The organism is Clostridium sp. JNZ X4-2, from assembly GCF_054889485.1.
The window spans coordinates 1,728,783-1,844,125 of the sequence record NZ_CM142685.1; the positions used below are offsets into that span (position 1 = coordinate 1,728,783).

Genomic DNA, 115,343 nt, shown 5'->3' on the forward strand with positions numbered 1-115,343 from the left:
CATCTATTACATTATTGGGGATTAAAAATAATTCTAAAGCTATGGATGCCAGAGTAGCTCCTACGAACATCAGTGCTATTTTACTGGCTGTTTTAAATATTTTATGGGATTTTTTTGACATTGAACCACATCCTTTATGTGAATTTTATTCCATAGTTATTTATAAATATTATGAGAAATGAAATAACCTTCATAAAATTATATGCTATATAAAAAGATAAGTTATACAACAAAGATATTTGAAAATAAATAATAAAAACATGAAATTTATGGATATTGTGGTATTGAAACCATAATATAAGATTAAATGAATTTTATTAATAATATAAGAATTATATATAACTCTTATATATATTATATATTAAAATTTTACTTTATGTCAAATTGGGTTAAATCTATCGTATATAATTAAATAAAACTATTTCTATGCAGAAATAGTTTTATTCCACTTTTCACACCTACCACCAAAAAAACCTATAATTTTTTTACTGCCGAGTATTTTTATAACTTCACATCTGTTAGGGCATCCCGTACATTCAAAACTTTTGGATATAAAGTTTGTATTTATCAGATCAAATCCCTTGAACCTGGTAAAAGTATTGCCTTTTTCCAAACTTTCCTTTGCCAGAATAGCTGCACCTATAGCTCCCATTACTTTGAAATTTTTAGGTACTACTATTTCTTCACCCAATACTTCCTCAAAAGCATTTTTTATTCCTATATTGGCTGCAACCCCACCTTGAAAAAATATTTCTGACTGTATGTCTTTTCCTTTAGCTACATTATTTAAATAATTTCTGACTAGGGCATTGCACAATCCTTTTATTATATCTGGATTACTGCAGCCCAACTGCTGCTTGTGTATCATGTCCGATTCGGCAAATACAGCACATCTTCCGGCTATTCTGGCAGGGCAGGTGGATTTTAAGGCATAATTTCCAAATTCATTTATGGGAATATCCAGCCTTGATGCCTGTCTGTCAAGAAAGGAACCAGTTCCTGCTGCACATACCGTATTCATTGCAAAATCTATTACAATACCATTTTGCAACAGTATTATTTTGGAATCCTGACCTCCTATTTCTATTATGGTTCTTACATTTGGATCCAGATGTAAGGAAGCAACGGCATGGGAAGTTATTTCATTTTTAACTACATCGGCACCTATAATTGAGGCGGCGATTTGTCTGCCGCTCCCTGTAGTCCCCACTGCTGATATATCTTTATCCTCATATTTGTTTTTTAAAAATTTAAATCCCTCTTGAATTGCATTTATAGGTCTTCCTTTTGTCCTTAAATATAAGGAATCAAGGACATTTATTTTTTCATCTACTACTACAATATCTGTACTGACGGAACCTACATCAACTCCCATATAATACATTGTTTTTTCTCCTTTCAAGTAAATCTAGGAAAGCTTCTATTCTGGTTATATATCCTGCTTCACCGGTCATTTCATCTACTATCAGGGTAAGTATAGGAAAGTTTTTGTCTTTTGCTATAGTGGGAAGTATGGATTTTGATACGATTTCCGGCATGCATCCTACGGGAAAAATCTGAATTGCACCATCAAATCCCTTTTCACTTGCCAGAACAGCCTCTCCTATACATTCTCTGGCATGACCGCCTACATAAAAGGGAAGATATTTTTTGGAAGCTCTCCTTATATTGATAGAATTTAATTTAAATGGTGACAGAGCCATATCTTTAACCCACCAGCTAGGAGTTATATATCTAACTGTGGATACGCCATAATTCATGAGTTTCTCTTCTATAAATAAATTTGAGAAAGGCTCTATTATAGTATATATTTCACCTATTATGGCAATCCTTAGAGGTTTTTTATGCTTGAGAATAGGAACTTCATCTAATTTTTTCATGTGACTTTTTAATGCACATATCATCTCTTCCGGCGAGGTGGTTTCAAGGGCTCTTTTTCTGCACCTATTTAAAATATCTCTGCATTGACCTTTTTGCAGTTCATAACCGGAGAGAATTTTAGCTTTTTTTTCAATATCATCCATCAGGTTTATTACTTTAAGGCCAGAAGCGGCTATTTTTAATTTTTCCACAGTATTTTTCTTACTCCCTGAAGCTATGATATTTATTCTTCTAAAAAGTTCTTTTAAACCTATATCCTTTGGATAATCCAGCACTATAAAATTCAAGTTGTATCCCAATTTTTTTAAAAGATTCATCTGAAGTTCACAATATTCACCAAACCTGCAGGGACCACAGCTCCCAACTATTAAGATTGTATCTGCACCATTTTTTATGCTTTGGATATAGTTTCCTATCATTATTTTAAAGGGGAGACACATTTCTTCAGGAGAATATTGTGAACCTATTTCCAATGCATCCTTATTGCTTGAAGGTGGAATTACATAATCAATTCCAAGTCCATCAAATATGGCTTTTGCAGCAAGAAAAGTATTTCCAAGATGGGGAAAAGTTATTTTCATGAGTTGAGACACTTCCTTTCCAGCATATCGTGAAAAGCTTCAATTCTAGTATTGAAGCCTGCTTCCCCGGTTTGTTCATCTATTTTTAATATGAGAAGAGGAAAATTGTTCAATTTGTTTTTTATAAGTTCTATTACTACAGAGTCTATACCACAGGCAAAGGAGGATATATAAATTATTCCATCCACCTTCTTGTTTTTGGATAGATAAGTCGAAAAGCCGTAAGAATTTTTAGCAAAAGTCCAAAATGGTTTTTTAAACAGTTCTGCAGCTTCTGCATCTATTATATTCTCATCTATATTTTCTTCAGTGAGTATGCCAATTCCAAGTTCATTTAGTTTTTTTACTATATTCATATTTGTAAAACTGTCATTTAAGTTGTACGGATGACCCGCCAAGGCTACTTTTAATGGAAAATTTGAATTATCCGAAGGTGCTTTGTAATTATATTGTGCTCCTAAAGCCTTTTTATAAGCTTTTCTGATTTTAAAAATATTCTTGGTACATATTAAGCCTGCATTTAATACCCAGCTTCTGAATTTCTTTTTAGAAAAGGCATATATTGGATAAGTCAGTGCAGGAGGCATATCTGGAATATCATTTAATACCATTTCCGGAAGGCCGCAAAATTTAGGACAAATAAACTCTCTTTTCTCCAGCTGCATTATCCTGGGAATAAGTATTACGTCGCATTTATCTTTTATAGCAGTTATATGTCCGTGGAATACTTTTATAGGAAGGCAGGCTTCATCTACACAGTTCTTTACTCCTGCATCCAGTATGTATTTATTCGTATCAGGTGAAGTTACTATTTCCGCACCCAGTTCTTCAAAGAAAGTTTCAACAAAAGGGTGGTATTTACAGTACAACAATCCTTTGGGAATACCTATTTTCATATATAAACAGCTGCTCATAATACATAGTAAAAATTATGGTAGGGCAGCAAACCTCCAGTCTTTTTAAATTATTAGAAAACGTAAACTATATACACCTGTATATTTTATCTTAATTTCTAGAATTTATACAATTTTAGAAATTATTTTTTTCTTTATTTATATAATAATTATTATGTAAATAAAGAAATGTAAACATATTTTTTTAATTCTATTAGAAAAAATAGTTTTAAAAAAATATAATCCTAGTTTTTATACATCAATATATTTTTTATTTTCTTATTCTACAAATAAATCCATTCTTTTTAAATTGAAAATGCAGGATTTGTTCTGGAACCTACATTTATAAATGTAGTGTGAATTTTAAAATTTAAAATAAGCTGATTGTAACCTGATTTTATATAATGGGAATTTATAATTTTTTCATAAGAAAAATGGAGAATAAGTGAGAAAAATGAATTCACAGAGTTATCACCATATTGTGGAAATATTTTAATTTTATAAATATCCACCTTATTTCCACAATATGTTAATAACTGTATTTAAATACAATATGAATTATATCAAAATCAAAAATTTATTTTTGATTTTTGATAGTTCTGCAACACAGATGATAATGTTATCAACTGAAATCAAAATGAAATTTGCAGGACATATTTTTACAAATTAGTTCAATATATACATGTAATAAACTTTAGCGTATATTATGTAGAAAATTTGTTCTAAAATTTATTATGAAAAATTAATGATTATATATAAAAAGAAGGATTTTGCGGTATCCATATAGAATACTTAACTTCGCTAAATGATTATTTAGCGAAGTTAAGTATATTTTTTGAAAGGGGAGTTATTATTATGAAGTATAATTTAAAACATATCTATAACCCGGCACTGCCAAAGTGCTTAAACGATTTTTTAAATTACCTTGGAACCATCAGGGGAAAATCAAAAAATACTTTAAGTGGCTACAAGGTGGATTTGACCATGTTTTTTAGATTTTTAAAACTTTATAAGGGATTAATTGAAGAAAACTATGAATTCAAAAAAATAAACATAAGTGATATAGATGAAAATTTTATAAAACAAATAAATTTAAGTGATCTGTTTGCTTTTATATCCTTTGCTGAAAATTATAGAAATAACGGAAGCTATACCAGAGCCAGAAAAGTGGCTTCGTTAAAGTCTTTTTTTAAATACCTCAATAATAAAGCTAAAATAATAAATGAAAATCCGGCCATGGAATTGGAATCACCTAAAATAAGCAAGAGAAATCCTATTTATTTGAGTCTGGCGGAAAGCAAGGTCTTGTTAAAAGCTGTAGATGGAAAATTCAAAGAAAGAGATTACTGCATTATAACCTTTTTTTTAAACTGTGGTATGAGGCTTTCTGAATTGTGCAGTATAAATATATCAAATATTAAAGATGATACATTAACTGTAGTTGGAAAAGGCAATAAAGAGCGAACTATATATTTAAACAGAGCCTGCATTAAGGCTCTGAGAAATTACATGGATGAAAGAAACAGTCATTATAATAAGATAAAGGATAAGGATGCCCTTTTCATAAGCAGAAATTACACTAGAATAAATAAAAGAACTGTGGAATTGATGCTGAAAAAGTATTTGAAAAATGCCGGGCTGGACAGTGAAAAATATACGCCTCATAAGCTCAGGCATACTGCAGCTACTCTTATGTATAAATATGGAAATGTAGATATTAGAAGTCTTCAAAAAATACTTGGCCATGAAAATGTATCTACTACTCAAATCTATACCCATGTGGATGATGAAAAACTTAGAGAAGCAGTAAAGTCAAACCCTTTAAGTGAAGAAGAGGAATAATGGCATTTCAATGAAAAAATCAAAGGCTGGGATTTTTTCTCCAGCCTTTGATTTGATATTATATTTATTTTTGGTCTTTTTTCTGAATCCTTATAAGACCGGGATATTCTTCATATGCCATTTTTTTAAAATTATTTTCATTCTCCAAGATTTCTTTCAAACCATCTATATCATTTATAAATTCAACAGGGTCATCATCATTTCCTTCTTCACTATTCTCATTGTCATCTTCTTTGATAATATGATAATGAGAATCAATTGAATCATATTGGCTTTCTTCTTCATATTTCCTGGCTTCATTTTCATCATCTATAATATCATCAACTTTTACAGCCTTCATATCATAACCTTCCATTTCCAGACATTTACCGCAATTGTCGCATTTTTTACCCGGATTTAAGTCACATAAGTCACACTGGCCGCAGTCATCACACACTTTGTTTTTGTCAAATATACAATAATTATTTTTCATAATATTCTCCTTCTTATTATATAATAAATAGTATAGAACATAAGTTTGATATTTGTCAACTTTTATGATATAATTCAAATAAATAAATTATAGGAGTGTTTTTTATGAGAGATTACGGTAACAATAGACAACTTCAGATATATGAGTTTATAAAGTCTCAAATTAAAAAAAAGGGTTATCCGCCATCCGTTAGAGAAATATGTGCGGCTGTTGGATTGAGGTCTACTTCTACTGTTCACAATCATCTGGAGAAACTGGAAAAACGAGGGCTTATAAAAAGGGACGGCATTAAATCCAGAACTATAGAAATCATAGAAAAATCAACCCCGCAAAAAGAGATGATTGACATTCCCATCATAGGTGATATAGCTGCAGGCATGCCTATTTTGGCAGCTGAAAATGTGGAGGATTTTTTCCCTATACCCGTGGATTTCATTAAAAATGATAGAAAATTATTTATATTGAGAGTAAAGGGAGAAAGCATGATAGATGCAGGCATATTGGACGGAGATTTTTCCATACTGGAGCAGACCAATTTTGCTGAAAATGGAGACATAGTTGCAGCTTTAATCGGAAATGAAGCTACTTTAAAAAGATTTTTCAAACAAGAAAATAATATAAGGCTGCAGCCGGAAAACAAGAATATGCCCCCTATTATAGTGGATGACTGTAAGATTATAGGCAGATTAGTAGGTGTATATAGAAAATATTAAATAAAAGTTCAAAGTCCAAATATCAAAGCACAGATTAGGTGGATTTTCAGCAAAAGCCGAAAATCCTCATTAATTGTTAGTTATTTGAACTTTGTTCTTTATTCTTTAATTTTAGTATGAATTACAATATACTGGATAAAGCTATTAGTATGCCCACTTTGGCATGATCGAAAGTGAGTCCTCCTTGAAGATATCCGATATAAGGTTCTCTTATAGGGGCATCTGCGGATAACTCTATGGAAGATCCTTGTACAAAAGCACCGGCAGCCATTATAACTTGATCTGAATATCCCGGCATATCCCAGGGCTCACACTGGGCAAATGAATCTATAGGTGATCCTCTTTGGATGGAACTGCAGAAATTTATCAATTTTGATTTATCATTGAATTTAATTGCCTGTATTATATCACTTCTTTTATCATTATATTTGGGGAGAACCTCAAATCCTGCCAGTTCCATGATTCTGGCACAAAAAATAGCGCCTTTTACTGCCTCTACAGAAATGTGAGGGGCTAAAAATAGTCCTTGGTATAAAAGTCTCATGACTCCGAAAGTGGAGCCGCATTCCCCTCCTATTCCAGGAACAGTGAGTCTGTAGGAAGCCTGGGTGACGTAATCTTTTTTGCCTACTATATATCCTCCTGTAGGAGCTATGCCGCCGCCTATGTTTTTTATAAGCGAACCTGCTGCCAAATCCGCACCTACATCTGTAGGCTCCAATGTATCTATAAATTCTCCGTAACAATTATCTACAAAACATATTACATTTGGGTTTATCTGTTTTACAAAATCAATTATACTTTTGATTTCAGATATTAAAAGAGATTTTCTCCAGCCGTATCCGGTGGATCTCTGTATATGAACCAATTTTATCTTGCTGTTTTTTTTCAGGTGCTCCTCTATGTTCTTAAAGTCTATTTTATTATCTTCAGTTAAATTTACCTGCTCATAATTTATACCATATTCCTTGAGAGAACCCAGTTTTTTATCCGTGTCTATTCCTATTAGACTGTGCAGGGTATCATAGGGAGTACCACATACGGAAAGCATTGTATCTCCAGGACGTAAGTTGCCAAAAATTGCACAACAAAGGGCGTGGGTACCATTTACAAAATGAGGCCTTACAAGTGCACTTTCCGAATTGAATATTCTGGCATATACCCTATCCAGAGAATCTCTTCCTATATCACCATATCCATATCCGGAAGAATTGGTAAAATGAGATTCGCTTATTTTTTCCTGCTGAAGGGCATCTAAAACTTTTATCTGGTTATATTCCCTTATTTCATCATAATATTCAAATTGATCTTTCACATCATTCAGGGTCTTTTCGTATAAGTCTATTATTTTTTTATCTATTTTATATCTGCTTTTAAGTTTTTCTTTAGTTATTTCCAGCAATATTTTTACCTCCTTAAATATGGTTAAAATAACACATAGAAAGGGAATAGGCAGTACCTATTCCTCTCTATAGTTTATAATAACCATATGCCTTGATGTTTTTTAGTTATTCTTTATCATCTGTTTCAATTGGTGTATTAAATAAGATTGATTTTATGGGTGTAATAGTGGAAATTGCATGTTTATATACCATCATCTGTTTGCCAGCACAATCTAATATAACTGTAAAATTATCAAATCCCTTTACTGTTCCTCTAATTTGAAATCCATTGGTCAGATATATGGTAACTGAAATTTTGTTTTTTCTTGCACCGTTTAAAAAAATATCCTGTAAATTATTAGCTGGTTTACTCATAGTTCTCACCCTCCGTAATTTTATTATATAATTATATAAATATCACAAAAATCCTTTAGTATATAGCAGAAAAAAGAATTTAATGATATTAAATCTGGCTTTAATAAAAACATATTGATATATTAAATTTAAAACTATTGTGCAGTTTTAAATACATTTATTATATGATGAGCTATTTCTTCATAACAATTGAAATTGTCCTCATTTATCCATATGACTCTTTTGTCTTTTCTAAACCAGGTCAATTGCCTTTTGGCATAATTTCTGCTTCCCTTTTTCACTAAATATATGGCTTCATCCAAAGATATCTTATTTTCTAAATAACTCAGTATCTCCTTATATCCTATACCCTTCATGGATTGCATATTACTGGTATAACCCATTGATTTCAATTTGTCAACTTCATTTATAAGCCCTTTTTCCAGCATTATATCTACCCTATTGTTTATTCTCTGGTATAACTTGGCACGATCCATAGTTAATACAAAATAATATATTCTATAAGGTATTTGATACAAGTTATTTTGGTGATTAAATTCACTTATGGTTTTTCCCGTAAGTTTATAAACTTCTAAAGCTCTGATAACTCTCTTTAAATCATTGGGATAAAGTTTTTCATAGGAAGACATATCCACTTCCTTTAAAAGAGAATGTACATATTCTTTCCCCTTTTCACTGGCCAGTTTTTGAAGATGTTCCCTATAGTTTCTATCTACCTGTGCATCTGTAAAATTATAGTTGAAAATAAGTGAATTAATATAAAGTCCTGTACCGCCTACTACCATTGGGAGCCTATTTTTCTTGTATATTTCATCTATGGCTTTTACAGCCAGTTTTTTGTATTTCGATGCATTAAAACTTATATTTGGTTGGATAATATCTATTAAATGATGTGGTACTCCCTGCATTTCCTCTTTTGTAATTTTAGCAGAACCTATATTCATATATTTGTATATTTGCATGGAGTCTGCAGATATTATCTCACCATGTAATTCTTTAGCAATTTTAATGGAGATATCACTTTTCCCCACTGCAGTAGGCCCTGCCAGTATAAATAAATTTTGCATATTTTTCTCCTCACTGTATTCGCTTGAATTTTTTCTCCAGATCATTTAAAGTGAATTTTATTATAACAGGCCTTCCATGAGGGCAGGTAAAAGGATCTTCTATAAACCTTAATTCCTCAAGTAAATGATTCATCTCCATTTGTGACAAATGATCCTTTGCTTTAATAGCAGCTTTACAAGCGAGAGTTGCTATGGAAAGATATTTTACTTCAAAAGTATCTCCAGAGCCCATATTTTTCAAATTGTCAAGCATATCCGTAAATAAACTTTTAATATCCGGTTTTCCAAGTATCATAGGTACTTCCCTTATACTTATGGCCGTATCGCCAAATAATTCTATATTGAATCCTGTTCTTTTAAATATATCATCATTTTCTCTATAGTAATTATAATCAATAGGTGTAAGTTCTATAACTGCTGGAGTGGCTAATACTTGAGATAATATTTCCCCCTTTTGAATGCTTTTTTTATATTTTTCAAAGAGAATTTTTTCATGGGCAGCATGTTGATCCACCATATATAGATTACTTCCATCCTCTGCAATTATATAAGTATTGTAAAATTGGCCGATTATTTTAAGAGGTGGAAATTTAGCAGTTATATTTTCTCCCTTTTGAATCTCTGTATTTATTTTATCCGGTGAATTTTTTTGTATATAATGATCATCTTTTTTATATAAATTTGGTTTATATTGCTGAAGTTCATTGATATTTTCATGGAAAGAATTATATTTACTTTCATCTTTATCATTTTCTTTTAAATAATTTTCACTATTTAAGGATTTTAAATCAACTGGAATTTGAACTTGTTTTACTTCAGTGACATTAGCCTTTAAATCATCCTCTTTTGTGTCAATGGTAAAGGAATCCTTTAAACTGTTTCTAAGAGCTTCATGAACAGTATCAAATACAAATTTAAAAATCATTCGCGGATCACTGAATTTTACCTCCCATTTGGCAGGATGAACATTTACATCTATAAATTCAGGAAATATATCCAGGAACAATATAAAAAAAGGAAATTTATTTATGGTCAGGAAAGACTTAAAAGCTTTTTCTACAGCTGTGGTTATAGGTTTATTTTTGACGTATCTTTTATTTACAAATAAGCTTTGATGATTCCTGCTGCCCCGGCTTATCTCGGAATTCCCTATATATCCGTAAATTGAAATTATATCACTGTGTTTTTCTATGGGTGTTATATTCTCATAGATGTTTTTGCCGTATATGCATCGTATAACATCCATTACATTGCCAGTACCATAAGTAGTAATAGATTTCTTACCGTTTTTAAAAAATTTAAAAGAAATATGAGCGTTAGCCAGAGAGAGTCTGTTTACTATATCTGAGATTCCTGCAGACTCACTACTGGAAGACTTTAAAAACTTTTGTCTTGCAGGTACGTTGAAAAATAAGTTTTCTACTAAAACGGTAGTTCCAAGATTACATCCACTATGTTGAACACTTTTTAAAACTCCTCCATTTATTATTATCTCCCTGCCTGAGTCAAACTCAGGGGTTCTGCTTTTAAGGGTTATATTGGATACGGCAGCTATACTTGCCAGAGCTTCACCTCTAAACCCCATGGTGTTTATTTTCCCAAGATCTTCTACATTGTTTATTTTACTTGTAGCATGGGGCATAAAAGCTTTTTCCATATCCATAGGATGTATTCCAGAGCCATCATCTATTACTTTTATAGATTTTTCTCCACCCTCTTCAATTTCTATAGTTATATTTTTAGCTCCTGAGTCTATACTGTTTTCAAGTAATTCTTTCACTACAGATGAAGGACCTTCTATCACTTCACCAGCAGCAATTTTGTTTGAAGTGTTTATATCCAGCAGATTTATTCTTTTCATTGTATATCAATCCTTTTGTTTTTATATAGACTTTGCTCTTTTTATTATATCATAAAGTTTGTTAAAACCATCCATAGGCGTCATATTTAATATGTCTATATTTTTAATTTCCTTAACCAGAGTTTCTTTTTTTATATCTGAAAATTCCAATTGCTTATTTAATTTAATACTTTCTTCTTTTTTCAAGGCTTTATTATCTTCCTCATCATTAGAATTTTTATAGGATGTCTTTTTATTATGTAAAGAATTATTGGATTTTTTATTTTCCAGGCTGCACAATATTTCCCTGGCTCTTTTCAAAACTTCTTCAGGAAGTCCGGCAAGTTTTGCAACTTCAATGCCGTAGGATTGATCAGCGCCCCCTCTTATGATTTTTCTCAAAAAAACTATATCGTTTCCCGACTCTTTAACAGATACAGAATAGTTTTTTACCCCCTGTATCCTGCCTTCCAACTTGGTAAGTTCGTGGTAATGGGTTGCAAATAATGTTTTGCTTTTTAATTTATTATTCTTGCATATATATTCTATTACAGCCCAGGCTATACTGAGCCCATCGTAAGTGCTGGTTCCTCTTCCAACTTCATCCAGCAAAATCAAGCTTTTATTGGTGGCGTTTTTTAATATATTTGAAACCTCCCACATTTCTACCATAAAGGTACTTTTCCCTGAAGCCAGATCATCTGATGCCCCTATCCTGGTGAATATCTTGTCACAAATAGATATAGAAGCACTTTTAGCCGGTACAAAGCTTCCAATTTGAGCCATAATTACAATTAAAGCCACCTGGCGCATGTAAGTGGATTTACCTGCCATATTGGGCCCTGTTATTAAAAGAAGCTGATTTTCAGAGGTATCCATATTTACATTATTGGATATAAAATCTCCTGATGGAATCATATTTTCCACTACAGGATGCCTTCCCTCTTTTATGGATATTTTATTTGAAAGAGTCATTTCAGGTTTACAATAATTATTTTCTACAGCTACTTTTGCCAGAGAGCTCAAACAGTCAACCTGGGAAATTATTTCAGCAGAAGATTGCATTCTATGAACTTCCTTTTCTATGGTATCCCTTATTTCTATAAAAGTATTATATTCTAAAGATATCAATTCATCTTCTGCTCCTAAAATCTTATCTTCCATTTCTTTTAACTCTGGAGTTATGTATCTTTCTGCGTTGGAAAGAGTCTGCTTTCTTATATATCTGCCTTCCGGAACCAAATTCAAATTGCTTTTAGTTATTTCAATATAATATCCAAATACTTTGTTATAACCTATTTTTAACGATCTTATTTTGGTAATATCTCTTTCTCTGCGTTCAAGAGCTGCTATCCAATCCTTTCCATGGATTTTTATTCCCTTTAATTCATCTATCTTTTTATTGTATCCTTCTTTTATCAAATTGCCCTCTTTTAGGGAAATAGAAGGATTCTCCAATATAGAACCATCTATCAGTAAGTATATATCTTTTAGTTCATCTAAATTTTCATACATGTTTTTTAATAAATTGGTTTTAAAATGTGACAATATGGACTTTACATCAGGTATTTTTTCTATTGAACTTTTGAGAAAATTTAAATCCCTGGCATTTACGCTTTTAGAAGATATTTTCCCCACCAATCTCTCAATGTCATATATGTTTTTTAATGCTTCCTTTAAATCTTCATGATAGGATATGTTACTGGAGAGTTCTTCTACAGAATCCAATCTCTCAATTATTTTATTTCTATCCATAAGTGGTTGTTCCAACCATCTTCTAAGCTGTCTTCCTCCCATGGAAGTATTGGTTTTATCTATGACCCATAAAAGGGAGCCCTTTTTCTTATTTTCTCTCAGGCTTTCCGTTATTTCCAGGTTTTTTCTGGAGTTACCATCTATGGTCAAATAATCCACTACATTATAATATTGAAATCTATTTATGTGGGAAAAGTTGGCCTTTTGTGTTTCATGTATATATTTTAAAAGGGAACCACAGCATTTTATAGTCTCAAACTTGTATTTTTGAGGATTGAAATCTGTAAATTGTTCTCTTAATATTTTTTCTGTATCCTGAGAAAAATAGTCTTCATCCAACTTGGTAAAAGATCCATTGAAAAATTCTTTTATTTCATTTAATGCAGAGTGATCAATATTTTTTTGAAGGAGAATTTCCTTTGGGTTATACTTGGATATTTCGTCTAAAATTATAGATAAATTAAAAGGAGTGTCTGTACAATTAAATTCCCCTGTGGATACATCTGCAAAGCATAGTGCGGAATTATTATTTTCATCTATGTACAAACACATTATATAGTTGTTTTTATTTTCTTCTAAAAAGGTGGAATCAGTATAGGTACCAGGAGTTATAAGTTTAATGATTCCCCTCTTTACTATACCTTTTGCAAGAGCAGGGTCCTCCAATTGTTCACATATGGCTATTTTATAACCTTTATTTATCAGCCGGCCCACATATGGATTGGCAGCATGATATGGAATACCACACATAGGTGCTCTTTCTTCCAGACCGCAGTCTCTTCCAGTAAGAACTAATTCCAGTTCTCTAGCTGCTGTTTTTGCATCATCAAAAAACATTTCATAAAAATCACCTAATCTAAAAAAAAGTATATAGTCTTTATATTTTTCTTTTACTTCCATGTACTGTTTCATCATTGGAGTTAATGACACTTTAGTTCCTCCTTTTATCGTATCTGTTTACCTGAAAGTGAAAAGGAATTTGATTTAGTTATTTCAACTTTAACCAATTTACCTATAAAGTCTTTATCACCTTCAAAATTAACCAGTTTTCCCGTTCTTGTTCTTCCCATAAGTTTTGTGATGTCATTTTTACTGATACCTTCCACTAATATTTCTTCTACTTTTCCCAGGTAGGCTTTATTTTTCTTAGCAGAGCATTTGTTTATAACTTCTACAAGCCTGTTGAATCTTTCATGTTTTACATCCTCGGGAATCTGATCTTTGGACTTATCGGCAGGAGTATCTTTTCTTCTAGAATATATGAAAGTAAAAGCAGAATCATATTCTACTTTTTTTACCAGATCCAGGGTTTCTTCAAAGTCACTTTCCGTTTCACCTGGAAATCCAACCATTATATCTGTAGTAATGGATGCCCCGGGAATTTTTTCTCTTATCCTGTATATTAGATTTAAGTACTGTTCTTTGGAATAATTTCTGTTCATTTTTTTTAATATATCAGTAGAACCGGATTGTACTGGAAGATGTATCTGTTCACATACTTTATCACATTCTGAAATTGTATCTATAACATCTTCAGTTAAATCCTTAGGGTGTGATGTCATAAATCTGATTCTTTCAAGCCCGTTTATCTTATTTATTTTCTTTAAAAGTTCACTGAAACTTATTTTTGGAGTCAGATTTTTACCATATGAGTTTACATTCTGTCCTAAAAGTGTGATTTCTCTATACCCTTTTGAAACCAGATCCCTTATTTCCTTTTCAATATCTTTAGGATTTCTGCTTCTCTCTCTTCCCCTTACATAAGGAACTATACAATAAGTGCAGAAGTTATTGCAGCCGTACATTATGGTTACAAAAGCCTTTATGCTACTTTCCCTGTCTATTGGAATCCCTTCTGTAATTCCTGTTTCCCTGTCCTGAATTTCAACCACTGGGCTGTTTTCCTGATATAATGTATTTAAATATTGAGGAAACTTATAGGCATTATGTGTTCCAAAAATTATATCTACAAAGGGATATTTTTTAATTATATTTTCCGCCATGTGTTTTTGCTGCATCATGCATCCGCATACAGCTATTATAAGCTGAGGATTTTGAATCTTTAAATTTTTTAAAGCACCTAGATTCCCATATACCTTATGCTCTGCATTTTCTCTTACACAACAGGTATTGAATATAATCAAATCTGCATGAGTTTTATTTTCTGCTTTTTTATATCCCATTTTTTTTAATATTCCGGATAATTTTTCTGAGTCCTCTTCATTCATCTGGCAGCCCCATGTTTCAATAAAAAAGGTTTTATATTTCTGATTTTTACTGCAATTTTGTGTATTTGTAGTACATTTCTGTGTTATCATTTTCTGTTCTCCAATTCATATTGATTTTACCCTATAATTATATCGTTAATATCTAATTGTGTAAACACGCTGAAATTACTGCTGCTATTATAATATATCTAAGGAAACTTTTTAGACTCAAAAAGCATCAAATCCTTTCACTTTATTAACAACATAATATATTTGCTTATTAAAATTATACTCTAAATATTTATATGTGTTATATAAAATTCATAAAAATGCTACTATATTAAAATTCTTATTGAAAAGATCCTGTAAAAATTATATTATTATAATATAGGATGATATATTTATAAAGAAAGAAGTCAGCAATAAAATTTTTCTGATTTTTTCGACTTCTAAATATCTACTATTAATTTATTAATGAAATGATAATACCTAGAGAGTTTATTTATAAGGAGGTGATAGAAACATTAAAGTATTTTAGTATCTATTGGGGGGGTGGATTTTTTTCATGAAAATAAACTTTTCACAGCGAGCAGATGGACTAAAAGCTTCAGAGATAAGGGAGCTTTTAAAATTAACTGAAATGCCTGAAATAATTTCTTTTGCTGGAGGATTACCTGCACCAGAATTATTTCCTGTAGAAGAAATGAAAAAAGTAATGCAAAATGTTTTAGAAAAAGATGGAACTTGTGCTATGCAATATAGTACTACAGAAGGATTCAAACCATTAAGGGAAATAATAGCGAAACAAAGAATGGTTGCTTCAGGAGTACATGTAACTGGTGAAGACATAATTATAACTAGCGGATCTCAACAGGGAATTGAATTTTCCGCAAAAATGCTGGTAAATGAGGGAGACACTATAATATGTGAAAGTCCAAGTTATATGGGAGCAATTAATGCATTTAAAGCCTACAGACCTAAATTTACTGAAATAGAAATGGATGAAAATGGTATGATAATGGAAAAACTGGAGGAAGAACTCAAAAAAGATAAAAGAGTCAAGATGATTTATACCATTCCAGATTTTCAAAATCCTACAGGAATAACTATGTCTGATGACAGGAGAAAAAAACTGGCTGAACTGGCTGAAGAATATAAAATTCCTGTTATTGAGGACAATCCTTATGGAGAACTTATTTTTGAGGGCACAACTCATCCTTCTATAAAAAGTTTTGATAAAGGTGGATGGGTAATATATCTTGGCACATATTCGAAGACATTTTGTCCTGGGTTTAGAATTGGATGGATATGTGCTGCTCCTGACATACTTCAAAAATATGTTATAATAAAACAGGGGGCGGATCTTCAGTCTAGCAGCTTGGATCAAAGGGCCACTGCCTTATTTATGGAAACTTACGATTTAAACGAGCATATAAGTGAAATAAAAAAAGTTTATGGTAAACGTCGAACTCTTATGCTTAAAGGTATGGATGATTATTTTCCAAGAGAAGTTAAGCATACCAATCCTTACGGAGGACTGTTTACTTGGGTTCAATTAAAAGAAGGCTTAAGTTCTAAAGAAATATTGGAAGAAGCGTTAAAAGAAAAAGTAGCATATGTTCCAGGAGGCTCTTTTTTCCCAAATGGTGTCCGGGATAATTATTTTAGATTAAATTATTCATGTATGTCGGAAGAAAAGATTATAGAGGGAATCAAAAGACTTGGAAAGGTTCTTTATAAATATTATTAATTTACAGAATAAAATCTCTCCTTTTAGGTTAAACTTTCTCTAAAAGGAGATGATATCATGTATGATATAAAAAATTTTAAAGAACTGGAAGAAAATAAAGGTAAATTGAGAGCTAATTGTATTGGAGACAGAGGTTATTTCAACAATTTACAAAATCAAAGCATGTTTGAATTAAAGTCAATTCATGTTCCTATGAAAAATATGATTAAATGAGAGGATTTTATTCTTACATTTTCATAATTTAAATCAAAAGTGGAGGGATAATTCTTATGAAGTTATCAAATAGAATTTTAAATATGCAATTTTCACCTATACGTAAATTGGCACCTTATGCTGCTGAAGCTAAAAAGAGAGGTGTAAAGGTTTATCACTTAAATATTGGACAACCTGATGTAAAGACTCCGGATTTATTTTTTAAGGCAATTGAAAATTTCAAAACAAGTGTCCTGGCATATACGGAATCACAGGGAATGGATGAGCTTCAGGAAAGCTTTATAGAGTATTATAAAAAATGGGGTACTGAATTCAATAAAAATGAATTAGTAGTGACCAATGGCGGCAGTGAAGCCATAATGTTAACTTTTATGACAATATGTGATCCGGGAGATGAAATAGTTTCACCTGAACCATTTTATACAAACTACAATGGCTTTGCGGAAACGGCTTCAGCTAAAATGGTTCCTTATCTGACAAAAGCAGAAGATGGATTTCACCTGCCAGACAAGGCAGTTATAGAAAGTAAAATAACTGATAAGACAAGGGCACTTATGATTTCAAATCCTGGAAATCCAACAGGAACAGTGTATACACCTGAAGAACTTAGAATGCTTGGAGATATAGCTAAAGAACATGACTTATATTTAATAGCTGATGAAGTTTATAGAGAATTTGTATATGATGGACTTCAATATACATCTACTCTTAGCTTAAAAGATATTCAAGATAGAGTAATAATTGTAGATAGTATATCAAAACGTTATAGTGCTTGTGGTGCAAGAATAGGATTAGTTGCTTCAAAAAATCAAGAGTTTATGCACAACATAATGAAATTATGTCAATCAAGACTTTGTGTACCTACTGTTGAACAAGTTGGAGCTGTTGCATTAAAGGATACCCCTGAAAGTTACTTTGTTGAAACAAGAAAAGAATATCAAAAGAGAAGAGATATATTGATGGAAGGCCTGAGTAAAATTTCTGGCGTAGTATGCAAGAAACCTACAGGTGCCTTTTATGTAGTTGCTAAATTGCCTGTTAAAAATGCAGAGAACTTTGCAAAGTTCTTATTAACTGATTTCAGCAAGGATGGCAAGACAGTAATGGTTGCTCCTGCCAATGGTTTTTATGCTACTCCTGGATTAGGACAAGATGAAATAAGAATATCCTATTGTTTAAATTGTGATGACTTAAAGGATGCTGTAAGCCTATTGAAAATAGCAATAGATGAATATAAAAGAACCAAAGAGTAAAAAGAGTAATTGGATATAAAAAAGGTTCCCACATTATTTGGGAACCTTTTTCTATATATTGTTTTAACGTTTTAATTCTAAATGATATTGTTCCTTTTCCACTTTGAATCCAATACTTTTATACAAGTTTAAAGCTATATAATTGGAGTCCCGTACTTTTATTACTATTTTATTAAATCCATTGAAATATATTAGTTTCAGAAGATATGCTAAAAGGCATTTACTATATCCCTTGCCCCTATATTCTTTGATTATTCCGAAATTTACTATAACAGGAATCCCCTTTTCTATTATAAATTGGCCATAACCTATATATTCATTGCTTTTTTTTAAGAAAACTGATCCTCTTTCAAAGTAATAATCTTGAATCTCATCAAAAAGAATATCTTCCAGAGTAAGGGGAACTCTGTCATCTTCTTCAAATATTTTATTCTGTATTTCGCATCTTTTTTCTTCATCCCTGCCCTTTTGTAGTATTTCAAATTCAAGTTCTTTATTTAAGATTAAATGTATGTTTTCGGATAATTCCTTATACAAAATTAAGGTACCCTCTTTTTTTTCAAATCCCATGCTTTTTAATAAGTTGAAATTATAGTTGTTGTTCTCACATAAATATTTTACAGTATAATGTTCTCTGATAGTATTTATCAAATGTTTATAAGGTAAATTGTCCATATTATTATATCCACATACTACGTTGAGGGCATTTATATTACAAATATTTTTATGATAGATATCTGTCCAAATATAGCCTATGTACTTAACATTGGTTTTAATAAGTTTTACTTTTCTTCTTAAAATCATTTGCTGGGCAAAGTTACAATTGTCATAAATTTGAAAAAAATCTTTATTTAAAGAATTAAATAAAGATCTTTTCCTATTTAGTTCCCTAAAATATTTTAAATTTTTTTTTATTAACTTTATGCATTTATACATTTAATTTTCACCTTATAAAATAAAAGATCACCTTAGACGATGATCTCTTATATATTTGAAGCTCTTACTTCTACTACATGTTCGAAGATACCTCTTTTTATCTCTGTTGCTGTCATATTTTTTGCATTAAACCTTTCAGTCATATAATTGCAGGCATCCCAGGGATTTATTCTATCTCCGCAAGTAAATATGTCCACAGCAGCATAACCAAGTTCTGGCCATGTATGAATGGTTAAATGGGATTCTGATATTATAACTACACCACTCACCCCTTGAGGGCTGAATTTGTGAAAAGCAACTTCTCTCACTTCGGCACCTGCTTTTAATGCAGAATCCACCATTGTTCTTTCTATAAATTCTTTATTGTCCAGTATTTCAGCATCACATCCATAGATTTCTGCTAAAATGTGTCGCCCTAATTCATTCATTTTTCATATTTACCCCCTTAGATAAAATATAACAATTAAATTTTATCAAAAATAACAAAAAAGTCAATATATATGATTGTATTAAAAAGTTACTTTTTGAAATCTTTTAATCTTTAAATATTTCTTTCATTTGCTACATATATTGAATGAAAAGAAGTATTGTAAAAAAGATTATATTTCAATTTCTAAGGTAGTAAGTTAACGGAAAGATTAAATTTAAAATGCTGGAAACAATTGTATTGTAAAAATTTATAATATTAGATCTCATCTACTTCTTTTATACTTAAAGCTATTTTTTCATTATCCTTATTAACTTCTAAAATCTTTGCTTTTACTTCCTCACCTATTTTTAGCACATCCTCAGGCTTATCTATTCTTTTGTGGCTTATTTGAGATATATGAACAAGTGCATCCACTCCAGGCTCCAATTCTACAAAAGCACCAAAACTTGCAAACCTAACTACCTTCCCAAGCACAACACTGCCTACTGGATATTTTATATCAACGTTGTTCCAGGGATCCTCCATAAGCTTTTTCAAAGATAATGATAATTTTCTCTTATCTTTATCCACATCCAATATATAAACTTTAATTTTATCTCCTATTTTTAAAACGTCACTTGGCTTGCCTATTCTTCCCCAGGACAGTTCAGATACGTGAAGCAGTCCATCAACTCCCTGTACATCAACAAAAGCACCAAAATTGGTTAATCTTCTAACTTCTCCCTCTGCTACAGTATCTTTTTGAAGTATGTTCCAGGTTTTTTCCTCCATTTTTTCTCTTTCTGCTCTTAAGATTTCTCTTCTTGAAGCTACTATTCTGGTTCCTCTTTTTTCCTCTTTAAATTCAATTATATTTACATTTAATTCTTTATTTACATATTGGGAAAGATCATTTACATGATATAATTCCACATGAGAAGCTGGTATGAAAACCCTGGCACCTTTATAGTTTGCCACAAGTCCGCCATTTACGGCTTCTTTTACTGTGACCTGCAGGACAGTGTCCTTCCCATTATTTTCTTTTAATTCTCTATAAGCATTTTCTCTATCCAATTCTATTTTAGATAATACTACATATCCATCTTCATTTTGTCTTCGCAGTACCTTGACTTCTAATTCATCACCTAAATGTATTAGTTGTTCCAAATCATCCTCTTCATTTTTGGTTATTTCAGATTTAGGAAGTATACCATCCGATTTATATCCTATATTTAAAAAAGCCTCATTTGGATTTACAGATATTACAGTACCCTTGATTTTTTCTCCTAGTATTATTTGAGTATCATTTTTATCCATGTAAGATAGTTGTTCATTTAATTCTAAATTTTTGTCATCACTCATTTTTAAAATTGCCTCCTTTATTATCCAATCTGGTGTTGAAGCTCCTGCTGTAACACCTATAGTTTTTATTTTATTAGATCTAATTATATTATCAGGTATTTCTCCTGAATTTTCAACATGAATAGTATTTTTACAATTATTTTTACATATTTCATATAACTTAGTGGTATTAGAACTGTTTTTCCCTCCCAATACTATCATCATATCAACTTTTTTTGAAATATTATCTGCAGACTTTTGACGAAATTCTGTGGCACTGCATATTGTATTAAAGGCAATAAACTCTTTACATTGTTCAATTACTACATTTAGTACTTTTCGCCAGTTGGATTGTCTTTCTGTAGTCTGTGATACTATGCAAAGCTTTGATGGAAGTTTCCCTAAGTTTAATCCATCCTTGGATATAATTGCAGTATTTTCACACCAGCCATTTATCCCAAGTACTTCAGGGTGATCTTTATCACCTACTATTAATATAGAATACCCTAATTTATAATATTTTTGTACTTTTCTTTGTATATTTGAAACATATGGACAGGTAGCATCTACTATATTTATTTTTTTGCTCCTCAAAAGAGTAAATATATATTCAGGTACTCCATGGGAGCGTATTATAATCACATCTCCATCTTTAAGACTGCTTATGTCATCAATTTGTATAGAAAATATCCCTTTTTCCTCTAATTTTTTTACTACATTATTATTATGAATTAAAGGTCCTAAAGTGTATATGTTTTTTTTGAATTTTTTCTGGGTGCTTACAGCTTCTTCAACGGCCCTTTTTACTCCAAAACAAAATCCAGATTTATCTGCTAATATAATTTTCATAATTTCACCTTGAGTTTTCTAAATTGTGTTCTTCAATGTATTTTCTTATGTATCCTGAGATAACTTCTACCACATCTAAAATGGAAAGGTTAGAAGAATCTATTTCTATGGCATCTTCTGATTTTACAAAGGGCGAAGTTGTTCTATGTGAATCTATATAATCTCTTTTAATTATCTCATCCAATATTTTATCATACTCTGCAGGTATATTTTTTTCATTAAGTTCCATACATCGTCTCCTGGCCCTTTCACTGGCACTAGCTGTAAGAAAAAATTTTAGCGGAGTGTTTTTTAAAACCACGGTGCCTATATCACGTCCATCCATGATTACATTGTATTTTGATGCCATTTTCTGCTGTAGATCTACCAGTAATTTTCGCAGCTCAGAAACGGCAGCATAATTAGATACATTGCTGCTTATCTTGGGATATTTTATAAGTTCTGTAAAATCCTCGCCATTTACTATGATTTTGTCACCTTTAAAATCTATCTTAAGTGAATTTGCAATTTTACAGACACCTTCTGCATCTGTATAGTTTATATTTTCTCTCATGCACATAAGAGTGACAGCTCTGTACATCAATCCCGTATTTATGTAAACAAGGTTAAATTTATGGGCTATGATATTTGCTATGGTACTTTTACCTGCTGCTGCAGGACCATCAATTGCTACAGATATATTCAAAATAGTATTCCGCCTTTCTAATGAAGCCATATAATTTACAAGTCAAATTTTATACATACTATATTTTATTATATATTCTATAAAAAAGTATAAAATCCTTTATTTTATAGGATTAATTTAATACATCAAAGTGAATTTCAAATACAAAGTCACTTGATTTGGGTTCCAGCTAGAAATCCAGTGGATAGAGCAATTTGCATGTTAAAACCTCCAGTATAACCATCTACATCTATTAGTTCTCCTGCAAAATACAAATTAGATATTATTTTGGATCTCATTGTAGATGGATCTATTTCTTTTACGCTTACTCCTCCAGAAGTAACTATGGCCTCTGATATAGGACGAAGTCCCTTTATGTTCATTGAAAGATTTTGAAGTAAATTTACTAAATTCAATCTTTCTTCTTTAGTTATAGAATTACATTTTTTATCCGGTGCTATATTAGATAAATCTACAATTACATCTGTCAATTTTTTAGGAAGTAAATCATCCAGAGAATTTTTAAAGTCTTTGTTTGAATACTTCAAAAAGTCTTTTTGAACTCTTTTATCCAGTTGTTCAAATTGCAGGGCAGGTTTTAAATTTATAACTGCTTTTAAATTTGTATTGTTTTTTACCACTCTGCTTGCACTTAATACAATAGGACCGGATATTCCAAAATGAGTAAATAACATTTCACCGAATTCCTTATATAAAATATTATTTTCAGAATCCACTATGCTTAAGGTTACATTTTTTAATGAAAGTCCCTGAAGCTTTTTTATCCAATTTTCATTTATTCCCATGGGAACCAGAGCAGGATTCAAATTTGTTATGGTATGGCCTAAATTTTTGGCTATCTTATAACCATCTCCTGTGGAACCGGTTTGAGGATAAGACAATCCTCCTGTACAGAGTATAAAACAATCTCCTTTTATTATGGAATTATCCTCTAGCTGAACTGATTTTATAAACTTATCATTGAGAATAAATCCTTTTACCCTGGAGTTTAATTTTATTGATACCTTTTCTTTAGTAAGCTGTTTTTTCATGGCTTCAATTAAGTCGGAAGATTTATCCGATTCAGGAAAAACTCTATCGCCTCTTTCAACTTTTAGTTTGACCCCCAGGTCATTAAAGAAATTCATAGTGTCTTCATTTGTAAATGAATAGAGGGAACTGTATAAAAAGTGAGGATTCCCGGGAATATAATCAAAGAACTCATCTATGCTTTTCCAGCTGGTTATATTGCATCTTCCCTTCCCTGATATAAACATCTTTTTACCTAGTTTTTCATTTTTTTCAACTATAGTAGTTTCATTATTGTTTTTTGCAGCAGCTATTGCCGCCATCATTCCAGATGGGCCACCGCCAATTATTATTACTTTTGCCATTAGTTCCACACACCCTATTTTGTATAAAAAATACGTATATTACTCTTATTATAGTAATATACTGTACGGATTTATTCAATATAAATATTATATAAATTTGTAATCTTTAATTTTAAATATCTGCAGCATCCATTACAATTGTATTGTAATGGAGATTTTATGTAATATATTTTAACTTAATATAAAAAACAGGCGAATCTATTTTAAATTCGCCCATTTAAAATCTTACATCAATATTAGTAAACTCCCTGTGCATACATTGCATCTGCTACTTTTACAAATCCGGCAATGTTAGCTCCTGCTACTAAATTATATCCAAATCCATAATTTTGGGATGCATTTTTACAATTATTATATATATTAATCATTATACCATGGAGTTTTTCATCAACTTCTTCTGCTGACCATGATAATCTTTCACTATTTTGTGACATTTCAAGTGCAGAAGTAGCAACTCCACCAGCATTAGCAGCTTTTGAAGGACCAACTATTACGTTGTTTTTCAAGAAATATTGTACGGCTTCATTAGTGCAAGGCATATTGGCAACTTCACATACAAATTTAATTCCATTGTTAACTATTTGTTTAGCATGTTCCAGCTGTATATCATTCTGAGTAGCACATGGCATTATTATATCAACTTTAACTCCCCATGGCTTTTCATTTGCAAAGAATTTAGCGCCAAATTTATCTGCATAATCTTTTACCTTATCTCTTCCAGAAGCACGCATTTCCAATAAATAGTTTATTTTTTCATCGGTAACTACTCCATCAGGATCATATACATATCCATCTGGTCCAGAAATAGTAACAACTTTTCCACCCAATTGAGCAACTTTTTTACATACTCCCCATGCAACATTTCCAAATCCTGATATAGCTATGGTTTTACCTTTTAAATCAGTTCCTTCGTGTTTAAGAAGTTCCTGACAGAAATAAGTTGCACCAAAACCAGTTGCTTCTGGTCTTATCAAGCTTCCACCGTAAGATAATCCTTTTCCTGTAATAACGCCGTTTTCAAAGACACCTTTTAATCTTCTATACTGTCCATATAAATATCCCACTTCTCTTGCTCCTACGCCTATATCACCAGCAGGAACATCTATATCAGGACCTATATGTCTGTATAATTCAGTCATAAAGCTTTCGCAAAATCTTCTTACTTCTCCGTTGGATTTTCCTCTTGGATCGAAATCCGAACCACCTTTAGCTCCTCCTATTGGAAGTCCTGTCAGTGAATTTTTAAGTATTTGTTCAAATCCTAAGAATTTGATAATTCCTATATAAACGGATGAATGAAATCTAAGTCCTCCTTTATAGGGACCTATGCATCCATTAAACTGAACTCTGAATCCTCTGTTGACCTGTACTTTGCCATTGTCATCTACCCAGGGAACTCTGAAAACTATTTGTCTTTCCGGCTCACAAAATCTTTCCAAAAGATTTTCTTCCATGTATTCGGGATGCTTTTCAAATACTGGTCCTATGGTTCCCAAAACTTCTTCCACCGTTTGCAGGAATTCAGGCTCATTTGAATTTCTTGCTTTTACTTTTTCAATTACTCCATTGATATAATTTTGCACTTTTTGTTCAGTCATAAGTAATAACACCCTCCCTATGTGATTATTAATCACTTAATTTATAAATTATAGAATTAAGACATTTATAATTTATCTTATAGTAAAGGTATTCTATACAAAGTTAAAATTTCCTTCTTAATTCACATAAATTCTTTTAAAAATTTTAAAAATTGTTGTATATCATTCAATTTTTCAAATCTTAACTAATTTTGGTCTTTAAAAGAATATACTTGATATTCTTTCCAAATGTCTTCTAAATCTGAAAAAGTAGAAGATATCTTTTCTTTTTCTTGTAATCCAACTGCAATAATCAAGGCATTAATTACGCTTAAAGGTGCTACTAGGGAATCTACAAATGAAGCCATATTGCTTTGAGCAATTAAAGTATAATCAGATCTGGCTGCAAGAGGTGACAGAAGACTGTCAGTAATTGACACTACTTTAGCATTTCTGCTTTTGGCAAAAGCTAATGCCTCAATAGTTCTCACGGCATATCTCGGAAATCCTATACCTATTACTAGATCCTCTTCTTTTAAATTTATCATCTGCTCAAAAATATCACTTATTCCATACCCAACCACTTTTACGTTATCTAATATTAGGTTTAAATAAAAGCCGAGAAAATCTGCAATTGCAGTAGAACTTCTAAGACCTAGTATGTATATCTTTTTAGCTTCAAATATACTGTTTACAACATCGTCAAAAGTTTTATGATTTATCTTTTCCAGGGTAGCTCTTATATTTTCCATATCAGATTTTAAAACACTCTTTAAAGGAGTTTCCTGGCTTACAAAGTCATTTGATAATTCTATTCTCTGTACAGTAGTGAGTTTATTTTTTATAAGCTCCTGTAGGGATTTTTGCAATTTTGGATATCCTGAAAACCCCAGCTCATTTGCAAACCTTACTACTGTAGATTCACTTACACCTACATTTAAACCTAATTTTGCAGCTGTCATAAATGCAGCTTTGTCATAATGCTTTAAAATATATTCGGCTATTAACTTTTGTCCTTTACTTAATCTGGGAAATTTAATTTGAATTGTTTTTATCAAATCTGGATTATTGGTATTTTCCATTTTTATTCATTCCTCTCTATCTATCTTGAATTCGTTTTGCAATATTTGTTTCATTTTATCATCTATTGATTAAATTATCAAGATATCTTTCAATTGTTTATCTATTTTCTTTATAAATATTTATTACACTTTTATCGGCCTTTTCAGATATTCCTAAAACTATACCATAGCTGCTTAAATTTTTATTCAAGAAATCTATAATTTTATACATATCATCATAGCGTTTGAATTCTTTTGATGAAATTAATTCTAATTCATTATTTTTCATAATACAGTGTCACCTTCATCTTTATTTAATAATAATTTCATTAGATTATACAGGTCAGCTTCTTATATAATCTACTTCTTTTTCAGTTAAATATCTCCAGCTTCCTTCCTTTAAATCACCCAATTTTATATCTCCTATGGCTATCCTGGTTAAATTTATTACAGGGCAGCCTATTGCAGCACACATTTTTCGTATCTGTCTGTTTTTACCTTCGTGTATTCCTATCCTAACTTTTGAATTATTTCTGCTTTTATCTATACTGAGTATTTCAAAATTTGCAGCAGCAGTTCTATATCCGTCTATATTTAATCCATTTTTGAATTTTCTTATGGAATCATTGGAAGGTATGCCCTTTAGTAGGGCTATATATATCTTATTTCGCTCTCTTTTAGGGTGGGCTATGTTATTATATACTTTTCCGTCATTAGTCAATATAATCAATCCTGAGGTATTATAATCCAGCCTACCTATTGGATAAATTCTTTCATCTACTTTTACAATATCAAGCAGTGTACTTCTTCCCCTGTCGTCTTTAACTGTGGAAATATATCCCACAGGTTTATTCAACAATATATATATCTTCTCAGTTTTCTTTTTTACTATAATATTATCTACAGTAATTTTATCCTTTTCATCATCGATTTTTGAACCTAATTTATTTACGGTAACATCATTTATTTTTACTCTTCCTTGTAATATTATGTTCTCGCATTTTCTTCTTGAAGCTATGCCGCAATAAGCCATATACTTTTGCAATCTTTCTATCACATTATCACCTTACCTATTATTTATACATTATATTGCAATTGATTATTTACCATCATTTATAATTTAACTAATAATAGTATTGACTATATACTATATTAAAGAAACAGTTAAAATCAAATTCCTGTCATTAAAGATGCCTGGTAGTATTTTTACAAAGAAACCAACAGCAGCTGAGAGATAAAAGGATAAAAAATAACCCTCAGCCATATATTACTGAGGATTGTTCTTTATTCCATTTCCTGTATGCTTATCTGTCTGATATGTTTAGTGTGATCCCATTCTTTGTTATTCTTGTCCAATATTCCTTGTATTGTTATTGGTATCCAGGTCAAAGTATATATTCCGTAAAGTAGATACCATATAAATATTTTAAGAGAATGTTTACCGCCATTTAAAGAGATAAACGATACAAATATCAGCAGGTATACTATATTCCCAAGCAGCATTTCCATAAAAGTAGGGGAGGTAAAAATGTATGAAAGTACTATTATGTTAAGAGAATACAGTGCAAATATAGAAAACATCTTTTTAGAAAGTTTACACTCCAATGTCATTATAAAAGGTGTAATCAGAAACTGAAATATACTAAAGATTTTCCATAAAACTGGTATAAACAATGAATTTATAACAAATATATTTAAGCCGTGTTCATTGTTGTTCTGTAAAATGGTTATTAAAGCCGAAAGTCCAATCAGCAGTGTTACAAAAGGCTGTATAGTATATATTGCACAGTCAAAGGCTGTAAGACTTTTATCCCTTATTGCCTTTTTTATAAGCTTAAAGAAAAATCTGGAGGAAACGTCAGTAAAACCTTTCATCCATCTCTTTCTCTGGTTCCAGGATTGTTTTAATGTCAAGGGCTTCTCATCATATACCACTGCATTATGAGCCCAGCCTACCTTGTGTCCATTTAATACTAATTTACAAGTGAACTCCAGATCTTCTGTGAGACAAGTTGCGCCCCACCCTAATTCTCTAAGTATATCTGTATTCATACAGAAGCCGGTACCACAAATTTGTGTTGACAGTCCAAGATTTGATCTGGATAATTGGAAAAGTCTGTTTGTGGTCCAAAATGATATTGAATAAGAACCGGTTATCCATGAATCATTGGGATTTTTACTATCCACATAACCTTGAACAACCTTATATCCTTTACTCAATTTATAGTTCATTTCAATTAAAAAGTTTTTTGAAACTAAATTATCAGCATCAAAGATAGCTATGGCATCATATTTTTTATCCATTTTAAATATCTTATTAAACATCCATTCAAGGGCATATCCTTTTCCTCTTTTATCGGGAACTTTTCTTTCATATACATTTACATTATATTTTTTTGCTATATCTGCAGTACCATCATTACAGTTATCTGCAATTACAAAAATATCATACATATTTTTAGGATAATCCATATCCTTTAAACTCTCTATTATTTGTGCAATAACCATTTCTTCATTATGAGCTGCCACTAACAGTGCAAAAGTGTTTTTAGGAGCACAACTCTGGGCACCGTTATCTCTTCTTTTATAGAGTCCAAATAAAGAAAGTATTAAATAATATATTGTGATTGTAAAAACTGAGATTTGAAAAATAAATGTAAAATTAAAAATAAACTCTTTCATCACAAAAATCCTTCCTTAATATATTTATTCTATTGTCCCCTAACAAATATATATAAATATCGTATATCATAATACCACAAATATTAAATTATACTGGATAAGTTGAAATATTCTGACTAATGTAAAACTGTACATTATAATATTTTTTTATAGTCAAGTGATTTTCTATTTGTAAAAAATATAATTTATGTATTTACCCTATGCTATAATTTATTTGGGTAAATTATAATTTTAAAATAACGATATTCATTTTGAAAGGTGGTATATCAATGGAACATATAATAGATTGCAAAGGTTTAAAATGTCCGCAGCCAGTAATAAACACAAAAAAATATTTTGATTCAATAAAAGAGGGAACTGCTACCGTTATTGTAGATAATGATGTTTCTAAAAGTAATTTATTAAAGTTTGCGAAAAGTAATGCATTTTCCAGTGAAGCAAAACAAAAAGATGGCCTTTACTATATAACTATTGTGAAAAATGAAAATAACTGTAAACCCATTACAGCTGATGATAAAAAACTAACTATAGTTGTATCAAATAACAAACTTGGACTTGGAAACGATGAACTTGGAGCTGTTTTAATCAAAAGCTATTTATATGCATTAACTGAAAGCACCAATCTGCCAAATAATCTAATATTCTTAAATGGGGGAGTTAAATTGGCGGTAGAAGGTTCGGACTCCATAGACAATTTAAAATTATTAGAAGAAAAAGGAGTAAATATTTACAGCTGTGGAACTTGTCTGGATTTTTACGGCTTAAAGGAAAAACTTGTTGTAGGAGAAATAACCAACATGTACAGCATAGTTGAAAAAATGAATTCATCAGACAATACCATAAAACTATAAATGTTATATATTATTATAAAGTGATTCTTAGGTTCAGGCGGAGCATGCTGATAAGGAATGCCTTCCTCCATATGAACCTTTGAAGAACTTATCCAGGAGCGCAGTATTGCTTATTACGGAAGTATAATGGTGTACATGGGGCAGATTATTTTCATAGTTCTTACAATAATGTGATCTTATACACATCTTTCCTTATATTCTTTAAAACAGGCAGAGAATCCCTGATTTTTTCTATATAATCTAAATCTAATTCTGATATTAGTATTCCCTCTTTTTCGTCTAATATATTTATTATTTTACCCCAAGGATCTGCTACCAGAGAGTTTCCATAAGCAACATAGGAACAATTAACATCTCTTGCTGGTGCTATTCCCACCATATAAAGTTGATTATCCATTGCCCTGCTCCTAAACAATGTTTCCCAGTGATCAGAGCCTGTTGTTATATTAAAAACTGCAGGAACAAATATTATCTTTGCACCTTTCAGCGCCATAATTCTCATGAGTTCAGGAAATCTTATATCATAACAAATGGCCACTCCTATTTTACCCCATTTTGTATCTATTACCATGACTTTATTACCTGGAGTTAAAATATCTGATTCCTTAAAAGCTATTTTATCCTTTATGTTTACATCAAATAAATGTATTTTTCTATACTTATCGATTAGTTTCCCGTTTTCACCGAAAATAAAAGAAGTATTATATAAATTGCCTTCTTTATCCACTTCTGGTATAGAGCCCCCTATTAAATATACTCCAAGTTCTTTTGCTGTAGAAGACAACATATTTAAAGTTTCACCATAAGCATATGAACTCTCTGCATACTTTCCAAAATATTTGAGATTGTAATAGCAATTAAACATTTCAGGTAAAGCTATTATTTCAGCTCCTCTGTGTGCAGCTTCATAAATCATATCCTGAGCTTTTTTTAAATTATCTTTTTTACCGGATTTTGAAACCATCATCTGGCACAAGCCTATTTTTATCATAAAAACACCTCTTTTATATATATATGTTCTTATATACTACTAATTATAATTTATTGATTTAAACTATTCAATGATTGGTAAAAAATTAATACTTAATACACAATTTTTAAACATGTCTAATTGATGTATTATAAAATCTTATTGCTTAAAAAGATTTAAAATTATATAATCTTATATGATATTAGTTATGGTAAATATTTTATAGTTAAGAGGAGATTATTTAATGAAACAACATGCGTTTTCAAGAACAGAGCTGTTAATTGGTACAGAAGCTCTACAGAAATTAAGAAAAAGCACTGTAGTAATATTCGGATTGGGCGGTGTAGGGGGTTTTACTCTTGAATCACTGGTCAGAAGCGGTATAGGGCATTTAATACTTGTGGACGATGATACTGTTTGCTTGACCAATATAAACAGGCAAATACAAGCTACTTTTAGCACAATAGGTAAATATAAGGTAGATGTCTTAAAAGACAGAGTTTTAGATATAAACCCAGCCTGCAGGGTAGAGGTTTATCACACATTTGTGAAAGAAGATAATATAGATGAAATTATACCGGACAATACGGACTATGTGGTAGATACAGTAGATACGGTATCTTCTAAAATAGCTTTGGTGCTTTGGTGTAAAACTCATAATATAAATATAATAAGCTGTATGGGTGCTGGAAATAAATTAGATCCCACTCAATTTAAAATATCCGATATATATGATACGAAAATATGCCCTTTGGCCAAAGTAATGCGTCATGAATTGAAAAAAAGAGGTATAAAGGAATTAAAAGTTTTATATTCGGAAGAAGTTCCTCAAAAGCCTAGGATTGAAGAAGTGGTAACCTGTAAGGAAGGATGTGTTTGTGTGGGAGGCTCCAGAAAATGCCTCGCCAAACGACAGATACCTGCAAGCAATTCCTTTGTACCTCCGGTAGCAGGAATGATAATAGGCGGAGAAGTTATTAAAGATATAATATACGGATTTACTGGCTGTTATAAAAAGTAAATCTATTATCAAATAGGCTCCTGGTTATCTGAAGTAAAGGCATTTTTAGAAAAGCACTTTTCTATTTCCTTTATTTCAGAAGGAAGTACTCTCCAGTCATTTGTTTCCGTTTTATTTTTTAGCTTTGATTTAAATATTAATATATTTTTTTTATTCTCTAACCATTTCCATTGAAGAATATTTTCCCAGTAAATAAAATTGTAATATACATTACTGTAAAAACTTTTTTCGCCTATTCCCTTTGAAGTAATTATTTTTATCTTGCTAAAATCATATATACTGATCAGTATATATCCCACAATCAATACTGAAAGAGTTGAAAAGTAACCTGTTACCAATATGTAAATTATATATGTCACAAGTCCTATGAAAATCAAGGATAAAGCTTTTCTCTTTTCTCTGCTCCATCCCAGTTTGAAAATATTTTTACCATAATCTTTTTTAAAGGATCTTCTTTTTATAAATGACAAAAAAAATTGTACTGCAAAGGCTATGGATAATATTATTTTTAGTACATTATCAAAGTCCAAATATTTCACCTAATTTCTCAAAAATTTATATTTGTGCTTTCAAATTATTTTGTATTACACTGGAATACAAAAAATTTGAAAATTTTTCAATATCATTGTTATTCAGGAAGATTCCCTGAGCCTGTTGAGCATTTCCACCGCCTTTCCCGTTAAAATCTTTTATATTGTCTTTAAATAGTTTCCCACAATTAATTTCCTGATTTAAATTATTTATAAACAATATTCTCTTGTCTAAAGTCGAATAGAAAATCAATATATTTTTTTTCAGCTTGTCTTCTGAAAGAATGGAAGCCATAAGTTTGATTTCCTCAAATTTTTTATTGTCATATCCTTTTAAAATTATATTTGAAGTATTATTTTGTAAAATATTTTTTACTTCATTTTTAGCCAAAATTTTTTTCATATTTTTATTTTCTGCTAGAAGTTTCTGAAGTTCATCTTTTTCAGAGTTTATCCTTTTTTCTATATCACTTATTTCCACTGAAAAATTCTTACTTAAATTCATAATTATTTGATGCTTTTGTTGAAAATCCATTAATGCCCTATTACCACATTTAAAATATATTCTTGTCATCTTTTTATATTTTTCTGTCTTTAATATTTTCAATATGCCTATTTGGCCTGTTCTGGATACATGAGTTCCACAACAAGCACAGCAATCCATATTAAGCGCCTGAACTATTCTTATATTATTTACATCTATTTGTTTCCTTAAAGGGAACTTTTTGCTTTGTTCTTTTGAAACCATATAAGTTTTTATGGGTTGGTCTCTATAAATATATTTATTTACTACATTTTCTATTCTCTTTATCATGTTTTCGTCCATATGCTCAATATCAATGTCTATGGTTACGTAATCTTTCCCTAAATGAAATCCCTTATTATTGCCATTAAATAAAGTAAATATTGCTCCAGATAATAAATGTTCTCCAGAATGCTGCTGCATGTAATCAAATCTTTTTTTAAAATCAATCTTGCATGTCACATATTTATTTTTAGGCTTATCTTTCATACAGTGATATATGACTCCATTATCTTCATATACATAGTTCACTTCCAAGTCGTCAATAGTTCCCGTATCTGAAGGCTGACCACCACCTTCAGGATAAAATATAGTTTTATCCAAGACAACTTTTATTTTGTCATCCTCTTCTAATGTATTTATTACCTTTGCTTTACATTCTTTAAGGTAAGTATTTTTGTAGAATAATTTTTCAGTCAAATTTATCAACTCCTTAGTATTATTATATACTTTTTTTGGTTTACATTGTTTTTAATTTACATAATATATATGATGTAAATTAAAAATCAAGAATATTATTTAGATAAATTCATGATTTACATTTATCTGCAAAAACTTTCATTATTAGAATTTAGTCCATGATATTATATTTTCTTTGAAGAAAATTCAAAAAAGTATTAAGGGCAAGCTTAGCCTTCCACAAATACATTGTATTGCTGTAATAGAAGATACTGAAATGATAGGAAATTTTCCATAGAAAAAATCATAACAAGAAGAACGGTATTTGATATTAGGCACATTAAAACTGGAGAGGTGACAATAAACCATATAGATTTGAGCAGTTTAAAAACCGGATGCATTAAAATAAATAAATTTAATGCATCCGATAATTAAGGATGGTGTTTTTCAGGATTGTGAATTCACCTGTTTTCTAGCTTTTAGTTTTAACACTATTGTGTTTTTTATCATTTAATATGCTGTGCCTCATTCCGTACATAAAGTATACTAATAATCCTGCTCCAGTCCATATGGCAAATCTGACCCAGGTTACACCTGGAAGACTTATCATAAGATACAAGCAAAATATTACTGTCAAAATTGGTGTAAATGGAACTCCTGGACATTTAAACTTTCTCTCAATATCCGGCATGGTTTTTCTAAGTACAATAACTCCTACAGATACAAATAGGAAAGCCGACAATGTACCGATATTACACAAATCTATAATTACATTTAAAGGTAAAAATCCGCATATGATACATGTTATAATTCCAGTTATTATGGTACACCTGCCTGGAGTTCTATGCTTGTCATTTACCTTGGAGAATACTTCCGGCAGCAGTCCGTCTCTTGCCATAACCATAAATATTCTAATTTGTCCATATAATATTACAAGAATAGTGGAAATCATCCCCACAACGGCTCCAACTCCAACTAATGCGGAACCCCAGTTAATGCCTACTCTGGCCAATGCACCAGGTAAAGCATTATTTATATCAATGGACTTAAATGGCACCATTCCTGTAAGTATAGCTGAAACAGCTATATATAATACTATAACCAGTCCAAGGCAAATCGCCAGACCAATAGGTACATCTCTTTTAGGATTGGCTGTTTCTTCTGCTGCAGTAGACACTGAATCAAAACCTATAAAAGCGAAAAATATAATTGCGGCACCAGACATTATACCTTTAAATCCATAAGGTGCAAAAGGATGATAGTTTACAGGGTTTATATGGGTTACACCAATGAATATGAATATAAATATTACCAGTACCTTTACAGCAACTATAATATTATTTACCTTAGTGCTTTGAGTAACCCCTATATACAGCACCCAGGTTATAATGGCAACAATCAACACGGAGGGCAAATCCACTATACCACCTGCAAGAGGAGAATTGGTAAGTTGATAGGGTAAACTAATGCCATATGCTTTTAGAACTCCAACAAAGGTTCCTGACCATCCTGAAGCAACTGCTGCTCCGGAAACAAGATATTCAAGCATTAAATTCCAACCTATAATCCATGCAACGATTTCACCAAAGGCTACATAACAATATGAATAAGTACTCCCTGCAACTGGAAACATTGTGGCAAGTTCTGAATAGGTAAGTGCACAAAGTGCACTTGTAATAGCTGCTATGGCAAATGAAATGGTAATAGCAGGTCCCGCTAATTGTGCTCCCTGTCCTGTAGATACAAAAATACCCGTTCCCACTACGGATCCAATTCCTAAAGCTGCCAGATCAAAGTAATTCAGCTTCTTTTTAAGCCCGCTTTTTTTTACAGAAGCTTTAAAATCCTCCACAGTTTTTTTCCTCAATAGATTCACATACAATCCCCCTCATTTTTTATATTTCTAATTTTGCTTTTTTCTCCACATCCATTAATATCTTACCACTTTTTAATAGCTCCTCACATTTATCTAATTCTCTATACATGATTTTATCTTCTTCAATAAAACTTATCTTATCCCTTATAGTTTTATATGCTTCATGAGTGCCTTTACCTAATTTAAGCCCTTCTCTAAAATCAATAGCCTGGCATGCAGCCATCAGTTCCGTGGCCAGTACTCTTCTGGTGTTTTTTACAATACTCAAACTCTTTCTGGCCGCAATAGTTCCCATACTTACATGATCTTCCTGATTTGCCGAAGAAGGTATAGAATCTACTGAAGCTGGATGGGCAAGTATCTTGTTTTCAGATACTAAAGAAGCTGCGGCATACTGAGTGATCATAAACCCTGAATTGAGTCCGCCCTTTTTAACCAGGAAAGGCGGTAAATCATTGAGTTGATAATTTATAAGTCTTTCAAGTCTTCTCTCTGATATATCGGCAAGTTCCGCCACTGCAATTCCTAAAAAGTCAAAACTCAGGGCCATGGGCTGCCCATGAAAATTACCACCGGATATAACATCTCCGTTTTCAAACACTATAGGATTATCTGTAACAGAATTTATTTCAGTTTCTACCCTTTCCTTAATATAATTTACAGCATCCTTGCTGGCTCCATGAACCTGCGGTACACATCTTAAGGTATAGGCATCCTGTGTTCTCAATTCACCCTGTCCAGTTACAAAAGTGCTGTTTTCCGTTAAACCAAGTATATTTTTAGCTGTATTAATCTGCCCTCTATGAGGTCTAACGCCTTGAACTCTTGGATCAAAGGCGTCTTTTATACCTCTTAAAGCTTCCATAGTCAATGATGCTGCAATGTCGCTGATCTTTAAAAGCTTTATAGCTTCACATAATGCTATTGATCCTACTGCAGTCATTACCTGGGTTCCATTTATAAGTGCCAACCCTTCTTTTGCTACAAGTTCCACTATAGGTATACCAGATTTTTCCATAGCCTCCCTTCCGGTCATAACTATGCCATTAAATTCAGCCTCCCCTTCCCCAAGCATAGGCAATACCATATGGGATAATGGTGCTAAATCCCCTGATGCTCCTAAAGATCCTTTTTCAGGTATTAAAGGGTGTACTTTCTTATTCAGCATATCTATAAGAGTTTGCAAGGTATTTAATCTTATACCAGAATAACCTTTTGACAGTGCATTGGCTCTGAGCAGCATTATAGATCGTACTATTTCTTTGGGGAATTTTTCACCTGTGCCGCAGGAATGTGATAATATTAAATTTTTTTGAAGTGTTTTACATTGCTCACCCGTTATATTCACATTTGAAAACTTTCCAAACCCAGTAGTAATTCCGTATACTATTTTATCCTTATCAACTATATCATCTACTATTATTCTTGATTTGTTTACGTTTTCTTTTGCCTTATCTGTAAGACATACCTCATAATTATTAAATGCCACATTGCAAATATCCTCTAAAGTCAAATCTCTTCCATTTAAATTAATAATTTTCATATTCTCCATTTCCCCTTTGCTCTATTTATTATTTATAAATTCAGTATTATTCTAATTTGCCTTCTATGGCTTCCATAATCCTCCGTTTTTCATTTCTGCTTTCTACTAACAGGTGATTACACTTATCTTTTAACTCCTTCTTATACACTTTGTCCTTAATACCTTGAATATTTATTTTTACGTTAAGCAGAGCCCCTTCTATGGCAGCTTCCACCAGAGAAACTGCAACTCCAGCATCTGAAATTGCATTTTTATTCCCATATTTTACGGCTGTAACCATATAAGGATACAATTTATATGCACTTTCAGCTACTTTAAAAGGAATTTCCAGTGATTCATCATTACCTCTCTTTATAGCTTCTTTTCTTAGTTTTATATCTTCCTCTGTATTTTTAGGCATCTTATAGGCCTGCATCAAGAATAAAAAAGCTTCAGTATCTTTTTCCATGAGGCTCAAAAATTCCCTCCCCCACAAACCTGCTTCCTGTAATGATATATCAATAGTTTCCCTCAAAGATTTTTCGTATTCCAGGTACTCTTTCTTTCCTATGGTCAAGTTAAATACCATACTGACCAATGCACTGGCCAGGCATGCTGAAAGAGCTGCAATACTTCCCCCTCCAGGTGCCGGCGATTTGGAACCCAGCTCATCTATAAAATCTTTTAATTTAAAATCTTGTAACATATTTACCTCCTGAATTCAACTATATTATTTTCCAGTATTATATATTAATTCCCCATCTTTTACTACAATTCTTCCATCTTTAATTACCATATCTACTGCATTTACACCAAAATGATAAATCAGATAATTTAAATTTTTAGCATTAAATATGGTTATGTCCGCCTTTTTACCTGCTTCAATACTACCTATCTCCTTTTCTCTGGAAATTGCAGCTGCTGCATTTATAGTCATGGCATTTATTATTTCTTCAGGCAGCATTTTAAGTCCAAAGCAGGCAAAAGTCATAGCAGTCTGAAGAGACTCCGTAGGTGAAGTTCCAGGATTGCAATCCGTAGCCAGTGCAACTATAACTCCTTCTTCTATCATTTTTCTTGCACTTGCAAACTTATTCAGCATCAGGTAAAAGGAAGTAGTAGGTAAAAGCACTGCAGCCACTTTATTTTGAGCCAGTGATTTTATGCCTTCATCTGAAGCAGATACCAAATGCTCTGCGGATACTGCCTTTATTTCACCGGCTAATTCTGCTGCTGATGCAGATTCAACTTCATCTGCATGAATTTTAGCTTTAAGTCCAACCTTTTTCCCTGCCTCCAAAATTTTTCTTGCTTCTTCCGCCGTATATACACCTTTTTCACAAAAACAGTCAATAAACTCTGCTAAATTATGTTCTTTCACATAGGGAATAACAGAATTTATCATAAAATCTATATAACCATTTCTATTATTTTTAAATTCTTCCGGAATGGCATGAGCACCTAAGTAAGTAGAAATTATACTAATGGGATGTTTGCTGTCTAAATTTTTATTTACCTGAAGCATTTTTACCTCATTATCAAAATCCAACCCGTATCCTGATTTGCTCTCTACAGTAGTGGTGCCATGCAAAAGCATTGTATCCAATCTCTTTTTTGTTTCACCTTCAATTTTTTCTGAAGAGGTTTCTCTCACACTATTTACAGTACTCAATATTCCTCCCCCAGCTTTAAGTATGTCAATATATTTTACGTTTTTAAGCTTCAAAGGCAGCTCCATTTCCCTTGAGCCTGCATAGACTACATGTGTGTGGCTGTCTACAAGACCAGGAGTTACTGTTTTACCTTCAGCATCTATTACAACTATATTACTATCCAGATATTTTTTATATTCATCTCCACTGCCCACTTCTGCTATTTTATGATTTTTTATAACTATATAAGCATTATTAATTATACCTGCATCTTTCAAATTATCTTTTGTCTTTGGACAACTTCCTGCACAAGTGGCAAGGCAGCTTATATTTTTAATTATCATGATAATTACCTCCATATTTTCAGCTAATAACATGTATATATGCAGTTGAAATCATCTAAAATATTTATCTACCCAGTTCTTGATTAAATCTTCTTCAACCAAATATGGAAGAGTTATATGGTCTGTTCCCACATTATTTTTGTTAAACTCTATTACAGTTTCAATAGCATGCTCGTTTCTTGCCCAGGAACGTCTGGAAACACCGCTCATAACATCCCAGTTCAATGCTGATTTAATGGTTTCATCTACCCTGAAGCTTCCATCCAGTACAAGACCGAACCCTCCATTTATGGCTTTTCCTACACCAACTCCGCCTCCATTGTGAAGAGCTATAAGACTCATTCCCCTTGCTGCATTTCCTGCATAACATTGAACAGCCATATCTGCCATTACGTTACTTCCATCTTTAATATTTGAAGTTTCTCTGAAAGGAGAATCCGTACCGCTTACATCATGATGATCTCTTCCCATCATCACAGGCCCTATTTCACCTTTTCTAACCATTTCATTAAATTTAAGTGCTATATCTATTCTCCCTTTGGCATCCTGATATAATATTCTGGCCTCAGTACCAACTACCATCTCATTTTTTTCCGCATCTTTTATCCAGTTATAATTATCCCTGTCCTGATATCTTCTATCTGGATTTATGCACTCCATAGCTGCCCTGTCTGTTTTAACTAAATCCTCTCTCTTTCCACTTAAACAAACCCATCTAAAAGGTCCATAACCATAATCAAACAGCTGAGGGCCCATTATATCCTCAACATAAGATGGAAATATAAATCCATCCTTTTCATCTATTCCATTTTTAGATATTTCTTTAACTCCTGCATCATACACTGCTTTCATAAAAGAATTACCGTAGTCAAAAAAATAGGTTCCATTATCCACTAAAGATTTTATCAATTCAAAATGACGCCTTAAGCTCTTATCCACTAATCCCTTAAATTTTTCTCTATCTTCTGCAAGAAGCCTTGTTCTTTCTGCAAAATCAATTCCCTGAGGACAATATCCACCTTCATATACTGCATGACAGGAAGTTTGATCTGAAAGCAAATCAATTTTTATATTATTTTTAACTATATATTCTAATAAATCAACTACATTTCCATGATAAGCGATAGATATACTTTTCTTCTTCTGAATATATTCGGAAGTAATTTTAAATATCTCGTCTAAATCAGAGGAGCATTTTTTAACCCACCCCTGTTTAAGCCTTGTGTCTATTCTTGATTTATCCACTTCCGCTATTATTCCAACTCCCTTTGCTATTTCTATAGCTTTTGGCTGGGCACCGCTCATTCCTCCAAGACCTGAAGTTACAAACAAATGACCTCTTAAATCACCATCATTGGGAATTCCAAGCTTTAGCCTTCCTGCATTCAGCAGAGTATTAAAAGTGCCATGTACTATACCCTGAGGTCCTATATACATCCACCCTCCAGCAGTCATCTGTCCATAGTTTGCAACTCCCATTTCCTCTGCGACTTCCCAATCCTTTTCATTATCGAACATGCCTACCATAAGAGCATTTGTTATTATAACTCTAGGTGCCTCAGGTTTTGATTTAAACAGGCCAAGAGGGTGCCCGGATTCCACCACCAAAGTTTGATCCTGGGTCATAACCTCCAAATATTTCTTAATAAGTCTGTACTGCATCCAGTTTTGACATACACTTCCTGTTTCGCCGTAGGTAACAAGCTCGTAAGGATATAACCCAACTTCAAAATCCAGATTATTATCTATCATAACCTGAAAAGCTTTACCTTCTATACAATTGCCCTTGTACTCTTCAATAGGTTTTCCATAAATTCTTCCTTCAGGGCGAAATCTATAGCCATAAATTCTCCCCCTGGTGGTGAGTTCTTCTAAAAATTCTGGTATAAGCTTTTCATGATACTTAGGTGGAATGTACCTTAAAGCATTTTTCAAAGCAATTTTCGTCTGGGATTTTGTCAAATTAAATCCCCTATCTGGTGCCCTTCTTATACCCTCTGCAAATTCAGGCATTTCAGGAAATTCCTCATCCAGCTTTACAGTCATAGCCTTGTTAATATCCATGTTATTAATCATAATATTTCCTCCCTGTAAAATTAAATTGTATGTATCTGCCTGCTATTCAATTATTTAAACATTGTATTAATTGAATAGTAATAAAAAATAATTTCATTTACATATATTTTACTGACTATGCGTCTTTAAAATGTCAAATTAAGCTGAAAAACAATTTTAAAAATTTCGTATCTTTTCTATATTGCAGACGCTTGATATTGTAATATCATCATGATAAAATATTAAGCCTTTTTATTTTAAATTCACTGAGATGCTATGTTATAATATAATTAAAATATTATCTGAAAGAAGGGATATGGTGAACTTTATAGATGTAAAAATGTTTGGGAATTTTGAAGCAGCTATGGATGACAAAAAGGTTTTATTCCCCTACAATAAAGCACAGGCCCTTTTTTGTTATTTACTTATAAATAAAGAATGTACAAGAGAAAAATTAGCTGGATTGTTGTGGTCTGAAGAAGAAGAACACAGGGCAAAAAAAAATCTGAGAAATGCCTTGTATAAAATAAAGAAAACATTTAATCTGGAAGTGTTTATATCACCGAGAAAATCAACTGTCATGATAAATCCGGATATAAATATACAGTCTGATGTAATTACCTAAGTTTTGTACCAATGTAAAATAATATTTTTGATTTTAATGCCAGTAAATTTAAGCCAATAATTACTAAATTAATCCTTTTTTTAGGCAGAGCCTGCTGGTTTAATGTGGTAGCCCTAAAAAACAAATTGCTTAATATAGGTAAAATAGATTTACCATTAATGGATTATATTTCATTACACTTTTAAATATTAAAACATAGTTGCTCATATGAAGGTCCACATAGTGTGTCTGCAATAATTTTAGAAAGTTTGGTAAGCGAAGGAATATTAACCTCTATTTTATCAATAGTTCGTCTTACAAAACCTTTTATATTGCCAACTTTCTTTACTAGAACTCTAACCCCAACAGTTTCTAATTCAGTATTATGCAATGTTGTTGTTTTAAACCAGGTTATAAGATTGTGAGTTAAGAAAACCAACCAGAGGAATCCATAGATGCCATAAAAAGAAGTAGTTCTAAGGTTTTTAATATGATATACATTTTTAGCCATTTTAAAAAATGCTTCAATTGTTTGACGTTCATTATAGAAGTGGAATAATTCAACTGCATTCATATCATTTGAATCAATATTGGTTACAAGCATTGTATATTTTAATTTACCACTTTTAGTGAGAATTTGAACTATTATAATCCTCAATCCATCAGTATTAGGAAGTTCATAAACCCATGCAGCCTCATCAGCCTGGGTATACTCAGAATATGGTATTCCTTTGGCAATATTTTTTGCTTTTACAGTAGAATAACCTTTGGTAACAAACTTTAAGTTAGGTATGGATTTCATTAGTTCAATTATATCTGTAGAGCCATATCCACTATCTGACCGTATAATTAAATTACCATTATTCAATGAGTCTGTGTACTTTGACAATGTAGATTTAAGCAAATCTTTAAAATGATCTTGACAGTGTGTATTTCCAGAATCAAGATATATTGCAATTGTTTCAGAGTGTTTTCCTGTAAATGCTGCTGACATTTGGTATCCACGTTGATTTTTCTTCTTTGAGAAATATCCTTTTGCAGTTAATTCATAGGATTTTCCATTTGCAATTAATCCAGATTGATCAAAATCTACAACGACATTTTTATCAATAAAAACTGAATTACTATTTTTAATGAAAAGTTTATGATGTATATCCTCAAACTGGGATATAGAGTCAATGTCAAAACGGTTTAAAACTTTGTTAATCTGTGATTGATCAGGAAAACTATCCATATTGAATAGATTTGCAGATAATTTTTCTGGACCAAGGTTCTCATTAATGTCTTTCATAAATTCACAGCCTATAACTATGGACATTATTATGGTGATTAGTTTCTGATAAACTGAGAATTTTACTTCTTTCATCTTTAGTTTAAAATTCTCTAAGGGCTTGAAAAATTCAAGCTTTAGCCCATATTGCATTACTGAAATAAGCCAAATGGAAGTAGTTTCTTCTTTACAGTCACTTTGAGAAAATGTTATCTTATTCATATAGGATAATACCACCTTTCATGATTGTTTTTCCAAAGAAACTATTTCTAGAAAGGTGTGCTATTATCCTTTAGTTACTTTTTGGATATAATACCATGGAAATTTGTTCATATTAGTTAGATTTAGTTTGTACGAAATCTAGGTAATTACTTTCTTAAAAACGGAAAATGAGATTGATTTGTATAAGGGTGCCTTTTTAACTGGATTCTATGTAAAAAATGCAGAAAATTTTCAAGATTGGTTAATGCAATTCAGAGATTATCTTCAGCAAATATATATAAACAGATTAAAGGAAAAAATCTCTACTGAGAAGGAAAATAAAAACTATGCTAAAACAGAAACTTACTCCAGAATGTTAATAAAAGCTGATGAATTTGATGAGGAAGCTCACAGGGAACTAATGTACAGTTTAATAAATAATAACAAATTAAATAAGGCTATTGAGGTCTATCACAAGCTTTCAGAAATTTTAAACAGGGAGCTGAATGTAGAACCTTCAAGAGAGACAAAAGAATTGTTCAATGAAATACTAAATAGGATGAGCCATATAAATAGCAATTTAAAACCACAGAAGTTTTTCTTTGGAAGATACAGGGAACTGAAATTTCTAGAGGACAATTATTTGGAATTTATAAATAATGTATATACAAATTCCATTCTCATATTAGGCGAAGCCGGCATTGGAAAGACAAAGCTAAAAGAAAAGTTTCTGGAAAATATACCTGAGAACAATGTATATATTCTTGAAACCTGCTGCTATCAATTTGAAAAAGAATATATATTAAAGCCCTGGAACAGCATAATATCAAAATTATCTGAAATAATTGAAGTAGAAAAAATACCTCTGCCTCAAGCTTGTGAAAGCATAATAGGCAGTTTCTTTCCCCAATTTGATAAAACTTATTCCGCCAATTTAAAACTTATAGAAAACAATAATAATTTAAAATATGAAGTGATTGTAAATGCCATAGAAGATGTTTTTACAAAAATAGGATTTAAACAAAAAATCCTATTGGTATTTGAAGATATTCAATGGATTGATTCCATGAGCTTATTTCTTTTAAGCAGTATACTTTTAGGTGAAAACAGAAATATAATTTTAATTGCTACCTGCAGAAAAGAACGCAATGAGGAGCTGGATAAATTTATAACATCCATGAAAATGTATAATAAACTCAATATAATTGAGCTATACAGATTCGATTATAAAGAAACGGAAAGTTTCATAAAAGAATCACTTCCAAATTACAATTTGGGTAAAAAAATGATAAATAAAATCTACAGTGAAACTGAAGGAAATCTATTTTTCCTAACTGAATATATGAATATAATAAAGTCCAATGGAAATATAAACCTAATGTCCTCTAAAATGCAGGATATATTAAAAAGCAGATACCTGGATATCTCTGAAGAGGGAAGAAAAATTTTAAATATATGTTCCATGTTCTTTGATGAAGCACCTCTTTATATACTGGTGAAAATTATGCATAAAGATGAATTAGAAATAATGGACATGCTAGAGGAATTAGAGAATAAGTTTATACTTACAGAAACTTTAAATGAAGGCACTATAAATTTAAAATTTACCCATCAGAAATTAAGGGAGTTTATATATTCCAATCAATCTCTGGCCAGAAAGAAAATATTACACAATAAAATAGGTGATCTTTTTGAAGAAAACCTTAATAAAAATAAGGATGATTTAAATACATATTATAAATTGATATACCATTTTTCAAATGCCAGCAATTATGTGAAAGAACTTAAATACAGTATGAAAAGCTTAAATGTATATCTTAGTTTCAGCCATGAGCTTTTTCCCGTACTCTATTATGATAATACTCAATATGGCAATTTATATTTTAGTGACGAAAAGGCTTTAAACAGCTTAGGCAAAATAGAAAAACTTTTAAATAAAATTAAAGAGCAGGGTAAATTCAAGGAAATTACAACCTTGGAAATTATATTTCTTCATATGAAAGGAAGGTATTTAATACGGATAGGAAAATATGAAGAAGGGACTGCCGTAATAAAAGATATGATAAATAAGTCAATTCATATAAATAACATAAATTATGCCCTTGAAGGCTATAAACAGATGATTTATTATTGTATTCAGACCTATAATGTGAAAGATATGATTACATATGTAAACCTTGGACTTTCTATTGCCATATCTGAAGACTATGAAGATGAAAAAGCCGTATTATTTAGATTGAAAGCCCTTTACAATAATATGTGCGGAAATTATAGGGAGGCAGAAGAACTTTTAAACAAATCCATAAATATACTTGAAAGAAACCACATAATATCAGATAAATATGCCTTGAACATAGCAGCTGCTTATAATTATATAGGTGAAATAAGAAGATACTCCATGAAATTTTCCCAGGCCATTGAATATTATGATAAGGCAATTAAAATATGCCAAGAAAAAAAGATTGTTTCAACCATTGCAATATTCAGTATAAATGCAGGTGAAGCAGCTTTTGATATGGGAAATTACACTCTTGCAAAGGAATATTTTAGCAGCTCCCTTAAAATATACAACCATTTTGATTCAGTCTGGGGACGTTCCGTGGCGGAAGCCTTTATGTCTTTACTAAAAATTAATGAAGGGGAATTTAATGCAGCTTTAAGCTATTTAAAAGCTGCCCATATACATTCGGAAATGCTAAAAAGTCCCCATGAAATAGGTCTTGTGTACAGCATCAAAGCTGCAATCAGCACAAAGATGAAAGAAAATGAAAAATTAAATTATGTTTTTAAAAAATATCTTCACGAAAGTGTAAATTACTATTGCAGCAGCGGCATTAAATATTTAAAAAAGTCACTGGACAATTATGAGATTGATATACTTGTAAAATTAAATCAGAAAATTCAGCATTGAATATACGTTCTTCCAAGTTTCAGATGAGTTTTCTTATAAGAAAGCTCATCTGAAACCAAGAACCACCTGAGCATAGTCAGCAATTTAAAATTTATTCACTTAACCTGGATTCCAATACCTGACCCATATCAAAATTTTCTATTTGAAGATAGTATTCTGCACAATCTATTAGGGCTTTCATTGGAACCAGACCTATAACTTCACTACCTATTACAGGTACACCATATCTCTTGGCTTCCATTCTGACCATTTCCTGAGCGATATAAATAGGTGTTTTTTCATAATTTACCAGATTCATAGATACTTGTACTATATTTCTTTCGGTTACTTTTACCCCTACAGCCTTAACATATCTCAATCCTCCACCTATATATCTTATTTTTCGAGCTATGGCATTGGCAATTTCCACATTATCAGTACCTAAGTTTACATTATATGCTATGAGCGGAAATCTGGCACCTATAACCGTTGCTCCGCTTTTTACATTCATTTTGCCTGGTCCAAAATCCGGCTTCCATTCAGGCTGCTTTATTTTTTCAAAAAATCCTTCGTACTGGCCTTTTCTTATATGGGCCAAATTTTTTCTCTCCTCACAGCTGGCTGCATCCTCATATAAATAAACAGGTATTTCCAATTCTTCTCCCACTTTTTTACCTAATTTTTTGGAAATCTCCACACACTCTTCAGTTGTAACATCTTTAATAGGTATAAATGGAACTACATCTGTAGCGCCCATTCTTGGGTGTGCTCCTTTATGATTTCTCATATCTATAAGTTGAGATGCCTTTTTTATAAGCTTAAAAGCAGCTTCTTCCACTTTATCTGGAGATCCTAGAAAAGTTACTACGGATCTATTATGATCTTTATCCGAAGAATAATCCAAAAGCTTTACTCCTTCCACTTTTCTAACCTCATCTACAATACTTTCAATTATTTTCACATTTCTGCCTTCACTAAAATTCGGAACACACTCCACCAATTTTGACATTCTATTTTCCTCCTCAAATTCTAATCTAAATCAATTCATTAAATTAATACGATTATAAATTAGTTACATCTTTAAAACGTCTAAAATTTTAAAATTGGCATATTAACCTGTAAAATTTGTAGACGCTAAAGCCAAGTTAAAATGATCCTGGTGTTTAAGTGTTAAATTTTCCTTTTATCTTACCCCTTTGTTCCAGAATAAACATGAGGCGAAAACGCCTATAATCATTACACCGGATATTGTTTCTATCATGACTAAAACACGCACTATGGTGGAATTAGGTACAATATCCCCATATCCCAAGGTAGTCATAGTTACTGCACTAAAATACATAAAATTCCATAAAGGATATTTAAAATTCCCGCCTGCTATTGACTTAAGCACCAAAGGACTGTCGTCTAAAAAAGATATGGATTTTTCCATAAGCTCTGGGAAATAAAAATTCAATGGATAATAAAAATATTGTTTTTTTAAAAGCTCACGGTGCAGTACAGGATACTGGTCCACCCATATATACTTGGTATATATTTTTTTAAAATTATTCTGCTGATTTTTTGTGTAACCTTTAAAATCTTTGAATTTTTCATCTTCATTCATTTTATAAAAGCACACTTTTATTTTGTAAGTGTCAAAGCTTCCACTTATTTTATCTTGTCCTAAATTTTCCAGGCTAATATGGGTAATGCCATTATCTTTAAGCAATAGATAATAATAATTAGCCCAATCTGCTCCCAAAACCTTCTCAAAAGAAAATACATTTATAGATTGAAGTGAATTATTTATGGTTTCCAATTTTGCAACAGGTCTTTTATATTCATCAGAAGATATCAGGTTTTTTATACTATTTTTAAGTTCATTACTGTATACTTTAATATCTAAATTTTTTTTAAATATTTCTATTTTTGTGTTCATGTTTATATCATTTTGAAATATAAAAAACTCTCCATTGGAATCATTGGCAACATCCCAATAAATAATTCCAAAACAGAATAATATAATTATATAAAATGCTGCAAGGAAAAACAAAACAGTTCTTTTTCTGATTTTATATATGTTAATAAACCATTTCATATTATAACCTCTATCTTAGTATATCTATTTATACTTAGATAAAAAGTTTATTATCACATTTCACCATTAACTTTTCTAAATATTTTTATAATAAAAAATGATATCATAAAAGACGCTGTTCATGTAGTATAAATTACACAAACAGTGTTTTTAATATGTTTTGAGATTATTTATTAAAATCCGATTTAAACTCCTCCAGAGACTTTCTAAGAAGTGTAACAGAATAAGCCATGGAAGGCCCTCCGCCAAAAGCTACAGCCACCATGGCAGCTTCCATTATTTCCTCAGGGGAAGCCCCTGCCTGTAGTGCTTTATATGAATGACCTACAATACAATATTTGCATCTATTGTATATTCCTATAGCTACACTTATAAGTTCCTTCGTTTTTACATCTAAAGCACCGTTCTTAAATAAAGTTCCCATCAAATCGGAAAAGACCTTCATTTGCTCTCCGTTGCTTTTATTGAATTCAGCAAATCCCTCACTGGAATCTTTTAAAATTTCTCTTGGGTTTTCCATGAAAACATCTCCTTTTGTAAAATTACAAATAATTTAATCTAACCTATTATGCTCAATAAAAAGTAAAATAATGTAACCTTATATGAAATGATTATTTATTTTCTTATTTTCCATACGGTTCCATTCTTTGAATCCAGTATATCTATATTCATGTCTTTAAGCTTATCTCTAATTTCATCAGCTTTAACCCAATCTTTATTATTTCTTGCTTCTTCTCTTTCAGCTATTAATTTATCTACTAAATTTACATCTATATCATCCAATTTATTATTATCAATTTTTAATAAATCCAATGAAAAGACAGTGTCAAAACTCTCTATTAATATTTCTTTCTCCCTGTTTGTAAGTTCAGTACTTTTTATAACTTGAAACAATACCGTAAATGCATTTGGTATATTTAAGTCATCGCCTATTTGTTCTTTAAACCTTGATTTATATTTATTTATTAACTCTTCGTCTTTTCTTTCATTTTCTTTTACACTTGAAACTATAGAGGCTATTTTATCTTTTAATTTATTATAAGAGGACTGTGCCTGTTTAAGGGCACTGTAGCTAAATATCAATTGTTTTCTATACCTTGATTGAAGACAAAAATACCTGTAGTCCAATGGAGAAAATCCCTGTTCCTGAATTTTTGACAGTGTCAAAAAACCTCCACTTGATTTAGACATTTTTCCTCCATTTATAACCAAAAATTCTCCGTGCATCCAGTAATTTACACATGTATGGCCCACAGCCGCCTCTGATTGAGCTATTTCGTTGGTATGATGCACTGGAATATGATCCACTCCACCGCAATGTACATCTATTGTATCCCCTAAATATTTTAATGACATAGCAGAACACTCTATGTGCCATCCAGGAAATCCCCTTCCCCAGGGTGAATCCCACTGCATTATCTGATTTTTGAATTTTGAATTGGTAAACCATAATACAAAATCCAGTGGATTTTTTTTATTCTCATCCACTTCCACTCTGCTTCCTGCTTCCAGCTCTTCCATGCTCAAATGTGCCAGCTTATTATAATTTTTAAACTTATCAATGGAATAGTAAACATTGCCATTGGCTATATAAGTATATCCCTTTTCTTCTAAGGTTTTAATTAAATTTATCATGTCCTGGATATGATCAGTTGCCTTACAAATCACATTAGGTCTTTTTATATTAAGCTTATTACAATCTTCAAAAAAAGCATCTTCGTAAAATTTAGCGATTTCCCATACAGTTTTATTTTCACGTTCTGCTCCTATTTGCATTTTATCTTCTCCTGTATCCGAATCTGACTGTAAATGACCTACATCTGTTACATTCATAACATGCTTTACTTTATAAGAATCATATTCAAAAGATTTTTTTAACAAATCTTCAAATATATAAGTTCTCAAATTTCCTATATGCGCATAATTATAAACTGTAGGACCACAAGTATAAATTCCAACTTTTCCTTTGTGCACAGGAATAAATTTTTCTTTTTTTCTACTCATAGTATTATAAATATAAAAATTCATACTTATCTCCCCTTATTACTGTAGCCTTTTAGTATTATATATATAAATATTACCACATTACATATAAATATTACCACAATTATAATATAATTCAACAATTTATTTTTTGACCATGTACTCTCTTATATAATTATCAAAATCCCAAAGATGTAAAAACCGCTGGGCGCTTTTATAACCTGATTCAAATAATTTTGCTCTCATATCTTTAGATATATTAAATTCTGTGGTCTTAACACCCAGGGTAGGTATAAATACTGTTCTCACTGCATACTTGTCTTTTACATAAACTTCTTCATTTTTATCAAGCATAGTTCCCATTATATCAAATAAATATGAAATGAAATCTCTTCTTTTAGATTCATTATGCTTTATATCTTTTTCTGTCAATTTAAAACCTATAGTAGGCCAGGCCGGAATATCCTTTGTATCAAATATCCATATTGGGAAATTGCTGAGTAATCCTCCATCAACTATATAACTGCATTTGTTTTCGTAATAAAGCTCTACCGGTTTAAAATATAGTGGAATGCTAATGCTCATTCTCACTGCTTCAGCTATCTTGAATTTCATAGGATTTATTCCATAATTGGCTAAATCATCCGGCAGTATAATCATGGATTTTTTTGTTATATCCGAAGCTATTATTTTAAGAGGTGACTCATTACCTGTACTTATATCTCCAAAAGTTATCTTGCCCTTTTTCAGCAAAAGTTCCTCTACGTATTTTTCTATGGCCTGAGAAGAATATATACCCTTGTCCTTAAAAAGTGAAATTGTTTTTTTAATCATAGAAATTTTCCAAAAATAGTTTTTTTTGAAAAATGTCTTTTCATCCAGATTCATCATTATATTTTTTAATTCTTCACCTCTATATCCAACAGCTAAAAGTGCAGCTATAATTGCTCCTGCAGAAGTTCCTGCAAATCTATTCCATTTATACCCCATTTTTTCAAAATAACATACCGCTCCTATAAGGCCTATACCTTTTATTCCTCCGCCTTCAAATACAGCATCTGCCCTCAATAAAATCACCTCAATATATAAATATGTAAACACATAAAATAGGACACTCAAAATTAAAATATTGAATAATTTTCATATAAGTGGGAAAAATAAATTTAAACTTAAAATACTATTTTTAAGGAGTGATTTTAAAATGCGAATTGAAATTTATTACAACGGTATAAAAAATGCAAATAATGCAATGAAAAAACTTAAAAATGCAGGCTTTAGAAATACGGCTGTAGATTTAAATGACAACTATATAGATTTATATAATTCAAATTCTGGTTTAGGATCCGGTATAAATTTTTCAAACATTATAAATTCCGAAGGATCTGTACGCAATTCATCTCAAAAGGTGCTTGATTCAGGCAGTCCCATGCTGGGTGGTTTTGGAAATTCAAGAGAAATTGAGGACACAAATTACAAAGTGATAATAAATTCTGACTTACTTGATTCTCAGAAGCTAAAAGAAATTATAAGGGAAACCGGCGGACAGATTAAAAATTCAATTCCAAATACAATAAATAATTCAAATTTACAGTAAAATCCTCCAGTAATAAGAATACTCTTTCCTAAATAAAGAACCCAGAAGAGAGCATTTTTACCTTTTATTTGTAACCCTCACAATTCTGCCCTATTGTAAACATGAATCGGTCTAAATTATGGCAAGACTAGAAACCGTATTGTGAACTTACCCCACCCACAAGGGGATGGGGCTTCCTGCTTCTTCGACCTCGCAACCTACTATCTCCACAGGCTTAATTCCGATAGTTCCTACCGTATTTATCTACAGGCTTACGCCACTGATATTTTTAGTTCTTTCAATCCTTGCTTTAGAATATTTTTACTTGCATTGGTATCCCTATCGTGTTTGCTATCGCATTTAGGACATATCCATTCCCTTATGTTTAAGTCCTTTACTTCTGCATTTTGATAGCCACATACCGAACATAATTGACTTGAAGGGTAGAAAGTATCTATTTTATGTACAGTTCTACCATACCATTCAGCCTTATATTCAAGTAGTCTTGTGAACTCCGACCAACTGCAATCACCTATTCTTTGTGCTAACTTTTCATCCTTCATCATGTTTTTTACATTCAAATCTTCAAGAATTATAATTTGATTTTCTTTTATAAGTTTCAAAGATTCCTTATGCAAAAAATCTGCTCTTTGATTGGCAATTTTCTCATGGATTTTTGCAAGTTTAACCCTTGCTTTATGATAATTCTTACTTCCTTTAGTTTTACTGCTTAATCTTCTTTGAACCTTAATCAAATTCTCATAAGACTTTTGAAGATATTTAGGATTTTCTATAGTTTCCTCATTGGACATAGCACAAAATGACTTTATACCTACATCAATGCCTATTGCATTAGAATTTTGAGGTAGTTTTTCACTTTCAATATTGGTGCAACAAATGGAAACAAAGCACTTATTCGAAGGGGTTCTACTTACCGTAACATTAAGTATTTTACCTTGAATTTCTCTATGTTTTTTAAACTCTATCCAACCAATTTTAGGTAGTTTAATTTTATTGCCTTCAATTTTGATGTTATCATTAACCATTTGAGTTCTATAACTTTGATTATGATTATGTTTACTCTTGAATTTAGGGAAGCCACTACCCTTAAAGAAATTCTTATATGCTTTATCCAAATCTCTCAAACTCTGTTGAAGTGATATTGCGTCTATTTCTTTAAGCCATTCATGTTGACTTTTAAGGCTTTTCATATCGTTGGCACACTCAACATAAGACATGGATTTCCCTTCACTTTTGTATAAGTCTATCTTCTTTTCAAGATAGTGATTATATACAAATCTACAAGAGCCAAAAGTCTTACTTAATATTATTTCTTGTTCTTTAGTTGGTACTAATCTAAACTTGAAAGCCTTTTCCACAATATCACTTCGTTTCTCATATAGTTCATGTAGTTATTATACAACATCATTGAAGCAGCGTCAACTATATGGTATAGTTTATATGAGGTGATAGCATGGCAAGAAAAAGCATTAATACAACTTTAGATGTTGATTTATATTCTAAAATTCAAATCCTTGCTCTTAAAGTAAGTGCTGAAAAACAAACTAAAATCAATGCTAATGACTTAATTGAGGAAGGAATGAAACTTATAATTGACAAGTACGAAGGTACTGAAAACAAAGCATAGCATTTACAATATTAATTACCACATTGTCTTTTGTCCTAAATATCGTCATAGCATTTTTAAGAATACTTTAGAGCAAGAACTCAAAAAAGTTTTTCAAATGATTTGCTTCAACTATGGTTATGAGTTATTAGAAATGGGAATAATGCCTGACCATTGTCATTTATTTATTTCTACACCTCCAACCATTGCACCAGTAGACATTGTTAAGACTTTGAAAAGTGTATCTGCACTGTATATTTTTAGAACCTTTCCAAATCTGAAACGACAAAGGTTTTGGGGTAGTGGATTATGGAGCAAAGGTTATTAGGTTGGTACAGCAGGTTCGGTATCGACTGAAACAATTCAAAGGTACATTCAAAATCAGAAGTTAGTGTAATGTTAAGTTAAGGGAGTATTGAACTCCCCTAACTTAAAGCCCTTACATCCTCGACCACAAGGGTACGAGGTTTTACAGGCTAATTTATAAAAAGCAATTATAAATACACAAACCCCAAAAGGTAATTATGCCTCTTTGGAGTTTATGTAAAAGCAGCCTAGGCTCTGCATCTGATTAAGTTTTGATTCATCACAAGGAATGTCTTTCAGATTCTTGTAATTACAAGTGCAGCAGCTCCTATAACACCTGCATATGTGCCTAATTCCGCCTGAAGTATTTTAGTATTTTCACTTATTGTTCTAAAACACCTTTTTTTTACCACTTCATTTACCTTCTGAATAACTATGCTGCCTCCTTTGGAAACACCGCCACCTATTACTACCACGTCTGGATCAAAACAATTCATTACATTGGCCACACATATACCCAAATAATTTAAGGCTGTATCCAATATTCTTCCAGCTGTATCATCTCCTAAAGCTGCTTCTTTAAAAACTTCTTTTGAAGTTACATTTTCATATTTGGAAAGGGATGTAACTTCTCCTCTATTTACAGCCTTTTTTGCTTCTCTCTCAATAGCAGTGCCTGATGCCAAAACTTCCGCGCATCCACAATTACCGCAATTGCACAGGGGACCGTCTTTTTCCAAAGTCATATGGCCTATCTCCAGTGCATTTTGGGTACTTCCCCTGTATATGTTTCCATTTAACACAGCTCCTCCTCCTATTCCCGTGGAAACCGTTATAAATATCATGTTTCTGCTTCCTCTGCCTGCGCCAAACATATACTCTCCCAGCGCAGCAGCATTGGCATCATTATCCAGATAAACAGGAATATTGAATTTATTCTTCAGTGGAGTTATAATATTGAAATTTTTAAAAGGCAGATTGGGAGCACAGATTATCTCACCTTTAGATATATCAAGGGGTCCTGGAGAACCGACACCAATTCCTTTTATCTCCTTATTATTCAATCTGCATTTTTGAACTAATTCTTCTATAAGCGTTATCATGTTATTTAATATAAACGTTTTTCCCATCCACACTTTAGTGGGCAGAGTTTGCTCATATATTATTTTTCCACTTAAATTTACCACCGCGGCACAGGTCTTTGTACCGCCCAAATCCACTCCAACTACAAACTCTTCTTTCAAGTCAATACCCCCTAAATCAACTATAAAACAACTCCATGGCTTATTTAAAATCCCTTGCAGCCTTAACCATAGTCTTTATATTTACAAGTGGAGTCCTGGGACCTATTCCACAGGCAGGTGACAGTATATCCACTCCTGATTCCATACAGTTAAAACACATCTTTCTAATATCTTCCGGTTTGGCATTTTCCAAGGAAAATGTGCTTACATTACCCATTATAACTTTATTTTTAACATTTTTGCATACTTGCTTTACACTGGTAATAGAATCAAAACTTATGACATTACTGTGAAGGTCATTTAATTCTGAATATATACTTCTCAATCTCCCGCATATATGTATTATGATTCCATAATCAGTATATTTTTTCAGAGAATCCACGATTTTATTTAAATAGGGAAGCATAAAATTTCTGAAATTTCCGGGACCCATTATTTCCCCGGTACCACTGGGATCCGATATGGTAAGTAAATCAGCTCCGGCATCCAGCTGAGCTTTTCCGAACTCTATAAGATTATCCGTAACAAATTCCATAAATTTATGTGCCTCGTCTTTTTTCCTTATGAGATCCTTATAAAATATCTCCGGTTCCATTAGAGAAGAAGCAGTACTTACAGGTCCTGTTAAATTTGCCATAATAGGTACAGGTAATTTTTTTTCTTTTAAAATTTTTATGGCTTCTAAAACCACTTTAACTCTTCCTGTATTCATATTCATATTTTTTAACTTTGTCCAATTGTTCACAGAATCTATTACATATTTAGTAACTCTGGGTTCATTTATCCTGCTGCCCAGGGAAACTTCTGCACCCATAGCTTCTGCCTCTACAGTCATACAAAATGGTACTCCAACGTTTTCAAAACCTCCATATTTATAAATTCCCGCTGCAAGTTCTGCCATGATTTTTTTATCCATATGTGCCTTTGGCCAGCTATATCCTGTTAAATCCATAATCTCACTTATTACCATATTCATCATTCCACCAGGACATATACAAGGTGGTCTGTCAACTTTACACTTTTTTAAAACTAACTTAAGCCGCTCTTTTGGAGTCAACATATAAAAAACCACCTACTTTACTTTCATTTTTTCAAGTTTCCCTGTATTTACTGGATAACCTATTTCTCTTACAGTATCCATCATGGTCTGTATATTTTCAAAAGGTGTTTCCACCGGAAGACTGCACCCGGACATGACCACATAACCCTTAGGAGTATTATAACCTTCTTTTACAGCTTCTATAACTGCATTCCTTATATCCTTTTTAGTGCCTGCATACATTATACCTGAAGGATCCACATTCCCAAGTATTTTCACCTTATCTCCAATAGTCCTGCTGCACTCTTCAAGGCTTACCACATTATCCATGCTGAAACCCGTGACCCCATCTTCTGCCATACTGCCCACATCCCCCCATATCTTTTTTGTGTTTCCACATATATGAAGCGTACACCCCGAACCCTTTGATTTTATAAATCTAACAAGTTCCCTCAGATATGGAACACAAAACTCTCTGAAATGTTTTGGATTTACTACTGTACAGGAAGCCAGAGGCTCCGATATAGTCGGTGTAAGACCATTTTCTATAATAACTTTTGTATACTCTATACAATTTTCAAGAGATATTCTGCATAATTTATGAACTGCGTCAGGATTTTTCAATAAGAGTCTCGTCATCTTGTCCACTCCTATTAAAAAGAAAGCATTTGAGAAAGGTCCCACTATCCCCCCTGAACAAGGTACTTCTTTACCAATAGCCTCCACCAAATACTTCATGGCTTCTATAAAAACAGGAAGTCTGCCATCTTTATATGGATTTGCCACTTTGAGTTTGTCTATATCTTCAACATCGTTTAAAGCCGGTTTTAACAAGTCTGCCGTATTATCTTCCGGAAGCACTAGTTCTGCTCCCATAGCCTCAGCCCAGACATACAGATCAGTAAATACTCTCACACCATCCATGCCAAACTTCCTATAAGCCGCTATCTGGGCTTCAGCTATAGCTTTCCCGCTGGTATTAAAGTCGGATATTTTACAACCATATATACGGGCAACTCCATTTGCTATATTTGGATTACAGGGCAATCTATCAACATCTTTTCCCTTTGCTAAAGCCAATGCTCTCTCCATAGGAGTCATTTTATCTTTCATCAGTAACACCACCTTTTGACAAAAGAGATTTTGACATAAATAATTTCTTTGCCGTCTTAGCAGCTTTAGACGCATCTGTAGTATATATATCTGCTCCTATTTTATCTGCAAAGCTTTGTGAAATAGGTCCGCCGCCTACCATTACCTTTACTTTATCTTTTATTCCCTCTTCTTTTAATAATTTTACAACTTCTGCCATGCCATCCATAGTAGTAGTCATAAGAGTAGATAATGCTATTATATCCGCTTCAACTTCTTTTGCTTTGTTTACAAAGTCTGCTGGTGGTACATCCCTGCCTAAATCTATAACTTCAAAGCCTTCAGTTTCCATCATTATTTTTACCAGATTCTTACCTATATCATGGGTATCTCCCTCTACAACACCTATTACAACTCTATGTTTATTATTTTCTTCATTCTTATCAAGATATGGTTTTAATATGTCAAGACCTGCATACATAGCATCTGAACACATCAGAAGTTCTGGTATATAGTATTCTTCCTGCTCATATAAAATCCCTGCTCTATTCATACCATCAGCCAATCCCTTATCTATGGCATCATAGACCCTTAATCCATTTTGTACCCATTTATTAGCTGCCTTTACTGTATTCTCTTCTTCCATATCCACTATGGAATCCGACAATTTCTTTATTAACTCCTCTTTAATACTCATTCATATCCTCTCCCTTAAATTTATAAATTTATCTTCCAAATTACAGGCGTTTTCATTTTAGACGAAGTTTTCCTCATGCAATTATGACCTACTATTTTCACATCCTTTCTATTTTCTATTATGTAATTCAGTGCTTCTCCATAGGTAACTCCTCTTTCCACTTCAATGGGCTTAGAAGTTATAAGCCCCCCCTTATCCATGGAACTCGAAGTTATTCCGCAAAAGTGTACAATGGCATCCTGCAACTTGGGATATAATTTTTTCAGGACTTCATAACTGTATCTGCCGCTGTAATTTTTATATATTCTAGGTCCAAGTATATCCAAAGTTCCTGCCGAATCTCCAAAAGAAATTATCTTTGCTCCATTTTCAATTCCAGCTTCTGCAAAAGATACTATGCTGTCTATAATCACTTCCATAAAATCATCTACACTAGCTTTGTCCTTTCTAATAGCTTTATAAAATATCCTTGGATCCATCAGTGAACTCATTACAGTAAACGGTCCCTGAACAGCCAATACAGTTTGTTCTCCACTGCTGCTTAAAATATTGACAGCCTTTAATACCTGGTTAATTCTGCCTTCACTCAAATCAATAGGTTTTATCTTTTTAAAATTTTCTATATTTTTAACCACATAATTTGAAACTCTGGGTCCCATTGCCCTGTCACCCATTTTTATATCTGCCCCAAGTGCTTCTGCTTCTACGGTCATACAAAAAGGTACCATACATACCATATCTTTATTATATATTCTTATGGCCCGTGCAAGCCTTGCCATACTTTCTCCATGGTAATGTACCTGTGGAAAGCTGACACCAGTATCCAACACCACTTGTTCAGGTATTTCCTCATCATTGTCAGTTACACATTTAAAATCAATGGTATATTCCATTTAATTACCTCCCTTAAAAATTCAGCGCTCTTATAAAGTAATCCTGAAAATCATCCTTTAAAGAAAGTTCTACTATCTTTATGTTTTTTCTTATTTTCTCCATTTCCTGAAGCTTATCTTTATTTACAAGAGCCATCCTGGCTCCTTCTACAGAAGAATTTCCCACAAAACTTATTTTCCCATTAAACTCCCTTGGAATAAGGCCTATTTTTTTTATGCTTTCCGCATTGATATGGTATCCAAAAGCACCTGCTATAACTATTTCCTGTATATCTTTGACATTCATATCTATTTCTTTCAAAAGCATTTGCATACCTGAACATATAGCTCCCTTGGCCAATTGAATCTGTCTTATATCCCTCTGCGATACGAATACCTTATCCGTTATATAAAATCTTTTTTCCGCCAATCTGTTACTGATTTTGTCTGGAAATCCTTTACTGAACCTGCCGGTCTTAGTTATTATACCGTTTTCCAGAAAAGCTGCTGCAATATCCAATAATGCACTGCCGCAGATTCCCACTGCCTCTTTATTTCCTATAGTAGTATAGTCCAATTCATAATTTTCATCTATGTCAAAACTATCTATAGCTCCTTCTTCTGCCCTCATTCCACAGTCAATATTCATTCCTTCAAGTGCTGGACCTGCTGCAGTAGAACAAGCAGCCATTTTTTCATTGCATATGGCAACTATTTCTCCATTAGTACCTATGTCTATAAATAAAGAAGGATAAGATCTTTTGTGAAAATCCACAGCTACAATCCCCGAAATTATATCAGCCCCTATATAAGATGAAGCCGAGGGAAGAATTGTAACCATACCCTGTCTATTTATATGTATTCCCAGTTCTTCCGCCCTTAAATTCAATTCATTTAGAAATATGGCTCTATAGGGAAATACAGCTATAGAATCTGCCTTTACTCCTAAAAATAAATGCAGCATAGTGGTATTAGCTGCTATGGAAATCCCGTAAATATCCTGTCTTTGATAATTTTTTCGTATTAGTTCTTCAATCATATAGTCTATTTTTTCCCTTATACATCTACTTAAAGTTTCACTGCCATCTTCATTTTCCATGGAATAAGTTATCCTTGAAATTACATCTCCTCCATATTTAATCTGGGGGTTTAAACCTGAAACCCTTTCTAATACTTCTCCACTTTTTAAATCTACAAGATAGGAGGATATTCCAGTTGTTCCTATGTCCACTGCAACTCCCAGCATATTTTCTATATGCTCATCTACATCTATGAGAGTTTTATTAAATAATATTCCCTGAACTTTTTTCAATTTGTGGTTTTCCAACAACCCCATTTTTTTCAGTACATTTAAGTTTTCCACCTTGTAATTTATATTAGAACCTGTTGAATTATCCTTAAATAATTCTAATTTTTCAAAACCACTTTTAACTTCTACATTTTTGCAATATCCCCTATTTACAGTTTTTAAATCATTTTCTTTTTGAGTGAACTCTATACTTGCATCACCCTGTACCCTGGCTATACAGGACAATCTAATATTTTCTTCTGTCAGCTTACATTCTTCTGCAGTTTTAGGACTTAGTTCCCCAAATGCCCTGACTTTGCATTTCCCGCACTTTCCAGAACCAGCACAGGGAGTCTCTATGCTAAATCCCGCTTTTCTTATGCAATCTACAAGTTTTGTACCTTTTTTTACATGAATTTTTATATTCTTATCTAAAAAAGTAATACAGCACATTTTATCTTCTCCTTTAAGCTATATAAATAAATCAGGAAAAACTTATTGTTTTTCTTTAATTTTTTTAACTTACAGTATCAATTGTATCACAGCATAATTCTTTAACTAATCTGTATTTCTTATATTTTAATACTTACCTATAATAAAAAAATATAAAGATGAGAATTTAAGGTTTTTTAATTCTCATCTTTATATATGTTAAGCTGTTATATTGCTGCTGATATTCATATTGTCACTGTTTTTCTTAATATACTCATAATACTTTTTACCTTTTTCTTTATCATATTTATGCTCCCAGTTGGAAACAAATATGCTGGCAAGAGAATTTCCCACCACATTTACTACCGTCCTTGCCATATCCAGAAGACGATCAATTCCAGCTATGAAAGCAAGTCCTTCTATTGGAAGGCCTACGGCACCTAATGTGGCAAGCAGCACTACAAAGGAAGCCCCTGGAACACCTGCTATTCCTTTTGAAGTTATCATAAGTACCACTATCAAGCTTATTTGAGCTCCAATGGATAGATGTACTCCATATAATTGTGCTATAAATATGGCAGCAATGGATTCATAAAGAGTTGAACCATCCAGATTGAAAGTATATCCTGTAGGAACTACAAAAGATACAATTGAATTCGGGCACCCGTATTTCTCCATTTTCTCCATTATTCTCGGAAGTACTGTTTCCGAACTAGCTGTACTAAAAGCAAGCAAAATCTCATCCTTCAATATTCTTATTATTTTAAATACACTATTGCCTACAATCTTTGCTGCTATTCCCATAAATATCAGTATAAATAGAATCATAGCCGTATAAACCAATATCATTAATTTCCCCAGAGGTACAAGAGATTTAAGACCGAAATTGCACACAGTTACTCCAATAAGTGCAAATACTCCAATAGGTGCAGTTTTCATAATGGTATTTGTTACCCAGAACATTGTTTCAGCTGTACCCTGAAATAATTTCAATAAAGGTTTCCCTTTCTCTCCAACAGCTGCAATTCCAAGTCCGAACATAACGGAAAAAAATATAATAGGAAGCATATCCCCCTTACTTAAAGATTCTGCAATATTATTTGGAACTATATTAATTAAAGTATCTATAAATCCTTTATTGCTGGCTTCTTTTGCAGTGTTTACATAACTGCTGATACTGGTCTTTGAAAGTGTACTCATGTCAACACCTGTACCCGGATGAAATACATTTGCAAATACAACTCCCACAATAAGGGCAATAGTAGTCATTATTTCAAAATATACTATCGTCTTCAGTGCCAGAATACCTATTTTCTTCATGTCCCCAACTCCGGCAACACCTATTATAAGGCATGAAACCACAATTGGTATAACTATCATCTTGATCAATCGTATAAAAATAGTTCCAAAGGGCTGCAAAATCTTACTTACAGTTGGATTACCATAAAACACAGCCCCTACCACAACTCCAAGTACAAGTCCTATGAGAATTTGAGTAGCCAGTCCACCCTTAAGCTTCTTTTTCATTTTATTCCCTCCCATATTATTAATAAAATCAACATACATAAAAACATATAAAAAGCTTTGAAAACATCTGCTCATTTCAAATATATCTTATATGCTGGTATATAAAAAACTACATTATTATACCTCAGTATACAAAAGTTTTTTTAATTTTATAATTAATGAATACATGATTTTTTTATGCTTCATATTTTTCAAAAACATAATTATGCTTTTATGGTATAATGTTTATGTTTTAGGAACTGCGTTAAAGAGGTGAATATTTACTTGAAAAACATTTCAAATTTGAAAGATGATTTATTTATTTTAGTACTGATGGTAATTTCAATACCATTAATAAGTGAATTAAAATTTTATCCATTTCATAATACTTTTCGTGTCAGTTTCAGCTCTGCCATGTTTTTATTTCTCCTGCTGTGGGTAAAAAAGATACCTCTAATCTTATACGGAATTGTAGTTGGTACCTCTACTGTTGCCTTTAGAATTGCACTTGATTATATATCGCAAAGCGGATTTAAGTTTTTCAATGAATTTTTATTAAATTTCCCGGCTTTTTTCTACTATCTGGTATTTTCATTCTTATTATGCATTACAAAAGTAAACAGTTTTCATAACAGGCCACTTTTAATAGGCATAATAGCTACTGTTATAGATATAATTTCCTCCACCACGGAACTGACAATAAGATTTTTTCTACTTGGAGATTTAATTTCAATTTACACCCTGGGATTAGTTTGCATTATTGCTATTACACGAAGCTTTTTTGTACTTGGATTTTTCAATATAATAAAATTAAATGGAGTTAGAACTTTTGCCAAGCAAAAAGAGGAACAAAACAGATATATGTTTTTACTTATTTCAAACTTATATGCTGAGTCTGTTCAATTAAAAAAATCACTGACCTATGCTGAAAATATCACAAGAAATTGCTATAATTTATATGAAGGGCTTCAAAATAATCATTCTAAATTTGACTCTCAAAAATTGGCACAAGAATTATTGGAGATTGCAGGGCAGGTGCATGAAATAAAAAAGGACAACCAGAGGATATATGCAGGCCTCTCTAAAATGATTTTATCTGAAAACTCCAAAGACTATATGAATGTAAATGAAATTGTCAACATAATAGTTGAAACAAATAGAAAATATTCTATATCCCTCGGAAAAGAAATTAAATTTTTTACAGATATATCCCCGGGTATACCTGAACTTCACAGCTATACTGTAATGTCACTTATAAACAACTTAGTATCAAATTCTGTAGAATCCATAGGGAAAATGGGTATTATAAAAATTTATATAAATAAAAAATACAATTTAATTGTGTTTCAAATAGAGGATACTGGTACTGGAATACCGGAAAAAAAGAGAGAACTTATTTTCAAGCCGGGCTATACGACAAAATACAATGAATTTGGAGAACCTTCTACAGGTATAGGTCTTTCTTATGTAAAAGAAGTAGCCACAAATTTAAAGGGCAAAATTTTTTTTAACAATACAACTAATTGCAGTGGAACCATTTTCACTATTGAAATTCCCGTTGAAAGCTTAATAAAAAAGGGGTGATCATATGAATTTTTTTATTGTAGACGATGATGAAGCTATTCGTTCAATGCTATGGGAAATTATTGAAGATAACAATTTGGGAGAGGTAGTAGGTGAAGCAGTAAATGGCTCTTTGATATGCAGTGATTTTCTACTCACTAAAAATGTAGATATACTTGTAATTGATCTTTTAATGCCCATTAAAGATGGTCTTCAAACTATAAGCGAACTGGATTCCTCCTTTAAAGGCAAATCAATAATGATTTCTCAAGTAGAAAATAAGGAAATGATAGGTAAGGCCTATTCGCTGGGAGTTCAATATTATATTACCAAACCTTTAAATAAACTGGAAGTTATTGAAGTTATAAAAAGGGTCATTTCTCGCATAAAACTTGAAAAATCTATAAATTATATTGAAGATACCATAAATTTTTTAAAAGTAGATAATCTAAAACATAAAACTATAATAAATAGAAACATTTTAGAATACAGCGAATTTATCTTAAGTGATCTAGGTATAATTGGCGAAAGCGGCAGCAAGGATTTACTTTCCATTGTGAAATATATACATACCCATGAAGGTGACACGCCGTCGGGAAAGAATTTTCCTCCCCTTAAAGAATTATTTACTTGTATTGCAGAGGAAAAACTAGGTAAAGAAGCTGATTCCATGAATATAAAAAAAGAGGTTAAAGCTTCCGAGCAAAGAATCAGGAGAACCGTTATGCAGTCGTTAAATTACATAGCTTCTCTTGGTCTCACTGATTATTCCAATCCTAAATTTGAAAAATATGCTGCGGAATTTTTTGATTTTACTGAAATTAGGAAAAGAATGCTTGAGCTTCAAAACAGCATTCCTTCAAATACCACTATTCACATAAATGTTAAGAAATTTATAAAAGTCTTGTATTTAGAATCTCAAAAACACCTTAAATTCAATTCAATATAAAAAAGCACCAAATTAATTTTAGTGCTTTTTTATATTGAAATTTTATTTTAATACATACTGTTAATGCTTGGAGTAATTAGCAGATTTACTGCAGCCAGAGCAACCGCAGCTGCAGCCTCCTCCTTTTCTATGGGACTTGTAAGTCCTGTATCCGGAAAATGCTACAATGCCAAATATAACTGCCGAAACTAAAAATGTCGCCATATTATACCACCTCTTTTTCCTTTATAGAATTACCAATTTCATCAGTAATCTCTTTAGCCTTATAAGGTTTCTTAAACAACATATAGATCAATCCAAGAATTAAGAGAATAGCCACAGCTGTACCAACTCCAAATCCACTACCTGTAAACAATGAACCAATTTGAAATACAATCAACGCTATAATATAAGCAAATACACACTGATAACCTACAGAAAACAACGTCCATTTTGCTGAACCCATTTCATTACGAACTGCACCAATGGCAGCAAAGCAAGGAGCACACAGTAAATTGAAAAGTAAAAATGAATATGCAGAAAGCAGAGTAAATGATGATTGAAGGTTTCCCCACATCTGGGCACCATCTTCAGCAACTTCAGAGAATCCATAAAGTATACCAAAAGTTCCTACTACATTTTCTTTTGCAATCAGTCCACTTATGGAAGCTACTGCAGCCTTCCAATTGTCCCATCCCAGCGGAGCAAATATAGGTGCAATTACATTTCCAATACCTGCAAGAATTGATTTTTCTATATCAACCATCTGCAGCCTCCAGTTAAAGGAACTTAAGAACCATATTGCTACAGTGGCAAGAAGTATTACCGTTCCTGCCTTTTTCATAAAAGCTTTGGAACGCTCCCACATGTGGATTAGAACACCTTTGGCACCTGGCACATGATATGGCGGAAGTTCCATTATAAAAGGAGCTGGATCTCCTGCAAAAAGTTTTGTTTTTTTGAGAATAATACCTGAAATAACAATTGCTGCAATTCCAACAAAATATGCAGATGTAGCAACCCAAGGAGCTCCATTGAACAATGCTCCTGTAATTAAGGCAATAATAGGTAACTTTGCGCTGCAAGGGATAAAAGTAGTTACAATAATAGTCATTCTTCGATCACTTTCATTTTCAATTGTCCTGCTTGCCATAATGCCAGGTACACCGCAACCCGTTCCAATAAGAATTGGAATAAAGGACTTGCCTGACAACCCGAATCTTCTAAAAAATCTATCCATGATAAAAGCAATACGTGCCATATAACCACAGTCTTCTAATATGGCAAGACATAAAAACAACACCATCATCTGAGGCACAAATCCAAGCACAGCACCTACGCCGGCAACAATACCATCTAAAATAAAGGAATTCAGCCAAGCAGCAGTACCAAGACTATTTAAAATCCACTGAACATTGTTTGGTACAAAATCACCAAACAGATTGTCATTTACCCAATCCGTCATCCATCCTCCTACCGTTGAAATGGAAAGATAATAAACCAAAAACATAATTGCAACGAAAATAGGTAGGGCCAGAACACGATTGGTTACAATCCTGTCAATTCTGTCAGACATTTTTATTTTAGTCTTATTTTTTCTGTACAAGACTCTCTTTATAACCTTGTTTATATAAGCATAACGCTCATTTGTGATAATACTTTCGCTGTCATCGTCAAACTTTTTTTCACAACCTGCAATTACATCCTCAATCTGTCTTTTTACATTTTCATCAAGAGATACCTGCTCTAAAACTTTCTTATCTCTTTCAAATAATTTTATGGAAAGCCAACGAGGATTTAAGTTATTTACCTTATCCTTGACAATACCTTCAATTTGTGCCAGGGATTTCTCTACATATTCCGAGAAGATATGAGATGAAGTATTTAGAGTTTTGGATTTAGCAAGCTCTATGGCTTTTTGCGCCACCTCTTTGGAGCCAATACCTTTCAATGCAGATGTTTCAACAACTTCACAGCCAAGGTCTTCTCCCAGCTTTTTTATATCTATGGTATCGCCGTTTTTACGAACCATATCAATCATATTCAAAGCCATTACAACAGGTACTCCGATTTCTGTAAGCTGTGTAGTCAAATATAAGTTTCTTTCAATATTGGTGCCATCCACAATATTTATAATTGAATCAGGCTTTTCATTAATCAGATAATTTCTTGAAACCACTTCTTCCAGCGTATAAGGTGAAAGAGAATAGATACCGGGTAAATCCTGTATAACTACATCCTTATGACCCTTTAGCTTACCTTCCTTTTTTTCTACTGTAACACCTGGCCAGTTGCCCACATACTGTGAACTTCCTGTCAAATCATTAAACATGGTTGTCTTACCACTGTTTGGATTACCGGCAAGAGCAATTTTAATTGACATTTACATCCCTCCTAATTGACGTCAATTATTTAAAATCTACAATTCAATAAATCTCAATTCAGCTGATTTCCACTATTGTAGCTTCTTCTTTACGCAAGCTGAGCTCATATCCTCTTACCTTAATTTCCACAGGATCTCCAAGTGGAGCTACCTTACGTATAAAAACTTCTGTTCCCTTGGTCAAACCCATGTCCATAAATCTTCGTTTAACAGCACCTTTTCCATGAACCTTAATAATGGTAACTGTTTCACCACACTTAGTATCCTTTAATGTTTTCATATCATTATCTCCCTTCATTTATGCAGATGAAAAATTACATTATACTATAATCTTGTTTGCCATTGACTTGCTTAAAGCAATGCGGGCATCTTTTACATTTACAATCAGATTTCCAGTTATATCAGCAACTACGGTTATATTCTCCCCCAGGACAAATCCTAGGTGCTCAAGATGGCGGCGGGTATCATCACTGCCTACAATATTTTTAATACTGCTTGTATCTCCTACCTTTATCATTGTTATTGGCACAATATTTCCCCCTTCACTAATTATATGTAGGTTATATTTTAATTGAATATCATTAACACAAGATAATGATATTCAATATCATTTATAATATGTGTTAATTATAATATACAAAGTTATTTTTGTAAATATTTTTTTAAAAGTACTAGTATCATATTAATTCTAATTCTATATGTGTGGTTTAAACCAATACAATGAGCCGTCAGATGAATGACAGCTCATTGTATCAATTTCTCCTATATACGGATTTTTTTACCAATAAAATATATTTTAAATATTATAAACACCACCAAAAAAATCAACTCTATGAAAATACCAATTGTTTTCATAGAGTTGGCAAAATATGTGGCTGCTAAAAATAACCCTGATATCATCAAATAGTCTGCAAAAAATAAAATCAGGACCTAAAATATCAAGTCCTGATTAACTGCTCTATTTTTACTTAGAAAGCACTACTTTTTAGGAGCCAAAATCATAAACATATTATTACCTTCCAGTCTAGGTGCTCTTTCTACAGATACATCTTCTCCAACCTTACTTAAAAATACATTTAAGACACTTCTGCCTAAATTTGTATAGTTGTTTTGTCTTCCTCTAAACCTTATAGAAACTTTTACTTTGTCGCCTTTATCTAAAAATTTTCTGGCATTAGTAGCTTTAATCTCTATATCGTTTGACTCGATAGTAGCACTTAACCTAATTTCTTTCATTTCAACAATTTTTTGATTTTTTCTGGCCATTTTAGCTTTTTTAGATTGTTCATAGAGAAACTTACTGTAATTCATTATTTTACACACCGGAGGTTTAGCCTGGGGTGAAACCATTACTAAATCCATACCCTTTTCTCTTGCCATCTCCAAGGCTTCCCTGGTTTTTAAAATGGTACTCTCATTTTGCCCCACTAATCTAACTTTCTCTACCCTAATCTGTTCATTTAAATTATTATTTTTATTAATAATATACACCTCCACAATTAAAATCATCTATTTATTATTATATCCAAGGATTTCCCCTTCTGCAACTACAAAATACAGTTCTTTCCCAAAATACCCTCATAATTTTTATAAAATTTTAGTAATGCAAAATATATTAAATGCTATTATAATAGTATTTAACAGGCTTAAGACCTATCTTAACTTTGAAGGAGGCATATTTATGAAGGAAAACAACAATTTAATCCAAATTCCCAAAGGAAAAAGTTTTTATAAAAAGTTAATGGCATTTATAGGCCCTGCATATCTGGTAAGCGTAGGTTATATGGATCCCGGCAACTGGGCTACGGATATTGCGGGAGGAAGCAAATTTGGATATAAACTCATATGGGTAATACTAATGTCCAATATAATGGCAATTTTTTTTCAAACTCTCTGTGCAAGACTCGGCATTATAACAGGTAAGGATTTAGCCCAGGCATGCAGGAGTCACTACAATAAAACTGTAAATTACATACTGTGGATTTTATGTGAAATTGCAATTATCGCCACAGATATTGCGGAAGTTTTAGGTACGGCCATAGGCTTAAATCTAATATTTAATCTTCCTCTTATATACGGTGTAATTATAACCGGATTTGACACACTGCTTCTGCTGCTTCTTGATAAACTTGGTATTAGAAAAATGGAAGCTTTTATAATCGGGTTAATTGCCATAATCGGCATAAGTTTTTTTATGGAAATAATCATATCAAAACCGGACTATCATGGAATAGCCTTAGGCTTTATCCCAACCCTTCCAAATAAAGATGCACTCTTTGTAGCCATAGGCATAATAGGTGCTACTATAATGCCTCACAATCTCTACCTCCACTCTTCCATTGTACAGACGAGAAATATTGAGAGAACAGAGGATGGTTTGAAACAAGCCGTCAAATTCAATAACATAGATTCACTAGTAGCCTTAAACCTGGCTTTTCTTGTAAATGCCGCAATACTTATATTAGCTGCTTCAGTATTTCATAAAAGCGGTAACTATGGCGTGGACGATATTCTAAAAGCACACAAACTTTTAGAACCTATTTTGGGAAATACTCTGGCCCCTATTTTATTTGGTGTGGCTCTAATTGCCGCCGGACAATCTTCAACTATAACGGGTACTTATGCAGGACAAATTGTAATGGAAGGTTTCATACATCTTAGAGTTCAGCCCTGGGTAAGAAGGCTTATTACAAGAATACTTGCAATAATTCCCTCAATTTTAACTATACTATACTTTGGTGATTCAGCTACCGGGGAACTTCTTATACTAAGCCAGGTCGTATTAAGTCTTCAGCTGGCTTTTGCCCTGGTTCCCCTTATACATTTCGTCAGCAGTAAAGATTTAATGAAGAATTTTGTAATATCCAGAAAAGCACAAATACTGGCATGGATTTTATCTATTTTAATAATATATCTAAATGTAAAACTGGTTATTGAAACCCTGGGAGAATGGATGTCCAATGGCAGTTTAAAATCCATTGAATATCTGCCTATAACAATTTGTATATTACTTGGTATTTTACTTATCTATATAATATTGGAACCTATAATCCATGGCACAGGAAACAGAAATGTAATTGACATTCACGGTGATATACTCTTTCCTGAAATAAATAAAATTAAACCTTACACCAAAATTGCACTGGCTCTGGATTTTAGTAAAAATGACAAAGACATATTATCCCATGCCGTAAATTTTTGCAGTAAAGACAGTAATCTGATCTTAATCCATATAGTAGAAAGCGTAAGTGCCAACATCTATGGCACAAAAGCAAACGATATTGAAAGTAAACAGGACATTGAAAGACTTAATATCTATGTTAAAAAATTAAAATCACTGGGTTTTGAAAATGTTATATCAGAAATAGGATATGGCAAGGCAGAAAAATCTCTAGCTGAAATTGTAAAAAAACATTCTGCAGATTTGCTTATATTCGGCACCCATGGTCATCATGGCATATCTGATATACTATTCGGTACAATAACAGATAAAGTAAAACATAAGTTGTCCATTCCTATTTTAATTGCAAAATGAAGATAATTTTTTATAAAATATTCCTGAAATAAAAGTAACTATGGGTAATATGTAACAGAGAAATGCATAAGGTGAATACTTAATTGAAGATATTCCTGTAAGTGCCAGAATAAACAGGGAATTTCCATTCCAGGGTATAAGCGGAGCTATAATAATTCCAGTATCGGATATGGTTCTTGCCAGGACATGGTTTGGAACCTTCAATTTTTCATATTTATTTCTTAATAATTCTCCCGGCATTATTACCCCTACACTTTGATCACATAATACGGTCAGCATTCCACTTATAATTCCGGTTTTTACAACAAGCTCTCCCGGATCCTTAACATTGGCAATTATTTTATCTACTATTGGGTTTATAAAACCCGTACCTTTGAATATACTGCTCAAAGCAATGGCCATCATTATTATGAAAAGTATGCCAATTACAGATTCAATTCCACCTCCAGTTAATATTTTATTTAGTTCCTGAGAATTAGTAGTCTTACTGTAACCAAAAAATATGTATCCAAAAATTTTTACCACCGGTACTTTTTGTAAGAATATACTTATGAATATACCTGCAATTAAGCCTATTGACAGAGATTTAACTACTCTTATTCCAAAAAAGCACATTATGAATACAGCAGCCAGCACCAATAAAGGCAGTGGGGATACGAAAAAATTTCCACTGATGGAATTTTTAAAATTGCTTAAGTTTCCATTGGTTACAATGTAATTTTTACCGATATAAAAGTATATGACTGACGCAAATACATAAGCGGGTAAAAATATCTTGAACATGGAAATTAAAGCCTTTCTATAAGATACCTTGGTAATAGACAGCATAAGATTTACCAGCCCTGAAATTGGAGAAAGCTTGTCTGCCAAAAATGCACCTGAAACAACTGCACCTAAAAAAATATAATCCGGTCCGTGAAATACCTTTCCAAGCCCCAGAAGTGCAATTCCAATAGTACTTATAGAAGCAATGGAGGACCCTATAAAAACTGAAACTATAGAGGTAAATATAAATGCTGCAAATATTAAATTTTTCCCTATAAAATAATTAAATCCGTAAAACATCATGGCAGGTATGATTCCCGAAGAAAACCATATTGGAATAGTTATACCCACCAAAAGCATTAAAATAAACAATTCCCTACATTCAACAAGACTATCTTTTATCATTGTTAAAAGTTCTTTAAAAGTAAAACCACTCTTTATAAACAGGCATGATGAAAAAATGACACTGGCGAACAAACCGTAAAATAAATAAATCCCAGTTACTATACATATTATAATTGCTGTAAATGTAAAAGCTAAAATTACAACCCTATTCCCCCTATAAATTTTTTTCTTCACCTCTAGACCCCCTTAAAAGTTGAAATCAATTTGCCTGTTCTTATACCATGGTTTTTCCTTTTATTGTAACATCCGGTTATTCAAAGCGCAAGCTGCAGAAACAATGGTGCTTTATATATTACCATATCAGGTAATGCCCTATGAAAAACAGAGCTGCGCCCATCAATAAAACTGTAACTATGCAGGCTCTTATATTTACAAATAAGCTGTTGGTATACCTTCCCATTATTTCTTTCTTGTTTGTAAACACAACTAAAAAAATCAATATGGGTATTATTAAAAGACCTCCTGTAACCTGTGTTGCAAGAGCCATATAATTTAAAGGAAGATTTGGTATTAAAACAATAAAAGCTGCCACTATGACACTTCCAATGTATACAGCGTAAAACTTAGGTGCTTCACTTATCTTATTATTTAAGCTGTGGGGCCATTTAAAGGCTTCTGCAGCACACCAGGATGAGGATAGAGTTATTGTAATTGAAGCAAGAAGTCCTGCATTAAATATACCCACTGCAAATAGTATACCTGCAGCTTTTCCCATATGATCTGCAAGAGAATTTATTATCAAGGCGGGTCCCGCATTTTCTATATTTGAAATTTCACCAAATAATGCCGTACCGGAGATAATTATACAGACTGCTATTATTACCTGAACTATGCACCCTATGCGTATATCAATACGACCAAGATGAATGTGTTCTGCAACTACTCCTTTGTCTATATAAGCGCTTCCTTGAAAAAATATCATCCAGGGCGCTACTGAATTTCCTACTATTGCAGCAATATACCACAATAGGTTATGACTATAGCCATGATAATTCCAGTTTAAAAAAGCATTTATCATAGATGTTACATCAGGTTTGGTCATAAATGCAATAAACACAAACACCACATTTAAAATACCCATGAGGAGTGCCATTCTCTCTTTTTTTAAATAACCGGCAAAAGTGATAATTGATAATATGAATCCCAGGCTAATTATTGTTCCCATCCAAAGAGGTATTCCCATTACAATAAGTCCTGCTGTCATACCCATAAACTCAGTAGTAAGCATTAAAATATTTTGAAAAAGTAAAGTATACAGATGATATTTCATCCAAAAGTTGCCATAGTACTCACCAATAAGTGCGATAAATCCCTTCTGGCTGACAGTGCCAAGCCTCATGGACATCTCTTGAACTGTATAAGTTAGTATACTAAGGCAAATAGACAAGGGTATAAATAAGCTTACTCCAAATTTGGCACCCGTTACACAATATGAAATTATTCCTCCTGCATCATTATCCCCCATTGCAGCCAGAACTCCAGGACCCACCAGGGACAATAATAATATATTAAACTTGAATTTTGAATTATCTATATTAAACCCATCTAAACTACTTTCATTTAATTGATTCATTTCATTGTACCTCCAGAATATATTGTTGAGATAATTGCAACTAATATATACTATACTTTTGTACAAGAATTGTTGCTTATGTTTCAATTATTGTTGAAATAATTTCAACAGATTTATATACTAATTAATACTTTAGTGCATATAATTTACTATAGATAATTATCTGCTGATTAGGTAATTGTCCAATGAATTAAGGAGTGAATAAAGTGTGTGTCAAAAAAAATCCGAACTAGGATCCCTTATTAGAGATTTGTTAAAAAAAAATTTGCTTTCTATGCGTAAACTCAGTGCTTTAAGTGGAATAGACACTGCAACTATTTCAAGGATTGTAAATGGAAAACAGCGTGCGAATATGAATCATCTTCAAATTTTTTCCAAGTATTTAAATGTTCCCATAGAAAAATTATTGTTAGCAGATGGATATGACATAGATGTTTTAAAAAATGAAAATTTTTTAAACTCACCTTCATTCATAAAAAACATTCAAGAACTTTTAAGATTTTCAAATCTACTTGATTATCACTATGATTTATCTAAAATAGAAGATGAACTGGAGAAATACAAAAGATATGCCCTTACAAAAGAAGGCAGGAATACCATATATAAAAATTTTAAAGAAAAAATAGAAGATATAAATGGAAGTGGTTTGTTTGTAGATGAGTTAAAACAGATGTACGAAAAATTTTGTAATGAAACTGCTTCAGAAGAAATTCACACTTTGCTTGGAAGCGGGCTGTTGTATTTTATACTTTCAGTGGACATTATTCCTGACTATATATTTCCTTTTGGATATTTAGATGATGTCATAGCTATAAAATTAGTACTTCATCATATTGCAGAAGTAAATGCCAAAGACAAAAAACTTCTTCAAAAATAGTATGACATCATTATACTAGAATTTCATACAATATCCTATATAACCTTCACTAATTCTTTAGTAAAGGTTATAAACTTTTCACTGGCAGAGACAGAAGTTTTTATAACTTCTTCATGGCTGAGCCTATGATTTAATATTCCAGCTGCCATATTGGTTATACAAGATATTCCTATAACTTTTATTCCACTATGATTAGCTGCAATTACCTCAGGAACTGTAGACATTCCTACTGCATCTCCTCCAAGTATACCCATCATATTGATCTCCGCCGGTGTCTCATAACTCGGTCCAGTGGTGTATACATATACTCCCTCTTGAAGATTTATATTCAATTTCAATGCTGTTTTTTTTGCGATTTTTCTAAATTCCCTATTATAAGCCTCTGACATGTCTGGAAACCTAAGACCAAACTCTTCTAAATTCTGTCCTATGAGGGGATTTTGTCCGGATAAATTTATATGATCTTTTATAAGCATTAAATCTCCGCTATTATAATTTTTATTTATACCCCCTGCAGCATTGGTGACTATGAGGGTTTCAATACCCATCATCTTCATCACCCTAATGGGGAAGGTTACCTCCTTCATTGAATATCCCTCATAGTAATGAAATCTTCCCTGCATGGCAACTACCACTTTCCCCTGAAGCCTTCCTATAATAAAATGATTTTTATGCCCCTGTACTGTAGAAACGGGAAAATGGGGTATTTCACTGTATTTACAAACTTTTGCATCTTGAATTTCATCAGCCATGCCTCCAAGTCCTGAGCCCAGTATAATTCCTATTTTAGGTCTTAATTCCATATTTGAATTTATATAGTTCACTGCTTCTCTTATATTTAAATCCATAATATACCGTTAATCCAATACAGTAACGGTCTTCACTCTCCTAACTTATTTGATTTTATCCAGCTTTTTTAAAGGTCTCATTTCATTTAAATCATATGGAGTTTCCTGGTAAACATAATAATTAAGCCAATTTGAAAACAATAAATTTGAATGTCCCCTCCATTTTACCACAGGCTCTTTTTCAGGATCATCCTGTGGAAAATAATTTTTCGGTATCTTTATATTTGAACCCTTTGCTATATCCCTTAAATACTCCGATTTTAAAGTAAGAGGATCATATTCGGAATGTCCTGTGACAAAAATTTGTCTCCCATTTTTAGCTAAAATCAAATACACTCCTGCTTCCTCTGACTGTGCCAATATAGTTAGTTCGTCCACTTTTTCAATATCTTCCCTTCTCACTTCCGTATATCTGGAATGAGGTGCAAAAAATTCATCATCGAATCCCCTAAGTAATTTTACACCTTTTTGTACAACCTTATGCTTAAATACTCCAAACATTTTTTCCTTTAATATATACTTGGGTATATCATAGTGATAATAAAGTCCTGCTTGTGCACCCCAGCATATATGCAAAGTGGAGTATACATTGTGTATACTCCATTCCATTATATCCTCAAGCTCCTTCCAGTAATTCACCTGCTGAAATTCCAGATGTTCTATGGGAGCTCCAGTAATAATCAATCCATCAAACTTTTCATCTTTTACATCATCAAAAGTCTTATAAAAATTGGTTAAATATTCTTCTGAAGTATTTTTGGATATATGAGTTTTGGGATGGAGTAACTCAACTTCAATCTGTAATGCAGTATTACCTATAAGTCTCAGTAATTGAACTTCTGTGGTAATCTTAATTGGCATCAAATTTAAAATTGCAATTTTAAGAGGCCTGATATCCTGATGAAATGCTACATTTTCGGGCATGACAAATATGTTTTCATTATTTAAAATTTCAGCAGCCGGCAAGTCATCTTTTATTTTTATCGGCATGTTATCACCTCTGAAGTATAGATTTATTTTATTATAATAACCTTGGAATTTATTATGATAAATTTTATTAAGCCCTATTATAACATAGGAACTTATATAAATACAACAGCGGCCGACAAATAGAATAAATATATAATTTAATCCGGGGCATATAGCTTTTTACAATATTTAACAGTTTCCTGAATGGTTTTACCCAACATATCAGCCCTTACATATTTACGCACATGCTCATCTAAAGGCCCTCCCCCAATTAAGATTTTCAAATTTTTCTTAAATCCCTTATTTTTAATTGACTGTATACATTCCTTCAAATTATCAAAACAATTTGTAAGAAGACACGTAATTGCCACTGCCTTAGGTTCGTATTGTTCAATTGCTTCTATAAATTCTTCAGTAGATACATCAGTTCCCAGATCTATTACATGAAAACCATTACTGCTCATAACAGTACTGACAATATTTTTGCCTACATCATGTATATCTCCATATATAGTCCCTATAATAAAATTTCCACGTTCTGAAGTTCTTGAAGGAAATTCCTTTTTAAGTATTTGTGATGCCTCTTTAAATATTTCCCCGGATATAATAAGTTCGGACATAAAATATTTTTTTTCCTCAAAATTTTTTCCTACAATTTCAATTCCCTTCTGTAAGTACTGGATAATCTCCAATACGGGAACATTATCTTTTATAAGGGATTTCACCTCTTCAATAACTGCATCTTCATTTAATTCTGCCATTGCTTTTACAAGTGTTTTACTCATAAAACATCCCTGCCCTCTAATCTATAAAAATAAATCTTTTTAAATCATAAAACATTAATTCAATCATGTAATTGATTTTTACTTATGTATATAAACTATCATAAATATATAAATAAAACATCATACACAATGAACAAATTTCAATATAAAAATAAACATTATGTACATTTTACATGTATTTTCTTACTTTTATTAAAATTCTAAATTTATAACAATTATTTATAAATTATATCTTCAATTTCAATACATAATAGTTTATTATTTTTATATAAGAGGTGTTCAATATGAATTTAACTCTAAATAATCTTTTAAGTAAAATAAATAATTATAATCCCAAATTATATATTTCTCAAGAAGAAGATATACCAATTAAAGCTGTAAAATTTCTCAGTGAAAATCAATCTTCTTTTAATCCAAATTATCTATACATAGTAAGAAGTTCAAATTTTCCAAAGATTTTATATCAAAATAATCCTGTTAATATACTTTATATTACAAATAAATCTTTTACCTTTAAGTACAAAAAAAATCCTATGTTAAATTTGATAGTGTTGGATAATAAAATAGATATATTCAAAATCTTTAATGAAATACAGGAAATTATTATAAAATATCAGCAATTTGATATAAATTCATCCAAATTATTAAATGCGTTAATTAGTGGAAAGGGCATTGAACATATTGTAAACGTTGGATATGAGATTCTTGGAAATCCTATATGTATCCTTGATCTAAGTTTTAAACTAATTGCTTCTTCAAAAGATGTAAAAGTGGATGATCCCATATGGGTTGAACTTTTAACTAAAGGATACTGCTCTTATGATTTTGTACCTAAAGACAACATCAAAAAATTTATAGAAACAGTTCATAAAAGCAGCTCTCCTATTTTTATGAATAAGGAAAAGTTTAGAATTCCAAGAATAATATCAAATATAAAGATCAACAATACCGTAATAGGCTATCTTACGTCTTTGGAATGTGAGAAGCCTTTTTCCAGAGATGACATGGATTTAATTATTCTTTTATGCAGAATAATATCTTCTGAAATGCAGAAAAACAAGCTTTTTCAAAATGCAAAAGGCCTTAGATATGAAAATCTCATAATAGACTTACTTGATGGTAATGAAAACAATAAAAAAATAATTGAAGAAAGATTTAAATTTTTAGATTTAAATTTCAATTACAACTTATATACACTTGTAATATCCGTTCCCCAGAATAAGTTTGTACATACCTCACTGCAGCAGGTAATGGACACAGTTGATTATATGCTTGTAGGGTGTAAATCCATTATATATAATGATTTTATTGTTGTACTAATAAATCGTAAAGATAAAATTTTCAATATTGAATATACCTTTTCAAGATTGACAGATTTTTTTAAAAACAATAACATCTATGGCGGACTAAGCCGCTGCTTTCATGACATAGCCCATATAAAAAAATACTATGAACAATCAGTAAAGTCTATTGAGCTTGGAATACGGCTTATAAAAAACAAATTTCTTTTTTATTATGAGGATCTAGCAGTATACCACCTTTTAGAAATCTGTTCCCGGCAGGATGATTTGAAAAAATTTTGCCACGCTTCAATATTTACCCTGATAAAATATGATAAAATTAATAATACAGATTACGTGCACTGCCTATATATATATTTATCAAATGAAAAAAATCAATTGAAGACAGCCAATAACTTAAATATCTGTCGGAGTACCTTGTCTCATCGTCTGAAAAGGATTCAACAAATAATGAACATAGACTTAAATAACATTACTACAATTTTTAGCCTTACACTGACTTTTATAATTTTTAAATATATTGATATTCATGGAGGTGTTATTGATGAATAATTATGAAATTACTTTTAAACCTGTAAATTATAAAGTTTCCGTTTCTGAAGGAAGCACCCTTAAAGATGCACTTGTAAAATCAGGGTTAAACTTTGATTTTCCCTGTGGTGGAATAGGAAAATGTGGAAAATGTCTTGTTAAAGTTTTAAGCCCCAAAATTGAAGCACTTCAAAAAGAATCAGAGCACCTTAGTAAAAATGAGATTTTAGAGGGTATGCATTTAGCCTGTCTTACGGAAATTCACAGCAATATGCTTGTAGAATTAAACATGGAAAAGAATACAGATTATAATATACTGCAATCATCTGTTGAGAAGAACTCTGCCATACTCCCTCTTTTAAAAAAAGATTTCATCCAGTTGGACTTGCCTTCTCTGGAACATCAAAAATCTGACTTAAGCCGTTTAAAGGAAAAACTTATCCTAAAAAATCCTGATTATAGAGGTTTAAAAATAGGAATTCCAATTTTACAGCAATTGCCTGACAAGCTTCGTAAAGCACATAATAACGTAACTGTAATAATTGATAAAAATGAAATTTTAGGAATAGAAAAAGGTAATACCAGTCATAAAATGTTTGGCATAGCTTTTGACATCGGAACTACCACTGTGGTTGGGTATTTAATGGATCTCTATACCGGAAAAGAACTGGCTGTTTCATCTTCACTGAATCCCCAGATTAAATTCGGTGCAGATGTAATTTCCCGTACAACCTATGCCAACCAAAATGAAAATGGTTTAAAACTACTCCAGTCTACTATTTTAAAGTTATTAAATGAATTAATAGATGATGTCTCAAAAAAATCAAATATAAAAAAAGATGATATATATGCCTTAACTGTAGTAGGCAACACCTGCATGCATCATCTTTTTCTGGGCTTGACTCCACGATACATAGCAGCCGTTCCCTATGTGCCTGTAGTAAATGAAAGTATAAAATTAAATGCACCAGAGCTGAACCTGAATATAAACCCTTCTGGAAGGGTATTTGCACTGCCTACTATTGCTGGATTTGTAGGAGCTGATACGGTAGCTGTAATTTTGGCTACGGACATTGATAAAAGCAAAGACATAAAATTAGCTGTTGATATAGGCACCAACGGTGAAATGGTATTGGGGTCTTCTAAGAAACTTGTATCCTGTTCTACAGCAGCAGGCCCTGCCTTTGAAGGAGCTCAGATAAGCAGTGGAATGAGGGGAGCCAATGGAGCCATAGATCATGTATGTTTTGGTGAATCAATGACTTATACAGTCATCGGCAATGAAAAACCAAGAGGCATATGCGGCTCCGGCCTTTTAGATATTATTGCAGGATTTGTTAAAACTGGTCTTATAAATAAAAGAGGTAAATTATTATCACCGGACAAACTCACAAACCCTGCAGCAAAAAACTATAGTAATCGCATAATAACTTATAATGGTACCAATGCCTTTTTAATGGTACCTGCATCTGAAACAGTTAATGGAAATCCTATACTAATTACACAAAATGACATCACTTCAATTCAATTGGCAAAGGGAGCCATTTCGGCGGGTATTAAAATACTTGTGGAAAAACTTGAAATAAATCTAGATGACATTAAAGAGGTTCTTCTTGCCGGTGCTTTTGGTAATTATATGAATCCACACAGTGCCTGCACAATAGGCCTGATTCCAAAAGAACTGGAACCTAAAATCAAAATGGTGGGAAATGCCGCCGGAAGCGGTGCAAAGCTTGCTCTATTATCACAAATTGAATTTGAACGGTCAGATGAGATTGCAAATAAAGTCACCTATATTGAACTAGGGGCCCAAAAACATTTTAATCTGGAATTTGCACGGGGAATGCAGTTTTAAAAAAGAGAAAGAACAAAGTTCAAATAGCATCTGATATTTGAACCTTGTTCTTTATATACTCTTCACTATTAACTTTTCACTGTTCTTAAAAATTATTTTCCAATTGCAGCAGAAATCATGGCTTTTACATTTTCAACTTTGGCATTAAGAGGTATATCACACCCCTGACCGAGAATAAATCCTTCTGGACCTATTTCCTTGATAAGCTTTACACTATAGTTGTAAACTTCCTCTTCTGTCCCAAGAGTCAAAAGTGATGGTGGTACATCTCCATTGATACACATATAATCACCCAAAACTTCTTTTATCTTAAAAATATTTGTAGCGCCATCAGGATAGAAAATACATTTTCCTTTAGGAAATTCCCTAAAGTAAGAAAGATCACGTTCCCAATCGGAATCCATATGGAATATAGGTATAACACCTGCTTCTATTGTTATTTCTGTCAATTTCTTAATATAAGGCCAAACAAATCGCTCCCACAGTTCCGGTTTTAAGAATTGACTAGCTGCACGCCAGCCTCCAATCCATACGCCTATAGGTTTAGATGCAAAAGATTTTTTTGCGTTTTCTACAATATCGACCATTGCTGCATCAAATGCTGCTTGTACTTTATCAGGTCTTCTATACAAATCTATCATAAATTTTGTCATTGAACGAGCACCGCAGATCATTTCTAAAGGAGGAGTAACATGACCAGTAGATAAAGGTACTATGCCAGCATTAATACAGTTTTGCCTTGCCTGAGGTGCATAGGCTAATGATGATGCAATCCTTTCCATCAAATTATCCAACTTGTTTTTAAAGAAATTAGATGCAAAGTAATTCCAACCTTTGTCAATGATAACATCATAATCTTCCACTGTCATAAGTTCCTCTTCTTGAACCTGCCATAAATTATCCTCCGGCAGCTCAACTCCTGGAAGCTTTACTTTTGCCAGCCAAAGCAGGCTTAGAAATCTTGGATCCATATAATCATCTTGTAGTGCATCTGCTCCCAACTCAACAGCTGAATCTATCATAGTTTTGTTTGAAAGTGCTGCATCTGAAATGTAATCACTCATTTTGACTCCCATATGCCTAGGAGCAAACATATCATTCAAAATGCATACTGGTACTCTATCAGGCTTCTTTAATGCTACAGCTTTCATAATTATGTTCAAACGTTCATTATATAATTCCTGGCTGCTTTTCATTTTGCTGCACCTCCCATAATTCCTTTACAAAAGTCTACAGTTTGCTGGGCATCCTTACATACCATATCTGCATTTGCATATTTACCTGTTGCTTCATCTACAGGTCCTCCCCCTATTAATATTTTCAAATTCTTCCGAAGTCCCGCATCTTCTATAGCTTTTATACATTCCTTTATGTTATTGAAACAGGTAGTTAAAAGACAGGATATTCCTATAACCCTAGGATTGTACTTTTTTATGGCTTCAATGTATTTTGAGGTAGGCACATCAACTCCCAGATCTATCACTTCAAATCCATTACTTCTCATTACGGTAGATACAATATTTTTCCCTATGTCATGGATATCATCATATATGGTGCCTATAACAAATTTACCATATTTGGAATCACTGGATTTGCTGATTCCACCAATTAGCTGTGAAGCCTCATTAAACACTTCTGCAGACATAATGAGCTCAGAAAGGAAATACTCTTTTTTCTCAAATCTGTCTCCAACGATTGACATACCCTCCTGCAGATAACCTATAATTTCAAGTGGATCAGTTCCTCCTTCTTTTAATGCCTTCACTTCTGAAAGCACCATATCTTCGTCTAGATTTGACATTGCATCAACTAATTTTTTGCTCATAACATATCCTCCCCTTAATAAATATAAAAATTTTGATGTTAACATTTTTTATTATGGATATTTTAAAAATAATATTTAACTAAATAATACTAATTTTCGTTAAAAAGTATTAACCCCACACAAGAAACTGTATTTAATCCATTGTAATATGGAATCCCACAGCTTTTTTCCAGTGCTATTACATCAATCCCATATGCCTCTAAGGATGAAAGTGCCTTGTCTGGAAATCTGCACTTGGTTCCATCAATATAGGTACATACTTTGCAAAGCCTGCAGCATCCAGCACTTAAAGAAAGCAGTTCTTCAAATTTATATTTACTTTTTACATGAGAAAGAATTTTTCTGAATATATCCTCATGAACTTGAACTGAAGCCTTCATTCCCTTTAAATCAAATGGACCTGACAGTTGATGCACTGTCTGTATCAAAAGTCCTTCATTATATCTTTTAGCTTCAGCTATTAATTTATCAATGGGGCCTACAGCCGGCGGACCCATCCAATTAGTGTTATAATTGCCGCATACATTCCTTTCACAGGCTTTTCTGGCATCCTCATAAAATTTAATTTGAGATACATCTATCATTGCTGCATGATCAGCTTTCAATTCAAGTGCTTCTTCTACCAAAGATTGAAATTTAGATTCCATACATTTCCCCCTTCAAGTTCTAAGTAAATTTTTTGTCAAGATTTTTCAAAACCATTTCCCTTAAAGTTTCCTCATCAGTACCAAAAATAATCAACGCCATATTTAAATCAATGTGTTTAATGTTATTTTCATCCTGTCCAGATAATTCTTTTACATTAATCTTTTTACCAGTAGTAGCAATCCATATATTAAAATCATTTTCACTTTTTACAAAAACCTTTAAGTGCCCTATAAAATATTTGTTTTCCTGCACCCATTTTTTAATATCCTTTATAAATTCTAAAATGATACTTTTTATTTCATCTCCAGCAAGTTCATTCCTGAATTCAAAAGAATTGGAATATGAGAATACTGCAGGTACTTCCTCTGATTCTCCATATAAATCTTCATGGGAATAATCATTATCAAGATGGTGATGATGATTGCAGGAGTTTTTTCCACTATCATGATGATGGAAAGATCCATTATGAATATCATTCATAGTTCTCAGTCACCTCTTTCCATATGCTGTCATCCACATTTGTATTTGCAGACAGCGTATGCAAACTAGCTTTTGGATTAAACTCTTTCACATAATTTTTTACTTTCTTTAATTCTTCTTCCGTAACTAGATCTATTTTGTTTATAAGCACTATATCTCCATCAGCTATTTGGTTTTTTATAAGTACAGGTGTTACAGCCGTCAGTTCTTCAAAACGTTCTCCATCAACTATGATTACAATTTTTATACTGTCTATGTTTTTTCCGTATTTGTTCAATGTACTTAATATTTTCCCCGGATAAGCTAATCCTGTAGTTTCAACAACCACCCATTCAGGATTTATTTTCTCATGAATATCATTTAAAGTAATTATTAAATCTGAGGAAAGCTGACAGCATATACAGCCTGAAAACAATTCTTTAACGCTTAAGTCATGATATTCAAGAATCTTGTCATCAATTCCAATTTCTCCAATTTCATTTTCAATGATCACCACATTGGATTTAGACGAATGTCTATTTTCTACCAAGAAATGTGTAAGGGACAATATTAAACTTGTTTTTCCTGAACCAAGAAATCCACCAAAAATGATTAAATTCACTTCATTCTGCCCTCCTTTTTAAAATTATGAAATATAAATTTAAAATTTTCTATTTATATATACCGTCACGGAACCCTTTGATAAATTTTTTTGAAAATCTATCCTGTCCCATAAGTGCCTGAGATGCGAGAAGTGAGCCTCTCATTTCATTATTTGTTGGATCCAAGATATACGAATCCATCCCCCTTGCCATAGTCTGTACCATAAATGTTCTATTTAGTAGTTTTCTTGCAGGAAGGCTGTAGGATATATTTGTAAGTCCACAGACAGTGTGTACTCCAGGATATTTTCCCATAATTTCTTGTATGGCATCAAGTACTTCTACTCCATGCTTTTCTCCTGCACTTATAGGTTTTATAAGAGGATCTATATATATGTCATTAATATCAATCCCCTCACCTGTAAGTCTGGTAATAAGATACTCTGCAATTCTAAGCCTATCCTTTTGTGTTTTGGGCATTCCCGTATTATCAATACAAAGAGCTATAATTTTGGAATTATATTTTTTTATCAGCGGAAGCACTGCCTTCCATCTTTCATCCTCACCTGTTATAGAATTTATCATAGGCTTATCCTTTTGTGCTTTTTTAAGTCCAGCATTTAAGGCAAGGGGATTGGGACTATCTATACAAAGAGGTAAGCTGCATCCCTGAAGCACATTGTCCACTAACCATTCCATAGTTTCAACTTCAGTCTGCATAAATGTACCACAGTTCACATCAATATATGTGGCTCCACTATCCTGCTGGAGCTTCGCAATATCTTTTATATATTGTCCATCTTTCTTTTTCACAGCTTCAGATATTAATTTTCTACTGGTATTTATTAATTCTCCTATAATTTCCATTTACTCTGCCTCCCTTTAATTAAAACATTTACATTATTGTAAGTTTAAAAAACTATTGTGTAAACATAGAATAGCATATATATTCTGTAAATTCATCTTACATAATGATTAATTTTACTATATTTATTTATACATAATGTATCCTTATATATCCTTCTAAAAATTGTTTGTATATATCACTATTTAGCAAAAACATGAAAGACTAAATAATAATAAAATTCACTGTCTCCTATTAAAGACACAGCAGTCTGGAAATAAATATACGGTGAGGGTTTTCCTGGGAAATATGCAAAATACCAGTCATCTATATATATGACTGGTATTTTGCAGTAGTATTAATTATAAATCAATAAATTCCTATCCTCTTGGATAATACATGATTACTAAAACTCCGATAAGCGCAATGGCTCCTCCAATTAAATCAAACTTATCAGGAACAACATTATCTATTTTCCATCCCCATAGGATTGAAAGAAGGATAAATATTCCACCATATGCTGCATATACCCGTCCAAAACTAGCGCCTGGTGGTTGCAATGTGGGTACTACTCCATAAATTATTAAGCTTACAGCTCCAGCTAAACCGTACCATATGCTTTTACCATCCCTGAGCCACAGCCATACGAAATATCCTCCTCCTATTTCAAATAACCCTGCTAATATAAAATAAAATATTGATTTAAGTATTTCCACTGATAACACCCTCTTAATTCTTGATTAGAAAACTCCACCTGAATCCAATAATTACTTTACATATATTATAGAAAACTATAATTCTACTCTCAAAATTTCCCTGGAAATATAAGGAAAATGTTTAATCTATTATTATATATAATTACCAATTTATATAATACATTATTGCTTATTCAAATGTCCAGTGATTTTGTTTATTAAGATCCTACTTCGCAATACATTGATCTACTATACCCATAAGTTTTTTATCTCATCTGCTATTATAATTCCCACAAAAATTCCTGCCAATATAAATATGAAGGTATACGGACTTTTAGCCGCAGGGATTCTAATAGCATCCTTTATTTCAGCACAAGTTACTACAAGATTGTATAATAAATAAAAAAAGTCATATATTTTTTGTTGTTTGGTTTACTTTATAGTATATTTACATAATATTTATAATGTAAATATTATATACTTTTATCATATCTCAATTATAGTTATACAAAATAATCTCCTCCTGACGATACATTATTGTTTATTTAAATATCCGTTGATTTTATTGTTTCCATCTACTTGACAATACATAGTAGCAGATATATAATTTACATATACTATTATACAATACAAGGTAGGTGATTATGTGTCCAATACTACCCAAATATTAAAGGGATTACTGGAAGGTTGTATTTTGAAAATAGTAAACGGCCGCGAAACCTATGGTTATGAAATATGTGAAAACCTGGTTAATTATGGTTTTGAGGAAATCCAAGAAGGAAGTGTTTATCCTATACTTATAAGACTGGAAAAGAAAAAATTGCTTTACTCTGTTATGAAAAAATCTCCACTGGGTCCTATGAGAAAATATTATTATCTTACCGGTGAAGGTATTAAAGAATTGGAAAACTTTATATTATCCTGGAAGAAAATCAGACAGAGTATTGACAATGTATTGGAGGAATGATTATGTTATCAGGATGGCGGTTTAAAAAAATAAGATTGAAAGAACAAAAAAAATTAAACAGCACCAACTTATACTTATACAAAAGTATTACGGTTTATATTCAAAACAGCAATTTAAGAACAATTGAAAAGGAAGAAATTCTCCAGCAAATTATAGATATGATATTGCAGGCACAAATGGAAAATAAATCTGCGGACTTGATTATCGGACAAAATTATAAAGAATTCTGCAAATCAGTTATTCAAGAATACAGCAGCGGCAGAAGCGCAGTTTACACTTCATTAGATTATATGCAGAAATTTTTTCTGTGGACGATTTTGATTTCAGCATTCATGACGCTGTTAGGAGGAATAATCAGCCAGCCCCTTGATTTTGGCATCAACATAAACCACAGCCCCTTGATTTTGGCATCAACATAAACCAGCTTATACTGGCAAATATCATCTCACTTATCATTGTACCTGCATCAAAAAAAGAAAGGCAAAAAACTTCATGGATATTTTATCTTCCTCAAAGATTTTACATGATAAATAAAGGATTGACTAAATCAGCTTGTTATTCATTTCTTTCAGCATTGCTTTGTGTTGGATTATTAAATCTTATATTCGAGAAATTACTGGGCAGTGAAATTCTCAGTTACACCGTAGCTTTATACAAAGTACTTCCCTATGCAGCAATAATACTATTAATAATAGTATTAATTGAAGTCTACAAAAAATATACTACAAAAGGTAAAATACTATGAAATTGGATATTGTAAATATACTTCAACTTATTTTAATTTTTTTTTTCATAGCTGGTTTCCTTTCCTGTATTTTATATTCATACAAGAATGATATAAAAAAGGTAAATTATAAATTAATTACCTGTACGTGGAGAGAAAGCTTGAAATATTCAGAGGGTATGACTGTAGATGAATATACTGTCTATGAAAAATACAGCATATGGAGATTTTTTGTGTACCTTTAATTAAAAATGATGTATCCTAACAAACCAAATATATTAAAAGAGGAGAGAACTTTATGAACATCATTTTTAATCTGCTAAATACCTTGCTTCACTATCTTTTTAATCTTACCGGGGATCTGGGAATCGCAATTGTACTATTGACGGTAACAGTTAGGGTTGTACTTCTGCCTGTATCAATAAAACAAAAAACAAGTATTGTTCAGCAGCATATATTGTCAAAAAAAATTAGCGGCATAAAAGAAAAATACAAAAACAACAAGAAAAAACTTGAATCAGAAATGCAAAAATATTATAGACAAAGTACTAAAAGCATGCTGGGATGCTTTGTAAGTCTGCTGCAATTGCCCATAATATCCTCACTATATTTTGTCATTATAAAAATGCCTGTAAATGTTGGTACAATTATTATTCCCTGGATAGCCAGCATTAAAACGCCAGATAAATATTTTATAATTCCCTTAATATATGCACTTATATCATTAAGCCCCAATTTACTTTCATATATAAAATATTTGAAAACAGTAGAATGGGTGAAAATGACAAAGTCAAACCTTATATTTATAATCATTTTCAGCATATTTATTACAATTAAAGCTCCAGTTGCCATAGGATTATATTTCATAACTACCAGCTTATTTTCACTATTTGAAGAAATAGGCTACAGGTTATACATGAAAGATAAACCTTTGAATTAATATTTAAATTCAGTCCGTAAAATTTTGCTGCCCGAGAGATTTAGAAACAATAATCCTGTTTCAAATCACCCTCGGGTAATTTTATTTTACTGCTAATATTTGAGGATTTTAATCTGATTTTAATGCTAATAGTATAAAATAAAAATATATTTATATTTTATATATTTGAGGAGATTTATTTATGTCTTTATTAGAATTTAAAAATGTATCATACATCAGCGACAATAAATACATACTAAAAAATTTATCTTTAGAAATCATCCCTATGGATTTCGTATCTGTAGTTGGCCCTTCTGGTAGCGGCAAAAGTACATTCTTCAAGTTATGTTCACAACTTATAAGTCCCACTAGCGGAAATATATTTTATGAAGGCATACCTTATGTTAAATATGACCCTATAGAATGGAGGAAAAAAATAGCCTATTGCTTTCAAACTCCCTGTCTTTTTGAAAATACGGTTATGGACAACCTAATGTTTCCTTTTTCTATACGAAATAAAGAAGTGGACTTAAATTTAATCAAAAAACTTTTAGAAGATTTTAAAATGGATTCAAGCTATTTATCTAGAACCATAAATAATCTTTCAGGTGGAGAAAAACAGAGGATTGCACTAATTAGAACTTTAATTTTCATTCCTAAAATTCTCCTGTTAGATGAAGTTACGTCAGCACTTGATGAAAAAAATACTTCTATTGTGGAAAATGTAATCAAATCTTTAAATGAAAAAGGGACCACTATTTTGTGGATAACTCATAATCCGGAGCAAAATAAAAAGCATGCGAACAAGATTTTATCAATTGAAAATGGAAGTTTGAAATCTTTGGAGGTTATAAAATGACTGGAGCTGCAAATATTAGTATTTATTCTATTCTCTTTTCTCTATTACTTGTATTAATTTCTCTTATATTCTCTTATTGGCAAAAATTAGGCCTTGAAAAAGATATAATTATAAGTATAGCAAGAGCTGTGATACAACTAATTATTGTAGGATATCTACTAAATTATGTATTTGGATTAAAGAATGTATTATTTACTACATTTTTATTAATGTTTATGATAGTGAATGCTTCATATAATGCAGCAAAAAGAGGAGGTGAAATCAGAAATATTTTTATTATATCTTTCATATCAATAACCTTTGGGACATCAATTACTTTGATTATTCTTGTATCTTTGGGAATTATAAAATATGAGCCCTATCAAGTAATACCTATAGGTGGAATGATTATAAGCAACTCCATGGTAAGTTTGGGATTAAGTTTCAAACAAATAAAGTTGAATTTTAAAAATAAAAAAGATGAAGTTGAAACAAAACTTTCTCTTGGAGCTGATATTTATCAATCATCTGCAAGTATAATAAAAGATTCTATTAAAGTTGGTATGCTCCCTACTATAGATTCAGCTAAGACTCTTGGAATAGTGGCACTTCCAGGTATGATGACAGGACTTATCCTTGCAGGTACCTCACCTGTTAGTGCGGTGAAATATCAGATAATAGTCACTTTTATGTTGCTTTCCGCTACTTCTGTAACTTCTTTTACAGCTTGTTATTTAAGTTACAAGAAATTTTTTAATGATAGAAAACAATTAATTCAAAAATAAATTGCTTTCTTAAACTTTTTAATAGTCTTGTTTCTTAAATATTTATTTGTGAACTTACCCCACCCACAAGGGGATGGGGCTTCCTGCTTCTTCGACCTCGCAACCTACTATCTCCACAGGCTTAATTCCGATAGTTCCTACCGTATTTATCTACAGGCTTACGCCACTGATATTTTTAGTTCTTTCAATCCTTGCTTTAGAATATTTTTACTTGCATTGGTATCCCTATCGTGTTTGCTATCGCATTTAGGACATATCCATTCCCTTATGTTTAAGTCCTTTACTTCTGCATTTTGATAGCCACATACCGAACATAATTGACTTGAAGGGTAGAAAGTATCTATTTTATGTACAGTTCTACCATACCATTCAGCCTTATATTCAAGTAGTCTTGTGAACTCCGACCAACTGCAATCACCTATTCTTTGTGCTAACTTTTCATTCTTCATCATGTTTTTTACATTCAAATCTTCAAGAATTATAATTTGATTTTCTTTTATAAGTTTCAAAGATTCCTTATGCAAAAAATCTGCTCTTTGATTGGCAATTTTCTCATGGATTTTTGCAAGTTTAACCCTTGCTTTATGATAATTCTTACTTCCTTTAGTTTTACTGCTTAATCTTCTTTGAACCTTAATCAAATTCTCATAAGACTTTTGAAGATATTTAGGATTTTCTATAGTTTCCTCATTGGACATAGCACAAAATGACTTTATACCTACATCAATGCCTATTGCATTAGAATTTTGAGGTAGTTTTTCACTTTCAATATTGGTGCAACAAATGGAAACAAAGCACTTATTCGAAGGGGTTCTACTTACCGTAACATTAAGTATTTTACCTTGAATTTCTCTATGTTTTTTAAACTCTATCCAACCAATTTTAGGTAGTTTAATTTTATTGCCTTCAATTTTGATGTTATCATTAACCATTTGAGTTCTATAACTTTGATTATGATTATGTTTACTCTTGAATTTAGGGAAGCCACTACCCTTAAAGAAATTCTTATATGCTTTATCCAAATCTCTCAAACTCTGTTGAAGTGATATTGCGTCTATTTCTTTAAGCCATTCATGTTGACTTTTAAGGCTTTTCATATCGTTGGCACACTCAACATAAGACATGGATTTCCCTTCACTTTTGTATAAGTCTATCTTCTTTTCAAGATAGTGATTATATACAAATCTACAAGAGCCAAAAGTCTTACTTAATATTATTTCTTGTTCTTTAGTTGGTACTAATCTAAACTTGAAAGCCTTTTCCACAATATCACTTCGTTTCTCATATAGTTCATGTAGTTATTATACAACATCATTGAAGCAGCGTCAACTATATGGTATAGTTTATATGAGGTGATAGCATGGCAAGAAAAAGCATTAATACAACTTTAGATGTTGATTTATATTCTAAAATTCAAATCCTTGCTCTTAAAGTAAGTGCTGAAAAACAAACTAAAATCAATGCTAATGACTTAATTGAGGAAGGAATGAAACTTATAATTGACAAGTACGAAGGTACTGAAAACAAAGCATAGCATTTACAATATTAATTACCACATTGTCTTTTGTCCTAAATATCGTCATAGCATTTTTAAGAATACTTTAGAGCAAGAACTCAAAAAAGTTTTTCAAATGATTTGCTTCAACTATGGTTATGAGTTATTAGAAATGGGAATAATGCCTGACCATTGTCATTTATTTATTTCTACACCTCCAACCATTGCACCAGTAGACATTGTTAAGACTTTGAAAAGTGTATCTGCACTGTATATTTTTAGAACCTTTCCAAATCTGAAACGACAAAGGTTTTGGGGTAGTGGATTATGTAGCAAAGGTTATTAGGTTGGTACAGCAGGTTCGGTATCGACTGAAACAATTCAAAGGTACATTCAAAATTCAGAAGTTAGTGTAATGTTAAGTTAAGGGAGTATTGAACTCCCCTAACTTAAAGCCCTTACATCCTCGACCACAAGGGTATGAGGTTTTACAGGCTAATTTATAAAAAGCATTATGCAAACATCAAATTTCCGCACTAGTACCGTCATTGTTATTTTCCTCTATTTTCTTTTCATTGGCAAAAGCAATAACTGCTGGAATAAGCGATATTATTATAATAGCTATTATTACATAAGAAAAATTATTTTTTATAAAAGGTAAACTTCCAAAGAAATATCCTCCGCCTAAAAATAAGGATACCCATAAGAGTCCACCAAGCATATTATAAGTTATAAACTTTGAATAGCTCATCTTCCCAATTCCAGCTATAAATGGTACAAAGGTTCTTATTATTGGAATAAATCTTCCCAATACTATGGCCATAGAGCCATATTTTTCATAAAACCCATGTGCTTTGTCAAGATGATCCTTATTGATAAATCTGATATGTTCTTTTTCCAAAATGCCGGTTCCAATTTTTTTGCCTATATAATAATTAGCGGTATCTCCTATTACTGCTGCTAAAAAAAATACAATAAGTAACGTGAACACTTCCAGCATACCTCCTGAAGCAAGCGCTCCAGTTGCAAAGATAATGGAATCACCCGGTAAAAATGGCGTAATAACCAAACCTGTTTCACAAAATATAATCAGGAATATGATACCATATGTCCATACTCCATAATTTTGTATTATAATATTTAAATATTTATCAAGATGTAATACAATGTTAATTAAATTTCCTATGACACTCATAACTTTTCTTCCCTTCTGTTATTTAAAATTTAAATATATTTAAATTAACTTTTATATGTATTATCTTATACATATAAAATTAAGATATGGTTAAAAAAAAGTTATAATTAAATAAGAATTTTTAATAACATTCACATTTTTACTTTTGGGATCAAAAAATTCGCATCCTTTATTTCTACTTCATTAAAATTATTTTTCATACTCAAAATAAAATTTACAATATCTTCTGCAGCATCTGGATTGGCATAAATTCTCTGGGAGCTTTTAATTTTATTCAGTTTTTGCAAATTATTTGCAATCAAATCACTTATTACGGTTTTTATTTTTCTTGTATCTTTACATATAATCCCAAGATTATACTTTTCAACAAATTTTGGATTTTCCTCTTCTTGCCCCGGTAAAGCACCGGTTATTATTAAAGGTACATTACATGCTACAGCTTCCATAATGACATTAGGACTTCCTCGTGTAAATGCAATATCAGAACACCACATCAAATCCTGTACATTCTTGGTAAAACCATATATTTCAACTTTATTACCATATTTTTCAATCAATGATTTTTCCAATCTTTTTTTCAATTCTGCGTTTCGGCCTGCTACAATTTTAACTGTACAGTTAAAATTATCGAGCAGAATCTCGGCTATTTTTTTCATGTTTCCAACACCTTCACCGCCGCTCATTATCATACAATTCAGAGGTTTATTCATATTATAATCTTCACGTTGGCATGTATGATTATAAAATCTCCAACGAACTGGAAAACCTAAAACCTTTATTTTTTCTGCAGGAACACCAAATTCCATACATTTATATTTTGCTTCTTGTGTAGGACTTATAATATAATCAGCTCTTGGATCCGCCCACAGAGGTGATATGCTCACCAAATCCGCAATAAGTGTAATAAATGGTATTTTGATATTATATTTTTTTAATATATTCATAAGAGAGCCATTGAAATTTGGATGTATTGACAAAATCAAATCTGGATTTACTTTTTTTAATAAGTCTAAAAATCTATCTTTTACTTTTAATTCGATAATTTCATTAATGAGATATGGTTTAACAGATGATATATCCCATATAAGTTCCCATAGGCTCTCTGATTTTCTAGTTATGGGTCCATATGCCTTTGCTATATTCAACAAGGTGGTGCCACCAAGTGAAAACCCATCCACAATATGAATTTTCACATTTTTATTGTTTGAAAACTTTTCACATAGGGACTCGGCTATACTTTTGTGTCCGTGTCCAGTAAAATTAGATGAAATGATAAGTACACTATTAATCATAATTAATTCCTTTCATTAGTTAAGTTAAAATATGGATACTACCGATAATATCATCATAGGATTATTTCCACCACTTTTTTCCTCTATAGCAAAAGATATGAATGTTCAAATTTCTTCATTGGGAATTATTTCAGCGGTTAATATTTTAGTTACATCTTTTTCATCAATCCTATGGGGCTATCTCACAGGTAAATTCAATAGAAAGCTTCTTGTTATTATGGGCACTATTATATGGTCATTCTCAGTATTCTTAATATCACGTTGTAGTAATTATCTCCAGCTCTTTATTCTTCAAATTTTTACCGGCATAGGGTTAGGATGTATAGCCTCAATTGGCTTTAGCATTTTAACTGACTATATTCCAAATAAGTACAGAGGAATGTTATTAAGCCTTTGGGGTATGGCTCAGGGATTTGGTGGAATATCAGGAGCACTAATGGCATCATTGGTAGCCTCTTTTACAAGCTGGAGAAAACCGTTTGAAATTGTAAGTATAATAGGTTTCTTATTAATTATACTATATTTTTTTATAAAAGAACCCGCTGTAGGCGAGTCAGAACCCGAACTACAAAAGCTTATTAAAGAAGGAATAGCAATGTTTATAGTCCCAATGAATGGACTTAAACTACCGCAAAATAACGATCCATTAATGATACTTATGACCTTATTGAAAGGGATTGTAACAAATCCATGGATATGCATGATATTTACTTTATCTTTTTTTGCAAGTGCACTGCAATCTGCAAACACACCAAATTGGCTTGCTTTAATAATCGATATCTAAACTTATAGTTGTTTTCGTACCTTTTCCCTCTTCACTTTTAACATCCACAGTTCCATTGTATGTATCCACAATTTGCTTAGCAATGGATAGTCCAAGCCCACTTCCCCCAATATCTTTAGATCTGGATTTATCTACACAATAAAATCTATCAAATATTTTAGGAATTTCACTTTGTGGAATTCCTATACCGGTATCACTTACTACTATATTAATGTATTTCCCAAATTTAATAGAACTTATATCTATTTTTCCATTCTCTGCTGTAAACTTTACACTGTTATCCACAATTATCCTGACCAATTGCTTTATAAGTTTATAATCTGCAACAACCTGTATATTTTCATTGTTGGTATTTGATATTATATGATTTTTATCTATTAATCTAGTCTCTTCAATAACTTCATCTATCAATTTGTTGAGATGAAATCTATTTTTCTCTATCTTTTGCGACTTATTATCACCACGGGCTAAAAAAAGCAATTTTTCTACTAGTTTGCCCATATTATGTGACTCGGATTTAATGGCTTCAATAGACTTTTCAAGGGCCTCCCTGTCATCTTTTCCCCATCTATCTAAAAGGCTGGCATATCCCTGAATTATGGCTATGGGTGTCCTAAGCTCATGAGATGCATCTGACACAAATTGAACCTGCCTATTAAAAGATCCCTGTAGTCTGTCGATCATGTCATTTAGTGTACCTGCAAGCCTTTTAAGCTCATCATTGGGACCTTGTATATCTATTCTCTCTTTTAAATTGTTAATGCTTATCTCCTCTGCAGTTTTTGTGATACTGTCAATCGGATTCAGCATTTTTTTACTTATAACATATCCTAGTAGAATTGATAAAATTATTCCGAATAAATCTGCCGCAGCCATAAAGAAAAACAATATCTTCAAGAAATCATATTCATTGTCCATATCCTTAATTATTTGTATATATACAGTTCCATAATTTTTATTTAATATTTTTGTATTTAAATACGTAAGATGTTTTTCATGTTCTTCTATATGTTTTGTTTTGCCATAGGGCTCAGAAATTTTTAAATGATAATTAAATTTATTTGATTCGCTTATTATTTTTCCGTTTTTATCCATTATTTTTATAAACATATTTTCATTAGGCATTACGTCGGAAAATAACTCATTATTGGAATTTTCATTTGATTTTAACTTATTGAGTAGTATTGCATTTACATCTTCTACACGTTTACCTGCCTGTGTATATAAATAATGCTTTAATCCATTTAATATATATGCATTAGACACTACAAGCATTACAGAGAACATGAAAGCAAATATTCCGGTCAATTTGACAGATATCTTTGCATCTTTTATTATATTTAAATTCATGACTTATCTCCCTTTATTACATATCCAACCCCTCTTACGGTAGTGATTAATTTATTCTCAAATCCATCATCAACTTTACTTCTAAGGTATCTTATAAATACACTAACCACATTGGTATCATTAAAATAATCATAACCCCAGACTTTTTCAATCAGTTGATCTCTTGTTAAAACTACATTTTTATTGGCTAGAAGAAGCTCTAAAAGATCATATTCTTTTTTAGTAAGTTCAATAAGTTTACCATCTCTTGTAACTTCATGTGTTTTGGTATCCATTATTAGATTATCTACCTTATATTTGTAATCATTTAAATTTTCATTATTATTTCTTCTTATAACACGTATTCTAGCTAGAAGCTCTTCTATGGCAAATGGTTTTGTAAGATAATCATCTGCTCCGATATCCAGCCCCATTACTTTATCTGTCACATCATCTTTAGCAGTTATCATTATAATTGGAATCTTGGAAAACTGCCTTACTCTTCTACAGACCTCCATTCCATTTAGCCCAGGCAGCATTATATCTAAAAGCACCAGATCATAGTTTTCATTCTGTATTTTTTCAAATCCATCTCTTCCATTATATTCAACGTCAGTAGTGTATCCTTCATGATTGAGCTCCATTTGAATAAATGTGGACATTTTCTTTTCATCTTCAATTATAAGTATTTTATAGTTTTCCAAAAAATCACCTCTAAAATAGTACTTTAACATTTTTCCTCAATATTGTATATTAAATTAAATAGATTAAAATCAAATTAAAAATTAATGTATTTAGACATATTATATTATAAACCATAATATAATAAATAAAAAAGACCTGGAGGTGTTATAATGAGCTATACTGTTAAAGACGGTCAACCACAAGGACATCCTTATTTTTTTACAAATAAGATACGTGAAGCTCTTATAGGTGAAATTATTGCTATAAACGGATACGCCCAACACATAGCAGACTCAAATATGGAAGACATTAATGCTGTTTGGAAAAGTATAATGCAGGATGAAAAAAATCACTATGGAATGTTACTTAATTTACTTCGTAAATATGATTCGGTACAATATCAAAAATACAATGTTCAAAGAAATCAGCCTCCCATCATCAAAACAACTATGCAATCATATAAGCCTAATTATGATAAACAAATTATTTTAAATAATGTCAGAGCAGATATAAAAGGTGAATTTGAAGCTGTTATTTTATATGAACAACACTTAGTGGAATTCTATCAACAAGACATCAAGCATATATTCTATTTAATAGCCAGTGATGAAAAAGAGCATGCCGAACATTTAACCAGAGTACTGCTAAAATATGATACAGATAAGTATGACTCTCTTGTTTAAACTTCTGTTGTTTTAATTAATAGCTTCTAGTTCGATTGTAAATTTTGACGGACTTTTCATTATTTCTTTAACTACATTTTTAAATACATCTCCAAAAATATCTTTTATATCTTGATCTGAACAAGAATACTTAATGTCAAAACTGAGCATATTATTGATAATAAAAGAATTAATTATTGTAATATACCCATAGTTCTCAATTTTTGCTGGAAATTTTTCAATAAACCCATCAATTAACATATTAAAATTCTTAAAATTAGTTATTATCCTGCACATAGCTAGTTTATCCTCCATTTCTACTCCCCCTCATATAATTAACTTAATTACCAATTCAGATTTTATTTTCAGCAATTAAGTTAACACTTAATATCTTAACTGCATTTTCTATTTTAAATCTATATTATTAAAATATAATTGTATTTATATTAAATTTGCATAAAAAATGTAATTATTCAACGTGTTACCTATGATTATGGAAGATACCGGATAAAGGGTGGAATATTGACATTATTAAATCTAAAGCATATTAGAAAGTGGATGCTTATTATAATAATCGAATAATAGGAAATTCTCAAATTAGAATTGATTTATAATACCTCAGTTAAGTAATTTTAAAATTCAAGTTACTTAACTAAGGTTAAATAGAGATGTATTAATTTATTTTGTAACATGTATGATATTTGCATATGTCAATATTAATACCAGTATTCCTATAAATATTCTATATATGGCGAAAACTCTCATGGGTTTTTTCTTTAAAAAGCTTATAAATTTATCAACAACCACTAGCGCAACTACAAATGCAACTGCAAATCCTATTATAAGCGCTATTATTTCTGGAGCAGTCATTGTTATTTTTACCTTTAACAATGAAAAACCTGACGCAGCTATCATAGTAGGTATTGCCAGAATAAACGAAAACTCTGCTGCTGCCACATTGGTAAGTCCACCTGTCCACGCACCCATTATTGTAGATGCAGACCTGGACATTCCCGGCCAAAAGGAAAGACACTGAAAACATCCTATTTTAAAAGCTTGTCCTGCAGTTATATCTTCAATTTTATTTATTTTATTTCCCATTCTATACCTGTTTTCCATAAATATCATGAGAAAACCACCAAATACAAGTGCACAAGCTACTGTAATAGAATTGAATAATTTCTCCTGTATTATATTGTTAAATAATACTCCTATAACAGCAGCTGGTATAAAAGCAATCATTATATTGCACCAAAGCCTAAATCCCCATTTTCCAGGGGCAAGATTTTTTAATGAACCAGATATTTTATTCCAGTAAAGCACCAATATTGCAAGTATAGCTCCTAGTTGAATTACAATTTCAAACATATCCACATAAGCTTTTCTATAAGTTGGATCTTTAAAATTTATCAAGTCACCTACTATAATCATATGACCTGTAGATGATATAGGCAAAAACTCAGTAATACCCTCTACAATACCTATTATAATGGCTTTTATTATAAGTACCAAATACATTTTTTAATCATCTCCTTAATTTTTCACTATTAATTATTTTAATTTATATATATTAAAATAAAATTAAATTATAGAAAAACTTTATTAGAAATTAATTTTTAACATATATTTGATGAGATAAATATTAAAATATTGCCGAGTCCTGATTCTTGTAGTTAATTTGTACCGAATTCACTATAAAATAAAGCAGCCTTATGGCTGCTTTATTTTACTGATTATTAGATTTTATGGCTGTTTCTACTGCTTTCAATGCATTTATCTTACCATATCCATAATATATATTTTTTCCCTTTGTCATGATACTATCTGTGGATTCATCAAGTATCTGATCTATCTGAGATGAATTTAGATCTGGATTCACAGCCTTGACCATAGCTGCCACCGCGGATACTATAGGAGTTGACATAGACGTACCTGTCATAAAATAATATGCATTATTTAATTCAATGCTCAAAATATTATCTCCCGGCGCAGCACCTTGAACATTATAACCATAATTTGAATAATAGGTTTTAGTATTGTGCATATTCAGCGCTGATACAGTAAATGCGTCTGGATTGGATGCAGGTGAATAATTTTTTACATCAGCATTGTCGTTGCCTGCTGCAGTAACTACGAATGACCCTTTGGAAGTGGCATATTTTACAGCAGAATCTATCTCAGGTGAAGATCCTTTTCCTCCAAAGCTTAAATTGATTATATCAGCTCCCTTGTCTGCTGCATATTGTATGCCTTCTGCAATTATGTCAGAATCACCAGAACCAGTACTATCAAGTACTTTTACAGGAATTACTTGAACATCCAAATTTCCATCTATGCCAAGAAGATCCGTACCATTTAAGGCTGAATTCGTGGTTATAATACCTGTCACTCCTGTACCATGTCCATTATCATCCATTGCATTTGAAGTATTCGTGATAAAATTATAACCATCATCAACATCAACTTTTCCCTTCAGCAGCAAATTATTGTAATCAACTCCGGTATCCACTACAGCAATTTTTACAGTTTTTCCTTGAGTTATATTTGACCACGCCTTATCGGCCTCCACATCAGATATATCCCACTCCAAATTTCTTGGAGAATTACTGGCTGTTTTTCTTGAAAATCCATCTATGCTCATTTTCACCGGACTTCTTACGTCTTTTACTCCTCTAACTTTAGACAATCCCTTATTAAGGGTATTTTTTGAAATCTCATTAGAGTATACAATAGCTTCACCATCATTTAATACTTTGACTCCTGCCTGTGGAATACTAGATTTTATATTGTTGATATCTTTTTGAGATGTTACAATAACTATATATCTGGAGGTATCCATCCTCAATTGGCTTTTGGAAGCACTGGCGTTAACAGTAGGAAAGAAACTTCCAATTATAAATATACTGACTATCAATGAAATTAATTTCCTTTTCATATAACTACCACTATCCTATCATAAAAATAATCTATTATTGAAATTGAAATTGTTCACCTGAGTTAAATATATTTTGTATAGTATTTTCCTGATCCTGGGTTATTGTAGCATTGGATACCAGGCTGTCAAGAATATCCTCTAATCCACTGCTGCGGCCTTTTTTAGATTCTGTTGTTTGAAATGCAGATTGTAAGGCACTTTTTATGGCATCTTCCTGATCCTGCGTAATAGTACCATCTGATACCATACTATCCAGTGAATTGTTTAATCCGCTGTCAGAATTTTTGTGTACTTGATGCGAATTATGAAATGAAGTTTTTAGAGCATCTTTTATAGTGTCCTTCTGATCTTGTGTGATTGTACCATTTGACACCAAATTATCCAATGGATTTGTTACCTTGTTATATGTTCCTGCATTTGTCCTATTTGCCTGAAATGCAGCTTGAAATGCATTTCCTACAGCATCTTCCTGACTTTGAGTAATGGTGCCGCTGGATACAAGAGCATTCAGCGAATTGGTTACACTGTTATTTGATGTTTCCTGTATTCCCTGAATGGAATTAAGATTTTCAATTCCCTGCTGCCCAAATATAGCTGAATCCTGTTCCTTCTTTTTATTATTATAAATTTGGGATTGTTCCTGGGCGTTTTTAATTTGTTGATACCAATTAATTGTACTTTGATTGTCACTTATAGTATTCATCAATGTCACCTCTTGAATTTAATTTTGTAAACTTTACCTATACAGCTAAATTTTATAGGAGTTTTCTTAAAACTTTCTTAAAATTATATAAAAGTTGACAGTTTTAATTTCTCCTTGTATATTATTATTTATCGTATATAATTTATAGGAGATTTTATTATGAACGAAGAAATTTATAAAAATAGGTGGAAAATATTATCAGTAGTTTTAATATCTCCATTTATGGGAAATATAGACAGCAGTATTGTAAATATAGCACTTCCCGTGATATCTAATCATTTGGGTGTTGAAATAAACAGTATACAATGGGTGGTTACAAGTTATTTAATAGTAATATCTGCATCTATACTCATATTTGGAAAGCTGTCTGACAAATTTGGAAAAGTAGTTATTTTTAATTATGGCTTTATAATATTCGGATTTGGTTCATTTTTATGTGCAATTTCAAAAAGTCTCAGCTTTTTGGTTTTTTCAAGAATAGTTCAAGCTATAGGAGCCGCCATGTTCATGTCTGCAAATCAGGCCATAATAGTTGTTTCTTTTCCTAAAGAAGAAAGAGGAAGAGCTCTTGGGCTTTTAGGAAGTTCTGTAGCCGTTGGCACCATGCTTGGACCCCCACTTGGAGGAATTATGGTACAAGTTTTTAACTGGCAATCTATATTCTTAATAAATATACCTATATCCATATTTGCATTTATTGCAGGTAAATTCATACTTCCAAAAGAAAAAGCAAATGCAGGTCCACTGAACTTTGATCTAAAAGGTGCCGTTTTATTCATAATACTAATACTTTCTCTTTTTTGGGCTTCCTTAAGCGGTGAAACCATAGGCTGGAGTAACAATAAGATAATTATAAGTTTTGTTATAAGCATACTCTGTGGATTAAGTTTCTTTTTTACAGAAAAAAACTCCAAGAATCCGATGATTGATTTTTCCATATTCCACAATAAACTTTTCAATATAAGTATATTGTGTGCATTTATCTCTTTTCTGTGTATGTTTTGTGTAAACATAATTCAGCCTTTTTATCTCCAAAGTGCCAGGTCAATATCTCCGGCTGTATCTGGTATTATCATGCTGTTCATTCCTGTAAGTACAGCCATAGTGGCACCTTTAAGCGGTTATATATCAGATAAAATAGGAGCCAAGATATTTACTGTATTCGGACTTTTTACCATGGCTTCAGGGCTTTGTGCCATGGCTTTTTTGAATCTTAAATCCAGTTATGTACAAATAGCAATCAGCATAGCGCTAATGGGTATAGGAAATGGTATGTTTCAATCTCCTAATAATTCCATAGTGATGTCCTTGGCACCAAAAAACAAATTGGGCATAGTGGGCAGTATAAATGGATTGGTCAGAAATATAGGAATGGTATCGGGAATAACTTTTTCCGTAGCTCTTTTGTATAATAGAATGAGCAAAAAAATAGGATATAAAGTTACAGGATTTATACAGGGAAGACCGGATATATTTCTTTATGGTATGAATGTGGTGTATTTATTTGCAGCTTTTATATGTATCATTGGAATGATTTTAACTGTACTTAGAATTCTCAAAGAGGATTAAGAATTGTAGAAAGTATGTTTATTCCACTCTCTATAGACTTGTATTTACCAGCCCTGCCTAAAATAAAATGAGTCCATATTTTAGAACTAATACTTCAATAACCAATTTGGCACAGCATTTTTTGTGTTTTATCTTCAAGCATTTATTCCCTTATTTTTTCAAAATTTATATAAGGTATTGCAGCTGGCGGTATTACATCTGTCTCAATTGCTATAATCAAAAACCACTTTTCAGGAAAAAAGAGAAACTATATTGACAATAGTGCAACCTATGTCAGGTATTGCACCTATAATTGCACCTATCAGTACTAATGTTCTCCTTGATCAGCAAAAGGGAGATACAGGTTCAGCTTCTTCATTAATCAATATTCTGGCAAATAAAGATATAAAATTTTTGTTAATATAGTGTAAATTTTTATTTAGATTATAAAAAATTTTAAATTTACAAAAACATGCTTTAAAGTCTCTAATAAGAAGAGATTAGTAGAGTTATTATTTATATAAACGTCCTCTTTTTTTGTAAAATTTTTCTTTATTTTATATTTTTATAATTTTATTGATTTGATATATAAGGTATTTTTATGTTAATATTAAAAGCAATAACATTAAATTAGTCAAATTATTAAATATATAAAATTATCCAATAATTAAATATGCTTATTTAATAACTTATTAAAAGTTATTATACTACAGCTTTTAATACCAATTCTTATATATGTCTATAGAGTTTCTAAATTTCAGTAATTTGTATTCCACAAATAATAAAAATCGCATTTAATGAAACGGAGGATGATTTATGATAGAGTTTAAAGATGTAAATAAGTCTTTTAAGAACAAAGTAGTGTTGAACAATATAAATTTGAAAATTCACAAAGGTGAATTGGCAGTAATCATTGGCCCAAGCGGATGTGGAAAAACAACCACTTTAAAAATGATAAACAAACTTATAACACCCACTTCTGGTGATATCTTTGTAAATAATAAAAATATAAAGGAAGAAGATACTATAAACCTTAGAAGAAATATGGGATATGTAATTCAACAAACCGGTCTCTTTCCCCATATGACAATACGGGAGAATATAACATTGATACCAAGGCTTCAAAAATGGTCTGAAAATAAGATAGAACATAGAACTGTTGAACTTTTAGACATGATTGGCATGAATCCAAATGAATTCTTGGACAGATATCCCAATGAGCTCAGCGGCGGACAGCAGCAGAGAGTAGGAGTAGCAAGAGCATTTGCCATGAATCCGGATATAGTACTTATGGATGAACCTTTTAGTGCTCTTGATCCTATAAGCAGGAACCAGCTTCAAGATGAATTATTCAATCTCCAGCAGCAGTTAAAAAAGACTATAGTATTTGTAACCCATGATATGGATGAGGCAATAAAGCTTGGAGACAGAATATGCATAATGAAAGATGGCAACATACTCCAATTTGATACTCCTGAAAAAATATTAAAAAATCCATCTCATGGCTTTGTAGAAGAATTTATAGGTAAAAACAGGATCTGGAATAAACCAGAATTTATAAAAGCAAAGGATATAATGATAACCAATCCGGTAATGACCAATTCAGAGAGAACCATAGTTCAAGCAGTAGAAATAATGAGGGCAAACAAAGTAGACAGTCTTATGGTGGTAGATAAAAATTTAACACTTCTTGGAATAGTAACCTTTAAAGATATAAGAAAAAGTATGGACAAAACACTGAGATTAAAAAATATAATGGAAGAAGATGTATTTACAGTATCTGAAGAAGACAGCATAGTTGATGTACTTCAGGAGATAAATGATAATAAAATAGGATATGTACCTGTTTTAAACAACAAAAGCAAATTGGTGGGGCTTATTACTAGAAGTAGTCTTATAACAGTGTTAAGTACTCAATTTTTAAATGATGAGGAGGGTATTTAATGAATTTCATTATAGAATTTTGTAATTTTTTAGCAAGCAGATCAGGTCAAATATTGCAGCTTTTTTTGCAGCATATCGAATTGACTTTATTGTCAGTTGTTATAGCCATATTGATAGGGGTACCTTTAGGAATACTTATAGAAAAGAAAAAGAAATTATCTTCAGCTGTAATAGGTATTGCAAATGTAGTACAGGCGATTCCAAGTTTGGCTCTTCTAGGATTTTTAATTCCCATTCTAGGTATCGGAAGCAAGCCGGCCATTGTAATGGTAATTTTATATTCACTGCTTCCCATTATAAAAAACACCTATACTGGACTTATAGGTATAGATTCCAATATCATAGAATCTGCTCATGGAATGGGAATGACAGAATCACAGATTCTGAAAATTGTGAAGCTGCCCCTTGCTCTCCCTGTAATAATGGCCGGTATAAGAATATCTGCAGTTACAGCCGTTGGACTGATGACCATAGCTGCATTCATAGGAGCCGGCGGCCTGGGGTATATGGTATTTACAGGCGTCCAAAGCGTTAACAATAATATGATACTTGCGGGGGCAATACCAGCATGTATACTGGCACTTGCTATAGACTTTTTAATTGGCAAGATTGAGAAATCAGCAACAAAAAGAAAAAAGAAGAAAATATCACCGAAATATAAAAGAGCAATTGCTGCCCTGCTTTGTATCATAATAGCTGCCGGTTCAATATTTTATTATAAGACTTCAAAAAATAAAATAGTAGTTGGAGGAAAGAACTATACAGAGCAGATCATATTAGTAGACATGGTGGGAGAACTTATTGAAAATAATAGTAATATAAAAGTGGATTACAAACCCAATTTAGGTGGGACAAGTGTAGTACTCAGTGCCATGAAATCTGGAAATGTAGATGTAAGTGTAGAATATACAGGTACCGGACTCATGGATGTAATGAAACACGGTTTAATTCAAGATCCCAATAAGGTATATAGTACAGTTAAAAATTACTATGCTGAAAACCTTGGTATAGAATGGCTTAACCCCATTGGATTCAATAATACTTATACTCTGGCCGTATCTCAGGATACTGCTAGTAAATACAATTTAAACACCATATCCGACCTTTCAAGGATAAGTGGTGATTTGCGTTTAAGCCCCACAATGGAGTTTACAGAAAGATCGGATACAATGAAACCACTTAAAAGTGTATATGGAGCTAATTTCAAGGAAGTAAATGCCGTAGACGGAGGGCTTAGATATACTGCTCTAAATCAAAATAAAGCAGATGTAATTGATGCTTTCTCTACAGATGGACTGCTTAAGCAATTTAACTTAAAAGTCTTAAAAGATGATAAGAAAATATTTCCACCCTATTATGCCGTACCTATAGTAAGAGAAGAAACCTTAAAGAAACATCCTGAACTTGAGGGAATTTTAAATAAATTAAGTGGAAAGATAAATGATGAAACCATGATGGAATTGAATTATAAAGTGGATAGTCTGGGGCAAAAACCAGAGACAGTTGCTGATCAGTTTTTAAGAGAACACAATTTGATAAAATAGAAATTAATATATCTTCAATGAGCTGTTCACAGCGACTTTTTAAATTGCTGTGAATAGCTTGAAAGTAAAAAGTCCAAATAGCTTCATCTATTTCCTCATTTACTTTTATAATAATATGTGCAGTTTGAAACTACCCGGTATGGTATGCTCCAATAAGTTTCCCTATACATTATGAATATATAATAGTATTATAGTAGTATTAAAACATAAGGGGTCAAAATAATATGAATAAATTAAGCTTTAATGATTTTGGACTAGATTCAGACATATTGGAATCAATAAAAAAATTAGGATATGAAAATCCATCTGAAGTTCAGGAAAAAGTTATTCCACTCATTCTAAAAAATAAAGATATTATAATAAAATCCGAAACCGGCAGTGGAAAAACTGCAGCTTTTGCCATACCAATCTGCCATAAAATAGAATTAGAGGAAAAACTTCCTCAGGTAATGGTGCTCACTCCTACAAGAGAACTTGCCCTTCAGACAATGGAGGACTTCTCAAACATAGGAAAGTTCAAAAGAATAAACTGCACTGCCGTATTTGGCAAAGAACCCATAACGGTTCAAATAAGAAAACTTAAACAAAGAGTTCATGTTGTAGTTGGAACTCCCGGAAGAATAATGGATCATATAAAGAGAAATACTTTAAATCTTAAAAAAATAAAATATTTAGTCATAGATGAGGCAGATGAAATGCTGGATATGGGATTTATAGATCAAGTTAAACTTATAATAAATGCTCTTCCTAAAAATAGACTGACTCTTCTCTTTTCTGCAACTATACCTGAAGAAATGCTGGAATTATTTAACAGGTATATGGATAATCCAATTAATATAGACATTAAGTCCGAAAACTCTGCGGTAATCAGAATCAAGCAGCTATACTATGAAGTTGAAGCACCTGAAAAATTTGATTTGTTAAATAAAATAATATATACTGAGAAACCTGACAGCGCCATGATATTTTGCAGAACTAAGAAAAATGTAGATGACTTGGTATTACAGATGAAAGATAAAGGCTACCCCTGCAGCGGCCTCCATGGGGGAATGCTTCAATCTAAGAGAATTGATGTAACTAAAAGATTTAAAAGAGGAGAATTCATTTTCCTTATATGTACGGATATAGCAGCCCGTGGAATAGACGTTGAAAATATAACACATATCATAAATTATGACATACCTATGGAAAAAGAAAGCTATATTCACAGGATTGGAAGAACAGGCCGGGCAGGAAATAGAGGAATTGCCATAACATTTGTTACTCCTAAAGAATATATATTTTTAGAAAAAATAGGTGAATTTTTTAATCTAAACATTGAAGAAGGTAAAATTCCATCAAAAGAAGAAGTTGAAACAGGTAAAAAATTATTCAATGAAAAATTAAAAGCCGGACCAAAATTAAAAAATTACAGCTCCAGATATATAAATAAAGATATGACAAAAATATATATAAGTGCAGGGAAAAAGAAAAAAATAAGGCCTGGCGACATAGCTGGAACTATATCAAGTATAAAGGGAGTAAATCCTGATGACGTAGGTATAATAGACATAGAGGATAATTTTTCCTATGTAAACATTCTATCCGGTAAGGGTGATATAGTTCTCAAGGCACTTCAGAACAAAACTATAAAAGGCAAAACAATAAGAGCTGAAAAAGCAATGAAATAAATTTGTTCACCCCGCATTTACATTGAGGGGATCCTGCCAATCCCTTCTGGTTATTTCAGGCAGCAGGCATATTTTTTTATGTTTGTGATAAAACTCCCTCTGAATCCAAGAATCACTTGACACTATTAAAATACTGATAATAATAGCATTTCAATCTTCCGTTATAAAGTTTTCTGTTCTTGTCAGACTTTTTCCCAAAATGCTCTTCAAATTTGTCATGAGCTGTTATTATAAAATAATTCCAGTCTTTAAGTTCTGAAAATACCCTGCCCATATCCTCATACAGTTTTTCAGCTTCTTCCCTTTCCCCCAGTCTTTCTCCATAAGGGGGATTGCTTATTATAAAACCGCAGCTCTTCTTTGAACTGAACTTCTGTACCGGCATTTTTTGAAATGCTATATAATCCTGCACTCCTGCCTTTTCCGCATTGTTCATGGCAGTTCTGATTACTCTTCCATCTATATCCGATGCCAGAATTCTAAATTCATTATTATTTATAGAGTTTAAAGCAAATTTTCTCAAATCCCTCCATAAATCCTGGGGAATTATATTCCACTGTTCTGAAACAAAACTTCTATTTAGTCCTGGAGCTATGTTCTTCCCTATTAATGCGGCCTCAATGGCAATGGTTCCAGAACCGCACATGGGATCTGCAAGCACACTGGAAGGCTCCCATTTGCTTAACAGTACCATAGCCGCTGCTAAGGTTTCCTTTATAGGTGCTTCCCCTGAATTCTTCCTATATCCTCTTTTATGCAGTCCCTCGCCTGATGTATCCACTGTCAATGTAACCACATCTTTTAAAATGCCAACTTCTATTTTATACTCCGCTCCAGTCTCCTCAAACCTTCCTATATTATATTTATTTTTCATGGATTCAACTACGGCTTTTTTAACTATGGACTGACAGTCAGGTACACTGTGCAGCTTTGATTTTATAGATTTTCCCGTTACATGCATGAATGCATCCTCAGGCATTAAACTTCCCCACTCCACAGAAAGTGTCCCCTGAAAAAGCTCCTCAAAGCTCTCCGCCTTGAATTCCGCCATTCTTATAAGCACCCTGTCTGCAGTTCTGAGCCATAGATTACAAGTAACTATATCCATCTCATCTCCCTGAAAGATGACTCTTCCATTTTCAATCCTTAAATCCTCATATCCAAGATTCTTAAGCTCTCTGGCAACTATGGATTCCAATCCAAATGTTGATGTTGCAATTAATGTATACTCCATTTTGTCCTCCTACATACTTTGAAATATTCATATTCTTTTCATCTAACCTAATAATTATAATACATAAATTAAAAATATAAAATAATATAAACACATTCTATTTTATGTTACCAGCTGTCTGATTTTAGTATATAATTAAATGTAAAATTATAAGAATACTCGGAGGTGTTATTATGGATAAAATAAGATTGGGAAGAACAAATTTAATGGTGACAAGAAGCGGTTTTGGTGCTTTACCCATACAAAGAGTTTCCTTTGAGGAAGCCAAAAAGATTCTACGTAAAGCCTATGACAATGGGATAAACTTTTTTGATACTGCAAGAATGTACTCTGATAGTGAAGAAAAAATAGGCTATTCTCTTGCAGATGTGCGAAAAGATATTATAATATCTACTAAAAGTCATGCAAAAGATAAAAAAACTTTACTGAAACATTTAGAGACAAGTCTAAAAAATTTAAAAACAGATTATGTAGATATTATCCAGTTACATAATCCTGATGAACTACCCGACCCTGAAGATCCTGAAGGACTTTATGCTGGTCTTCTGGAAGCCAAAAAACGAGGTATGACCCGCTTTTTAGGAATTACAAATCATAGAATAGATAATGCTGTAGAGGCCGCAAACTCTGAGCTATATGATACCATCCAGTTTCCTCTAAGCTCCCTATCTGCAGACAATGATTTAAAACTCATAACAGAATGCAAAAAAAGAGATATTGGAGTCATTGCAATGAAAGCCCTTTCAGGAGGACTTATAACCAATGCTGCATCCACATTTGCGTTTTTAAGACAGTTCAACAATGTTGTACCCATATGGGGTATACAAAGGGAATCTGAATTAGATGAATTTATTGCCCTTGAAAAAAAGCCACCAATACTGGATGAATCCATGTGGGCCATTATAAACAAGGATCGTTCTGAATTAGCTGGAAATTTCTGCCGTGGCTGCGGATATTGCCTTCCATGTCCTGCTGGAATTGATATTCCTACCTCTGCAAGAATAACTCTGCTCTTGGGAAGATCTCCATACAAAGATTTCATGAAAGATGATTTCAAAGAAAAAATGGAGCTGATAAATAATTGTATAGAATGTGGACACTGTAAAAACCACTGCCCATATAAACTAGACACTCCAAATCTTTTAAAAAGAGAACTTGAAAACTATAAAAAGTTTTATTATGAGCACAAAAATGACTGATTAGGCATATCTTTCTAAATTTATATTTAAATTTATGTTTATATTGAAATATGGACCTTCATTACCAAAATGTTTTGAGAATTTTTTGAAATGTTTTTACTGCATTTACAGAATAGCGACATAATGTTCATATTTATTATTTATACTCTAAAATAAGTTTTTTAATATATAAAAAGCTACACTAAAATTATATTAAATAATTTATACATATAAATTTAATATAATTTCTTACAAATCAAAACTTTTGGGGGTTCATTTTATGAATAAAAGAATTAAATCAATAATTGCAGCACTAGTTATTGCTGGTACTATACCAACTATCATGCCTACTATGGCAAAAGCAGCCGGAACTGCCTGCCCTGCTTCAGTAAATCAACAGACGTTGTTAAAAGATATTGGAGCTAAATATCCTCAGCTTAAAGACTTAAAAATTGTTACTTCAAAAAAGGCAGCTGGAAACAACACTACGTGTGCTGCCAAATTACCTGCAAATACTACAAAGCCTGCAGCTAGTACAAAATCTAATACTACACCTGTAAAACCAGCACAAAATAGTGGACAAGCTTCTACTATAAGCACAGAAGCAAATGAAGTAATAAAATTAGTTAATGTGGAGAGAAGTAAAAATGGACTAACTCCACTTAAGGCCAATGCTGAATTATCTAAAGTGGCCACAGCGAAAGCCCAGGATATGATTGATAAAAACTATTTCAGTCATACTTCACCTACTTATGGTTCACCTTTTGATATGATGAAAAAATTTGGTATCAGCTATACAGCTGCAGGTGAAAACATAGCATATGGTCAGAAGACTCCTGCTGAAGTAATGAATGCATGGATGAATTCTTCAGGTCATAGAGCAAACATATTAAATTCTAATTTTACAGAAATTGGAGTTGGAGTTGCTAAAGATAAAAATGGAACTCCATATTGGGTTCAGATGTTTATAAACCCTGGTAAATAACTACATTTAAATATTCACATAAAGCCGAGAATATAGAGTTTATTCTCGGCTTTACTTATAACTGAAAATTTAACTTTCACTGTTTTTATCCTTAATTGATATATTTTTTTTCCTGTTTTAGTGGTAAAATTAATAAAAATGTATAGGAGGTATAAAAATTGTTAGAATTATTAAAAAAGAGGAGAAGTATTAGAAAATATACTTCTCAAAAAATTCAAAAGGAAAAAATCATTAAAATAATTCAAAGCGGGTTATTGTCCCCTTCTTCAAAGAACTCCAAGCCTTGGGAATTTATAGTTGTTGAAGATAAAGCTAAATTACAAAAACTCTCTTTTACAAAACCAGGCGCAGCTTTTTTAAAAAATGCAGCTTTAGGAATAGTTGTCCTTGGAAATTCCGAATTAAGTGATGTTTGGATTGAAGATGCCTCTATAGCGTCCGTTCTAATGCACATAACGGCTGAAGCTGAAGGACTGGGATCATGCTGGATTCAAGTTAGAAATAGAAAATACAATGATAATATAACCTCAGAAGATTATGTACGCCAGATTTTAAACATACCTTCAAACATAAATGTACTATCCATAATTTCAATAGGATATGCCGCTCAAACTCCATCCCCTGCAGATCTTGAAAAGCTTCAATATGGGAAAGTATATCTTGACAACTATGCTGATAAATATTCTTTTTGATAATACAAGTTACTCCAATATCTATTATCCTGAAAAATAACAGGATTTTTTGTATTTTTGTCATATTCCATATATAACAAACAATTAAAATTTTTTTACCAAAAGGGATGAATAAATTGATTAACACATTATCATACTTGATTAAAAACAATATTATAGATGAATATAAAATTATATCAGGAAAAAATAATTTTAATGATTTTATAACAGGTATTTTTCATAATAACATTCCTTCGGAAAAATGGGTTGACGGTGGATTATTTGTATTAGATTTAGATAACTTTTCTATGAAAAATCAGGAGTTAAGAAACTTAATTGAAAAGTTATCTAAAAAAAGCATGAATATGATAATTTATAACAGTAAACATTATATTAAAGCTTTTAATATTCTAAATGAATTTACAGAAATAGGAGTTGAATTTAATTTTCCAATAGTATATGTAATTCCAAATGTGAAAATATCTGATTTTATATATTTTTTAGCAGCTAAAGTTAATGAAAATCATTTTAAAAATTATAGAGACATGCATAAAATATATAGTACATTTTCCCATCTGGGCTTAAAAAGCAAAGGTATTGATGCTATTATCAACTACTTTAAGAAAATAGTAGGAAACCCTGTAGCAGTATATGATGTTGACTATAAATGTATTGCAACAACGGATTCCCCCTTCAACACTTTTTTTGAAGTTAACAGCACTTCTACAAGAGAAGACTTAAATTATCTCTATTATATAACTCAGAAAATAAATATCGAAATTGAAAATGTACAATACAAAGATGTTAAGGAAATATTATTCCCAATAACCATTGGAGATAAGACAGAAGGATATTTGTGCGTATTTGAATTAAAGCATACTCTAAGAACTAATGATTATTTTATTTTAGAAATTGCTGCAACTGCCACATTGCTGGAAATGAAAAAAAGGATTGAACGCAAAACTATCGAAGAAAAATTTATAAACAATTTAATTTATGATTTAATAAATAATAAAATAGACAGACATGGTTTAATTTTTGAACGTGCAAGGTTAATTGGACTAAATACTGATAATACGTATATAGTAATAATATTTGAACTTATAAATAGCCTTAATTATGATTTAAATAATGAAAAAACCAGTCTTGAACAAAAGCATGATAAAATTTACACTCAGCTGTCAAAAAGTATTCATAATGTTAACTCTTATAGTGTAGTCGGCCGGCTTAGCAATTCCATAATAGCACTATGGCCTTTACATAAAAGGTATACGGATAATACCCTTCTAACCATTAAAAAAGCTTGCAAATCCATACAGAAAGATATTGTCAAAAAATTTATGGAAACTTCTATGATAGTTGGAATAGGCAGTCCAGCTGAAAACCTGAAATTAATATACAAAAGTTACAAGGAAGCAAAAGATGCAATTTCACTTGGTGTTACAATTTATGGAAAGGATTCCATTATTGAATTTAAAGATTTAGGAGTTCTAAGATTACTCAGTAAAATTGAAGACAAAAATTCCCTCATTGAAACTATACCTGAAGAAATAATAAACTTAAAACACCATGATAAAATCCATAACTCACAGCTTTTTAAAACCCTGGAAATTTATTTGCAATGTAATTGTAATGCTTCTAAAGCTGCACAGAAACTGTTTATACACTATAAAACCATATTATATCGTCTCGAAAAAATAAATAAAATATGTAAAATTGATCTTGAAAATTATTATGATAGATTAAATATTGAAATAGGAATCAAAATATTAAAGCTATTGGAAAATGAAGAGTCGCTTAATATTGAATAATTGACCTACTACCACTATTGACAATAAACTATCTAAAAAAATAGAAAAACCTATCCAGATACGTATCATTGCTTACCATCCAGTATTCTGAAAAATTTATGTGTCAGCAGTGGTAGCCTTAGAATAAAAAATCTAAATATTTCTAATATCTTCTTTTTGAATATCAATTATTTCTGCATCAGTATTACATTCTGTAAAATTTATAATATTCTCCATTATAGAATCCATTTGTGCCGAACTTCCGCATATACCTGCAATACCTATAACTATCATTTGATGAATATCTTGTTTATCCACTTCAGCTACCGATATGTTAAACTTGTTTTTTAATTTTTGAATTATACTTTTCACAACCATTCTCTTCTCTTTCAATGAATGTACCCATATTGCTCTCAGGGTAATCTTCATAAGAAGTACTTTCATATATTTTCATTCCCCTTCTCTTGAAAATCAAATCTATATTATATATTTTGAATCATTATATCAAAACAAATCCTTCTTATCAATTAAGTCCTGTAACAAAAAACATAAGCCTGAATAATATATATTAGAACCTGACAGAATTAACATTCACTAAATTATATTTTTGTTAGATAAAAAGGAGGATAACATTATTCATGAATGATATATATGAATCAACACAAAAAAATGACGTTTATACAGATAATAATCCTGATGGATTAGCTTGTACTCAAGATGCTGCTGGATCCTGTGCAGCTGTTACAGCTAAAACTGAAGGTATGTGTGATCAAGTTTATGTAAAACCTAATGTAATTCCATATGGAGATGCATTTGTTAAAATTCCAGTTATACTAGCAGAGACAAATATAACGATTCCAGTTGAAGCTACCATCACATTAGACAACGAAGCCATAGAAATAAAACGTATTAAGAAGAATGTATATTTAACTCAATGCCGCCTTATCCCATTCTCCCATGACAAGAAGTCTGGTACTGGTATATTATATATATCTGGTTTTGTGAGAAAAAATATTGAATATGCAACAGAAAGGTGTATAAGCAATGACAGAAAAAATATATGTGGAGATATAAGGCACTGTACAGTTAAAGTACCTTTTAATTGTACTACTAGAGTTAATTTCCTTAGGGAACCTTTCTTCTGTAATAATCCTAATTCACAAGAATTACAATACTTTACAGATAATCTTAGAAGCTGCGATGTTTGTGCAGATCCTGTAATTGGACGTGATCCTTGCGATCAAAGTTTCACTAATACAGAAATATTTAATGAGAAACCTTTCTGTGAATTAGTAAAGACATGTATTACTGAAGTTGATATTCATAAATATCCAACTCCAATAAATAATAAGTTCTATGAAGATCCTACGGAGCAAGAATTCCGTAAATTCACTGAAAAGATAGTAATAGATTTGACTTTAAAAGTATTACAAAAACAACAAGTAAGAATTAATTCACTGGGATTGCCTAAAAATGCACCTGAAAAGCCATCTGAAAAATATGCTATTTCTGCTCCTAAATGTCCTGTATACGAACCGTCTGACTCAAATGATCCATGGCCTAAAGAAAAAGATTGTTAAGGCTAGAAACTTAATAATATTATCGTTCTTTTAATGTCAACTAATTTATATACTGAAGATCCAAAGCTTGCTTAAGAGAGGTTTTGGATCTGTTTTTAAGACAGGATAAATATTGGTACATACCTAATTGCTCTTCTATTTATTGTATTACTCAATTTACTATACCACTTAATTTTATAAAAAATATTATTAATCCAAAAGTATCTATAGCTAAATCAATTTATAAATAATTATATCTTTCAAGTACTTCAATTTACAATATTTTTAAGGAGCGGATAAATTATGGGGAGAACATACCATTCAAGACAATATAATAAAGATCATCCTGAAAAAGATTATGATGATAGGCATAATGAAAGACATCATAAAAGACACCATGACGAAGAACATGGTAAAAAAACACATGATGATGAACATATCAGAAAACATAATGAGAAACACCATAAAAGACACCATGATGATGAACATGGTAAAAAAACACATCATGATGAACATATCAGAAAACATAATGAGAAACACCATAAAAGACACCATGACAAAAAATATGTTGAAAGAGAACTTGATGATACACATAATAGAAGATATGATAAAACCCGCTGCAAAGGGCATCGTCATCATTCAAAAAAACATTAT

108 protein-coding genes and 2 pseudogenes (2 of these 110 cut by a window edge) are annotated in these 115,343 nt (G+C 31.8%); 38 read left to right on the plus strand and 72 right to left on the minus strand.

Going from position 1 to position 115,343, the window contains the following annotated elements; all coding sequences use genetic code 11:
• The 4 genes from ACYUJ6_RS08365 to ACYUJ6_RS08380 form a co-directional block, all read right to left on the minus strand.
• A protein-coding gene (locus ACYUJ6_RS08365; RefSeq protein WP_461845354.1) for a YitT family protein crosses the window boundary here: on the minus strand, positions 1-121 show its 5' end (the start). Its footprint begins 737 nt before the window's first position; only the first 121 of its 858 coding nucleotides appear in the window; its start codon is at positions 119-121; its stop codon lies beyond the left edge, outside the window.
• Between the two features lie 303 nt (positions 122-424).
• Complete coding sequence (locus ACYUJ6_RS08370) at positions 425-1,384, minus strand: acyl-CoA dehydratase activase (protein ID WP_461845355.1); 960 nt, start codon at positions 1,382-1,384, stop codon at positions 425-427.
• On the minus strand, positions 1,365-2,462 hold the full coding sequence (locus tag ACYUJ6_RS08375; RefSeq protein WP_461845356.1) for a 2-hydroxyglutaryl-CoA dehydratase: 1,098 nt from the start codon (positions 2,460-2,462) through the stop codon (positions 1,365-1,367). Before ACYUJ6_RS08375 ends, ACYUJ6_RS08370 begins: the two co-directional genes overlap by 20 nt.
• Positions 2,459-3,358: an acyl-CoA dehydratase activase-related protein gene (locus tag ACYUJ6_RS08380; RefSeq protein ID WP_461845357.1), complete on the minus strand. Its 900-nt coding sequence runs from the start codon at positions 3,356-3,358 to the stop codon at positions 2,459-2,461. The genes ACYUJ6_RS08375 and ACYUJ6_RS08380 overlap by 4 nt, the downstream gene beginning before the upstream one ends.
• 852 nt (positions 3,359-4,210) lie before the next feature.
• Between ACYUJ6_RS08380 and ACYUJ6_RS08385 the strand changes: the two genes are divergently transcribed.
• Positions 4,211-5,197: a tyrosine recombinase XerC gene (locus tag ACYUJ6_RS08385; RefSeq protein WP_461845358.1), complete on the plus strand. Its 987-nt coding sequence runs from the start codon at positions 4,211-4,213 to the stop codon at positions 5,195-5,197.
• Between the two features lie 64 nt (positions 5,198-5,261).
• Here the strand turns inward: ACYUJ6_RS08385 and ACYUJ6_RS08390 are convergent, their stop codons facing one another.
• Positions 5,262-5,669 carry a hypothetical protein gene (locus tag ACYUJ6_RS08390; RefSeq protein WP_461845359.1) on the minus strand — a complete coding sequence of 136 codons (408 nt, stop codon included), beginning with the start codon at positions 5,667-5,669 and terminating at the stop codon, positions 5,262-5,264.
• 104 nt (positions 5,670-5,773) lie between these two features.
• Here ACYUJ6_RS08390 and lexA point away from each other — a divergent pair, with 104 nt between their 5' ends.
• The gene (lexA, locus tag ACYUJ6_RS08395; RefSeq protein WP_461845360.1) at positions 5,774-6,382 is read left to right on the plus strand and encodes a transcriptional repressor LexA; all 609 of its coding nucleotides are present in this window, start codon (positions 5,774-5,776) and stop codon (positions 6,380-6,382) included.
• Positions 6,383-6,503: 121 nt separating this feature from the next.
• Here the strand turns inward: lexA and ACYUJ6_RS08400 are convergent, their stop codons facing one another.
• The 6 genes from ACYUJ6_RS08400 to miaB form a co-directional block, all read right to left on the minus strand.
• Complete coding sequence (locus tag ACYUJ6_RS08400; protein ID WP_461845361.1) at positions 6,504-7,784, minus strand: methionine gamma-lyase family protein; 1,281 nt, start codon at positions 7,782-7,784, stop codon at positions 6,504-6,506.
• A 106-nt stretch (positions 7,785-7,890) separates the two neighbouring features.
• Entirely contained in the window at positions 7,891-8,139 is a 249-nt protein-coding gene (gene hfq / locus ACYUJ6_RS08405; RefSeq protein ID WP_369703880.1) for an RNA chaperone Hfq, read from the minus strand.
• A gap of 134 nt (positions 8,140-8,273) precedes the next feature.
• On the minus strand, positions 8,274-9,206 hold the full coding sequence (miaA, locus tag ACYUJ6_RS08410; RefSeq protein WP_461845362.1) for a tRNA (adenosine(37)-N6)-dimethylallyltransferase MiaA: 933 nt from the start codon (positions 9,204-9,206) through the stop codon (positions 8,274-8,276).
• A 10-nt stretch (positions 9,207-9,216) separates the two neighbouring features.
• On the minus strand, positions 9,217-11,067 hold the full coding sequence (gene mutL, locus ACYUJ6_RS08415; protein ID WP_461845363.1) for a DNA mismatch repair endonuclease MutL: 1,851 nt from the start codon (positions 11,065-11,067) through the stop codon (positions 9,217-9,219).
• A gap of 21 nt (positions 11,068-11,088) precedes the next feature.
• On the minus strand, positions 11,089-13,731 hold the full coding sequence (gene mutS / locus ACYUJ6_RS08420) for a DNA mismatch repair protein MutS (protein WP_461845364.1): 2,643 nt from the start codon (positions 13,729-13,731) through the stop codon (positions 11,089-11,091).
• A gap of 14 nt (positions 13,732-13,745) precedes the next feature.
• Positions 13,746-15,119, minus strand: coding sequence for a tRNA (N6-isopentenyl adenosine(37)-C2)-methylthiotransferase MiaB (miaB, locus tag ACYUJ6_RS08425; protein WP_461845365.1), 1,374 nt, complete (start codon positions 15,117-15,119; stop codon positions 13,746-13,748).
• Positions 15,120-15,573: 454 nt separating this feature from the next.
• Here miaB and ACYUJ6_RS08430 point away from each other — a divergent pair, with 454 nt between their 5' ends.
• The 3 genes from ACYUJ6_RS08430 to ACYUJ6_RS08440 are packed head-to-tail and all read left to right on the plus strand — an operon-like array spanning position 15,574 to position 18,224.
• Positions 15,574-16,758 (plus strand): aminotransferase-like domain-containing protein, encoded by a 1,185-nt coding sequence (locus ACYUJ6_RS08430; protein WP_461845366.1) that lies wholly within the window; start codon positions 15,574-15,576, stop codon positions 16,756-16,758.
• Positions 16,759-16,815: 57 nt separating this feature from the next.
• Positions 16,816-16,971, plus strand: a complete 156-nt coding sequence (locus tag ACYUJ6_RS08435) for a hypothetical protein (RefSeq protein WP_461845367.1) — start codon at positions 16,816-16,818, stop codon at positions 16,969-16,971.
• Between the two features lie 56 nt (positions 16,972-17,027).
• Entirely contained in the window at positions 17,028-18,224 is a 1,197-nt protein-coding gene (locus tag ACYUJ6_RS08440; protein ID WP_461845368.1) for a pyridoxal phosphate-dependent aminotransferase, read from the plus strand.
• Between the two features lie 63 nt (positions 18,225-18,287).
• On the opposite strand, the gene ACYUJ6_RS08445 is transcribed toward ACYUJ6_RS08440, so the two are convergent.
• From ACYUJ6_RS08445 to ACYUJ6_RS08490, 10 genes are all read right to left on the minus strand, one after another.
• The gene (locus ACYUJ6_RS08445; protein WP_461845369.1) at positions 18,288-19,160 is read right to left on the minus strand and encodes a GNAT family N-acetyltransferase; all 873 of its coding nucleotides are present in this window, start codon (positions 19,158-19,160) and stop codon (positions 18,288-18,290) included.
• Positions 19,161-19,207: 47 nt separating this feature from the next.
• Entirely contained in the window at positions 19,208-19,588 is a 381-nt protein-coding gene (gene speD, locus ACYUJ6_RS08450; protein WP_461845370.1) for an adenosylmethionine decarboxylase, read from the minus strand.
• Positions 19,589-19,845: 257 nt separating this feature from the next.
• Positions 19,846-21,759 carry a bifunctional 4-hydroxy-3-methylbut-2-enyl diphosphate reductase/30S ribosomal protein S1 gene (locus tag ACYUJ6_RS08455; RefSeq protein WP_461845371.1) on the minus strand — a complete coding sequence of 638 codons (1,914 nt, stop codon included), beginning with the start codon at positions 21,757-21,759 and terminating at the stop codon, positions 19,846-19,848.
• Positions 21,760-21,763: 4 nt separating this feature from the next.
• Positions 21,764-22,444, minus strand: coding sequence for a (d)CMP kinase (gene cmk, locus ACYUJ6_RS08460; protein ID WP_461845372.1), 681 nt, complete (start codon positions 22,442-22,444; stop codon positions 21,764-21,766).
• Positions 22,445-22,593: 149 nt separating this feature from the next.
• On the minus strand, positions 22,594-23,817 hold the full coding sequence (locus ACYUJ6_RS08465; protein ID WP_461845373.1) for a BaiN/RdsA family NAD(P)/FAD-dependent oxidoreductase: 1,224 nt from the start codon (positions 23,815-23,817) through the stop codon (positions 22,594-22,596).
• Positions 23,818-24,053: 236 nt separating this feature from the next.
• Positions 24,054-25,415, minus strand: coding sequence for an NADP-specific glutamate dehydrogenase (gdhA, locus tag ACYUJ6_RS08470; protein WP_461845374.1), 1,362 nt, complete (start codon positions 25,413-25,415; stop codon positions 24,054-24,056).
• Positions 25,416-25,600: 185 nt separating this feature from the next.
• A complete protein-coding gene (locus ACYUJ6_RS08475; RefSeq protein ID WP_461845375.1) occupies positions 25,601-26,476 on the minus strand; it encodes a MurR/RpiR family transcriptional regulator in 876 nt (291 codons plus the stop codon).
• Between the two features lie 97 nt (positions 26,477-26,573).
• Positions 26,574-26,744, minus strand: a complete 171-nt coding sequence (locus ACYUJ6_RS08480; RefSeq protein WP_461845376.1) for a DUF4264 family protein — start codon at positions 26,742-26,744, stop codon at positions 26,574-26,576.
• A 54-nt stretch (positions 26,745-26,798) separates the two neighbouring features.
• The gene (locus ACYUJ6_RS08485) at positions 26,799-27,512 is read right to left on the minus strand and encodes a pseudouridine synthase (RefSeq protein WP_461845377.1); all 714 of its coding nucleotides are present in this window, start codon (positions 27,510-27,512) and stop codon (positions 26,799-26,801) included.
• A 227-nt stretch (positions 27,513-27,739) separates the two neighbouring features.
• Positions 27,740-29,137: a glycosyltransferase family 2 protein gene (locus tag ACYUJ6_RS08490; protein ID WP_461845378.1), complete on the minus strand. Its 1,398-nt coding sequence runs from the start codon at positions 29,135-29,137 to the stop codon at positions 27,740-27,742.
• A gap of 269 nt (positions 29,138-29,406) precedes the next feature.
• Here ACYUJ6_RS08490 and yedF point away from each other — a divergent pair, with 269 nt between their 5' ends.
• Positions 29,407-29,988 carry a sulfurtransferase-like selenium metabolism protein YedF gene (gene yedF, locus ACYUJ6_RS08495; RefSeq protein WP_461845379.1) on the plus strand — a complete coding sequence of 194 codons (582 nt, stop codon included), beginning with the start codon at positions 29,407-29,409 and terminating at the stop codon, positions 29,986-29,988.
• 160 nt (positions 29,989-30,148) lie between these two features.
• Here the strand turns inward: yedF and ACYUJ6_RS08500 are convergent, their stop codons facing one another.
• A complete protein-coding gene (locus tag ACYUJ6_RS08500) occupies positions 30,149-30,979 on the minus strand; it encodes a carbon-nitrogen hydrolase family protein (protein ID WP_461845380.1) in 831 nt (276 codons plus the stop codon).
• A 223-nt stretch (positions 30,980-31,202) separates the two neighbouring features.
• Here ACYUJ6_RS08500 and ACYUJ6_RS08505 point away from each other — a divergent pair, with 223 nt between their 5' ends.
• Positions 31,203-31,979, plus strand: a complete 777-nt coding sequence (locus tag ACYUJ6_RS08505; protein WP_461845381.1) for a tRNA threonylcarbamoyladenosine dehydratase — start codon at positions 31,203-31,205, stop codon at positions 31,977-31,979.
• A gap of 8 nt (positions 31,980-31,987) precedes the next feature.
• Here ACYUJ6_RS08505 and ACYUJ6_RS08510 read toward each other — a convergent pair whose 3' ends face one another.
• The 8 genes and pseudogenes from ACYUJ6_RS08510 to ACYUJ6_RS08545 all read right to left on the minus strand — a co-directional run bounded on the left by ACYUJ6_RS08510 (position 31,988) and on the right by ACYUJ6_RS08545 (position 41,180).
• On the minus strand, positions 31,988-32,509 hold the full coding sequence (locus ACYUJ6_RS08510) for a hypothetical protein (RefSeq protein WP_461845382.1): 522 nt from the start codon (positions 32,507-32,509) through the stop codon (positions 31,988-31,990).
• A 25-nt stretch (positions 32,510-32,534) separates the two neighbouring features.
• Positions 32,535-33,521, minus strand: coding sequence for an alanyl-tRNA editing protein (locus tag ACYUJ6_RS08515; RefSeq protein WP_461845474.1), 987 nt, complete (start codon positions 33,519-33,521; stop codon positions 32,535-32,537).
• Positions 33,504-33,755: pseudogene (locus ACYUJ6_RS08520) on the minus strand (alanine--tRNA ligase-related protein); the annotation flags it as partial. The gene ACYUJ6_RS08515 and the pseudogene ACYUJ6_RS08520, both read right to left, overlap by 18 nt.
• A 427-nt stretch (positions 33,756-34,182) precedes the next feature.
• Positions 34,183-35,586, minus strand: a complete 1,404-nt coding sequence (locus tag ACYUJ6_RS08525) for an APC family permease (protein WP_461845383.1) — start codon at positions 35,584-35,586, stop codon at positions 34,183-34,185.
• Between the two features lie 19 nt (positions 35,587-35,605).
• Positions 35,606-37,129 (minus strand): histidine ammonia-lyase, encoded by a 1,524-nt coding sequence (hutH, locus tag ACYUJ6_RS08530; protein ID WP_461845384.1) that lies wholly within the window; start codon positions 37,127-37,129, stop codon positions 35,606-35,608.
• Positions 37,130-37,175: 46 nt separating this feature from the next.
• Complete coding sequence (locus ACYUJ6_RS08535) at positions 37,176-37,814, minus strand: cyclodeaminase/cyclohydrolase family protein (RefSeq protein WP_461845385.1); 639 nt, start codon at positions 37,812-37,814, stop codon at positions 37,176-37,178.
• 24 nt (positions 37,815-37,838) lie between these two features.
• The gene (gene hutI / locus ACYUJ6_RS08540) at positions 37,839-39,104 is read right to left on the minus strand and encodes an imidazolonepropionase (RefSeq protein WP_461845386.1); all 1,266 of its coding nucleotides are present in this window, start codon (positions 39,102-39,104) and stop codon (positions 37,839-37,841) included.
• A gap of 51 nt (positions 39,105-39,155) precedes the next feature.
• Complete coding sequence (locus ACYUJ6_RS08545; protein ID WP_461845387.1) at positions 39,156-41,180, minus strand: urocanate hydratase; 2,025 nt, start codon at positions 41,178-41,180, stop codon at positions 39,156-39,158.
• A 298-nt stretch (positions 41,181-41,478) separates the two neighbouring features.
• Between ACYUJ6_RS08545 and ACYUJ6_RS08550 the strand changes: the two genes are divergently transcribed.
• Positions 41,479-41,784 carry an AfsR/SARP family transcriptional regulator gene (locus ACYUJ6_RS08550; RefSeq protein WP_461845388.1) on the plus strand — a complete coding sequence of 102 codons (306 nt, stop codon included), beginning with the start codon at positions 41,479-41,481 and terminating at the stop codon, positions 41,782-41,784.
• 181 nt (positions 41,785-41,965) lie between these two features.
• On the opposite strand, the gene ACYUJ6_RS08555 is transcribed toward ACYUJ6_RS08550, so the two are convergent.
• Positions 41,966-43,255, minus strand: coding sequence for a transposase (locus tag ACYUJ6_RS08555; protein ID WP_461843288.1), 1,290 nt, complete (start codon positions 43,253-43,255; stop codon positions 41,966-41,968).
• A gap of 178 nt (positions 43,256-43,433) precedes the next feature.
• Here ACYUJ6_RS08555 and ACYUJ6_RS08560 point away from each other — a divergent pair, with 178 nt between their 5' ends.
• Entirely contained in the window at positions 43,434-46,145 is a 2,712-nt protein-coding gene (locus ACYUJ6_RS08560; protein WP_461845389.1) for an AAA family ATPase, read from the plus strand.
• A 91-nt stretch (positions 46,146-46,236) separates the two neighbouring features.
• Here ACYUJ6_RS08560 and ftcD read toward each other — a convergent pair whose 3' ends face one another.
• The 5 genes from ftcD to ACYUJ6_RS08585 form a co-directional block, all read right to left on the minus strand.
• Positions 46,237-47,133: a glutamate formimidoyltransferase gene (gene ftcD / locus ACYUJ6_RS08565; protein WP_461845390.1), complete on the minus strand. Its 897-nt coding sequence runs from the start codon at positions 47,131-47,133 to the stop codon at positions 46,237-46,239.
• Between the two features lie 174 nt (positions 47,134-47,307).
• Positions 47,308-48,204 carry a potassium channel family protein gene (locus ACYUJ6_RS08570; RefSeq protein ID WP_461845391.1) on the minus strand — a complete coding sequence of 299 codons (897 nt, stop codon included), beginning with the start codon at positions 48,202-48,204 and terminating at the stop codon, positions 47,308-47,310.
• Between the two features lie 166 nt (positions 48,205-48,370).
• On the minus strand, positions 48,371-48,724 hold the full coding sequence (locus ACYUJ6_RS08575; RefSeq protein ID WP_461845392.1) for a carboxymuconolactone decarboxylase family protein: 354 nt from the start codon (positions 48,722-48,724) through the stop codon (positions 48,371-48,373).
• Positions 48,725-48,819: 95 nt separating this feature from the next.
• Positions 48,820-50,232 (minus strand): cysteine--tRNA ligase, encoded by a 1,413-nt coding sequence (gene cysS / locus ACYUJ6_RS08580; RefSeq protein ID WP_461845393.1) that lies wholly within the window; start codon positions 50,230-50,232, stop codon positions 48,820-48,822.
• Positions 50,233-50,331: 99 nt separating this feature from the next.
• Complete coding sequence (locus ACYUJ6_RS08585; RefSeq protein WP_461845394.1) at positions 50,332-51,255, minus strand: patatin-like phospholipase family protein; 924 nt, start codon at positions 51,253-51,255, stop codon at positions 50,332-50,334.
• A 133-nt stretch (positions 51,256-51,388) separates the two neighbouring features.
• Between ACYUJ6_RS08585 and ACYUJ6_RS08590 the strand changes: the two genes are divergently transcribed.
• Positions 51,389-51,781, plus strand: coding sequence for a hypothetical protein (locus ACYUJ6_RS08590; RefSeq protein WP_461842394.1), 393 nt, complete (start codon positions 51,389-51,391; stop codon positions 51,779-51,781).
• Positions 51,782-52,032: 251 nt separating this feature from the next.
• On the opposite strand, the gene tnpB (ACYUJ6_RS08595) is transcribed toward ACYUJ6_RS08590, so the two are convergent.
• On the minus strand, positions 52,033-53,139 hold the full coding sequence (gene tnpB / locus ACYUJ6_RS08595; protein ID WP_461842395.1) for an IS200/IS605 family element RNA-guided endonuclease TnpB: 1,107 nt from the start codon (positions 53,137-53,139) through the stop codon (positions 52,033-52,035).
• A 95-nt stretch (positions 53,140-53,234) separates the two neighbouring features.
• Here tnpB (ACYUJ6_RS08595) and ACYUJ6_RS08600 point away from each other — a divergent pair, with 95 nt between their 5' ends.
• Both ACYUJ6_RS08600 and tnpA (ACYUJ6_RS08605) read left to right on the plus strand, forming a co-directional pair.
• A complete protein-coding gene (locus ACYUJ6_RS08600) occupies positions 53,235-53,408 on the plus strand; it encodes a hypothetical protein (protein ID WP_170065774.1) in 174 nt (57 codons plus the stop codon).
• Entirely contained in the window at positions 53,374-53,715 is a 342-nt protein-coding gene (gene tnpA / locus ACYUJ6_RS08605) for an IS200/IS605 family transposase (RefSeq protein ID WP_242977743.1), read from the plus strand. The genes ACYUJ6_RS08600 and tnpA (ACYUJ6_RS08605) overlap by 35 nt, the downstream gene beginning before the upstream one ends.
• 274 nt (positions 53,716-53,989) lie before the next feature.
• Here the strand turns inward: tnpA (ACYUJ6_RS08605) and ACYUJ6_RS08610 are convergent, their stop codons facing one another.
• The 7 genes from ACYUJ6_RS08610 to ACYUJ6_RS08640 all read right to left on the minus strand — a co-directional run bounded on the left by ACYUJ6_RS08610 (position 53,990) and on the right by ACYUJ6_RS08640 (position 61,884).
• Positions 53,990-54,937, minus strand: a complete 948-nt coding sequence (locus ACYUJ6_RS08610; protein ID WP_461842396.1) for an ROK family protein — start codon at positions 54,935-54,937, stop codon at positions 53,990-53,992.
• Between the two features lie 40 nt (positions 54,938-54,977).
• Positions 54,978-55,997, minus strand: coding sequence for a methylcobamide:CoM methyltransferase MtbA (locus tag ACYUJ6_RS08615; protein WP_461842397.1), 1,020 nt, complete (start codon positions 55,995-55,997; stop codon positions 54,978-54,980).
• Between the two features lie 12 nt (positions 55,998-56,009).
• The gene (locus tag ACYUJ6_RS08620; protein ID WP_461842398.1) at positions 56,010-57,089 is read right to left on the minus strand and encodes a uroporphyrinogen decarboxylase family protein; all 1,080 of its coding nucleotides are present in this window, start codon (positions 57,087-57,089) and stop codon (positions 56,010-56,012) included.
• Complete coding sequence (locus tag ACYUJ6_RS08625; RefSeq protein ID WP_461842399.1) at positions 57,079-57,765, minus strand: corrinoid protein; 687 nt, start codon at positions 57,763-57,765, stop codon at positions 57,079-57,081. Before ACYUJ6_RS08625 ends, ACYUJ6_RS08620 begins: the two co-directional genes overlap by 11 nt.
• Before the next feature lie 20 nt (positions 57,766-57,785).
• On the minus strand, positions 57,786-58,658 hold the full coding sequence (locus ACYUJ6_RS08630) for a uroporphyrinogen decarboxylase family protein (protein ID WP_461842400.1): 873 nt from the start codon (positions 58,656-58,658) through the stop codon (positions 57,786-57,788).
• A 13-nt stretch (positions 58,659-58,671) separates the two neighbouring features.
• The gene (locus ACYUJ6_RS08635) at positions 58,672-60,378 is read right to left on the minus strand and encodes an ASKHA domain-containing protein (RefSeq protein WP_461842401.1); all 1,707 of its coding nucleotides are present in this window, start codon (positions 60,376-60,378) and stop codon (positions 58,672-58,674) included.
• Positions 60,379-60,576: 198 nt separating this feature from the next.
• Positions 60,577-61,884 carry a cation:dicarboxylate symporter family transporter gene (locus ACYUJ6_RS08640; RefSeq protein WP_461842402.1) on the minus strand — a complete coding sequence of 436 codons (1,308 nt, stop codon included), beginning with the start codon at positions 61,882-61,884 and terminating at the stop codon, positions 60,577-60,579.
• Between the two features lie 264 nt (positions 61,885-62,148).
• Here ACYUJ6_RS08640 and ACYUJ6_RS08645 point away from each other — a divergent pair, with 264 nt between their 5' ends.
• Positions 62,149-63,447, plus strand: coding sequence for an ATP-binding protein (locus ACYUJ6_RS08645; RefSeq protein WP_461842403.1), 1,299 nt, complete (start codon positions 62,149-62,151; stop codon positions 63,445-63,447).
• 4 nt (positions 63,448-63,451) lie between these two features.
• Positions 63,452-64,375: a response regulator gene (locus ACYUJ6_RS08650; RefSeq protein ID WP_461842404.1), complete on the plus strand. Its 924-nt coding sequence runs from the start codon at positions 63,452-63,454 to the stop codon at positions 64,373-64,375.
• A gap of 60 nt (positions 64,376-64,435) precedes the next feature.
• On the opposite strand, the gene ACYUJ6_RS08655 is transcribed toward ACYUJ6_RS08650, so the two are convergent.
• The 5 genes from ACYUJ6_RS08655 to infC form a co-directional block, all read right to left on the minus strand.
• Positions 64,436-64,579 carry a FeoB-associated Cys-rich membrane protein gene (locus ACYUJ6_RS08655; protein ID WP_461842405.1) on the minus strand — a complete coding sequence of 48 codons (144 nt, stop codon included), beginning with the start codon at positions 64,577-64,579 and terminating at the stop codon, positions 64,436-64,438.
• A gap of 1 nt (position 64,580) precedes the next feature.
• Positions 64,581-66,737, minus strand: a complete 2,157-nt coding sequence (feoB, locus tag ACYUJ6_RS08660) for a ferrous iron transport protein B (protein WP_461842406.1) — start codon at positions 66,735-66,737, stop codon at positions 64,581-64,583.
• A 58-nt stretch (positions 66,738-66,795) separates the two neighbouring features.
• Entirely contained in the window at positions 66,796-67,017 is a 222-nt protein-coding gene (locus tag ACYUJ6_RS08665; protein WP_461842407.1) for a FeoA family protein, read from the minus strand.
• A gap of 39 nt (positions 67,018-67,056) precedes the next feature.
• The gene (locus tag ACYUJ6_RS08670) at positions 67,057-67,266 is read right to left on the minus strand and encodes a FeoA family protein (RefSeq protein WP_461842408.1); all 210 of its coding nucleotides are present in this window, start codon (positions 67,264-67,266) and stop codon (positions 67,057-67,059) included.
• 449 nt (positions 67,267-67,715) lie between these two features.
• Complete coding sequence (gene infC, locus ACYUJ6_RS08675) at positions 67,716-68,246, minus strand: translation initiation factor IF-3 (RefSeq protein WP_461842409.1); 531 nt, start codon at positions 68,244-68,246, stop codon at positions 67,716-67,718.
• 172 nt (positions 68,247-68,418) lie between these two features.
• Between infC and ACYUJ6_RS08680 the strand changes: the two genes are divergently transcribed.
• On the plus strand, positions 68,419-70,272 hold the full coding sequence (locus tag ACYUJ6_RS08680) for an Nramp family divalent metal transporter (RefSeq protein WP_461842410.1): 1,854 nt from the start codon (positions 68,419-68,421) through the stop codon (positions 70,270-70,272).
• Here the strand turns inward: ACYUJ6_RS08680 and ACYUJ6_RS08685 are convergent.
• Together ACYUJ6_RS08685 and ACYUJ6_RS08690 are read right to left on the minus strand one after the other, a co-directional pair.
• Positions 70,258-71,616 carry a Na+/H+ antiporter NhaC family protein gene (locus ACYUJ6_RS08685; protein WP_461842411.1) on the minus strand — a complete coding sequence of 453 codons (1,359 nt, stop codon included), beginning with the start codon at positions 71,614-71,616 and terminating at the stop codon, positions 70,258-70,260. The genes ACYUJ6_RS08680 and ACYUJ6_RS08685 overlap by 15 nt on opposite strands.
• Positions 71,617-71,734: 118 nt before the next feature.
• Positions 71,735-73,015 (minus strand): NRAMP family divalent metal transporter, encoded by a 1,281-nt coding sequence (locus tag ACYUJ6_RS08690; protein WP_461842412.1) that lies wholly within the window; start codon positions 73,013-73,015, stop codon positions 71,735-71,737.
• Between the two features lie 208 nt (positions 73,016-73,223).
• Here ACYUJ6_RS08690 and ACYUJ6_RS08695 point away from each other — a divergent pair, with 208 nt between their 5' ends.
• Positions 73,224-73,892 (plus strand): helix-turn-helix domain-containing protein, encoded by a 669-nt coding sequence (locus ACYUJ6_RS08695; RefSeq protein WP_461842413.1) that lies wholly within the window; start codon positions 73,224-73,226, stop codon positions 73,890-73,892.
• 35 nt (positions 73,893-73,927) lie between these two features.
• On the opposite strand, the gene ACYUJ6_RS08700 is transcribed toward ACYUJ6_RS08695, so the two are convergent.
• The 3 genes from ACYUJ6_RS08700 to ACYUJ6_RS08710 form a co-directional block, all read right to left on the minus strand.
• On the minus strand, positions 73,928-74,740 hold the full coding sequence (locus ACYUJ6_RS08700) for a purine-nucleoside phosphorylase (protein WP_461842414.1): 813 nt from the start codon (positions 74,738-74,740) through the stop codon (positions 73,928-73,930).
• A gap of 45 nt (positions 74,741-74,785) precedes the next feature.
• Positions 74,786-75,730, minus strand: coding sequence for a homoserine O-acetyltransferase MetA (gene metA, locus ACYUJ6_RS08705; RefSeq protein ID WP_461842415.1), 945 nt, complete (start codon positions 75,728-75,730; stop codon positions 74,786-74,788).
• A gap of 137 nt (positions 75,731-75,867) precedes the next feature.
• Complete coding sequence (locus ACYUJ6_RS08710) at positions 75,868-76,494, minus strand: cobalamin B12-binding domain-containing protein (protein WP_461842416.1); 627 nt, start codon at positions 76,492-76,494, stop codon at positions 75,868-75,870.
• A gap of 284 nt (positions 76,495-76,778) precedes the next feature.
• Between ACYUJ6_RS08710 and ACYUJ6_RS08715 the strand changes: the two genes are divergently transcribed.
• Both ACYUJ6_RS08715 and ACYUJ6_RS08720 read left to right on the plus strand, forming a co-directional pair.
• Positions 76,779-78,347, plus strand: coding sequence for a PucR family transcriptional regulator (locus ACYUJ6_RS08715; RefSeq protein ID WP_461842417.1), 1,569 nt, complete (start codon positions 76,779-76,781; stop codon positions 78,345-78,347).
• Complete coding sequence (locus ACYUJ6_RS08720; RefSeq protein WP_461842418.1) at positions 78,340-80,181, plus strand: ASKHA domain-containing protein; 1,842 nt, start codon at positions 78,340-78,342, stop codon at positions 80,179-80,181. The genes ACYUJ6_RS08715 and ACYUJ6_RS08720 overlap by 8 nt, the downstream gene beginning before the upstream one ends.
• Before the next feature lie 92 nt (positions 80,182-80,273).
• Here ACYUJ6_RS08720 and ACYUJ6_RS08725 read toward each other — a convergent pair whose 3' ends face one another.
• The 7 genes from ACYUJ6_RS08725 to ACYUJ6_RS08755 form a co-directional block, all read right to left on the minus strand.
• Positions 80,274-81,377: a uroporphyrinogen decarboxylase family protein gene (locus ACYUJ6_RS08725; protein ID WP_461842419.1), complete on the minus strand. Its 1,104-nt coding sequence runs from the start codon at positions 81,375-81,377 to the stop codon at positions 80,274-80,276.
• A complete protein-coding gene (locus ACYUJ6_RS08730) occupies positions 81,374-82,006 on the minus strand; it encodes a cobalamin B12-binding domain-containing protein (RefSeq protein WP_461842420.1) in 633 nt (210 codons plus the stop codon). The genes ACYUJ6_RS08725 and ACYUJ6_RS08730 overlap by 4 nt, the downstream gene beginning before the upstream one ends.
• Before the next feature lie 89 nt (positions 82,007-82,095).
• Positions 82,096-82,653, minus strand: coding sequence for a DUF2284 domain-containing protein (locus ACYUJ6_RS08735; protein WP_461842421.1), 558 nt, complete (start codon positions 82,651-82,653; stop codon positions 82,096-82,098).
• Between the two features lie 19 nt (positions 82,654-82,672).
• The gene (locus ACYUJ6_RS08740; RefSeq protein ID WP_461842422.1) at positions 82,673-83,134 is read right to left on the minus strand and encodes a hypothetical protein; all 462 of its coding nucleotides are present in this window, start codon (positions 83,132-83,134) and stop codon (positions 82,673-82,675) included.
• Complete coding sequence (locus ACYUJ6_RS08745; protein ID WP_461842423.1) at positions 83,127-83,735, minus strand: GTP-binding protein; 609 nt, start codon at positions 83,733-83,735, stop codon at positions 83,127-83,129. Before ACYUJ6_RS08745 ends, ACYUJ6_RS08740 begins: the two co-directional genes overlap by 8 nt.
• Positions 83,736-83,784: 49 nt before the next feature.
• Entirely contained in the window at positions 83,785-84,582 is a 798-nt protein-coding gene (locus ACYUJ6_RS08750; RefSeq protein ID WP_461842424.1) for a methyltetrahydrofolate cobalamin methyltransferase, read from the minus strand.
• Between the two features lie 357 nt (positions 84,583-84,939).
• Positions 84,940-85,275, minus strand: coding sequence for a YnfA family protein (locus ACYUJ6_RS08755; RefSeq protein ID WP_106009494.1), 336 nt, complete (start codon positions 85,273-85,275; stop codon positions 84,940-84,942).
• 625 nt (positions 85,276-85,900) lie between these two features.
• On the opposite strand from ACYUJ6_RS08755, the gene ACYUJ6_RS08760 reads away from it, so the two are divergent.
• The 5 genes from ACYUJ6_RS08760 to ACYUJ6_RS08780 all read left to right on the plus strand — a co-directional run bounded on the left by ACYUJ6_RS08760 (position 85,901) and on the right by ACYUJ6_RS08780 (position 89,487).
• On the plus strand, positions 85,901-86,221 hold the full coding sequence (locus ACYUJ6_RS08760) for a PadR family transcriptional regulator (RefSeq protein WP_106011088.1): 321 nt from the start codon (positions 85,901-85,903) through the stop codon (positions 86,219-86,221).
• A 2-nt stretch (positions 86,222-86,223) separates the two neighbouring features.
• Positions 86,224-86,640 (plus strand): DUF1048 domain-containing protein, encoded by a 417-nt coding sequence (locus tag ACYUJ6_RS08765; protein ID WP_461842425.1) that lies wholly within the window; start codon positions 86,224-86,226, stop codon positions 86,638-86,640.
• A gap of 603 nt (positions 86,641-87,243) precedes the next feature.
• Positions 87,244-87,885, plus strand: coding sequence for a membrane protein insertase YidC (gene yidC, locus ACYUJ6_RS08770; RefSeq protein WP_461842426.1), 642 nt, complete (start codon positions 87,244-87,246; stop codon positions 87,883-87,885).
• A 181-nt stretch (positions 87,886-88,066) separates the two neighbouring features.
• Positions 88,067-88,723, plus strand: coding sequence for an ABC transporter ATP-binding protein (locus ACYUJ6_RS08775; protein ID WP_106011092.1), 657 nt, complete (start codon positions 88,067-88,069; stop codon positions 88,721-88,723).
• A complete protein-coding gene (locus ACYUJ6_RS08780; RefSeq protein WP_106011093.1) occupies positions 88,720-89,487 on the plus strand; it encodes an ABC transporter permease in 768 nt (255 codons plus the stop codon). The genes ACYUJ6_RS08775 and ACYUJ6_RS08780 overlap by 4 nt, the downstream gene beginning before the upstream one ends.
• 158 nt (positions 89,488-89,645) lie before the next feature.
• Here ACYUJ6_RS08780 and tnpB (ACYUJ6_RS08785) read toward each other — a convergent pair whose 3' ends face one another.
• Positions 89,646-90,752, minus strand: a complete 1,107-nt coding sequence (tnpB, locus tag ACYUJ6_RS08785) for an IS200/IS605 family element RNA-guided endonuclease TnpB (RefSeq protein ID WP_461842427.1) — start codon at positions 90,750-90,752, stop codon at positions 89,646-89,648.
• Positions 90,753-90,847: 95 nt separating this feature from the next.
• Between tnpB (ACYUJ6_RS08785) and ACYUJ6_RS08790 the strand changes: the two genes are divergently transcribed.
• Both ACYUJ6_RS08790 and tnpA (ACYUJ6_RS08795) read left to right on the plus strand, forming a co-directional pair.
• Entirely contained in the window at positions 90,848-91,021 is a 174-nt protein-coding gene (locus ACYUJ6_RS08790; protein ID WP_170065774.1) for a hypothetical protein, read from the plus strand.
• Positions 90,987-91,328, plus strand: a complete 342-nt coding sequence (tnpA, locus tag ACYUJ6_RS08795) for an IS200/IS605 family transposase (protein ID WP_461842428.1) — start codon at positions 90,987-90,989, stop codon at positions 91,326-91,328. Before ACYUJ6_RS08790 ends, tnpA (ACYUJ6_RS08795) begins: the two co-directional genes overlap by 35 nt.
• 177 nt (positions 91,329-91,505) lie before the next feature.
• Here tnpA (ACYUJ6_RS08795) and ACYUJ6_RS08800 read toward each other — a convergent pair whose 3' ends face one another.
• Both ACYUJ6_RS08800 and ACYUJ6_RS08805 read right to left on the minus strand, forming a co-directional pair.
• Positions 91,506-92,177 (minus strand): DedA family protein, encoded by a 672-nt coding sequence (locus ACYUJ6_RS08800; RefSeq protein WP_106011095.1) that lies wholly within the window; start codon positions 92,175-92,177, stop codon positions 91,506-91,508.
• A gap of 131 nt (positions 92,178-92,308) precedes the next feature.
• A complete protein-coding gene (locus tag ACYUJ6_RS08805) occupies positions 92,309-93,469 on the minus strand; it encodes an MGDG synthase family glycosyltransferase (protein ID WP_461842429.1) in 1,161 nt (386 codons plus the stop codon).
• 31 nt (positions 93,470-93,500) lie between these two features.
• Between ACYUJ6_RS08805 and ACYUJ6_RS08810 the strand changes: the two are divergent.
• Positions 93,501-94,250, plus strand: a pseudogene (locus ACYUJ6_RS08810) (MFS transporter); the annotation flags it as partial.
• Here the strand turns inward: ACYUJ6_RS08810 and ACYUJ6_RS08815 are convergent.
• Together ACYUJ6_RS08815 and ACYUJ6_RS08820 are read right to left on the minus strand one after the other, a co-directional pair.
• On the minus strand, positions 94,236-95,603 hold the full coding sequence (locus tag ACYUJ6_RS08815) for a sensor histidine kinase (RefSeq protein ID WP_461842430.1): 1,368 nt from the start codon (positions 95,601-95,603) through the stop codon (positions 94,236-94,238). The pseudogene ACYUJ6_RS08810 and the gene ACYUJ6_RS08815 overlap by 15 nt on opposite strands.
• Complete coding sequence (locus ACYUJ6_RS08820; protein ID WP_461842431.1) at positions 95,600-96,286, minus strand: response regulator transcription factor; 687 nt, start codon at positions 96,284-96,286, stop codon at positions 95,600-95,602. Before ACYUJ6_RS08820 ends, ACYUJ6_RS08815 begins: the two co-directional genes overlap by 4 nt.
• A gap of 150 nt (positions 96,287-96,436) precedes the next feature.
• Here ACYUJ6_RS08820 and ACYUJ6_RS08825 point away from each other — a divergent pair, with 150 nt between their 5' ends.
• Positions 96,437-96,949, plus strand: coding sequence for a rubrerythrin (locus ACYUJ6_RS08825; RefSeq protein WP_106011136.1), 513 nt, complete (start codon positions 96,437-96,439; stop codon positions 96,947-96,949).
• A 12-nt stretch (positions 96,950-96,961) separates the two neighbouring features.
• Here the strand turns inward: ACYUJ6_RS08825 and ACYUJ6_RS08830 are convergent, their stop codons facing one another.
• The 4 genes from ACYUJ6_RS08830 to ACYUJ6_RS08845 all read right to left on the minus strand — a co-directional run bounded on the left by ACYUJ6_RS08830 (position 96,962) and on the right by ACYUJ6_RS08845 (position 100,566).
• Positions 96,962-97,243, minus strand: coding sequence for a hypothetical protein (locus tag ACYUJ6_RS08830; RefSeq protein WP_461842432.1), 282 nt, complete (start codon positions 97,241-97,243; stop codon positions 96,962-96,964).
• 363 nt (positions 97,244-97,606) lie between these two features.
• Entirely contained in the window at positions 97,607-98,446 is an 840-nt protein-coding gene (locus tag ACYUJ6_RS08835) for an undecaprenyl-diphosphate phosphatase (protein ID WP_461842433.1), read from the minus strand.
• 208 nt (positions 98,447-98,654) lie between these two features.
• Positions 98,655-99,863 (minus strand): S8 family serine peptidase, encoded by a 1,209-nt coding sequence (locus ACYUJ6_RS08840; RefSeq protein ID WP_461842434.1) that lies wholly within the window; start codon positions 99,861-99,863, stop codon positions 98,655-98,657.
• A 34-nt stretch (positions 99,864-99,897) separates the two neighbouring features.
• Positions 99,898-100,566 (minus strand): hypothetical protein, encoded by a 669-nt coding sequence (locus ACYUJ6_RS08845; protein ID WP_461842435.1) that lies wholly within the window; start codon positions 100,564-100,566, stop codon positions 99,898-99,900.
• A gap of 159 nt (positions 100,567-100,725) precedes the next feature.
• On the opposite strand from ACYUJ6_RS08845, the gene ACYUJ6_RS08850 reads away from it, so the two are divergent.
• From ACYUJ6_RS08850 to ACYUJ6_RS08870, 5 genes are all read left to right on the plus strand, one after another.
• A complete protein-coding gene (locus tag ACYUJ6_RS08850) occupies positions 100,726-102,135 on the plus strand; it encodes an MFS transporter (RefSeq protein ID WP_461842436.1) in 1,410 nt (469 codons plus the stop codon).
• Between the two features lie 252 nt (positions 102,136-102,387).
• Entirely contained in the window at positions 102,388-102,540 is a 153-nt protein-coding gene (locus ACYUJ6_RS08855; RefSeq protein ID WP_461842437.1) for a hypothetical protein, read from the plus strand.
• A gap of 390 nt (positions 102,541-102,930) precedes the next feature.
• Positions 102,931-104,058: a betaine/proline/choline family ABC transporter ATP-binding protein gene (locus ACYUJ6_RS08860; RefSeq protein ID WP_461842438.1), complete on the plus strand. Its 1,128-nt coding sequence runs from the start codon at positions 102,931-102,933 to the stop codon at positions 104,056-104,058.
• Positions 104,058-105,602, plus strand: a complete 1,545-nt coding sequence (locus ACYUJ6_RS08865; RefSeq protein ID WP_461842439.1) for an ABC transporter permease/substrate-binding protein — start codon at positions 104,058-104,060, stop codon at positions 105,600-105,602. Before ACYUJ6_RS08860 ends, ACYUJ6_RS08865 begins: the two co-directional genes overlap by 1 nt.
• Before the next feature lie 224 nt (positions 105,603-105,826).
• Positions 105,827-107,272 carry a DEAD/DEAH box helicase gene (locus ACYUJ6_RS08870; protein WP_461842440.1) on the plus strand — a complete coding sequence of 482 codons (1,446 nt, stop codon included), beginning with the start codon at positions 105,827-105,829 and terminating at the stop codon, positions 107,270-107,272.
• A gap of 112 nt (positions 107,273-107,384) precedes the next feature.
• Here ACYUJ6_RS08870 and ACYUJ6_RS08875 read toward each other — a convergent pair whose 3' ends face one another.
• A complete protein-coding gene (locus ACYUJ6_RS08875; RefSeq protein WP_461842441.1) occupies positions 107,385-108,506 on the minus strand; it encodes a THUMP domain-containing class I SAM-dependent RNA methyltransferase in 1,122 nt (373 codons plus the stop codon).
• A gap of 173 nt (positions 108,507-108,679) precedes the next feature.
• Between ACYUJ6_RS08875 and ACYUJ6_RS08880 the strand changes: the two genes are divergently transcribed.
• The 4 genes from ACYUJ6_RS08880 to ACYUJ6_RS08895 all read left to right on the plus strand — a co-directional run bounded on the left by ACYUJ6_RS08880 (position 108,680) and on the right by ACYUJ6_RS08895 (position 113,151).
• Positions 108,680-109,705 carry an aldo/keto reductase gene (locus tag ACYUJ6_RS08880; RefSeq protein WP_461842442.1) on the plus strand — a complete coding sequence of 342 codons (1,026 nt, stop codon included), beginning with the start codon at positions 108,680-108,682 and terminating at the stop codon, positions 109,703-109,705.
• Between the two features lie 259 nt (positions 109,706-109,964).
• Entirely contained in the window at positions 109,965-110,669 is a 705-nt protein-coding gene (locus ACYUJ6_RS08885) for a CAP domain-containing protein (RefSeq protein ID WP_461842443.1), read from the plus strand.
• A gap of 158 nt (positions 110,670-110,827) precedes the next feature.
• Entirely contained in the window at positions 110,828-111,361 is a 534-nt protein-coding gene (locus tag ACYUJ6_RS08890; protein WP_461842444.1) for a nitroreductase family protein, read from the plus strand.
• Between the two features lie 116 nt (positions 111,362-111,477).
• Entirely contained in the window at positions 111,478-113,151 is a 1,674-nt protein-coding gene (locus ACYUJ6_RS08895) for a PucR family transcriptional regulator (RefSeq protein ID WP_461842445.1), read from the plus strand.
• A gap of 132 nt (positions 113,152-113,283) precedes the next feature.
• Here the strand turns inward: ACYUJ6_RS08895 and ACYUJ6_RS08900 are convergent, their stop codons facing one another.
• Positions 113,284-113,574 carry a DUF503 domain-containing protein gene (locus ACYUJ6_RS08900; RefSeq protein ID WP_461842446.1) on the minus strand — a complete coding sequence of 97 codons (291 nt, stop codon included), beginning with the start codon at positions 113,572-113,574 and terminating at the stop codon, positions 113,284-113,286.
• A 194-nt stretch (positions 113,575-113,768) separates the two neighbouring features.
• On the opposite strand from ACYUJ6_RS08900, the gene ACYUJ6_RS08905 reads away from it, so the two are divergent.
• Both ACYUJ6_RS08905 and ACYUJ6_RS08910 read left to right on the plus strand, forming a co-directional pair.
• Positions 113,769-114,710, plus strand: coding sequence for a CsxC family protein (locus ACYUJ6_RS08905; protein ID WP_461842447.1), 942 nt, complete (start codon positions 113,769-113,771; stop codon positions 114,708-114,710).
• A gap of 282 nt (positions 114,711-114,992) precedes the next feature.
• A protein-coding gene (locus ACYUJ6_RS08910; RefSeq protein ID WP_461842448.1) for a CsxC family protein crosses the window boundary here: on the plus strand, positions 114,993-115,343 show its start. The gene runs 1,272 nt beyond the window's last position; 351 of the gene's 1,623 nt are visible here — the first part of the coding sequence; the start codon lies at positions 114,993-114,995; its stop codon lies beyond the right edge, outside the window.

Excerpts from the sequence above, each read along its gene's own strand:
- ACYUJ6_RS08720 (WP_461842418.1), top strand. The coding sequence starts at position 78,340 with ATGAATAATTATGAAATTACTTTTAAACCTGTAAATTATAAAGTTTCC.
- ACYUJ6_RS08575 (WP_461845392.1), bottom strand. The coding sequence starts at position 48,724 with ATGGAAAACCCAAGAGAAATTTTAAAAGATTCCAGTGAGGGATTTGCT.
- ACYUJ6_RS08830 (WP_461842432.1), bottom strand. The coding sequence starts at position 97,243 with ATGGAGGATAAACTAGCTATGTGCAGGATAATAACTAATTTTAAGAAT.
- lexA (WP_461845360.1), top strand. The coding sequence starts at position 5,774 with ATGAGAGATTACGGTAACAATAGACAACTTCAGATATATGAGTTTATA.
- ACYUJ6_RS08455 (WP_461845371.1), bottom strand. The coding sequence starts at position 21,759 with ATGAAAATTATATTAGCAGATAAATCTGGATTTTGTTTTGGAGTAAAA.
- ACYUJ6_RS08680 (WP_461842410.1), top strand. The coding sequence starts at position 68,419 with ATGAAGGAAAACAACAATTTAATCCAAATTCCCAAAGGAAAAAGTTTT.
- ACYUJ6_RS08905 (WP_461842447.1), top strand. The coding sequence starts at position 113,769 with ATGAATGATATATATGAATCAACACAAAAAAATGACGTTTATACAGAT.
- ACYUJ6_RS08790 (WP_170065774.1), top strand. The coding sequence starts at position 90,848 with ATGGCAAGAAAAAGCATTAATACAACTTTAGATGTTGATTTATATTCT.
- speD (WP_461845370.1), bottom strand. The coding sequence starts at position 19,588 with ATGAATGAATTAGGGCGACACATTTTAGCAGAAATCTATGGATGTGAT.
- ACYUJ6_RS08850 (WP_461842436.1), top strand. The coding sequence starts at position 100,726 with ATGAACGAAGAAATTTATAAAAATAGGTGGAAAATATTATCAGTAGTT.
- ACYUJ6_RS08840 (WP_461842434.1), bottom strand. The coding sequence starts at position 99,863 with ATGAAAAGGAAATTAATTTCATTGATAGTCAGTATATTTATAATTGGA.
- hutH (WP_461845384.1), bottom strand. The coding sequence starts at position 37,129 with ATGAAAATTATTAATTTAAATGGAAGAGATTTGACTTTAGAGGATATT.
- ACYUJ6_RS08490 (WP_461845378.1), bottom strand. The coding sequence starts at position 29,137 with ATGAAAGAGTTTATTTTTAATTTTACATTTATTTTTCAAATCTCAGTT.
- ACYUJ6_RS08430 (WP_461845366.1), top strand. The coding sequence starts at position 15,574 with ATGAAAATAAACTTTTCACAGCGAGCAGATGGACTAAAAGCTTCAGAG.
- ACYUJ6_RS08480 (WP_461845376.1), bottom strand. The coding sequence starts at position 26,744 with ATGAAAAATAATGAATTAGAATTAATTTCATCAAAAGAATTCAAACGC.
- ACYUJ6_RS08385 (WP_461845358.1), top strand. The coding sequence starts at position 4,211 with ATGAAGTATAATTTAAAACATATCTATAACCCGGCACTGCCAAAGTGC.
- miaB (WP_461845365.1), bottom strand. The coding sequence starts at position 15,119 with ATGATAACACAGAAATGTACTACAAATACACAAAATTGCAGTAAAAAT.
- ACYUJ6_RS08805 (WP_461842429.1), bottom strand. The coding sequence starts at position 93,469 with ATGATTAATAGTGTACTTATCATTTCATCTAATTTTACTGGACACGGA.
- ACYUJ6_RS08500 (WP_461845380.1), bottom strand. The coding sequence starts at position 30,979 with ATGATAAAAATAGGCTTGTGCCAGATGATGGTTTCAAAATCCGGTAAA.
- ACYUJ6_RS08750 (WP_461842424.1), bottom strand. The coding sequence starts at position 84,582 with ATGGAAATTATAGGAGAATTAATAAATACCAGTAGAAAATTAATATCT.
- ACYUJ6_RS08615 (WP_461842397.1), bottom strand. The coding sequence starts at position 55,997 with ATGTTGACTCCAAAAGAGCGGCTTAAGTTAGTTTTAAAAAAGTGTAAA.
- ACYUJ6_RS08835 (WP_461842433.1), bottom strand. The coding sequence starts at position 98,446 with ATGTATTTGGTACTTATAATAAAAGCCATTATAATAGGTATTGTAGAG.
- ACYUJ6_RS08900 (WP_461842446.1), bottom strand. The coding sequence starts at position 113,574 with ATGAAAGTACTTCTTATGAAGATTACCCTGAGAGCAATATGGGTACAT.
- ACYUJ6_RS08725 (WP_461842419.1), bottom strand. The coding sequence starts at position 81,377 with ATGAAAAGCAGCCAGGAATTATATAATGAACGTTTGAACATAATTATG.
- ACYUJ6_RS08650 (WP_461842404.1), top strand. The coding sequence starts at position 63,452 with ATGAATTTTTTTATTGTAGACGATGATGAAGCTATTCGTTCAATGCTA.
- ACYUJ6_RS08875 (WP_461842441.1), bottom strand. The coding sequence starts at position 108,506 with ATGGAGTATACATTAATTGCAACATCAACATTTGGATTGGAATCCATA.
- miaA (WP_461845362.1), bottom strand. The coding sequence starts at position 9,206 with ATGCAAAATTTATTTATACTGGCAGGGCCTACTGCAGTGGGGAAAAGT.
- ACYUJ6_RS08740 (WP_461842422.1), bottom strand. The coding sequence starts at position 83,134 with ATGAATGATATTCATAATGGATCTTTCCATCATCATGATAGTGGAAAA.
- ACYUJ6_RS08870 (WP_461842440.1), top strand. The coding sequence starts at position 105,827 with ATGAATAAATTAAGCTTTAATGATTTTGGACTAGATTCAGACATATTG.
- ACYUJ6_RS08845 (WP_461842435.1), bottom strand. The coding sequence starts at position 100,566 with ATGAATACTATAAGTGACAATCAAAGTACAATTAATTGGTATCAACAA.
- ACYUJ6_RS08655 (WP_461842405.1), bottom strand. The coding sequence starts at position 64,579 with ATGGCGACATTTTTAGTTTCGGCAGTTATATTTGGCATTGTAGCATTT.
- ACYUJ6_RS08635 (WP_461842401.1), bottom strand. The coding sequence starts at position 60,378 with ATGTGCTGTATTACTTTTTTAGATAAGAATATAAAAATTCATGTAAAA.
- ACYUJ6_RS08370 (WP_461845355.1), bottom strand. The coding sequence starts at position 1,384 with ATGTATTATATGGGAGTTGATGTAGGTTCCGTCAGTACAGATATTGTA.
- ACYUJ6_RS08735 (WP_461842421.1), bottom strand. The coding sequence starts at position 82,653 with ATGGAATCTAAATTTCAATCTTTGGTAGAAGAAGCACTTGAATTGAAA.
- ACYUJ6_RS08590 (WP_461842394.1), top strand. The coding sequence starts at position 51,389 with ATGCGAATTGAAATTTATTACAACGGTATAAAAAATGCAAATAATGCA.
- gdhA (WP_461845374.1), bottom strand. The coding sequence starts at position 25,415 with ATGACTGAACAAAAAGTGCAAAATTATATCAATGGAGTAATTGAAAAA.
- ACYUJ6_RS08620 (WP_461842398.1), bottom strand. The coding sequence starts at position 57,089 with ATGAAAGATAAAATGACTCCTATGGAGAGAGCATTGGCTTTAGCAAAG.
- ACYUJ6_RS08625 (WP_461842399.1), bottom strand. The coding sequence starts at position 57,765 with ATGAGTATTAAAGAGGAGTTAATAAAGAAATTGTCGGATTCCATAGTG.
- ACYUJ6_RS08775 (WP_106011092.1), top strand. The coding sequence starts at position 88,067 with ATGTCTTTATTAGAATTTAAAAATGTATCATACATCAGCGACAATAAA.
- ACYUJ6_RS08865 (WP_461842439.1), top strand. The coding sequence starts at position 104,058 with ATGAATTTCATTATAGAATTTTGTAATTTTTTAGCAAGCAGATCAGGT.
- metA (WP_461842415.1), bottom strand. The coding sequence starts at position 75,730 with ATGCCGATAAAAATAAAAGATGACTTGCCGGCTGCTGAAATTTTAAAT.
- ACYUJ6_RS08390 (WP_461845359.1), bottom strand. The coding sequence starts at position 5,669 with ATGAAAAATAATTATTGTATATTTGACAAAAACAAAGTGTGTGATGAC.
- feoB (WP_461842406.1), bottom strand. The coding sequence starts at position 66,737 with ATGTCAATTAAAATTGCTCTTGCCGGTAATCCAAACAGTGGTAAGACA.
- yedF (WP_461845379.1), top strand. The coding sequence starts at position 29,407 with ATGGAACATATAATAGATTGCAAAGGTTTAAAATGTCCGCAGCCAGTA.
- ACYUJ6_RS08765 (WP_461842425.1), top strand. The coding sequence starts at position 86,224 with ATGTTATCAGGATGGCGGTTTAAAAAAATAAGATTGAAAGAACAAAAA.
- ACYUJ6_RS08505 (WP_461845381.1), top strand. The coding sequence starts at position 31,203 with ATGAAACAACATGCGTTTTCAAGAACAGAGCTGTTAATTGGTACAGAA.
- ACYUJ6_RS08665 (WP_461842407.1), bottom strand. The coding sequence starts at position 67,017 with ATGAAAACATTAAAGGATACTAAGTGTGGTGAAACAGTTACCATTATT.
- yidC (WP_461842426.1), top strand. The coding sequence starts at position 87,244 with ATGAACATCATTTTTAATCTGCTAAATACCTTGCTTCACTATCTTTTT.
- ACYUJ6_RS08465 (WP_461845373.1), bottom strand. The coding sequence starts at position 23,817 with ATGGCAAAAGTAATAATAATTGGCGGTGGCCCATCTGGAATGATGGCG.
- ACYUJ6_RS08515 (WP_461845474.1), bottom strand. The coding sequence starts at position 33,521 with ATGAAAGATAAGCCTAAAAATAAATATGTGACATGCAAGATTGATTTT.
- ACYUJ6_RS08380 (WP_461845357.1), bottom strand. The coding sequence starts at position 3,358 with ATGAAAATAGGTATTCCCAAAGGATTGTTGTACTGTAAATACCACCCT.
- ACYUJ6_RS08570 (WP_461845391.1), bottom strand. The coding sequence starts at position 48,204 with ATGAAATGGTTTATTAACATATATAAAATCAGAAAAAGAACTGTTTTG.
- ACYUJ6_RS08375 (WP_461845356.1), bottom strand. The coding sequence starts at position 2,462 with ATGAAAATAACTTTTCCCCATCTTGGAAATACTTTTCTTGCTGCAAAA.
- ACYUJ6_RS08545 (WP_461845387.1), bottom strand. The coding sequence starts at position 41,180 with ATGATTAATAACATGGATATTAACAAGGCTATGACTGTAAAGCTGGAT.
- ACYUJ6_RS08690 (WP_461842412.1), bottom strand. The coding sequence starts at position 73,015 with ATGAATCAATTAAATGAAAGTAGTTTAGATGGGTTTAATATAGATAAT.
- ACYUJ6_RS08800 (WP_106011095.1), bottom strand. The coding sequence starts at position 92,177 with ATGAGTGTCATAGGAAATTTAATTAACATTGTATTACATCTTGATAAA.
- cysS (WP_461845393.1), bottom strand. The coding sequence starts at position 50,232 with ATGAATTTTTATATTTATAATACTATGAGTAGAAAAAAAGAAAAATTT.
- ACYUJ6_RS08780 (WP_106011093.1), top strand. The coding sequence starts at position 88,720 with ATGACTGGAGCTGCAAATATTAGTATTTATTCTATTCTCTTTTCTCTA.
- ACYUJ6_RS08445 (WP_461845369.1), bottom strand. The coding sequence starts at position 19,160 with ATGTATAAATGCATAAAGTTAATAAAAAAAAATTTAAAATATTTTAGG.
- ACYUJ6_RS08555 (WP_461843288.1), bottom strand. The coding sequence starts at position 43,255 with ATGAATAAGATAACATTTTCTCAAAGTGACTGTAAAGAAGAAACTACT.
- ACYUJ6_RS08885 (WP_461842443.1), top strand. The coding sequence starts at position 109,965 with ATGAATAAAAGAATTAAATCAATAATTGCAGCACTAGTTATTGCTGGT.
- ACYUJ6_RS08710 (WP_461842416.1), bottom strand. The coding sequence starts at position 76,494 with ATGAGTAAAACACTTGTAAAAGCAATGGCAGAATTAAATGAAGATGCA.
- ACYUJ6_RS08535 (WP_461845385.1), bottom strand. The coding sequence starts at position 37,814 with ATGTTACAAGATTTTAAATTAAAAGATTTTATAGATGAGCTGGGTTCC.
- ACYUJ6_RS08630 (WP_461842400.1), bottom strand. The coding sequence starts at position 58,658 with ATGGAATATACCATTGATTTTAAATGTGTAACTGACAATGATGAGGAA.
- ACYUJ6_RS08880 (WP_461842442.1), top strand. The coding sequence starts at position 108,680 with ATGGATAAAATAAGATTGGGAAGAACAAATTTAATGGTGACAAGAAGC.
- ACYUJ6_RS08815 (WP_461842430.1), bottom strand. The coding sequence starts at position 95,603 with ATGAATTTAAATATAATAAAAGATGCAAAGATATCTGTCAAATTGACC.
- ACYUJ6_RS08440 (WP_461845368.1), top strand. The coding sequence starts at position 17,028 with ATGAAGTTATCAAATAGAATTTTAAATATGCAATTTTCACCTATACGT.
- hutI (WP_461845386.1), bottom strand. The coding sequence starts at position 39,104 with ATGATAATTAAAAATATAAGCTGCCTTGCCACTTGTGCAGGAAGTTGT.
- ACYUJ6_RS08730 (WP_461842420.1), bottom strand. The coding sequence starts at position 82,006 with ATGAGCAAAAAATTAGTTGATGCAATGTCAAATCTAGACGAAGATATG.
- mutL (WP_461845363.1), bottom strand. The coding sequence starts at position 11,067 with ATGAAAAGAATAAATCTGCTGGATATAAACACTTCAAACAAAATTGCT.
- ACYUJ6_RS08860 (WP_461842438.1), top strand. The coding sequence starts at position 102,931 with ATGATAGAGTTTAAAGATGTAAATAAGTCTTTTAAGAACAAAGTAGTG.
- ACYUJ6_RS08475 (WP_461845375.1), bottom strand. The coding sequence starts at position 26,476 with ATGGAAAATACCAATAATCCAGATTTGATAAAAACAATTCAAATTAAA.
- infC (WP_461842409.1), bottom strand. The coding sequence starts at position 68,246 with ATGATTTTAATTGTGGAGGTGTATATTATTAATAAAAATAATAATTTA.
- ACYUJ6_RS08715 (WP_461842417.1), top strand. The coding sequence starts at position 76,779 with ATGAATTTAACTCTAAATAATCTTTTAAGTAAAATAAATAATTATAAT.
- ACYUJ6_RS08700 (WP_461842414.1), bottom strand. The coding sequence starts at position 74,740 with ATGGATTTAAATATAAGAGAAGCAGTGAACTATATAAATTCAAATATG.
- ftcD (WP_461845390.1), bottom strand. The coding sequence starts at position 47,133 with ATGTCAAAATTGGTGGAGTGTGTTCCGAATTTTAGTGAAGGCAGAAAT.
- ACYUJ6_RS08640 (WP_461842402.1), bottom strand. The coding sequence starts at position 61,884 with ATGAAAAAGAAGCTTAAGGGTGGACTGGCTACTCAAATTCTCATAGGA.
- hfq (WP_369703880.1), bottom strand. The coding sequence starts at position 8,139 with ATGAGTAAACCAGCTAATAATTTACAGGATATTTTTTTAAACGGTGCA.
- ACYUJ6_RS08825 (WP_106011136.1), top strand. The coding sequence starts at position 96,437 with ATGAGCTATACTGTTAAAGACGGTCAACCACAAGGACATCCTTATTTT.
- ACYUJ6_RS08435 (WP_461845367.1), top strand. The coding sequence starts at position 16,816 with ATGTATGATATAAAAAATTTTAAAGAACTGGAAGAAAATAAAGGTAAA.
- ACYUJ6_RS08600 (WP_170065774.1), top strand. The coding sequence starts at position 53,235 with ATGGCAAGAAAAAGCATTAATACAACTTTAGATGTTGATTTATATTCT.